The 115,343-nt window shown below is 46.2% G+C and carries 113 protein-coding genes and 1 other RNA gene (2 of these 114 cut by a window edge); 43 read left to right on the top strand and 71 right to left on the bottom strand.

Going from position 1 to position 115,343, the window contains the following annotated elements; all coding sequences use genetic code 11:
- Positions 1-611 carry the 3' portion of an alanine/ornithine racemase family PLP-dependent enzyme gene (locus tag BS617_RS16300; RefSeq protein ID WP_075174052.1) on the top strand. It extends 487 nt beyond the left edge of the window, so 611 of the gene's 1,098 nt are visible here — the last part of the coding sequence; its start codon lies beyond the left edge, outside the window; its stop codon occupies positions 609-611.
- A 9-nt stretch (positions 612-620) separates the two neighbouring features.
- Positions 621-2,108 (top strand): M81 family metallopeptidase, encoded by a 1,488-nt coding sequence (locus tag BS617_RS16295; RefSeq protein WP_075174051.1) that lies wholly within the window; start codon positions 621-623, stop codon positions 2,106-2,108.
- Between the two features lie 59 nt (positions 2,109-2,167).
- Here BS617_RS16295 and BS617_RS16290 read toward each other — a convergent pair whose 3' ends face one another.
- The 3 genes from BS617_RS16290 to BS617_RS16280 are packed head-to-tail and all read right to left on the bottom strand — an operon-like array spanning position 2,168 to position 5,290.
- Entirely contained in the window at positions 2,168-3,187 is a 1,020-nt protein-coding gene (locus tag BS617_RS16290; protein WP_075174050.1) for a TRAP transporter substrate-binding protein, read from the bottom strand.
- Between the two features lie 54 nt (positions 3,188-3,241).
- The gene (locus BS617_RS16285) at positions 3,242-4,195 is read right to left on the bottom strand and encodes a PDR/VanB family oxidoreductase (protein ID WP_075174049.1); all 954 of its coding nucleotides are present in this window, start codon (positions 4,193-4,195) and stop codon (positions 3,242-3,244) included.
- A gap of 54 nt (positions 4,196-4,249) precedes the next feature.
- Complete coding sequence (locus BS617_RS16280) at positions 4,250-5,290, bottom strand: aromatic ring-hydroxylating dioxygenase subunit alpha (RefSeq protein ID WP_075174048.1); 1,041 nt, start codon at positions 5,288-5,290, stop codon at positions 4,250-4,252.
- 268 nt (positions 5,291-5,558) lie between these two features.
- Here BS617_RS16280 and BS617_RS16275 point away from each other — a divergent pair, with 268 nt between their 5' ends.
- The 5 genes from BS617_RS16275 to BS617_RS16255 all read left to right on the top strand — a co-directional run bounded on the left by BS617_RS16275 (position 5,559) and on the right by BS617_RS16255 (position 11,366).
- Complete coding sequence (locus tag BS617_RS16275) at positions 5,559-6,275, top strand: GntR family transcriptional regulator (protein ID WP_075174047.1); 717 nt, start codon at positions 5,559-5,561, stop codon at positions 6,273-6,275.
- Between the two features lie 193 nt (positions 6,276-6,468).
- Positions 6,469-7,236, top strand: coding sequence for a metalloregulator ArsR/SmtB family transcription factor (locus tag BS617_RS18545; RefSeq protein ID WP_075174046.1), 768 nt, complete (start codon positions 6,469-6,471; stop codon positions 7,234-7,236).
- Positions 7,237-7,296: 60 nt separating this feature from the next.
- On the top strand, positions 7,297-8,298 hold the full coding sequence (locus BS617_RS16265; protein ID WP_075174045.1) for an ArsJ-associated glyceraldehyde-3-phosphate dehydrogenase: 1,002 nt from the start codon (positions 7,297-7,299) through the stop codon (positions 8,296-8,298).
- On the top strand, positions 8,299-9,528 hold the full coding sequence (gene arsJ, locus BS617_RS16260) for an organoarsenical effux MFS transporter ArsJ (RefSeq protein ID WP_075174044.1): 1,230 nt from the start codon (positions 8,299-8,301) through the stop codon (positions 9,526-9,528).
- A gap of 260 nt (positions 9,529-9,788) precedes the next feature.
- A complete protein-coding gene (locus tag BS617_RS16255) occupies positions 9,789-11,366 on the top strand; it encodes a sensor domain-containing diguanylate cyclase (protein ID WP_075174043.1) in 1,578 nt (525 codons plus the stop codon).
- Positions 11,367-11,414: 48 nt separating this feature from the next.
- Here BS617_RS16255 and BS617_RS16250 read toward each other — a convergent pair whose 3' ends face one another.
- The 7 genes from BS617_RS16250 to BS617_RS16220 all read right to left on the bottom strand — a co-directional run bounded on the left by BS617_RS16250 (position 11,415) and on the right by BS617_RS16220 (position 17,013).
- Positions 11,415-12,005: a hypothetical protein gene (locus BS617_RS16250; protein WP_075174042.1), complete on the bottom strand. Its 591-nt coding sequence runs from the start codon at positions 12,003-12,005 to the stop codon at positions 11,415-11,417.
- A gap of 243 nt (positions 12,006-12,248) precedes the next feature.
- Positions 12,249-12,419 carry a hypothetical protein gene (locus BS617_RS18290; protein WP_170870374.1) on the bottom strand — a complete coding sequence of 57 codons (171 nt, stop codon included), beginning with the start codon at positions 12,417-12,419 and terminating at the stop codon, positions 12,249-12,251.
- A 13-nt stretch (positions 12,420-12,432) separates the two neighbouring features.
- Positions 12,433-13,407 carry a hypothetical protein gene (locus BS617_RS16240; protein WP_139303232.1) on the bottom strand — a complete coding sequence of 325 codons (975 nt, stop codon included), beginning with the start codon at positions 13,405-13,407 and terminating at the stop codon, positions 12,433-12,435.
- 197 nt (positions 13,408-13,604) lie between these two features.
- Positions 13,605-13,892: a hypothetical protein gene (locus BS617_RS16235; RefSeq protein ID WP_075174039.1), complete on the bottom strand. Its 288-nt coding sequence runs from the start codon at positions 13,890-13,892 to the stop codon at positions 13,605-13,607.
- Between the two features lie 236 nt (positions 13,893-14,128).
- Positions 14,129-14,536, bottom strand: a complete 408-nt coding sequence (locus BS617_RS16230) for a CBS domain-containing protein (protein ID WP_075174038.1) — start codon at positions 14,534-14,536, stop codon at positions 14,129-14,131.
- A 187-nt stretch (positions 14,537-14,723) separates the two neighbouring features.
- Entirely contained in the window at positions 14,724-15,761 is a 1,038-nt protein-coding gene (locus BS617_RS16225) for an NADP(H)-dependent aldo-keto reductase (protein ID WP_075174037.1), read from the bottom strand.
- Positions 15,762-15,816: 55 nt separating this feature from the next.
- Positions 15,817-17,013 carry a class I SAM-dependent rRNA methyltransferase gene (locus tag BS617_RS16220; RefSeq protein ID WP_075174036.1) on the bottom strand — a complete coding sequence of 399 codons (1,197 nt, stop codon included), beginning with the start codon at positions 17,011-17,013 and terminating at the stop codon, positions 15,817-15,819.
- A gap of 204 nt (positions 17,014-17,217) precedes the next feature.
- Between BS617_RS16220 and BS617_RS16215 the strand changes: the two genes are divergently transcribed.
- Positions 17,218-18,555 (top strand): dicarboxylate/amino acid:cation symporter, encoded by a 1,338-nt coding sequence (locus tag BS617_RS16215; protein WP_075174035.1) that lies wholly within the window; start codon positions 17,218-17,220, stop codon positions 18,553-18,555.
- Between the two features lie 109 nt (positions 18,556-18,664).
- Here the strand turns inward: BS617_RS16215 and gcvH are convergent, their stop codons facing one another.
- The 6 genes from gcvH to BS617_RS16185 all read right to left on the bottom strand — a co-directional run bounded on the left by gcvH (position 18,665) and on the right by BS617_RS16185 (position 24,873).
- Positions 18,665-19,057, bottom strand: a complete 393-nt coding sequence (gene gcvH / locus BS617_RS16210) for a glycine cleavage system protein GcvH (protein ID WP_075174034.1) — start codon at positions 19,055-19,057, stop codon at positions 18,665-18,667.
- A 24-nt stretch (positions 19,058-19,081) separates the two neighbouring features.
- A complete protein-coding gene (gene gcvT, locus BS617_RS16205; protein ID WP_075174033.1) occupies positions 19,082-20,185 on the bottom strand; it encodes a glycine cleavage system aminomethyltransferase GcvT in 1,104 nt (367 codons plus the stop codon).
- Positions 20,186-20,357: 172 nt separating this feature from the next.
- Complete coding sequence (locus BS617_RS16200) at positions 20,358-21,611, bottom strand: UbiH/UbiF/VisC/COQ6 family ubiquinone biosynthesis hydroxylase (protein WP_075174032.1); 1,254 nt, start codon at positions 21,609-21,611, stop codon at positions 20,358-20,360.
- 33 nt (positions 21,612-21,644) lie between these two features.
- Positions 21,645-22,934, bottom strand: coding sequence for a 2-octaprenyl-6-methoxyphenyl hydroxylase (ubiH, locus tag BS617_RS16195; protein ID WP_075174031.1), 1,290 nt, complete (start codon positions 22,932-22,934; stop codon positions 21,645-21,647).
- The gene (gene pepP, locus BS617_RS16190) at positions 22,931-24,259 is read right to left on the bottom strand and encodes a Xaa-Pro aminopeptidase (protein ID WP_075174030.1); all 1,329 of its coding nucleotides are present in this window, start codon (positions 24,257-24,259) and stop codon (positions 22,931-22,933) included. The genes ubiH and pepP overlap by 4 nt, the downstream gene beginning before the upstream one ends.
- A 23-nt stretch (positions 24,260-24,282) precedes the next feature.
- A complete protein-coding gene (locus BS617_RS16185; protein ID WP_075174029.1) occupies positions 24,283-24,873 on the bottom strand; it encodes a UPF0149 family protein in 591 nt (196 codons plus the stop codon).
- Positions 24,874-25,017: 144 nt separating this feature from the next.
- On the opposite strand from BS617_RS16185, the gene BS617_RS16180 reads away from it, so the two are divergent.
- The 4 genes from BS617_RS16180 to BS617_RS16165 all read left to right on the top strand — a co-directional run bounded on the left by BS617_RS16180 (position 25,018) and on the right by BS617_RS16165 (position 26,451).
- The gene (locus BS617_RS16180) at positions 25,018-25,227 is read left to right on the top strand and encodes a TIGR02449 family protein (RefSeq protein WP_075174028.1); all 210 of its coding nucleotides are present in this window, start codon (positions 25,018-25,020) and stop codon (positions 25,225-25,227) included.
- Entirely contained in the window at positions 25,224-25,547 is a 324-nt protein-coding gene (locus BS617_RS16175) for a cell division protein ZapA (protein ID WP_075174027.1), read from the top strand. The genes BS617_RS16180 and BS617_RS16175 overlap by 4 nt, the downstream gene beginning before the upstream one ends.
- 99 nt (positions 25,548-25,646) lie before the next feature.
- A non-coding RNA gene (gene ssrS / locus BS617_RS16170) (6S RNA) lies at positions 25,647-25,825 on the top strand.
- Between the two features lie 35 nt (positions 25,826-25,860).
- The gene (locus BS617_RS16165) at positions 25,861-26,451 is read left to right on the top strand and encodes a 5-formyltetrahydrofolate cyclo-ligase (protein ID WP_075174026.1); all 591 of its coding nucleotides are present in this window, start codon (positions 25,861-25,863) and stop codon (positions 26,449-26,451) included.
- Positions 26,452-26,520: 69 nt separating this feature from the next.
- Here BS617_RS16165 and BS617_RS18505 read toward each other — a convergent pair whose 3' ends face one another.
- A complete protein-coding gene (locus BS617_RS18505) occupies positions 26,521-26,655 on the bottom strand; it encodes a hypothetical protein (RefSeq protein WP_277252404.1) in 135 nt (44 codons plus the stop codon).
- Between the two features lie 229 nt (positions 26,656-26,884).
- Positions 26,885-27,796 (bottom strand): AEC family transporter, encoded by a 912-nt coding sequence (locus BS617_RS16160; protein WP_075174025.1) that lies wholly within the window; start codon positions 27,794-27,796, stop codon positions 26,885-26,887.
- Positions 27,797-27,849: 53 nt separating this feature from the next.
- Between BS617_RS16160 and BS617_RS16155 the strand changes: the two genes are divergently transcribed.
- A complete protein-coding gene (locus tag BS617_RS16155; protein ID WP_075174024.1) occupies positions 27,850-28,362 on the top strand; it encodes a glycine cleavage system transcriptional repressor in 513 nt (170 codons plus the stop codon).
- Positions 28,363-28,484: 122 nt separating this feature from the next.
- Positions 28,485-28,733, top strand: a complete 249-nt coding sequence (locus BS617_RS16150) for a GlsB/YeaQ/YmgE family stress response membrane protein (protein WP_075174023.1) — start codon at positions 28,485-28,487, stop codon at positions 28,731-28,733.
- Positions 28,734-28,826: 93 nt separating this feature from the next.
- Here the strand turns inward: BS617_RS16150 and BS617_RS16145 are convergent, their stop codons facing one another.
- Positions 28,827-29,888 (bottom strand): GGDEF domain-containing protein, encoded by a 1,062-nt coding sequence (locus BS617_RS16145; protein ID WP_139303231.1) that lies wholly within the window; start codon positions 29,886-29,888, stop codon positions 28,827-28,829.
- Positions 29,889-29,930: 42 nt separating this feature from the next.
- On the bottom strand, positions 29,931-31,325 hold the full coding sequence (argH, locus tag BS617_RS16140) for an argininosuccinate lyase (protein ID WP_075174021.1): 1,395 nt from the start codon (positions 31,323-31,325) through the stop codon (positions 29,931-29,933).
- A gap of 242 nt (positions 31,326-31,567) precedes the next feature.
- Between argH and hemC the strand changes: the two genes are divergently transcribed.
- The 4 genes from hemC to BS617_RS16120 are packed head-to-tail and all read left to right on the top strand — an operon-like array spanning position 31,568 to position 36,004.
- Positions 31,568-32,530, top strand: coding sequence for a hydroxymethylbilane synthase (hemC, locus tag BS617_RS16135; RefSeq protein ID WP_075174020.1), 963 nt, complete (start codon positions 31,568-31,570; stop codon positions 32,528-32,530).
- 23 nt (positions 32,531-32,553) lie between these two features.
- Positions 32,554-33,369 (top strand): uroporphyrinogen-III synthase, encoded by an 816-nt coding sequence (locus BS617_RS16130; protein ID WP_075174019.1) that lies wholly within the window; start codon positions 32,554-32,556, stop codon positions 33,367-33,369.
- Complete coding sequence (locus BS617_RS16125; RefSeq protein WP_075174018.1) at positions 33,366-34,700, top strand: uroporphyrinogen-III C-methyltransferase; 1,335 nt, start codon at positions 33,366-33,368, stop codon at positions 34,698-34,700. Before BS617_RS16130 ends, BS617_RS16125 begins: the two co-directional genes overlap by 4 nt.
- Entirely contained in the window at positions 34,700-36,004 is a 1,305-nt protein-coding gene (locus tag BS617_RS16120; RefSeq protein ID WP_075174017.1) for a heme biosynthesis HemY N-terminal domain-containing protein, read from the top strand. The genes BS617_RS16125 and BS617_RS16120 overlap by 1 nt, the downstream gene beginning before the upstream one ends.
- 332 nt (positions 36,005-36,336) lie before the next feature.
- Here BS617_RS16120 and BS617_RS16115 read toward each other — a convergent pair whose 3' ends face one another.
- Positions 36,337-36,723, bottom strand: coding sequence for a c-type cytochrome (locus BS617_RS16115; protein WP_075174016.1), 387 nt, complete (start codon positions 36,721-36,723; stop codon positions 36,337-36,339).
- 702 nt (positions 36,724-37,425) lie between these two features.
- On the opposite strand from BS617_RS16115, the gene BS617_RS16110 reads away from it, so the two are divergent.
- Complete coding sequence (locus tag BS617_RS16110) at positions 37,426-42,192, top strand: NAD-glutamate dehydrogenase (protein WP_075174015.1); 4,767 nt, start codon at positions 37,426-37,428, stop codon at positions 42,190-42,192.
- Positions 42,193-42,277: 85 nt separating this feature from the next.
- Here the strand turns inward: BS617_RS16110 and BS617_RS16105 are convergent, their stop codons facing one another.
- Complete coding sequence (locus BS617_RS16105) at positions 42,278-42,964, bottom strand: cation efflux transmembrane domain-containing protein (protein ID WP_075174014.1); 687 nt, start codon at positions 42,962-42,964, stop codon at positions 42,278-42,280.
- A gap of 128 nt (positions 42,965-43,092) precedes the next feature.
- Between BS617_RS16105 and BS617_RS16100 the strand changes: the two genes are divergently transcribed.
- Positions 43,093-43,977, top strand: coding sequence for a class I SAM-dependent methyltransferase (locus BS617_RS16100; RefSeq protein WP_075174013.1), 885 nt, complete (start codon positions 43,093-43,095; stop codon positions 43,975-43,977).
- A 3-nt stretch (positions 43,978-43,980) separates the two neighbouring features.
- Positions 43,981-44,412: a MerR family transcriptional regulator gene (locus BS617_RS16095; RefSeq protein WP_075174012.1), complete on the top strand. Its 432-nt coding sequence runs from the start codon at positions 43,981-43,983 to the stop codon at positions 44,410-44,412.
- Here the strand turns inward: BS617_RS16095 and BS617_RS16090 are convergent.
- The 3 genes from BS617_RS16090 to tauA all read right to left on the bottom strand — a co-directional run bounded on the left by BS617_RS16090 (position 44,409) and on the right by tauA (position 47,342).
- Positions 44,409-45,374, bottom strand: coding sequence for an ABC transporter permease subunit (locus BS617_RS16090; RefSeq protein WP_246283290.1), 966 nt, complete (start codon positions 45,372-45,374; stop codon positions 44,409-44,411). The two genes, BS617_RS16095 and BS617_RS16090, sit on opposite strands and share 4 nt — an antisense overlap.
- Positions 45,374-46,219: a taurine ABC transporter ATP-binding protein gene (locus BS617_RS16085; protein ID WP_075174011.1), complete on the bottom strand. Its 846-nt coding sequence runs from the start codon at positions 46,217-46,219 to the stop codon at positions 45,374-45,376. The genes BS617_RS16090 and BS617_RS16085 overlap by 1 nt, the downstream gene beginning before the upstream one ends.
- Positions 46,220-46,313: 94 nt before the next feature.
- On the bottom strand, positions 46,314-47,342 hold the full coding sequence (tauA, locus tag BS617_RS16080; RefSeq protein ID WP_075174010.1) for a taurine ABC transporter substrate-binding protein: 1,029 nt from the start codon (positions 47,340-47,342) through the stop codon (positions 46,314-46,316).
- A 203-nt stretch (positions 47,343-47,545) separates the two neighbouring features.
- Here tauA and pdxR point away from each other — a divergent pair, with 203 nt between their 5' ends.
- The 4 genes from pdxR to BS617_RS16060 all read left to right on the top strand — a co-directional run bounded on the left by pdxR (position 47,546) and on the right by BS617_RS16060 (position 52,053).
- A complete protein-coding gene (gene pdxR, locus BS617_RS16075) occupies positions 47,546-49,015 on the top strand; it encodes a MocR-like pyridoxine biosynthesis transcription factor PdxR (RefSeq protein ID WP_075174009.1) in 1,470 nt (489 codons plus the stop codon).
- A 126-nt stretch (positions 49,016-49,141) separates the two neighbouring features.
- A complete protein-coding gene (locus BS617_RS16070; RefSeq protein ID WP_075174008.1) occupies positions 49,142-49,882 on the top strand; it encodes a sulfite exporter TauE/SafE family protein in 741 nt (246 codons plus the stop codon).
- Positions 49,883-49,891: 9 nt separating this feature from the next.
- Positions 49,892-50,650, top strand: coding sequence for an SDR family NAD(P)-dependent oxidoreductase (locus BS617_RS16065; RefSeq protein WP_075174007.1), 759 nt, complete (start codon positions 49,892-49,894; stop codon positions 50,648-50,650).
- Between the two features lie 26 nt (positions 50,651-50,676).
- A complete protein-coding gene (locus BS617_RS16060; protein WP_075174006.1) occupies positions 50,677-52,053 on the top strand; it encodes an aminotransferase family protein in 1,377 nt (458 codons plus the stop codon).
- 80 nt (positions 52,054-52,133) lie between these two features.
- Here BS617_RS16060 and BS617_RS16055 read toward each other — a convergent pair whose 3' ends face one another.
- The 4 genes from BS617_RS16055 to glmU all read right to left on the bottom strand — a co-directional run bounded on the left by BS617_RS16055 (position 52,134) and on the right by glmU (position 56,702).
- Positions 52,134-52,595 (bottom strand): ferritin-like domain-containing protein, encoded by a 462-nt coding sequence (locus BS617_RS16055; protein WP_075174005.1) that lies wholly within the window; start codon positions 52,593-52,595, stop codon positions 52,134-52,136.
- A 107-nt stretch (positions 52,596-52,702) separates the two neighbouring features.
- Positions 52,703-52,876 (bottom strand): DUF1328 domain-containing protein, encoded by a 174-nt coding sequence (locus BS617_RS16050; RefSeq protein ID WP_075174004.1) that lies wholly within the window; start codon positions 52,874-52,876, stop codon positions 52,703-52,705.
- A 612-nt stretch (positions 52,877-53,488) separates the two neighbouring features.
- Positions 53,489-55,315 carry a glutamine--fructose-6-phosphate transaminase (isomerizing) gene (gene glmS, locus BS617_RS16045; RefSeq protein WP_075174003.1) on the bottom strand — a complete coding sequence of 609 codons (1,827 nt, stop codon included), beginning with the start codon at positions 55,313-55,315 and terminating at the stop codon, positions 53,489-53,491.
- 10 nt (positions 55,316-55,325) lie between these two features.
- Positions 55,326-56,702, bottom strand: a complete 1,377-nt coding sequence (glmU, locus tag BS617_RS16040) for a bifunctional UDP-N-acetylglucosamine diphosphorylase/glucosamine-1-phosphate N-acetyltransferase GlmU (protein ID WP_075174002.1) — start codon at positions 56,700-56,702, stop codon at positions 55,326-55,328.
- A gap of 114 nt (positions 56,703-56,816) precedes the next feature.
- On the opposite strand from glmU, the gene BS617_RS16035 reads away from it, so the two are divergent.
- Complete coding sequence (locus tag BS617_RS16035) at positions 56,817-57,557, top strand: TrmB family transcriptional regulator (protein WP_075174001.1); 741 nt, start codon at positions 56,817-56,819, stop codon at positions 57,555-57,557.
- A gap of 80 nt (positions 57,558-57,637) precedes the next feature.
- On the opposite strand, the gene BS617_RS16030 is transcribed toward BS617_RS16035, so the two are convergent.
- The 13 genes from BS617_RS16030 to mnmG form a co-directional block, all read right to left on the bottom strand.
- On the bottom strand, positions 57,638-58,063 hold the full coding sequence (locus BS617_RS16030) for a F0F1 ATP synthase subunit epsilon (RefSeq protein WP_083610167.1): 426 nt from the start codon (positions 58,061-58,063) through the stop codon (positions 57,638-57,640).
- 35 nt (positions 58,064-58,098) lie between these two features.
- Entirely contained in the window at positions 58,099-59,475 is a 1,377-nt protein-coding gene (gene atpD / locus BS617_RS16025; protein ID WP_075174000.1) for a F0F1 ATP synthase subunit beta, read from the bottom strand.
- A gap of 36 nt (positions 59,476-59,511) precedes the next feature.
- Positions 59,512-60,375: a F0F1 ATP synthase subunit gamma gene (gene atpG, locus BS617_RS16020; RefSeq protein ID WP_075173999.1), complete on the bottom strand. Its 864-nt coding sequence runs from the start codon at positions 60,373-60,375 to the stop codon at positions 59,512-59,514.
- Between the two features lie 73 nt (positions 60,376-60,448).
- On the bottom strand, positions 60,449-61,993 hold the full coding sequence (gene atpA, locus BS617_RS16015; RefSeq protein WP_075173998.1) for a F0F1 ATP synthase subunit alpha: 1,545 nt from the start codon (positions 61,991-61,993) through the stop codon (positions 60,449-60,451).
- A 15-nt stretch (positions 61,994-62,008) separates the two neighbouring features.
- On the bottom strand, positions 62,009-62,545 hold the full coding sequence (locus BS617_RS16010; protein ID WP_075173997.1) for a F0F1 ATP synthase subunit delta: 537 nt from the start codon (positions 62,543-62,545) through the stop codon (positions 62,009-62,011).
- A 12-nt stretch (positions 62,546-62,557) separates the two neighbouring features.
- Positions 62,558-63,028 carry a F0F1 ATP synthase subunit B gene (locus tag BS617_RS16005; RefSeq protein ID WP_075173996.1) on the bottom strand — a complete coding sequence of 157 codons (471 nt, stop codon included), beginning with the start codon at positions 63,026-63,028 and terminating at the stop codon, positions 62,558-62,560.
- Between the two features lie 71 nt (positions 63,029-63,099).
- Positions 63,100-63,339, bottom strand: coding sequence for a F0F1 ATP synthase subunit C (atpE, locus tag BS617_RS16000; protein ID WP_075173995.1), 240 nt, complete (start codon positions 63,337-63,339; stop codon positions 63,100-63,102).
- A gap of 79 nt (positions 63,340-63,418) precedes the next feature.
- Entirely contained in the window at positions 63,419-64,240 is an 822-nt protein-coding gene (atpB, locus tag BS617_RS15995) for a F0F1 ATP synthase subunit A (RefSeq protein WP_075173994.1), read from the bottom strand.
- 20 nt (positions 64,241-64,260) lie between these two features.
- The gene (locus BS617_RS15990; RefSeq protein WP_249263638.1) at positions 64,261-64,677 is read right to left on the bottom strand and encodes an ATP synthase subunit I; all 417 of its coding nucleotides are present in this window, start codon (positions 64,675-64,677) and stop codon (positions 64,261-64,263) included.
- 272 nt (positions 64,678-64,949) lie between these two features.
- Positions 64,950-65,861: a ParB/RepB/Spo0J family partition protein gene (locus tag BS617_RS15985; RefSeq protein ID WP_075173993.1), complete on the bottom strand. Its 912-nt coding sequence runs from the start codon at positions 65,859-65,861 to the stop codon at positions 64,950-64,952.
- 7 nt (positions 65,862-65,868) lie between these two features.
- Entirely contained in the window at positions 65,869-66,696 is an 828-nt protein-coding gene (locus BS617_RS15980) for a ParA family protein (RefSeq protein ID WP_075173992.1), read from the bottom strand.
- Positions 66,697-66,698: 2 nt separating this feature from the next.
- On the bottom strand, positions 66,699-67,340 hold the full coding sequence (gene rsmG / locus BS617_RS15975; protein WP_075173991.1) for a 16S rRNA (guanine(527)-N(7))-methyltransferase RsmG: 642 nt from the start codon (positions 67,338-67,340) through the stop codon (positions 66,699-66,701).
- Positions 67,340-69,232: a tRNA uridine-5-carboxymethylaminomethyl(34) synthesis enzyme MnmG gene (mnmG, locus tag BS617_RS15970; RefSeq protein ID WP_075174116.1), complete on the bottom strand. Its 1,893-nt coding sequence runs from the start codon at positions 69,230-69,232 to the stop codon at positions 67,340-67,342. Before mnmG ends, rsmG begins: the two co-directional genes overlap by 1 nt.
- 969 nt (positions 69,233-70,201) lie before the next feature.
- Between mnmG and BS617_RS15965 the strand changes: the two genes are divergently transcribed.
- Together BS617_RS15965 and BS617_RS15960 are read left to right on the top strand one after the other, a co-directional pair.
- Complete coding sequence (locus tag BS617_RS15965) at positions 70,202-71,611, top strand: uracil-xanthine permease family protein (protein ID WP_075173990.1); 1,410 nt, start codon at positions 70,202-70,204, stop codon at positions 71,609-71,611.
- Between the two features lie 200 nt (positions 71,612-71,811).
- Positions 71,812-72,456 carry a TetR/AcrR family transcriptional regulator gene (locus BS617_RS15960; protein ID WP_075173989.1) on the top strand — a complete coding sequence of 215 codons (645 nt, stop codon included), beginning with the start codon at positions 71,812-71,814 and terminating at the stop codon, positions 72,454-72,456.
- A 291-nt stretch (positions 72,457-72,747) separates the two neighbouring features.
- On the opposite strand, the gene BS617_RS15955 is transcribed toward BS617_RS15960, so the two are convergent.
- From BS617_RS15955 to BS617_RS15910, 10 genes are all read right to left on the bottom strand, one after another.
- Positions 72,748-73,941 carry a urate hydroxylase PuuD gene (locus tag BS617_RS15955; RefSeq protein WP_075173988.1) on the bottom strand — a complete coding sequence of 398 codons (1,194 nt, stop codon included), beginning with the start codon at positions 73,939-73,941 and terminating at the stop codon, positions 72,748-72,750.
- 293 nt (positions 73,942-74,234) lie between these two features.
- The gene (locus BS617_RS15950) at positions 74,235-74,756 is read right to left on the bottom strand and encodes an RNA polymerase sigma factor (RefSeq protein WP_075173987.1); all 522 of its coding nucleotides are present in this window, start codon (positions 74,754-74,756) and stop codon (positions 74,235-74,237) included.
- A gap of 148 nt (positions 74,757-74,904) precedes the next feature.
- Entirely contained in the window at positions 74,905-75,852 is a 948-nt protein-coding gene (locus BS617_RS15945) for a metal ABC transporter solute-binding protein, Zn/Mn family (RefSeq protein ID WP_075173986.1), read from the bottom strand.
- Positions 75,852-76,745 (bottom strand): metal ABC transporter permease, encoded by an 894-nt coding sequence (locus BS617_RS15940; RefSeq protein ID WP_075173985.1) that lies wholly within the window; start codon positions 76,743-76,745, stop codon positions 75,852-75,854. Before BS617_RS15940 ends, BS617_RS15945 begins: the two co-directional genes overlap by 1 nt.
- Positions 76,746-76,756: 11 nt before the next feature.
- Complete coding sequence (locus BS617_RS15935; protein ID WP_075173984.1) at positions 76,757-77,500, bottom strand: metal ABC transporter ATP-binding protein; 744 nt, start codon at positions 77,498-77,500, stop codon at positions 76,757-76,759.
- Positions 77,497-78,465 carry a metal ABC transporter solute-binding protein, Zn/Mn family gene (locus BS617_RS15930; protein ID WP_075173983.1) on the bottom strand — a complete coding sequence of 323 codons (969 nt, stop codon included), beginning with the start codon at positions 78,463-78,465 and terminating at the stop codon, positions 77,497-77,499. Before BS617_RS15930 ends, BS617_RS15935 begins: the two co-directional genes overlap by 4 nt.
- A gap of 4 nt (positions 78,466-78,469) precedes the next feature.
- Positions 78,470-79,114 (bottom strand): DUF6162 family protein, encoded by a 645-nt coding sequence (locus BS617_RS15925; protein ID WP_075173982.1) that lies wholly within the window; start codon positions 79,112-79,114, stop codon positions 78,470-78,472.
- Complete coding sequence (locus BS617_RS15920) at positions 79,111-79,512, bottom strand: hypothetical protein (RefSeq protein WP_212667474.1); 402 nt, start codon at positions 79,510-79,512, stop codon at positions 79,111-79,113. The genes BS617_RS15925 and BS617_RS15920 overlap by 4 nt, the downstream gene beginning before the upstream one ends.
- Before the next feature lie 2 nt (positions 79,513-79,514).
- A complete protein-coding gene (locus BS617_RS15915; RefSeq protein WP_212667473.1) occupies positions 79,515-80,075 on the bottom strand; it encodes a hypothetical protein in 561 nt (186 codons plus the stop codon).
- Positions 80,075-81,298 carry a PepSY-associated TM helix domain-containing protein gene (locus BS617_RS15910; protein ID WP_075173981.1) on the bottom strand — a complete coding sequence of 408 codons (1,224 nt, stop codon included), beginning with the start codon at positions 81,296-81,298 and terminating at the stop codon, positions 80,075-80,077. The genes BS617_RS15915 and BS617_RS15910 overlap by 1 nt, the downstream gene beginning before the upstream one ends.
- 512 nt (positions 81,299-81,810) lie before the next feature.
- On the opposite strand from BS617_RS15910, the gene BS617_RS15900 reads away from it, so the two are divergent.
- Genes BS617_RS15900 through BS617_RS15885 form a run of 4 tightly spaced genes read left to right on the top strand, consistent with a single transcriptional unit; the run spans position 81,811 to position 86,801 of the window.
- Entirely contained in the window at positions 81,811-83,367 is a 1,557-nt protein-coding gene (locus BS617_RS15900) for an ABC transporter ATP-binding protein (RefSeq protein ID WP_075173979.1), read from the top strand.
- Between the two features lie 9 nt (positions 83,368-83,376).
- On the top strand, positions 83,377-84,459 hold the full coding sequence (locus BS617_RS15895; RefSeq protein WP_075173978.1) for an ABC transporter permease: 1,083 nt from the start codon (positions 83,377-83,379) through the stop codon (positions 84,457-84,459).
- 2 nt (positions 84,460-84,461) lie between these two features.
- A complete protein-coding gene (locus BS617_RS15890) occupies positions 84,462-85,388 on the top strand; it encodes an ABC transporter permease (protein WP_075173977.1) in 927 nt (308 codons plus the stop codon).
- Between the two features lie 42 nt (positions 85,389-85,430).
- The gene (locus BS617_RS15885) at positions 85,431-86,801 is read left to right on the top strand and encodes an 8-oxoguanine deaminase (protein WP_075173976.1); all 1,371 of its coding nucleotides are present in this window, start codon (positions 85,431-85,433) and stop codon (positions 86,799-86,801) included.
- Positions 86,802-86,859: 58 nt separating this feature from the next.
- Here the strand turns inward: BS617_RS15885 and BS617_RS15880 are convergent, their stop codons facing one another.
- Genes BS617_RS15880 through BS617_RS15870 form a run of 3 tightly spaced genes read right to left on the bottom strand, consistent with a single transcriptional unit; the run spans position 86,860 to position 91,734 of the window.
- On the bottom strand, positions 86,860-87,657 hold the full coding sequence (locus tag BS617_RS15880; RefSeq protein WP_075173975.1) for a hypothetical protein: 798 nt from the start codon (positions 87,655-87,657) through the stop codon (positions 86,860-86,862).
- A 16-nt stretch (positions 87,658-87,673) separates the two neighbouring features.
- Positions 87,674-88,426: a hypothetical protein gene (locus BS617_RS15875; RefSeq protein WP_139303230.1), complete on the bottom strand. Its 753-nt coding sequence runs from the start codon at positions 88,424-88,426 to the stop codon at positions 87,674-87,676.
- A 50-nt stretch (positions 88,427-88,476) separates the two neighbouring features.
- Complete coding sequence (locus tag BS617_RS15870; protein ID WP_075173973.1) at positions 88,477-91,734, bottom strand: toxin VasX; 3,258 nt, start codon at positions 91,732-91,734, stop codon at positions 88,477-88,479.
- A 106-nt stretch (positions 91,735-91,840) separates the two neighbouring features.
- Here BS617_RS15870 and BS617_RS15865 point away from each other — a divergent pair, with 106 nt between their 5' ends.
- Positions 91,841-92,047, top strand: a complete 207-nt coding sequence (locus BS617_RS15865) for a hypothetical protein (RefSeq protein WP_249263635.1) — start codon at positions 91,841-91,843, stop codon at positions 92,045-92,047.
- Between the two features lie 56 nt (positions 92,048-92,103).
- Here the strand turns inward: BS617_RS15865 and adhP are convergent, their stop codons facing one another.
- Positions 92,104-93,120 (bottom strand): alcohol dehydrogenase AdhP, encoded by a 1,017-nt coding sequence (adhP, locus tag BS617_RS15860; protein WP_075173972.1) that lies wholly within the window; start codon positions 93,118-93,120, stop codon positions 92,104-92,106.
- 309 nt (positions 93,121-93,429) lie between these two features.
- On the opposite strand from adhP, the gene BS617_RS18330 reads away from it, so the two are divergent.
- Entirely contained in the window at positions 93,430-93,999 is a 570-nt protein-coding gene (locus BS617_RS18330) for a PEP-CTERM sorting domain-containing protein (RefSeq protein ID WP_075173971.1), read from the top strand.
- A 32-nt stretch (positions 94,000-94,031) separates the two neighbouring features.
- On the opposite strand, the gene BS617_RS15850 is transcribed toward BS617_RS18330, so the two are convergent.
- The 3 genes from BS617_RS15850 to BS617_RS15840 form a co-directional block, all read right to left on the bottom strand.
- Positions 94,032-94,679, bottom strand: coding sequence for an HAD family hydrolase (locus tag BS617_RS15850; RefSeq protein WP_075173970.1), 648 nt, complete (start codon positions 94,677-94,679; stop codon positions 94,032-94,034).
- 98 nt (positions 94,680-94,777) lie between these two features.
- Complete coding sequence (locus BS617_RS15845; protein WP_075173969.1) at positions 94,778-95,329, bottom strand: flavodoxin family protein; 552 nt, start codon at positions 95,327-95,329, stop codon at positions 94,778-94,780.
- Positions 95,330-95,461: 132 nt separating this feature from the next.
- The gene (locus tag BS617_RS15840; protein WP_075173968.1) at positions 95,462-96,313 is read right to left on the bottom strand and encodes an SDR family oxidoreductase; all 852 of its coding nucleotides are present in this window, start codon (positions 96,311-96,313) and stop codon (positions 95,462-95,464) included.
- Between the two features lie 112 nt (positions 96,314-96,425).
- On the opposite strand from BS617_RS15840, the gene BS617_RS15835 reads away from it, so the two are divergent.
- From BS617_RS15835 to BS617_RS15815, 5 genes are all read left to right on the top strand, one after another.
- Positions 96,426-96,884, top strand: coding sequence for a winged helix-turn-helix transcriptional regulator (locus tag BS617_RS15835; RefSeq protein WP_283159794.1), 459 nt, complete (start codon positions 96,426-96,428; stop codon positions 96,882-96,884).
- Positions 96,885-97,017: 133 nt separating this feature from the next.
- The gene (gene gpt / locus BS617_RS15830; RefSeq protein ID WP_075173967.1) at positions 97,018-97,542 is read left to right on the top strand and encodes a xanthine phosphoribosyltransferase; all 525 of its coding nucleotides are present in this window, start codon (positions 97,018-97,020) and stop codon (positions 97,540-97,542) included.
- A gap of 227 nt (positions 97,543-97,769) precedes the next feature.
- A complete protein-coding gene (locus BS617_RS15825) occupies positions 97,770-98,855 on the top strand; it encodes a BMP family ABC transporter substrate-binding protein (protein ID WP_075173966.1) in 1,086 nt (361 codons plus the stop codon).
- A gap of 112 nt (positions 98,856-98,967) precedes the next feature.
- Complete coding sequence (locus BS617_RS15820; protein ID WP_075173965.1) at positions 98,968-99,942, top strand: isopenicillin N synthase family dioxygenase; 975 nt, start codon at positions 98,968-98,970, stop codon at positions 99,940-99,942.
- A gap of 18 nt (positions 99,943-99,960) precedes the next feature.
- Positions 99,961-100,953, top strand: coding sequence for an adenosine deaminase (locus BS617_RS15815; protein WP_075174112.1), 993 nt, complete (start codon positions 99,961-99,963; stop codon positions 100,951-100,953).
- Positions 100,954-101,022: 69 nt separating this feature from the next.
- Here BS617_RS15815 and BS617_RS15810 read toward each other — a convergent pair whose 3' ends face one another.
- From BS617_RS15810 to BS617_RS15780, 7 genes are all read right to left on the bottom strand, one after another.
- On the bottom strand, positions 101,023-102,036 hold the full coding sequence (locus BS617_RS15810; RefSeq protein WP_075173964.1) for an ion channel: 1,014 nt from the start codon (positions 102,034-102,036) through the stop codon (positions 101,023-101,025).
- A gap of 19 nt (positions 102,037-102,055) precedes the next feature.
- A complete protein-coding gene (locus BS617_RS15805; protein WP_075173963.1) occupies positions 102,056-103,231 on the bottom strand; it encodes a glutathionylspermidine synthase family protein in 1,176 nt (391 codons plus the stop codon).
- Between the two features lie 3 nt (positions 103,232-103,234).
- The gene (locus tag BS617_RS15800; RefSeq protein WP_075173962.1) at positions 103,235-103,834 is read right to left on the bottom strand and encodes a DUF1190 domain-containing protein; all 600 of its coding nucleotides are present in this window, start codon (positions 103,832-103,834) and stop codon (positions 103,235-103,237) included.
- A 10-nt stretch (positions 103,835-103,844) separates the two neighbouring features.
- The gene (locus tag BS617_RS15795; protein WP_075173961.1) at positions 103,845-104,255 is read right to left on the bottom strand and encodes a DUF350 domain-containing protein; all 411 of its coding nucleotides are present in this window, start codon (positions 104,253-104,255) and stop codon (positions 103,845-103,847) included.
- Positions 104,256-104,276: 21 nt separating this feature from the next.
- Complete coding sequence (locus BS617_RS15790) at positions 104,277-104,927, bottom strand: YjfK family protein (protein ID WP_075173960.1); 651 nt, start codon at positions 104,925-104,927, stop codon at positions 104,277-104,279.
- Positions 104,928-105,030: 103 nt separating this feature from the next.
- Positions 105,031-105,729 (bottom strand): PspA/IM30 family protein, encoded by a 699-nt coding sequence (locus BS617_RS15785; RefSeq protein ID WP_075173959.1) that lies wholly within the window; start codon positions 105,727-105,729, stop codon positions 105,031-105,033.
- Complete coding sequence (locus BS617_RS15780) at positions 105,726-106,130, bottom strand: DUF2170 family protein (RefSeq protein ID WP_075173958.1); 405 nt, start codon at positions 106,128-106,130, stop codon at positions 105,726-105,728. The genes BS617_RS15785 and BS617_RS15780 overlap by 4 nt, the downstream gene beginning before the upstream one ends.
- A 140-nt stretch (positions 106,131-106,270) precedes the next feature.
- Here BS617_RS15780 and BS617_RS15775 point away from each other — a divergent pair, with 140 nt between their 5' ends.
- Together BS617_RS15775 and BS617_RS15770 are read left to right on the top strand one after the other, a co-directional pair.
- Positions 106,271-106,579, top strand: coding sequence for a DUF6471 domain-containing protein (locus BS617_RS15775; protein ID WP_075173957.1), 309 nt, complete (start codon positions 106,271-106,273; stop codon positions 106,577-106,579).
- 131 nt (positions 106,580-106,710) lie between these two features.
- Positions 106,711-107,697: a serine/threonine protein kinase gene (locus tag BS617_RS15770; protein ID WP_075173956.1), complete on the top strand. Its 987-nt coding sequence runs from the start codon at positions 106,711-106,713 to the stop codon at positions 107,695-107,697.
- A 20-nt stretch (positions 107,698-107,717) separates the two neighbouring features.
- Here the strand turns inward: BS617_RS15770 and BS617_RS15765 are convergent, their stop codons facing one another.
- From BS617_RS15765 to BS617_RS15750, 4 genes are read right to left on the bottom strand one after another with little or no spacing between them, the layout of a single operon-like run.
- Positions 107,718-108,971, bottom strand: coding sequence for a sensor histidine kinase (locus tag BS617_RS15765; RefSeq protein ID WP_075173955.1), 1,254 nt, complete (start codon positions 108,969-108,971; stop codon positions 107,718-107,720).
- Positions 108,968-109,651 (bottom strand): response regulator transcription factor, encoded by a 684-nt coding sequence (locus BS617_RS15760; RefSeq protein WP_075173954.1) that lies wholly within the window; start codon positions 109,649-109,651, stop codon positions 108,968-108,970. Before BS617_RS15760 ends, BS617_RS15765 begins: the two co-directional genes overlap by 4 nt.
- Entirely contained in the window at positions 109,645-110,373 is a 729-nt protein-coding gene (locus BS617_RS15755; RefSeq protein ID WP_075173953.1) for a phosphatase PAP2 family protein, read from the bottom strand. The genes BS617_RS15760 and BS617_RS15755 overlap by 7 nt, the downstream gene beginning before the upstream one ends.
- Entirely contained in the window at positions 110,373-112,121 is a 1,749-nt protein-coding gene (locus BS617_RS15750) for a phosphoethanolamine transferase (RefSeq protein ID WP_083610161.1), read from the bottom strand. The genes BS617_RS15755 and BS617_RS15750 overlap by 1 nt, the downstream gene beginning before the upstream one ends.
- Before the next feature lie 139 nt (positions 112,122-112,260).
- Between BS617_RS15750 and BS617_RS15745 the strand changes: the two genes are divergently transcribed.
- Together BS617_RS15745 and BS617_RS15740 are read left to right on the top strand one after the other, a co-directional pair.
- Complete coding sequence (locus tag BS617_RS15745) at positions 112,261-112,914, top strand: potassium channel family protein (protein ID WP_075173952.1); 654 nt, start codon at positions 112,261-112,263, stop codon at positions 112,912-112,914.
- A gap of 1 nt (position 112,915) precedes the next feature.
- The gene (locus BS617_RS15740; RefSeq protein WP_075173951.1) at positions 112,916-114,280 is read left to right on the top strand and encodes a TrkH family potassium uptake protein; all 1,365 of its coding nucleotides are present in this window, start codon (positions 112,916-112,918) and stop codon (positions 114,278-114,280) included.
- Between the two features lie 11 nt (positions 114,281-114,291).
- Here BS617_RS15740 and mnmE read toward each other — a convergent pair whose 3' ends face one another.
- On the bottom strand, positions 114,292-115,343 hold the 3' portion of the coding sequence (mnmE, locus tag BS617_RS15735; RefSeq protein ID WP_075173950.1) for a tRNA uridine-5-carboxymethylaminomethyl(34) synthesis GTPase MnmE. The gene runs 316 nt beyond the window's last position; only the last 1,052 of its 1,368 coding nucleotides appear in the window; its start codon lies off the right edge, out of view; the stop codon is at positions 114,292-114,294.

The raw sequence follows: 115,343 nt of genomic DNA, 5'->3' as shown, positions 1-115,343 counted from the left end.
GTCGCAGCGGCGTGGCTCCTGACGAGAAAAATATGGAAACCTTGTCGGCCTTAGCGGTGATGATCGAGCAGACATTTGGCCTCACCTTGGATATTGTGTCCGGCGGTAACTCGGCTAACCTTAACTGGGCGTTTAGTGATAACAGCAAAGGCCGCATTAATAACCTACGCTTAGGTGAGTCTATTCTACTCGGCTGCGAGCCATTACACCGACAACCCATTGAAGGTTTACATACCGATGCGATTACCCTAGTGGCAGAAGTGATCGAATCAAAACGTAAACCCACTCAGCCTTGGGGCGACATCGCTCAAAGCGCATTTGGCGAAGAAGGCCCAACACTCAACCGCGGCAAGATCACACAAGCTATTTTAGCGATTGGTCGGCAGGATATTGACCTTACTGGCTTAGTTGCACCTACTGATATCACCATTCTGAGTGCGAGTAGCGACCACCTTATTGTTGATTGTAGCCATCATGTTTTGCAGGTAGGTGCTGAAGTTCGTTTTCAACTAAATTACAGCGCCATGCTGCGCAGTATGACATCACCTTTTGTCACAAAGCTGATGAAAACTTACCTGACACCTAGCCATCTCCACCGTGCACTTCCATAGGAATAGCCCATGACCTTTACCGTTCTGACAGCCGAAATATCCCATGAAACCAACACATTTAGTCGCCGTAAAACAGGAAGACAAGCCTTTATGGCGCGCTATGCATTGATGGGGGATGCGGCAATCGCCGAACGGGGTCATGAGAATACTGAACTAGCTGGGTTTCTTGATGCTGGCCGCCATTATGAATGGACAGTGCAGCACATCTTAAGCGCGGCGGCGGGCCCCAGTGGTAAAATTAGACGCAAAGCCTTCGATTGGTTATGTGAACCGATACTCAACGCATTAGAAGCACAGACGTTTGATGGGATTCTTTTAGGGCTACACGGAGCCATGGGCCTAGATTTTTCAGAAGATGGCGAAGGTGAGCTATTGCAGAGGATTCGCGACCAACTAGGCATGGACATACCTATTGCTATTACGTTAGATCCGCACGCTAACGTTAGCCCTCAAATGTGCGAATTGGCCGATATTATTGTTTCATTTAATACCTACCCTCACATCGACATGCGTGTAATCGGCCGTCAAGCAGGCGATATTTTACAGCGTACTCTGTGCAAAGAGATCACTCCGCAAACCCTGCGTGTTAGCCGACCTATGCTCGAAGAGGTGAATGGCGGACGCACCGATATAGGCCCCATGATTGAGCGCCTAGCCAAAGCCCGTGCTTATGAACAGTTAGATGATGTCTTTGCCGTCAGCATCAACGCAGGTTTCGCCAGTGCCGATGTAAAAGACATTGGCCCGACTGTACTCGTGACCTGCCAAGGCGATCTTAAAGCTCATCAAGAATTTGCAGAACATATTGCTAACGACATATGGGATAAGCGTTTTGACGTATTAAATCATTACCTCACCACCACAGAAGCCGCAACGCTAGCCGCTAACTATCAAGCCATCGACGGGCCTTTAATCATTGCAGATTACGCAGACAATCCCGGTGCAGGCGGCTACGGAGACTCAACCAATCTGCTAAAAGCGCTACTCGAGGCGGGCGTTAGTAATGCCTGCTTGGGGCCTCTGGTAGACGCCAAATCCGCCCGCCGGTTAAGTGCACACGCACCTGGTGATTGTGTTCAAATAGACTTAGGCGGAACCACAGATCCGCAATTCGGAGGCGGACCCATAACCGTTAAAGGCGAGTTGCTGTCCGTGAGTGACGGTCACTTCATCGGGGATGGCCCCATGATTCACGGCCTCAGTGGTCACTTTGGAACAACCGTTGTTTTACATGTGCAAGGAGTCGATATACTAATCGTGAGTATCGCGCGACAAATACTCGACTTGCAGCAGTTCAAAGCCTTTGGTATCAACCCACAAGGCAAAAAAGTAGTGGCCTTGAAGTCGATGCAACACTTTCGTGCAGCATTCGAGCCTATCGCCGGCCAAATTATCGTTTGCGATAGCGGTGCACTTTGCACGCCGCGATACGACCGACTACCTTATCGCAACGTGCCTAGGCCAATTTTCCCTTTGGATGTTAATTTAACGTTGTAGTGCCTTCGAGGCACTCTGCTCTTGCCCTAAACTTACAAACACATACCTGCTTTCAGGTTTTACCTATTGCAACCAGCGCTTAGCTTCATAGCGCGATTATAAACTTGTCTACCTGGCATTCCTTTGTTTTCAAGTTCGCTTAAATAGCTTGCGGTTACGCCATCTAACACAGGCTTCCACGCTGCCTTTATTTCGTCATTAAAATGCGTAATGGTCTGCTTCATTGCTGTGACTTCTTGTACGGACTGACGATCAAGATCATCGAAAATATTCGCCATAAATTGAGACCATTTATGGCCTGAATGCTGGTCAATAATGTCTTGTAGATCGGCGGGTAAGCTTTCATATACGCGTTTATTCATTGTTAACATAAAGCTTAAAGAGTACAGGTTTAATTCCGTGTGGTGATCTGCCACTTCGTTCAGTCGAAAAACTTTCACGCCATCCCATGACATAGCGACACCATCAATCACTCCCCTTTGTAATGACTGATAAGTATCCGGTGCTGGCATTCCAACAGGTTGAGCCTCCAACTCTTCGAGTAGCTGCCCCACAATAGTCGTTGGACGACGAATGCGTAGCCCTGCCATATCCTCTGGCTTTTTGACACTTTTCCCCTTCAAATGCAGGTGGCCAGGCCCATTAGTCCAAACGAAAAGTACGTGTGTATCCTGATACTCATCCTTGATATCCCCTTCGTCATAGAGCTGCTGTAAGACACAAGAACCTTGGGCAGCAGTATTAACCACACCCGGCAGCTCGACAACCTGTGTTAACAAAAAGCGATTCGCGGTATATCCCTGAACAGTGGCGGCAACATCAGCGATCTGACTAATCACCGCATCATAAGACTTAGCAGCCTTAGAGAGTGTTTGTGCTGGATAGAGCTCTACATCAATCCGACCATCAGATGCAGTTGTTAACGAGTCTGCCCATGCTGATAACCCTTTGCTTATGTCCGAATTTCCGGGCCAAGGATGTGCCAAGCGCAAGGTGACATCTGCAGCGTGAGCTAAATTGAGTGGGGCTAACAGTGCATACGTGGCGGCGGTCAGGCTCGCCCATTTTTTAAAGTTCATTATCGACATTTCCTATTATTATTGGTTTATCGGTGTCGGGTCTGATGTCCAGATTTAGATATCGAGCACCAGCTGTCGGGTCTTAGCTCTAGAGCAACACGGTGTAAATTTGTCGTTCTTCTCTCGCTCGGCTTCAGTAAAAAAAGAGTCCCTGTGGTCTGGCTCACCTTCCAGTATTCGCGTTACGCACGTACCGCACACTCCCGTCTCACACGAAAACTGTACATCAATGTCGTTATCTTCTAGCACATCAATGACAGACTTATCTGCGGGGACTTCAAAGACTTGACCTGTGCTACTGAGCTTAATCTCAAAGCTGTCATCAGCACTGTGGTCAATAGGTGCTGCGGCAAAGTATTCACGATGCACTTGATCTTGCGGCCACCCCTTCGCTTTTGCTGTACTGAGGATATGCTCCATAAAACCACCAGGTCCACATACATAAATGTGAGTACCCGGTACTGGATTAGCTAACAATTTTTCTGCTTCAAGCTTTTGAACGGCCGCGCCATCATCAAAATGAAAATGCACCTTATTTTTAAATGAAGATGACTGAATGCGCTCCACGAAGGCCGTGCGGTTTTCAGACCTCGTGCAGTAGTGCATCTCAAAATCTGCACTGCTGTGCGATAACCTTTCAGCCATGCACAGAATAGGAGTGACACCGATTCCCCCCGCAAACAGCAGGCTCCTTTGCGCACCATGCACTAAAGGAAAGTGGTTACGTGGCTCACTAATGAGAAGTCGATCTCCTTCATTAATTAACTGATGCATCGCTAAAGAACCTCCCCTTGATGCGGGATCTTTAAGCACGCCTATTTCATAACAGTGGGTTTCATCAGAATGATTACACAGCGAATATTGCCGGATTATGCCGTTGGGTAAATGCACATCAATATGAGCTCCCGCACTAAATGACGGTAAAGCTTCACCATTAGACCGCTCCAGCCGAAATACATAGATATCCTCGGCTTCTAACTGTTTGGAAGACACAAACACTTCAATCATGACAACTTTCCTAGCTTTTTATTATGAACAGATGGTTAGATTGATTAAATGCGTTCAACTTTCATTGAGGCGGCCTTCTGCTTTCAGCAAACGATCAATGATTCGTCGCGACTGAACCCCACCCGAATCTATATTAAGTTTTAGAAGGCTTCGGTCAGGATGCGCTAAGAGGTTTTGCTGCTGAGATTCAAGCATCTCGAGGTCTTCGGTAAAGATCTTCCCTTGTCCTTCACGAATTTGAGCGGTCAGTTCCTGATCATCCGGTTTGAACTGGCGTGCCATTCCCCAAAAGTACCAAATCGACGTTTCTGTTTCAGGTGTAATAAAGTCCACCACGATACTACTGGCTTTGTGGGCCGGATCAGCATCATATCCGCCCTTACCGGCGTGAGCGACGCCCACCTCAATCATGACATGGCTAGGCGGTGTAAAACGACAGATCTGCCAACGATCAACAGGAACATCATCCGCCAGATTATTTGCACGCAAGGCAGCCTGCCAAAATGGTGGAGCTATTATATTTTCAATAAAACGACTCGTTGTGACACTCATCCCCTCTTTCTTTGTGGAGACCGGCGCTTCGTCTATTTCTTTTTGACCAATACTACTCGCATGCACATACGTTTCATGGGTTAGGTCCATTAGGTTATCAATCATCAACCGATAATCGCAGTTAATATGAAACAACCCTCCCCCATACCCCCACTCAGGGTTCTCAGCCCACTCTAGCTCTGGAATTTCATCAGGAGACGCTAACGCCGCCTCACCGGTCCATACCCAAATGAAGCCATAGCGCTCCACAACTGGATAGGCACGTATCTCAGGAAACCCCTCAACGCGCTGCTCAGGCATTGATTCGGTTTTACCCCCGCACCCCATTTTTAAGCCATGGTAACCACAAACCAGTAACCCATCTTCCACATACCCAAGCGATAGTGGCGCTCCTCGATGCGGACAAAAGTTTTCAACGGCTGCTATTTGGTTCTCTTTACCTCGATAGAACACAATCCGCTCGCCACAGATTGTTCGTCCTAGGGGTTTGTCTGTCACCTCATCAGCAGTACAGGCGACATACCAAGTATTTTTTAGAAACATAGAAAGGACCCAGCGTGTTTTTAGAATTATTGGATCCAATTTTCCATCAAATATCCATATTGTCAATAAAAACACACATTATTGGATCCATAGATGACAGTTAATCATTAAAAAACGCTATTTCATCACTAAAAGCTTCATACTCACGGCCTATCAAAACAAGTGCTTAACGGTTTATTGGATCCAATATGGTGCTAACATCCACTGTGGACATGACTCAATGTGAAGACGGTCTTATTAGGACATTGGCTATATTTATGAGGTTAAAATGAGCAAACCAGGTCAACGCGTACTCAGTTCCCTACGGCAGATGATCCTATCGGGTGAACTCAAAGCAGGCGAACGTATTGCCGAAATACCAACCGCAGAGGCTTTAGGGGTATCGCGAACACCAATAAGAATCGCTTTTAGAACACTGGAGCAAGAAGGCCTACTCATTAAACTTGAACGCCGAGGCTATAGGGTAAGAGAAGTAACCAGAGACGAGGTTTGCGATTCAGTAGAAGTACGAGGAGTTCTAGAAGGCTTAGCCGCTCGTCAAGCGGCCGAAAAAGGAGTGACCGAAAAGCAAAAACAAGAACTACAAACATGCCTAGAGTTGGGCGACTCTTTATTCGCTAAAGGGTATGTCACCGAAGAAGACTTAGAGACATACCACGACTTAAATAAGCGCTTTCACTCGCTAATCATCGAAGCGAGTAACAACTCAACGATTGCCGCTGCACTCAACCGTAATGAACACATGCCATTTGCTTCTGTGAGTTCTCTGGCAATTGATCGACATGACCTAGCCCGTGAATATCGTCGATTTAATTTTGCACACATGCAACATCATGCCGCCTTTGATGCGATTACACACGGCCAAGGCGCGCGTGCTGAAGCGATCATGCGCGAGCATGCTAATGCAACCCTACGATATACCGATCTATTTTGCGCCCAGCCAACCGATAAAAATATGATCAGGGTAATCGGAGGAGCCGACTAAAGGCTTTCAATAGATTTCTACCTTCTGAAAGCAAGCGTTAACTGACGGCACAGACACCTTCATCAACTCCACTAATGAAGCGCTCGATAACCTCTGCAGATGACCTTCTTATATCCAACCCAACACATATTAAAATTTGCATATATGTTTTTTCATATATACAATCCGGGTCATATTATGTTGAGGTTATGTAATGAAAAGGGTTCTTTTTGTCTGTACGGCTAATTCTGCTCGCTCCCAAATAGCAGAAGCTTTGTTACGGCACTTTGCTGGTGATCAATTTGAAGTATGTAGCGCTGGCACAGAACCCTCTGAAATAGATCCTCGTACCCTAGAGGTACTGCAAAATTTTGGTTTAAAAACCAAAGATCTCAAATCAAAGTCGATTGAAAGCCTAGAAAATCAGCGCTTCGACTTTGTTATTAGTTTATGTGACAAGGCCCATCGTGAATGCCGCCATTGGCCCGGCAACGGTGTGGTCATGGCTTGGGACTTCCCGGACCCTAAAGCAAGTAGTGACCCACGAGCTTTTGGTCTTACGCTACAGGAGCTGAGTGAGCGCATACGCTTATTCGTCTTAGTGAACAGCAAGCATATAAGCTCTGAAATCAAACCGCTGCAACCGCTGGACTTTTATAAATCGTTAGCCGATGAAACACGCCTGCTCAGTCTGTTGCTCATCGAGCAAGAAGGTGAACTGTGCGTTTGTGAACTCATGGAAGCTCTCGACCTCCCTCAGCCAAAAATTTCAAGGCACCTCAGTCAATTACGAAAAATAGGCTTGCTCTTAGATAGGCGACAGGGGCAGTGGGTTTTCTACCGTATTCATCCTCTCTTACATGACTGGATGCGAGACATACTAAGAACCACGCGAGAGCACAGCTCACAATTACTAGAAACACCAGCAAGACGCTTAAACAGCATGAACTCAAGGCCGTCTTCAGAAAGCATAAACGTGTAATAAAGCATGCATTTATGACCACTACTATGGATAAACAATCTGTTTAGAGAGGTAAAAACGATGACCATCAAAATAGGTATTAACGGCTTTGGTCGCATGGGCCGCTTAACGATGCGCGCCATTTTTAATCAAGATGATATCGACATTACTCATATCAATGATCCTGCTGGCGATGCAGCAACGTTGGCTCATCTAATGAACTTTGATTCTGTGCATGGGCGTTGGGAGCATGAGGCGACAGCTAAAGAAGATACGATGTTAATTGGCCAGCATAAAATCACCTTAAGCCACAATAAGGCAATACAAGAGACCGACTGGTCAGCTTGTGACGTGGTGATTGAAGCATCCGGAAAAATGAAAACCAAAGCGCTACTTCAAGCTTACTTAGATCAAGGCGTAAAGCGCGTTGTAGTCACTGCACCGGTTAAAGAGGACGGCATTCTCAATATTGTTATGGGTGTTAATGACCATCTTTACGATCCCGCTCAGCACCCAATCGTGACCGCCGCGTCTTGCACCACCAACTGTTTAGCACCGGTTGTCAAAGTCATCCATGAGCAACTTGGCATCAAACATGGCTCCATGACGACAATCCACGATATCACCAACACACAAACTATTTTGGACGCTCCCCATAAAGACCTTCGCCGAGCGCGTGCCTGCGGGATGAGCCTTATCCCAACAACAACCGGATCTGCGACGGCTATTACGCATATTTTTCCGGAACTTAAGGGTAAGCTGAATGGACATGCCATTCGTGTACCTTTAGCCAACGCATCATTAACCGACTGTGTATTTGAGGTTGAACGCGACACCAGCGTCCAAGAAGTCAACGCCTTACTAAAAGCCGCTGCCGATAGTGATCTAAACGGTATCCTAGGTTATGAAGAACGCCCTCTGGTTTCTATTGATTACAAAACGGACCCTCGCTCTAGCATCATTGACGCCCTATCTACTATGGTGGTCAACGGTACGCAGGTGAAACTCTATACTTGGTACGACAACGAGTGGGGTTATGCTAATCGAACTGCAGAGCTCACCTTAAAAGTAGGATGCTCATAAATGCTAAGCCACCTGCCCCCTGCTATTCGTCAATACTTAGTAGTCACCGGTAACTATTGGGCGTTTACGCTTACCGATGGTGCTTTGCGCATGTTAGTTGTGCTGCACTTTCATAGCCTAGGTTACTCCCCTCTAGACATTGCTCTGCTTTTCTTGTTTTACGAGGTGTTTGGTGTCATTACTAATTTAGTAGGCGGCTGGATTGGGGCGCACATGGGGCTAAATCGCACCATGAATATTGGACTGGCGTTGCAAGTGGCCGCGCTAGCTATGTTGTTAGTGCCTAGCTCGTGGTTAACAGTCATATGGGTTATGGCGGCTCAAGCTTTATCGGGTATCGCTAAAGATCTCAACAAGATGAGTGCCAAAAGCTCAATAAAGCTACTGGTTCCCCCTGAAGCAGAAGGTAAACTGTATTACTGGGTTGCTCTACTAACAGGCTCAAAAAACACATTAAAAGGCATCGGTTTTTTCCTAGGAGGTTTTTTACTCTCTGTACTTGGCTTTTCTGGGGCAGTGGCATCCATGGCGGGCGCGCTAGCAATCGTTTGGATATTGAGCATACTCTTACTCAAACGTGATCTGGGTAAAGCCAAAAACAAACCGAAATTTCGGGATATTTTCTCGAAAAGCCCGGCGATCAATATTCTGTCGGCCGCCAGAATGTTCTTATTTGGTGCCCGCGATGTATGGTTTGTTGTGGCCTTGCCTGTTTTTCTCTCTCAAACACTCGATTGGAATCACAGCCAAACTGGCGGCTTTTTAGCTTTGTGGGTGATTGGGTACGGAATAGTGCAAGCATTTGCCCCTCGTATTACCGGTAAAGCCTCAGGTAAAGTGCCTGACGGTCTCAGTGCAACATGGTGGGCGTTATCACTAACGGTATTACCAGGGCTGATTGCCATAGGTCTGATGCTAGAGCTGAACCCTGCAACCTTACTCATCTGTGGTCTCACGCTTTTTGGCGCTGTATTTGCTGTAAACTCTTCGTTGCACAGCTACCTTATTGTCAGCTATGCAGGTAATGATGGTGTGTCCTTAGATGTAGGCTTCTATTACATGTCCAATGCGATGGGACGCTTAATAGGTACTGTGCTCTCTGGCTGGGTTTTCCAATTAGCAGGCCAAGGTAGCTCAGGCCTTCAAGCATGCCTATGGATTTCGACGGCCTTCTTGATAGCAGCCACCTTGATTTCAATCAAACTCCCTCATTCGAGGAATACTCGATAAGTTTTGGTAATACAAAGGCGTATCAAACCGCTTCATCGCCCTGCTTCAGAGGCTTAGAATCCGCTTTTATGTGCACCACTATCGATTTTTTTATTGTGCATCGCACTCTATTTTCAACTATAGTGCTACAAGCGTTAAGGGTTTTAAACGCTTGTATGCAGCATACAAAATAAGGATATACCCAAATTTTTAAAAACTGTTTTAATAAAATATTTTATTAAAAATGTAAATTATATAAGTAAAATATTTAATGGATAACCATGCCTTCACCTTTTAAATTCCGTATTGATTTAAAGCGATTAATATTATTACTTTCTATATTTATTGCGATCATTACATTTATAAACACTATTTATGCAAGTTATAGTGTCCAGCGTGAAATAATAATCAACAATACTCTAGAGTCAAACAGAGTATATGCGGCTAAGCTCGCCTATAGTACAGAGCAATTCCTTTTATCCAGCCAACAGCAGCTCGCCTACAGTGCCAAAACGCTACAAGACAAGATGGATGATGACGCTGTGTTAACAGCAGAAACAGAGCGATTATTAATGCAGAATAATAACTTCAACTCTGTTTTTGTGGTGAGAAATGATGGGACTATGCTCTCATTCCACCCAACGAGCATACCGTTAAAAGGAGTAAAAATACGTTCCGCCGGTTCCATCGAAGCAATAGAGCTCAAAAAACCGATTATCAGTGATCCTTATATATCAGCAGTAAATAATTATATTATTGTACAAAGCTATCCTATTTTTTCGGCTGATAAACGCTATTTAGGTTATGTGGGCGGGTCATTTTATTTAGAAAAAGAAAACATTTTAAACTCTATTCTAGGTGAGCACTATCATCGTGATAGCTCTTACCTGTACGTCGTCGACAAACATAAAAGGCTTATCTATCACCCCAACCGGGTGGGCGAGATTATTACAAACAACTCCGTTATTGATACTGTTATTAAAGGCAACTCGGGAGCAGACAGAGTGGTTAACAGTAAAGGGGTAGACATGCTTGCAGGCTATGCATATATCCCGATTAGTGGGTGGGGCGTAGTGGCCCAAAAGCCGGTGTCGATCACGTTAGCTGAGCTTAATTCCCAGATTAAAAAAGTGATTATTAATACTGTTCCTTTGGCGATATTAACGTTGGTATTTATTTGGTTTTGCACCTACTTAATTTCGCAGCCTCTTGGCAAACTAGCGAGTGCCGTAGAAGACCTTGACTCACATTTCATCAATGATCGAATACGCAGTATACGCTCATGGTATTTTGAAGCCGACAGGATTAAGCAGGCTTTATTAAGCGGAATGAACTTAGTTAACCAAAGAATAAACAAACTTAACTTGGATTCATTAACAGACCCCATGACAAAGCTTTATAACCGCCGTGGGTTAAAAGTCATGATTACCGAGCTACAAAAGAACCATAAATCTTTTTCAATAATTGCTATCGACATAGATCACTTTAAACGTATCAATGACAATTTTGGGCATGATATGGGTGATAAGGTCATTCAGTTGGTAGCCAAACTCATGACTGACAGTTTTAGAGGTGCTGACGTACTGTGTCGTTCAGGTGGAGAGGAATTCCTTATGTTATTACCGGGAACAGACCTTAAGGCCGCCACCGTCCTCGCAGAGCGTTTACGAGCCAATACAGAACTGAGCGAAATGCCAGACAACGTACACAACATCACCATCTCGCTAGGCCTTTCTTTTTGGTCTGTTGATAGCGAAGTTACAGTTGAAGAATCGTTAAGCTTAGCTGACAAAGCCCTTTACTCTGCTAAAAACCAAGGCCGAAACAGAGTTGTAGTGGCTGATAATTTAACAAACTAAGGTAAGGAAGGCATACCTTAGTTTGACGGTGATTTACTATCATAGCTTTCAGCATTTTGGGTGCGCATCTAAGTAAGCCTCTATCTGCGCTAAATAGGTGGGGTGGTCAACCTTCTTATGCAGAAATGAAGGGTATAAAGATATCTCAAAAAGCCAACGGATTGGCTTCCATTTATCCTCCAAAGGTAAATCTTTGTCAGGAAAAATATGGTTATCCATCAATGCTGCACATATTTTAAAAAATATATCACCTGCCATAAATGGGCTAGGCGGGTAGTAGCCAGCATAGAATTTTTTCCGTCTCCCCGTTTTAATCGAATCAAGCCACAGCGTGGTGCAACCCATCGATTTGTAAGTAAGCACCGGCTCTCCGTCTTTATGAATGAGCTCTGTCTGCCTTTCTTCTACTTTACCCACTTTGTACAAGTAGACTTGACCCCGGCGTACCGTGTAGATGATGCCTTTGGAGCGGTTAACCACTATAGGGTGCATTTTGGGGTAGAAGAGAAAAAATAATAAACAGTAAACAGGAAATAGATAAAAGAATAATAATTTCGATATTTTATGGGATAGGTTCATTTTCCTATGTGAGTTATATAAGTCCTGATATAAATCTTCAACACTTGCATAAACATCCACATTCATTTCCTTATGTTTTACCCATTCTATGTCCACAAATTTTTTGAAATCATATATATATAATCATCATACATCTCATCGAATATATCTATATTATATTTTTCATCGCCATACCCAGTGCTTACATAGTCACTTAATAAAACGCCTGCCGAAAACAAAAAAAAGACTAACAATGCAATTACCTTGTTAGATCTAGATAGATACTCGGGAAATTTAATGATATTTTTCATCTACTCTACAGACCTAGTCGACATGACTATCAACCTGATTTTGCTCTTCCAAAGGCGAATCTTTGTCAGGGGAAATATCAACGTATCCATTCACATAACGAAAACTACGTTTTAAGCCGAAGTACTGAATAAATTCTTTAAACTGAATAAGCGCATCACCCGCGTACAGCTTTTTGCCGTTCATGTAGAAAAAGAGATCATTGCGTACCTAACGGCTTACGATAGCTAAAGTCGAACGCTTCAAAATCCATATCGCCCTCTTCCAGGTCCTTGAACTCGACCATAATCTGATCGACAACCGCTTGCACCTCTGGAGAGAACGGGTCTTCTCGTTTTCTAAAACTAAACAGGACGATTTTATCCAAAAATTCTAGAAACTTTTTTGAAGGGCCAGTGGTTAAGATGGAGGTAAGCCATGCGTCGCCGGTATCTTTATTTTGGTTGCTAAAATAAGCATTCAGCAATATACACAAAAACTGCTGCTGGCAATTACTGTCGGGGTAGAAAATCCCTGTACTGAACACCTCTTTATCCATCAGACACTTCTGGTTTTTCCATTTATATAAACCAACATTCAGCGGAATGATTAACGAGCTGGCCGATATCGCCCCCGTATTCGTTGTGAAGGGCAGATAGTTAAGGTCATAAACTTTGTGATAGTAAACCTTCCCGTCTTTAACGGTGTAAATAAGACGTCGCTTTTTATCGAAGACCACCAAGGCCTCACGACGGCGAAAGAGACTGATGAGTAATGGAACAGTAGCGATGAGGAGCGGGGCTAAGTCTGGAGGTATATGATTATGGGTTTTCCAATAGCGTTTTGAACTTTCAAAAAGTCTCATATCAACTTCACTATTCGGGTCAAAATCATCCCACGCCTGAACATTTGCTTCATAAGCACGATCATCAAAATCATAATACCAACGCAATTCATCGATTATAGAACCCTTCCCAGTACCTAGAGCGCCACTCAACAGTAAAAAGATCATTCCCACCGTAAATAACATAACAAATAGCGATCGCACCCACATCTGCATAAAAGGTTCTAAAACAACGCATCCATTCACATAACGAAAACTGCGTTTTAAGCCAAAATACTGAATAAATTCTTTAAACTTCAGTAGTGCATCGCCCGCGTACAGTTTTTTTCCGTTCATATAAAAGATTGGCATTACACACCACTCAGCTCTAAAGATAACCATTCACTGTTATTGGAAAAATTGACGTCCTTATAAAACAGTTTAACCCGGATATAAATACGACGACTTCCAGCATAACGCGCAACCTTATTACAAACCTTCTTATCCACATTAAGATAAGTTTTATCTTTACCAAAACATTCTAAAAATCAGCACTTTCGATAATCTACTTAAAATCCATGACTAACCCAGTTATGAAGACTCTTTCTCGTCTTGAGGATAGCCTCGTTACTTAACGCAAAGCGAAGCGGTAATAATGGTATTCTCCCTTCAGGTAATGGAGAGTACTCCATTTTCTCTGGGTTACCTTTGCTAGAAAAACCAGGAGGGACACCCTGAGGTGGTGATGCGGGCGTATTTACAACAGGTTTTAGGTTCTTAGCTTTTTGTATAGCTTCGCTGTTTGCAATGCGTTTATTGGTCGCGAAAATATCATTGTATGCTTTATCCCATTCCATGATCTAACCTTACGAGCGTCCTGCTCTATGTGCGAAAAGAAGACCAATATTGTAGTCGGGTATCGCTTCTCGAACCACCTCCTACCTAAAAATAGGAATTTGACCTATACCCGTTGAGAGCATCTGTAGGTTTATTGTGAGAAGTCTAACGTAGTGCCAGACGGTACGCATACAAAAGCAGTACAGACTAATCATCCATACTGCGGTGTTTACTTCCACGTTGACTATTTATGTACCTACGCCACTCGGCACCCTTTTAGGGACTGATTAAGCGATGACATGACTTGTGAGCGGGTGATGATCCCCACGATACGATTAAAATCATCCACCACAGGGAAGATTTTGGGCTTATCTTTCCCCATGATGGTCGCCAGTTCTAGGATGGATAACTCAGCCGATACGAACAAGGGGTTCTTGTGCATAATATCCTTCACTTGGATGTGTGAATCACAGTGGTAGCTGTCAGTGATCAATGCTTTGATACAGTCTTGTTCTGATAGAAAGCCCACCAGCTGCTTTTTTTCATCAACAACAGGCAACCCCAAGAAACCACTTGAAAGTAGCTGATCGACGGCATCAGTGAGGCATGTTTCCATGGTTAGGGGCGTAACCTGATGGCTCATTAAGTGTTTTACTTTAAACATGTCGATAACCTCTGTTTGTTTTCCCGATAGGGATTACATTCAGTATTAACGCGTTTACGAGTTTTGCCCAATGAGATCTAGCTATATTGATAATAGCTATGAGTTATTAGCCCTGTTTATGCTGCTTTGAGGGCAAGCACACATAAAAAAAGAGCCGTGTAGGCTCTTTTAGTTAAGCGTCATTGGCTTACGGACACGGGTATGTGTAACGTTGGTGGATAGTCTCGATTGCTTCAAGAATATCGCTGTTTAGTTCAACATCATCAGACGCGATGTTTATAGCCAACTGTTCCATGGTGGTGGCACCGATAATAGTAGATGCTAAAAATGGGCGCGAATTCACAAACGCCAGTGCCAGCTGCGAAGGATCGATGCCATGCTCTTTCGCGAGTGATACGTAAGCTTGCGTCGCAGCTATACCGTTTTCATTTGTATAGCGCGCATAGCTTGGGAACAATGATAAGCGTGATCCCTTTGGCATTTGCCCATTTAGGTACTTACCCGACAATACGCCAAACCCTAAGGGTGAGTAAGACAACAAATCTACCTGCTCGCGCTGCATTACTTCAGCCAAGCCAACCTCGGTCGAGCGATTCAATAAGCTATATGGGTTTTGAACACTCACAATACGCGGCAAATCGTGCATCTCGGCGTACTTTAGAAAGCTCATAGCTCCCCAAGCCGTTTCATTCGAGAGGCCGATGTGACGAATTTTTCCTTCATCCACCAGCTCTTGGAGCACCTGCAGAGTCTCTAGGATGGGCGTACCATCTTTAGAGGCGTCATGTGTATAACCCAATTTGCCAAAGAAGTTGGTTTGACGATCAGGCCAATGTAGCTGGTAGAGGTCGACATAGTCGGTTTGCAAACGCTGCAAGCTTTTCTCAATGGCTTCACGCAGATTAGGGCGATCAAAGTGTAAATTAGGGCGCAGGTAACTGGTCATTTCTGCGGGGCCAGCCGCTTTGGTTGCGATGATTAAATCATCCCGCTTGCCACGTTTTTTAAGCCAGTTGCCAATGTAAGTTTCTGTTCGGCCCTGTGTTTCTGGAGACGTCGGCACGGGGTACATTTCGGCAGCATCGATAAAGTTCACATCGTGAGCGACGGCGTAGTCTAATTGCTCGTGCGCCTGCGCTTCCGTGTTTTGATTACCGAATGTCATAGTGCCTAAGCAGATGCGGCTCACGGCTAAATCACTACTACCTAGTTTACGATACTGCATACCCTCTCCTTATTTGCTGACGTTTGAATCACTGGTATGACCAGCTCAGTGCCATTTAGCTCCCCGGTAAGACGCGAACACTAAAAGATTTTAAATAGTCCGTTTCTGGGATCGCGGGATGTACCGGGTGATCTGCGCCTTGGTGCCCTTGATGGAAGATCTGTGCCGTACGATCGAGCTCGCGTGCATTGCTGCGGATAATATCAATCAAGCTAGCGCGCTCTAAATGCATAGAGCATGAGGCACTAATTAATATGCCGTCTTTTTTCAATAAACGCATCGCCATGTTATTGATACGCGCATACGCCCGCTCACCATTTTTGATGTCTTTGCGACGGGCGATAAATGCAGGCGGATCCACAACAATCACATCAAAGCGTTCTTGCTCTTGTATTAGCGCTTTGCAAGTATCAAATGCATCTCCTTTTAAGCCGACAAAACGGTCATCTGCATTATTGATACGTGCATTTTCTAGTGCGACTTCTAAGGCTGTTTCAGAGGCATCCACACAGGTGACTTCATCAGCTCCAGCAGCTAATGCCTGTACACCCCAGCCCCCCACGTAACTGAACAAGTCGAGTACTCGCTTACCTTGAACATGGCGCTGCATCTCGGCACGGCTGTCACGATGATCGTAGAACCAACCCGTTTTTTGACCCGTTAAGATAGGTGCTAATAAGGGCACTCCGTTTTCTTCCAGCGGACATAGCTCAGGCACTTCGCCTTGCACTACTTCAATGTAGCTTTCCAGCCCTTCTGTTGTGCGCATTTTACCATCGCACCGTAAAACAATAGCCTGCGGCGTAAAGATCTTATTTAAAGCGGCGACCACTTCATCCACAGCCGCTTCCATTCCAGCCGTGGAAATCTGTACAACAAACACATCAAAGAAGCGATCAATCACCAGACCGGGTAAAGCATCAGAATCACCAAACACAAGGCGGTAACACGGCTTATCAAAGCAAGCTTCACGTAAAGATAATGCAATATTGATACGATGCACCAATAAGGAGCGATCAAGACGGTAACGCGTATCGCGGCTGATCATACGCCCACAAATCAACGTATTAGGGTTGATATAAGCAATGCCCATCGCTTTACCTTGGCTTGATTCAACGAGCACTTGCTCGCCAGGCGCAAATTGTTTGAGCGGTGAACGTTTGTTATCGACTTCGTTGCTGTAAATCCACACATGACCTGCGCGCAGACGGCGGTCAGCACCACTATTCAAAATTAAGGTATTTAGAGACATGACACTCTCGACAGACGCTTTAGACGACAATCCCGGCCTTAGCCGGGATAAAAAATAATTAAGGTTAAGCTTACACCCTTGCTAAGGTCAGGTCGATAATCTCTGCGTTAGCGCGTGTTTATCACGGATAAATAGGGCAATATTTCAGAATAGTCATACTCGGATGACAATGGTATTGTGATCTAAACTAACACGGAGGTGTGTATGAGTCTTACCATTAAAGTCCTAATTGGCATGCTACTAGGGATAGTTGTCGGATTATCCATTAACCTACTGGGGCTCAACGCTCCTGACGGATGGATTTACGGCTACCTGACTAACGGACTATTCCATGTTGTTGGAACCATGTTCGTTAACGCTCTCAAAATGCTCGTTGTGCCATTAGTGTTCTTCTCACTAATTTGCGGCGTTTGCGGCATCGGCGATATCAAATTATTAGGGCGTATTGGCTCTAAGTCCTTTGTACTTTATTTAATTACCACCGCAGTGGCTATTGCGTCCGCTTTGATTATTGCCGCAGGCTTGGGTATTGGGCAAGGTATGAACGCCGTTTCTGAAGCGGTCTTTACTGGTAAAGACGCACCTCCACTGAGCCATGTGCTCATCAACATTGTTCCAACCAACCCTATTAATGCCATGGCGAAAGGCGACATGCTGCCAGTCATCTTCTTCGCTATTCTCTTTGGGACCAGCATTTTGCTAGTAGGACGTAAAGCCAGTAGCGTTGCTGACTTTATTGAAGTGCTAAATGAAGTCATGATGAAAATGGTAACTATCGTCATGTCTGTCGCACCTTATGCGGTCTTTTGTTTGATTGCGAAAGCGATGGCAAACCTAGGCTTAGATTTACTGGGTCAGCTATTAGGGTACGTGCTTGTTCTGATTGGTGTTCTTTTATTCCACCTGTTTGTAACGCTTCAAGTTGTCCTCAAGCTCTTTTCTGGCCTTAGCCCCTTCGTCTTTCTTAAAAAAATCCGTAACGCACAAGTGTTCGCATTCAGTACCTCCAGCTCGAATGCGACGATCCCCGTGACCCTTCGTACCGTCACCGAACGAATGGGGGTTAAAAACTCCGTGGCGTCTTTTACCGTACCATTTGGCGCAACAATCAACATGGACGGCACGGCCATCATGCAGGGGGTTGCAACGGTATTCATTGCTAACATCTACAATGTCGAACTTGGCATGAGCGGGTATTTAACCGTTATTATGATGTCGGTATTAGCGTCAATTGGTACCGCAGGCGTGCCTGGCGTGGGCTTAATTATGTTATCGATGGTATTCGCCCAAGTTGGCTTACCTATCGAAGGTATTGGTTTAATCCTGGGTGTTGACCGCCTGCTCGACATGATCCGCACCGCCGTTAATATCTCAGGCGATGCTGTCGTGTCAGTCGTTGTCGCAAAAAGTGAAAACCAGCTGGATACCACCATCTATGATGATCCACTCGCCGGTACGGTAGATGATGCTGGTGTCCACTTCGACCCGGCAGCAGAAAGAGATCTCGCGGCTGGTATCGAGCAAACACACAACCGCAGCTAGTATTTACGCTACACAGCAGGCACAAAAAACCCCGGAATTCCGGGGTTTTTTAGTAAGGCTAGTAGGCCACACATAAGCTATGTTAGGTATGTGTTGGCTACCTTAGCGCTTATTCTTCGTCTTCGCACAGCTCGCCATACGCCGCGGCGTCTAGCAAGTCGTCTAGTTCAGAAGCATCCGACAACTTAAGACGGAAGAACCAACCGTCGCCGTAAGGATCACTATTAACCAGCTCAGGAGACTCTTCAAGCTGCTCGTTAACAGCAACCACTTCACCTGAAACAGGCGCATAAATATCTGATGCAGCTTTCACAGACTCAACAACACCCGCGTCGTCACCTGCGCCTACTTCTGAGCCCTCTTCCGGTAACTCAACAAATACAACATCACCTAGCAAATCTTGCGCATGGTCAGTAATACCGATAGTGACGGTGCCATCACCCTCATCACGGATCCACTCATGGCTAGATACATATTTCAGTTCGTTACGAATATCACTCATCTTCCCGGTTCCTGTCTAAGGAGGTTAAGAAAAAACTTTTTTGCCATGACGGACAAAAGGTGGACGAACCACTTTGACCGGCACTTGTTTGCCACGCATATCAACCATAGCTTCTGCACCCGTTCCGGCTGGAACACGCGCCAATGCAATTGATACGTTGAGCGTTGGTGAAAAACTACCGCTGGTAATTTCACCTTCACCTAAACCTTCCACGATTACTTTTTGGTGACCGCGTAAAATGCCACGCTGTTCTAATACTAGCCCTACTAGCTTATCAGGTACACCCGCCGCTTTTTGTGCTTCAAGCGCTTCACGACCAATAAACTGGCGTGTTTCAGGCTCCCAAGCTATGGTCCAGCCCATAGCCGACTGCAACGGCGTAACCGTTTCATCCATATCAGAGCCATATAGGTTCATACCCGCTTCTAAGCGCAATGTATCACGCGCGCCCAAACCACAGGGTGACACACCTGCATCGGCTAATGCTTGCCAAAAAGCGACCACTTCATCGTCAGGAACCATAATTTCTAACCCATCTTCACCGGTATAACCAGTTCGGGCTATAAACCAACCTTCCGACTCGCAACCTTGGAACACGTCGAGGCCATCAATCAGACGCTGGCGGAACTCACTCAAGACTGTTTTAGTTAACGCTATCGCCTCAGGTCCTTGTACGGCAACCATCGCCAATTCGGGTCGTTCGGTTAAGGCCACATCAAAGCGTGCTGCTTGCTCAGCCATCCACCGCAAATCTTTATCACGTGTTGCACAGTTTACGACGACGCGAAACCACTCACCTGATACATGAGGTTCGCTCATTAGATATACAATGAGATCGTCGATGACATGACCATTGTCATTGAGCATACCGCTATACATCGCTTTACCCTTCACGGTAAGACGAGCGACATCATTCGCTAGCAAGCGGCGCAAATAATCAGCCGCATCGGCGCCAGTAACATCGACGATTGTCATATGAGAAACATCAAACATGCCTGATGCCTGACGTACTTTATTGTGTTCTTCTATTTGAGAGCCATAGTTGATCGGCATATCCCAGCCGCCAAAATCAACCATTTTAGCACCCATGGATTGGTGTAGATCGTACAACGCAGTCTTCTTTGCCATTCGTCACAAACTCGCTGGTGTTTGTTGCATGTAGAGCTTATTAAGCCATGAATCAGCGCTAACCCTAAGCCCGAAAATAAAAAAGGGAGGTCAATTTATAGGGATTTGCGCAGCAGATCAATGCTTGAGCCTGCCGCACGATGCTTCTTTAGTCCAGCCCGTATCGTTTTATTCATCCGCTTTTACGTTGAGCCATAGCGGGCAGATCGCCTTTAAGCCCCATCGCCTGCATGACAATATGTTGTTTTATCGGAGATAATTTGTTCAGCGTATTCATTCCCGTGTTACGAATAAGCTTAAGCAACGGCTGCTGATGCCCAAATAATTGTTTAAAGAATTCCATGCCCGCAGACATTTGAATATTCGCCGCTTGCCGTTGGCGTTGATAGCGTAACAAAACCGCTTCACTGCTCCATTGATCACCCCGATCGCGCGCCTGCAGCACCGTTTCCACCAAAGCAGCGGCGTCCATTAGCCCTAAATTAACGCCTTGCCCTGCCAAGGGATGGATGGTGTGGGCCGCATCGCCAATAACCGCCAGAGCGGCCTTAACATAGTATTTGGCGTGACGCTGACGCAACGGAAAAACCGAACGCTCAGCGGTTGTTTGCACCTGACCTAAGCGCTGCTCAAAACTACGCGTGAGCAAATCACAAAAACTTTGGTCGTCGCCTGACATCAGATCTCGTGCATGATCCGGTGACGTTGACCATACAATGGAGCAAGAATGGGGGTCACTGAGCGGTAAAAATGCCAACGGGCCATCATCCGTAAAACGCTGCCACGCCGTGTTACGGTGGGGCTTTTCAGTGGTAACCGTCGTAACAATTGCATGATGGCCGTAGTCCCACTCCCACATGGGAATCGACGCCATGCGACGAACCCCAGACATGGCGCCATCAGCCGCGACCACTAACGCCGTTTGCCATAGTTGCCCATCACTACAGGTTAGCTGTCGAGTGCCATCTGCTGCTACATCACTCATGGCTTCAACACTGACGCCAGCCACCCAGGTTAGGGATTTCAAACCCGCGGCTATTTCCATAAGAGCAGCCACCGTGACTCGGTTCTCTACAATATGCCCCAAGTGCGGCTCATGAAGTTCTCGGCTGGAAAAGTGGATATGTCCGCTGCCTTCGCCATCCCACACATCCATATCTGTGTAAGGGTGTATACGCAAACCTTGCATCAATGGCCACGCCCCTAAGCTTTTAAGCCACTGCTCAGACGCGCAGGTCAAGGCACTCACTCGCGAATCATAGCCCACATCTTGCTGAGCCTTCGCTTGGGACATAGCCTGTGCTAATTGACTCGTTTTTTGTTCAAGTACAACAACCTGTAAGCCTTGTTGGGCGAACGCTACCGCAGCGGACAACCCGACCATTCCGGCGCCTATTACTACGACATCTGCCGTCTGCACTGTCATTTTAATACCTAAACCCTATTGTGGTTACCATTGTTATGAAGCCGTTAAATCTGGCGCCGGAATATCCAAGCCCATGGCCCCACGGGCAAATATTGTTTTGGCTATTGGGCAGATATCCATCGCTTGCAAGCCAACATCACGCCCCAAAGCGAGCAATGGATTTGTATTTGAGAACAAGCGCATCGTCTTATCGCTCAAACCTATCGTACGTTCCTGATCATCAATGCGCGCACGATAGTAAGCTTGGAGCATTGTAAGATCACCCAGCCCAACACCGCGTTGGCGTGCATCAATTAATTGTTGAGCCAAGGCAACAACACCCCGTAAAGCCAAATTGTAGCCTTGGCCAGCAATCGGATGTAAAGCATGCGCCGCATTGCCCAGTATCGCTAAACCTGAACGTACCTGTTCATCCGCTACGACTTTTTTAAGCGGATAACTGAACCGCTCTCCCACTTTTACAAACCGCCCGGCACGATAACCAAAACGCTCTTGTACCTTGGCCATAAAAGCGTCGTCCGACATGGCAAGCGTTTCTTCTAACTCATCTGATGGTACTGTCCACACAAGGCCACAACGGTTATCTTGGTCATGCGTGGCAAGCGGCAATACAGCAACAGGCCCGTCGGGTGTGAATCGCTCATACGCAATATTTTTGTGCGATCGATCGGGACTAATAACCGCTACAACAGCATGCTGATCATATTGAGTTTGCTGATAGCCAATGCCTAACTGTTCACGTAAGTCGGAACGACCGCCATCAGCCATCACCACCAACGCCGCACGAATAACTTGCTCAACGCCGTTAATGTCAACGGTTACTTCCATACCTGATTCTACACGCGCCACATGAGACACGTGAGCAGGACAGATCGGCGTAAGGCGCTCATGGTTTGTATGGGTTTGTAAATGATTAAGCAACACACGCCCAAGCCAGTGGTTTTCTACCACGTACCCTAGAGCAGGTACTTTTTCTTGCTCGGCGCTTAAGCGAGCAGCACCAAAGTGGCCTTTATCCGACACATGAATGTGGGTGATAGGGGTCGCTTGCTCCGCGATCGCCGGCCAAACACCGATATGCTCGTATAATGATCGGGTGCCATAAGATAACGCGGTGGCTCGAGCATCATAGCTAGGCTGGTAAACCGTCAAATCGTCATCCGGTAAAGGCTGGGATTCGATCATGGCGATCTGTAAATCAAGCGACTGAGCGGCAGGCAGCAGCGCCGCAGCCAAGCTAGCACCCACCATTCCGCCACCGATAATGACAATATCGAACGTTTGATCTGCAGCGCTTGCCTCTTTGTTACTTTTTTCTGTCATACGGCCGCCATTAATGCTTCTATTTCATCAACGGTTTTAGGAACCGATGCCGTCAGGACTTCATGCCCTGTTTCAGTGATTAATACATCGTCTTCAATGCGTATTCCTATACCACGCCAACGCGCATCAACAGACATGTTGGATGGCGATACATAAATACCAGGTTCAACTGTCATCACCATACCCGGCTGCAGTGTTCGCCATTGGCCATCAACCTTATAGTTACCTACATCATGGACATCCATACCCAGCCAATGTCCCAGCTTGTGCATGTAGAACTCACGATGAGCGCCTTCTTCTATCAGCGCGTCCAACTGACCAGACAATAAACCCAGTTCAATTAGCCCTGCGGTAATGACGCGCACTGAGCAATCATGGATTGCCTCCCACGGTACTCCCGGCTTAATCATATCCAAACAGGCATACTGCGCCTTTAATGTCAGCTCGTAGAGTGCTTTTTGCTCGTCGCTAAATTGACCATTAACGGGAAACGTCCGCGTTATATCCCCAGCGTAATAATCATGTTCACAGCCCGCATCAATTAACACTAAATCGCCAGAGCGCAGCGTGTCACGATTGCTCACATAATGCAGAACACACGCATTCTCCCCCCCACCGACAATACTTGAATAGGCCGGTAGACGGCAGCCTTCATTCATAAAGTGATGAGTGATTACGGCTTCGAGTTGATACTCTTTCATACCCGGTTTACATGCTTGCATCGCGCGGATGTGAGCTTGTGCCGATATCTCACCGGCAGCGCGCATGACGGCTGCTTCAGCTTCGGACTTAATTAAACGCATATCGTGCAGACAAGGTGCCAAATCCGTCAGTTGTGTCGGCGCTTGTACCCCTTGCCTCACCTGCTGACGCATAACCGTTAACCATGCTTCTACGCGCTCTTGCGTAGCCAAGTGGCTACCCATACAAAAATACAGCTGAGCAATGCCGTCTAGCAGCGTTGGGACTTTATCATCTAACGCCTCTACAGAACCTGACTCATCAGCACCAAAAATTGCCTTGGCGCCTTCTGGCCCGTGGCGGAACCCATGCCAAATTTCCATGTGAGGATCACGAGGCAAACAATACAAATGATAGGTCACCACACCGGCTCGCTTAATGAGCAACATGACCGCATCGGGCTCATCAAAGCCTGTTAGGTAGTAGAAATCGCTGTCTTGTCGAAACGGAAACTCAACATCATTGTTACGTGGCTGTAAGCTTGCTGCGGGTACGATAGCAGCACTGCTATCATCCATTTGCTCGGCTAAGCGTTCACGTCGAGCGGCAAATTCAGTCTGTTCTATACGCGGGTAATCCATCATACCTCCATCCTATGGCAACGCTCTTAGTGCATTGCTTGTGGTGCAGACTCTTGTGTATCGTCGGGTTTATTGCACTCGGCAAACAGCATTAATGCAGCCATCCGAACATATTCCTCAAGTTGCATCAGGTCAGACTCGGCTTCGTCTGTATCTTCCACATCTTCACTGGAAACTTGGGCAATTTGCGATAAATCAGTCAACGACTCTTTTGCCTCTGCTGATAACGACTGATCGGTCTGCTTACCTTGATAACCGAAACCTGTCATAAAGCCCTGAGTCCACTGCCCCAACGCTTCGGTGCGTTGATGAACAGGTGACTCATCGTCTGGCCGTAGCATCGACAGCCCCATATCAAAGCTTTCAAGTTGGCCTAATGTTTGTTGGTACAAGCCAATTAGCCCTATTTTGCTCGTCTCGTGTGATAACCCTGATAACTCTAAAAGCTCGCATACCGTCTTCAGCCATAAATCAGGCGTTAAACGTGCCCCGGAAGCTAATTGACCGGCAAGCCAGCCATGAAGTTCAGCAGGCGATACCGTTAGTACCTCTTCAGATACAAGCACATTGGCTATTTGGTCAAAAGTAAGGAGTTCATCATGTTGCGCTAAAGTCATTAAAACACTCTCGAATTATCAATCGTCACATAGAATTACGCTAAGTGTAACGCATCCATGGAGCTTAGGCAGAATTGACCCTACAATAGAGCCTGATTATAGTCAGCATAATAAAGCTCAGAGCTAGGAATGCCGGACCTCAAGATGACAGATCACTATTTTAACGCACTCGAACAAAAAATAGATCAACTACTGCAACGTTGCGCTCGTTTGGAATATGAAAACCGACAACTGCGTGAAGCCGAGCAAAACGTCCGCCATGATAAGGCTCGATTGCTTCAGGTGAACGATCAAACTCGCGCTCAGGTCGAGAAAATGATTCAGCGCCTCAAATCACTGGAGCAGAACACATGAGCCAAGGGAAAAGCCAAAAAGTATCAATTCGAATACTGGACAAGGAATATGTAGTCGGCTGCCCAGATGGCGCTGAGGCCGAATTATTTGCCTCGGCTGAATACCTTGATACAAAAATGCGCGAAATACGCGATACGGGTAAATTACTAGGACTAGATCGCATCGCCGTAATGGCCGCGCTCAATATGTCTCACGAACTGCTACAAAATAAAGCCCAGCAATCTGAGCTGATCGAATCCCGCATACAACGCCTTGGTAGTAAAATAGATCAATCCTTGGCCAAACTAGAAAAAGGTCAACCTGAAGATCATTCATCGTAATTTTTTTTACAGTAAAATCATTATGTTATGTATTTCACATAGCATTAAGATAAAAAATTACAAGACCTGACATCTTAATTTATAGCGTTATAATGCAAGGGCTTCCTGGGGTAACTGACAATTGGTTACGTCCCTCGAGCCGATAAACACCAGATTGGATTTTCTTAGCAGGTGTTGTGAGCATGTCCGTTCTTCGGAAAGCCTAATACATCTCGGGAATCTCCTCCTTGAACCTTCGGGTTCAGGGCCACAACCAATATCGGTACCTCGGGAAGTCCTTCCTACCTTTATCAAGCCAAACCTTAAGGTCAGTATGGATACACGCCAACAGTTGCGCTCCAAACTGCGCCGCCAACGCCGCGCACTTACTCCATTACAGCAAAAGGAAGCGAGCAGACGGCTTCTCAACCAGCTGGGTAAAATACCCGCAATTCAGCGCGTAAAACACATTGCGGTTTATATAGACTCAGATGGCGAAATAGGCACTCAACCCATCATTGAATGGTGTCACAGACACAATAAGCGAGTCTATCTGCCTGTCTTGCATCCCTTGAGTCATAACCGCCTGTGGTTTACGCAATACACACCAAGCACCCCAATGAAGCGCAATAAATATGGAATTTTAGAGCCTCGCAAGCCTTACCATCGCATGTTAAGCGCCAAGCGCATCGACCTCGTACTCATGCCACTGGTTGGCTTTGATACGAACGGAGGGCGACTGGGAATGGGAGGCGGCTACTACGATCGCACCTTTAGCTACCTAAAAAAACCGGGGATTAACAAGCCTCGCTTAATTGGTTTAGCTCATGAGCTTCAAAAGGTAGACACGCTACCCATCGAACCATGGGACATTCCCCTCAGTGCTGTTGCTACAGACAAGGCTTTACACACCTATTCATCATAATAGGGAGCAGAAGAAGTAGAGTTTAGTGGCGCAATGGAAGTAGCCGTAGCTACCGTGAGTTGAGCAAGGCTAGCCTTGGCGGCTAAAAACTTGAGAGACAATGGACGCCAGTTCAAAATCTGTTTGTGAAAAGACACCGGTAATAACAGAACCGATGACAAAGGCGGTAATCACTAACATGACAAGATCTGGACCCTTTCGCATAGTAACGCTCTAAATTTTTTTAAAAAATAAACTTGAAAAAACAGTGATGTTAAACTTGTTCGCAAAAAAACAGCAAAGAGTCTTTCATATTCTGTAAAAAAATCAAGCTTTACGTATAACTTATCCGCAAGTTACGCTGTTTTCTTAGTTATTTTTATAAGTTTTAGCGAAAAACAGCTGAAAAACAAGAAAATTTTCTGACTCGAAGGCTACAGCAAGCAATTCGTTTTTAAAGCACAAACCACATCACTAACGGCATAAATAGAAATGACAAGAGAGTTTGCCCGGTAATAATTGCCGCCATTAACTCAGTGTCGCCTCCCAGTTGTCGAGCCAAAATATACCCAGACGAGGCCGTTGGCACTGCCGCAAACACCAACATCAAAGCCGTCATTTGTGCCGTAAAGCCTAAACTCCAGCACGTTAACCACATAATGACAGGGAATACGGCTAGCTTTACGACAGATGAAACCCAAATAGCCGTTTTACCAGTACGCAGGGTATTTAAATTTAGGCCCGCGCCAACGGCCAATAATCCCAAAGGTAAAGCCATGGCACCCAACAAACCCGCTACAGAGCTAAATCCAGAGGGCACGCCAAGTCCGCTTGTATTTAAAAAGATACCCAGTAGGCAGCTGAGTATGAGTGGGTTTTTCGATAAATTGATAACGACATTTTTCACGCTCGGCGTAGCGGTTGTGTGTAACGAAAAAACCAGAATGCACAGTACGTTAATAAGCGGAATCATAATACCGATAATAACGGCAGAGATTGCTATAGCATCGCCTTGAAATAACGCGGCGGCCGCAGCTAAGGCCACATAAGTATTAAAGCGTATGCCGCCTTGATAGAAAGAGGTAAAGCCGGCAGCGGTTAACTTTAACCAAGGTTTGAGTAAATAACATACCGCCGAACCGGCTAGCAGCATCACAACAATAGCGACGGCGATCGAAAAAACCGGAACCCCACTCATATCAGCCGACCCCAATCGATCGATCAACATCACGGGGAATAATACAAAATAGGTAAGCTTTTCAGCCGGCAGCCAAAAGGCATCACCTGGGAACTGATATCGACGACCTAGCTGGCCTAACACTAATAAAGCAAAAATGGGCCATAAAGCACTTAGCACGGTTTCCATACTTGTGTAGTATCCTTCGGGTACAAAAACAAAATAATTCAGGGAGCCATCTCATGACATCTCTCGTACTCACGGTCATCGGACCAGACAAACCGGGACTCGTCGAACAATTATCTCACGCGATTGTCTCTCATGGCGGTAACTGGCTTGAGTCTGGCCTTTCTCGCCTTGGCGGCAAGTTCGCCGGTATCGTACTCGTCGATTTACCAGAAGCACAAGTTAATTCGCTACAAGCCGCACTGCAAGCGCTTCAGTCCAGCGGGCTAAAAGTATCAAGCGAAATCAGTGACGACCAAGCCCGTGAGGTATCACTAAAGCCTATAACGCTCGACCTTATAGGCCACGACAAACCGGGAATCGTTCGGGATATATCTCAAGCACTTGCCGCGCGGCAAATTAATGTTGAGCACCTAGATACCCAATTAGTATCGGGTTCTATGTCGGCCGAGCTGCTATTTAAAGCAGAAGCACAGTTACTCGCACCCGAGTCTCTGGACGTAGACGAACTACAAGCAGCACTAGAATCTATCGCCAGCGACTTGATGGTAGATATCTCAATTAACTAATCAAAGCGCTTATTACGCACTTGTGTAGATATTTTCAGACATCATTCAGTTTGAAAACCGTCTTATAAGCCTAATACGGATTATTAACGTTTAATTTAAAGCAGAAAGTGCAAAGAGGTTATATGGGTATTTTATCGTGGATTATTATGGGGCTGTTAGCCGGCGCATTAGCTAAATGGATCATGCCTGGTAAAGACCCTGGTGGTTGTATCATTACTATTTTGTTGGGTATTGGTGGCGGTTTACTCGGTGGTTACTTGGGCACCTTGTTAGGCATGGGTAAAGTAGATGGCTTCAATCTAGGTAGCTTTGCTTTAGCAACCTTAGGCGCTGTTATTTTGCTCTTTATCTACCGTAAGATGAAAAGCTAGCACCACGCGACGGTGCCTACCAGCGGCACCGTCGCATAGTCCCACAGACTATTTTCCAAGCACTCACCGTTTACCGCCACCGGCTAGTCCAAATTATTCAGTTGTCGTCGCGGAACACACCTGATTACGGCCGTAATGTTTGGCTCGGTAAAGCGCATCATCCGCGCGTTTCATCCAATCTCGGCTGTCCTCTTTTTCCCGTAATTGCGCCACGCCCACCGATACAGTGACAGATAAGCCTGGGATTAAACGAGTCTTTTCAAGCAAATGGCGAATTTGATCCGCTAAGTTTTGTGCCTCTTGTACATCACCTTCAACAATTACCACAAACTCTTCACCACCTAAACGAAAGAGCTTTTCATTACGGCGCAGCAGTACCTGCATGAATTCGACAAAGCGCTGCAAAAACTGATCACCCACGCCATGGCCATGGTTATCATTAATTCGCTTAAAATGGTCGATATCAAAGAGCACTAAAGAAACAGGCATTGAACGGCGGGAAAATGAAGAAACAACACTTTCTATCTCATCATCCATCGCCCGGCGGTTCCCTGCACCGGTTAATGAATCGACGGTGGCTGCCACCGACAAACGCACTCGGTCATGATGTACGCGACGAGCAAAAATAAACGCAAACATCGCCACCAGCACATAGGTGACTACAAAACGCAGCATTTCTGAAGGCTCTACAATATCGCGAATCAGCCAAGTTACCAAAGCAAGGCACATGAGGGAGATAGCTGTCGCTTCTTTGAGGCGCACGGTAAAATAACATGCTAACGTGACAGGGTAAGCCCAAAAAAGCAGCTCGGTTCCCCTAACATATACAGATAGAACCATACCCAGCGAGTAGGTCATGGTAAAAATTATCCCAGCTAAGCGATAACGCCCTGTTGCGAATACGTACGCTCCAATAACGACCATAAACACAACAATAAGCAGATCAACCATTCCCTGCTCTATGTTTCCACTCCAGAAACGCCATACAGCAAATGGCAAAATCGCCAATACACCCATTAGCCCTTGGAATAAAATAAACTCTTCTACGGGCTCTAGGTTCTTATGCTCTCTTCCCAGCCGGGACATCAAACTAGTGAGCAAAATAAATCCCTTTATTCTTGGCTCTTCTGAGAGCTGTGTTGTAAAAGAAGTCACCTATTAGCAACCCCCGGTTAGCTAATAGGCTATTCACACCAATTAACCTCGCTTGGCTAACATTGCTTTAGCACGCGTAACGGCAGCACGCACTTGGTTAGGCGCAGTACCGCCAACATGATCACGCGCCGCAACAGAACCTTCCAGTGTTAAAACATCAAAGACATCTTCACTAATTGTGTCAGAGAACTGCTGTAATTCGTTGAGGGTCATTTCGCCTAAATCTTTACCTGATTCAATGCCGTACGCAACTGATTTACCGACGACTTCGTGAGCATCACGGAACGGCATTCCTTTACGAACCAAGTAGTCTGCTAGATCGGTCGCCGTTGAAAAACCGCGTAAGGCCGCTTCACGCATATATTCTTTACGTGACTCCAGCGCTGGAACCATATCTGCGAACGCACGCAGACAACCTTTTACGGTATCAATGGCATCAAACAGCGGTTCTTTATCTTCTTGGTTATCCTTGTTATATGCCAAAGGCTGTGACTTCATCAAGGTTAATAAACTAAACAAGTGGCCATAAACACGCCCACTCTTGCCTCGAACCAACTCTGGCACATCAGGATTTTTCTTTTGCGGCATAATCGATGAGCCCGTACAAAAGCGATCAGGCAAATTGATAAAGTTGAATTGCGCCGACGTCCATAATACGAGCTCTTCTGACATACGCGTCATGTGCATCATCATGATGCTGGATGCAGCACAAAACTCAATAGCAAAATCTCGATCCGATACCGCATCTAACGAATTCTCAGCGGGCGCATCAAAACCGAGCAACTCACAGGTTACATGGCGCTGAATCGGATACGTTGTGCCAGCTAATGCCGCGGCTCCGAGTGGCATTACGTTAACGCGTTTTCGTACATCTTCAAAACGCTGGTAATCACGCGTTAGCATTTCAAACCAGGCCATTAAATGGTGGCCAAACGTAACAGGTTGAGCGGTTTGTAAGTGCGTAAAGCCCGGCATGATGGTGTCGGCTTCACCTTCGGCTAGCTCGGCTAAGCCCTGCTGTAAGCGAGTTATTTCAGCTAAAATCAGGTCGATTTCATCACGGACAAACAAACGGATATCTGTGGCGACTTGGTCATTACGAGAGCGGCCCGTGTGTAACTTCTTACCGGTAATACCGATCTTCTTTGTCAGTGCCGCTTCGATGTTCATGTGCACATCTTCTAATTCGATTGACCATTCAAAGTTGCCAGCTTCGATATCCGACTGAATTTCATTGAGGCCATTAACAATCAGATCACGCTCTTCAACAGTAAGAACACCTGCCATTTCCAACATAGTAGCGTGTGCAATAGAGCCACGGATATCTTGTTTATACATGCGCTGATCAAATTGGACTGATGCAGTAAAACGAGCGACAAAAGCGTCGGTAGGTTCATTAAAACGACCACCCCATTGCTGGTTGGTTGTGTTGCTCATGACTAACCTCCTATAAAATCAGCGCTATGCTTCTATTAATTTGTAAACAAACCGCTATAAAACGAATAAAAAATTAGCCGGATTATATCAGTTTTCCATGCAGCGTGACCCTTTTTCCGAACAAGCACACGCAACCAAACCAATCTGTTACAATCCAAACACTGCTGGGCGTGCCGGTTTAGAATCGGCTTCTTACTTTCGTTATTGCCATTGCAGCCGGATTCGATTGTCAGGACATCATTATGCAAAATAATATCCAGAAAAAACGTGTACGCATCGCCACCCGAAAAAGCCTGTTAGCTCTATGGCAAGCAGAGTATGTAAAAGCCGAGCTAGAGAAACACCATCCTGGCATTGAAGTCGAATTGCTGGGGATGAGCACACGAGGCGATAAAATTCTGGATACCCCACTGGCTAAAGTGGGCGGTAAAGGGCTCTTTGTAAAAGAGCTAGAAGTCGCCATGCTAGAAAACCGCGCCGACATCGCCGTCCATTCTATGAAAGATGTACCAATGGAGTTCCCCGAAGGCTTGGGACTGTCAGTTATTTGCCCGCGAGAACGCCCAACCGATGCGTTTGTTTCCAATCGATTCAACACACTGGCCGAACTTCCTCAAGGCGCTATTGTGGGCACTTCATCGTTACGCCGCCAAGCACTTCTGCGTGAGCAGCGCCCCGATCTAGAAATTCATGACTTACGAGGCAACGTTCAAACACGTCTTAGCAAACTCGATGATGGGCAATACGACGCAATTATCCTTGCCACAGCAGGGCTAATCAGACTTGAACTGCAAGACCGGATTCGCACCGAACTCTCTGCAGACATTTGCTTACCTGCCGGTGGACAAGGCGCCGTTGGTATTGAATGCCGTTTAGATGACCACGAGATGATCGAGCTACTAGCCCCGCTACACGATGCTCGCACAGCGGCTTGCGTGACAGCTGAGCGCGCCATGAACCGCCGTCTTGAAGGGGGCTGCCAAGTACCTATTGCCTGCTTCGCCGTCCTTAACGAAGCTGAAGATGAAGTCTACCTACGAGGACTCGTCGCCAAGCCCGATGGTACGACTGTATTGCGTGACGAAGAGCGCGGAGCCCCAGAAAATGCCGAGCAAATGGGGATAGCTCTCGCCGAGCGCTTACTAGACGCCGGTGCCCAGGAAATACTCAGTGCCGTTTATGCATCAGGTAACGCTCAGGCATAACACTTTTAAGGGCAATGGACAGTATGCCAAATGCATTAGCCAACTTAACGGGACAACGGGTATTAGTTACCCGGCCAGCTCACCAAGCGGCCCAACAAATACAACAACTGAGGGACTGCGGTGCAACTCCGATACCGCTTCCTCTGTTAGCCATTCATCCAATTGAAGCAACAGACCCTCGTTATCATCTGCTCAAAACACAAATAATGAACATTGATGAATATCAGATCATTATTTGTGTGAGCCCTAACGCCGCTAAACTTGCCATAGAATGGATAGATGAATACTGGCCACAGCTACCTGTCGGCATTGAATGGTTAGCTATTGGTGGAAAAACGGAGGCCATGCTAAACGATGCGGGCATACCGGCTAAACGCCCAGCCGAAGGTTTTAACTCCGAAGCCATGTTAACCATGCCAACACTGACAGAACTGAATGGCGCTAAGGTACTGATATTACGTGGTGATGGAGGAAGAGCTACGCTTGCCGAAGGGTTAAGCCAGCGCGGAGCTATCGTCACATATGCCAATTTATATGACCGTTGCTGCCCCACCTATGAAGATACGCTTATCCAAAGTACTATTTATCAATCTTCACTGACCTCTATCCTTATTACCAGTGGCGAGGCCCTTGATAACTTTGTTACAGTGGTGAAAGGTCGGCAACAACAATTCAGTATCAATTCACTACTCTCACTGTACCTTGTGGTCCCCAGTGAACGAATTGCTGAAAAAGCCCGTACAATAGGATTTACAACTATCATGGTAGCGCAAGGACCGGACGATGAGTCCATGATCAAGGCGCTTACCCTAGCTAATGACTCGGAAGCCAACGCATGAAAGAGACCGGGAAACATACGGACGATAAGCAGGATCAAGTAAAAAAAGACGATTCTGCCTCTAAGAAACCAACCGTAGAAGCGCAAACATCTAATGACACATCTGATCCAAAACCGGATGTGGCAAAAGCCGCCGATACTGAATCGACGGCAGCAAAGGAACCCCAGTCTGCAGATAACAAGCCTGAAGTGACTGAGCCAACCAAAGAAATACCGGCCGACAAACCCACACCGGTGGTTGCAGCGGTACCTCAAGCCGAAGAAAAAAAGCCAAGCACATGGCCTGGTAAGTTAGCACTGGTTATCTCAATTATTGCATTAGGCGCAACGGGTTACATCTACTGGCACGATATGCAAAAACAGCAGCAAGAAAGTGCTGATATAGAAGCACTCAAGGCGCAAGTGTCTGAGGCTATCAACAGCACCAACGCCACCGTTGCTGACGCTAAATCGCTTGTTAGCACACAGGTTTCATCGGTTAACCAAAGTTTAACCATGCTGCAAAACCAAACAGCCAAAGAACAAGCCGGTATTGCTGAGTTACAAGAACGCCTGACGCAAAGCATTCAGCAAGTGCAAGCAAAACAAACCAATACCCGCAAAGATTGGCTATTGGCCGAATCAGAGTACTTGTTACGATTGGCAAACCAACGTGTCATGATGGAGCAAACTCCGGTTGGCGCCCTAGCTCTTCTTAAGTCTGCCGATAAGATTTTAAAAGAGACCGATGACGTATCTATCTATGCCGTGCGCAAAGCGCTCGCTGAAGATATTGCCTCCCTCGAAGCCGTTCCAACATTTGATTTAGAAGGTAGCTACCTCAAGCTAGCGGCACTGAATAACCAAGTCAATAACTTACGCTTAATCCCGCTAACTGAAAAAAATCAATTGCCGTCTCTCATCGAAGAAATGACACCGGATACCGTTGATACCTCATTAATGGATAATGTTCGCGATTCATGGGCAAAAGCAGTGGATAAGTTTGAGAAGCTTGTTGTGATTCAGCACCATGATAAGAAAATCGAGCCACTGTTATCACCAGAGCAAAATTACTACCTGCAACAAAATCTGCACCTGATGCTGGAGCAAGCCCAACTGGCATTACTGCAACGCAAGCAAGTCGCTTTCGACCGTAGTCTAGACAAAGCAGAAGAGTGGCTTTCTACTTATTTTGAAGCCGACGATGCAACCACACAATCGTTACTGCGCGGAGTGAATGAGCTTAAGTCTCTTCAAATTTCACCGCAAATGCCTGATATTAGCGGCTCTCTTAACGCCTTAAAAAGCTACCTTCAAAAAATGACCGACCTTAAGGCAGAAGGAGCCGCTTAATGAAAAGACTACTGCTTCTTCTACTCGTCGTCCTAGCGGTTGGCGCTTGGGTTGGCGAAAAAATGGTTCAAGACCCTGGCTATGCCATGCTTGCTTATAATGGCACGACCATTGAGACAAGCTTATGGGTACTGATAGTCATATTGGTGCTTGGTTTTGCCATTTTACATTGGCTGATCAACTTTTTATTGCATTCGAAAATGCCTCATACCCGCATTAAAGAATGGCGCGAGCATCGTCGTCACTCATTAGCGCAACGTAAAACCATGAAAGGGTTGCTGGCGCTTTCCGAGGGTAAGTGGTGGCAAGCTCAACGCCTACTCAAACAGTCCGCCAATGATGCGCAACTCCCCCTCGTTAACTACTTGGCCGGCGCACGTGCGGCTCATGAGCAAAGGGAAGACAAAGCCGCCGATGAGCTGTTACAGCAGGCACGCAGCGCCGTTCCTCAAGCTGAAGTGGCCATTGGCGTGAGCCAAGCACAGATCCAGCTCGAACGAGGAGAATACGAAACCTGCTTAGCTAACCTCATTCGCTTGCGACGTTTAGCACCTAAAAACACCTATGTTTTACGCCTACTCAAATCGGTGTATGTCAGCCTCGAAGACTGGCAAGGGTTAACAAACTTGTTGCCTGATTTACGTAAGCACAAGGTATTCAACCCAGCCGAATTAGATAAGTTAGAGCAAACCTGCTATGCACAACTGCTTGGCACTGCACTGGCTAATATCCCAGCAGAAGCCGATGTAGAAACACGCTTAAAAGCCTTAAACCGCGAGTGGGATAGCTTACCGAACCGAATGTCTCAAGATGAGCTAATCGTTCGCCAATATGTTGAGCTACTCATTGAAGCCCGCTCAGAAGAAAAAGCTGAAAGCTTCTTGCGCACTAAAATTAAGAAAGAGTGGGATGAGGGCCTTGTTCGACTTTACGGTCGTGTGCAAGCACCCGACGCGCATAAGCAGTTAGAAGTCGCTAAAGGCTGGCTTAAAAAGCACCCAGACAGCGCCTCTTTGAAACTGACGTTGGGCCGCATCTCAATGCGTAACGAGCACTGGGGCAAAGCAGTAGATTATTTAGAAGAAAGCTTAGCGCTTGAAAAATCACCTGAGACCTACAGCGAGCTCACACGCTTGCTGACTCACTTGGGCGATAACGAGCGCTCGCTTAGCATCATGCAGGATGGCATGGAGTTAATGAGCACTGACTTACCGCCGCTGCCATTACCTCAAAGTGATACAACTGCCGACACAGAATCATCGTCCGCGGCACCCGAAGCAGCACCTGCTGAATCAAAAGCATAACAAGAGCAAACCGCTCCCCAAAAGCCCTCTGTTGCTTAGTTGCACCGAGGGCTTTTAGCTTTTATGACCACTGCGACTTCGTTATTGGCTCGGCGTTAAGCCTGTTTGCTTCTCAAACATACGCCGAAACGCACTGACGTCTTCAGTTTTCGCTTATGCAGAGGTGATAGATACGGAAACGTTCACGGCTAACGCCTAAAAGCGTTGCAGACAATGAGGCTTTTTACACGTAAACCATAAAAGCCTCATTTTGATGGCCCGTTCAGCTACGTGCTTAGTTGAGCCTTAATCAACAAAGCAGCGCTTTTTAGCACTGCTTTTGTTACACCTGCCTACTTCAGCGTTTTTAAATAGCTAATCAAATAATCCTGCTTGGCTTTGTCGGTGATGGATACATGGCGCATGCGAGTGCCGGGTACGAGTGCTTCGTTATCGGCGATCCATTGGCGCAGGTTTTCTTCTGTCCAAGTTAACCCTGCTGCCGACATGGCGTCTGAGTATGCAAAGCGTGGTACAGAGCCTGATTGACGACCCACTACACCAACAAGGCTAGGGCCAAAGGTGTTTTTACTAGGATCTGCTGAGTGGCAAGCGGTGCAGTTTTGTTGAAAAACCTGCTCTCCGGCAGCGGCCATCGCGGCATTTGTATCCGCTAGCGCAAAGCTTGATAGCAACAGTACAGCGCTGCCGATGAAAGCTTGAGTAGTTTTCTTCATCATGAGTGTTTACTCCCTTAACCAATAAATTTCCCTTAGTATATTTAGGGTTATTAGGCGGCGCGCTGTACGAAAGTACTGATTTTACGCCTGCCCGCCAGCTAACTGCGAGGATACTGAGCTAGATCAAATAAGCCGGCTCATGAGCCTTCAGTGTAGGAAGCCTTGCTATTTTTGTTGTTCAACGAGCGCATATTCAACAGTCTATTACTTGGATGTGTTTTTCAGTTGTCATCATGGGCTAATATCATGCACTATTATGGGGCGCCTATATGCTAGAGCCTAGTGAGTATTAGATGCTTTAAAAAGTAAGCGACCTGTGAAACAAGGAATGGAGCACAAGGAGAAAGGCTAATGCGTCAAAAAACCTTAAATTTGCGTCAAAGTCGGATACTTTTGCGGAAAGATCCAAAACCATCGTCTACAGTTTGTAATACGTGAGATGAGTTTCTACTATTTGATCTTCAAGACCTTTGTGGCGTTACGTCAATGTTTGTGAAGCATCATGACATTACATCGTTACGAACGACTCTCTTTTTAAAGGGCGGGGACATTTATGCTTAACACCCAACTCCCCCGCCTATTTTTTCTTACTTTCCTCACGTGCGTTAACCGTCAAACTGACACAATTTTTCGTCAGTATTTTTGTTATACCGTTGATCCGATGAGACGGATCTAACCTCATTCATTACGGAGTATCACCCTATGGACACCGATTCAGCCGATAATAATAAGCAACGAACACTCTTTAAGATGAAAGATTTGTTCGGTAAGCGGCTACCGGATTCACAAGCTTCAGCCGTTGCACATTTTGCAGACCTGCTTTTTACATACGCGCCCGAAGATGAAGTCGCTCAGCGCCCTATTGAAGGTTTATATGGCTCTACGCTAGCCTGCTGGAGCTTTATCGAACAGTTTGATGGCGTAAACGCTAAAGTCCAAGTATTTAACCCAGACTTAGAGCAACATGGCTGGCATTCAAACCACACGGTTATTCAGTTGTTGATGAAAGACTGCCCATTCATTGTTGATTCGGTGCGAATGTCTCTGAATCGTCTCGGTGTTGGAATACGTGTGGTGCAAAACGTCGTACTGTATACCGAGCGTGATGATGGCACCTTGGTAAATACATCCGGACAGGAAGGTAAAGGAGAGGCCGAATCCCTCATTTATCTTGAGGTCGACCGCCATACGGAAGCCGACTTACTTAAACGTATGCGTGAAGAGTTAATCATCACATTACGCGCTGTTGATGTGTCTGTGCGCGACTTTCATGCCATGAAAGAGCGTATTTCACTGGCGGCTAAGGAACTAGGAACGGCGGGGTATGAAAAAGAGCAGACTTTTGTTGATTGGCTATTAGATGACCACTTCACCTTCTTAGCCAGTGATGAAGTGAGCTACAAGGGTGGTAAAGCAACGCCAGATAAAGATTCGGCTTTGGGCCAGCTCAGTGTTCGTGGGTTACTCAACTTAGATGAACACGAGGTCAGTAATGAGCCACTAACTTACAGCCGCCACGGCGAACGTTCGCGAGTGCACCGCCCTGCCTATCTGGATATGATTATTCTTGGACGCTATGACAAAAAGGGTAATTGCATTGGTGCAACCCGTATTCTTGGTTTGTACACGTCTCCTGTTTACTTTGAGCGCCCTTCTCGCATTCCTCTAATCCATGAAAAAGTGCAGCGTATATTGGCCCGCTCTGGCTTTAACAAGCACGGCCACAGTGGTAAAACGTTCCACCAAGTATTGGTTGATATGCCACGTGATGAGCTATTTTTAGCCACCGAGGATGAACTTTACCAAGCGGCCTTACGCATTTTCCATCTTCAAGAGCGCCGTAAAGCATGCATGCTCGTACGGGCGGATAAGAACGGACAGTTTTACTCTTGCTTGTACTTTGTACCCCGTGACTTGTTTAGTACGGCGCTGCGCTTAAGCATCCAAACGCTGTTAACTAAAATGTTTAATGCCACTGATATTGAGTTTATTAACTCATTGGGCGAATCGGTATTAGCACGCACCTATTTTGTATTACGAGTACCACCTGGGCAGCCAACTCCAGATTTAGAGCAACTTGAAAGCGAAGTACAGGCACTCTCACGCTCTTGGAATGAAGACCTACACAGCGCCATGGTTGATGCGTTTGGTGAAGAGCTAGGCACCACACGTAGTAATTTATACCGTGAGGCTTTCCCAGCGGCTTATCGAGAGCATTTTACGACGCTGCATGCGGTGCATGACATTGAGAAAATGGAAGCGTTAAAAGGCTCTCCGCTCACCATGAGCTTTTATCGCTTGCTGGAGGAATCTCAAACCGTATTGCGGTTTAAGCTCTTCACCACGGCTGTGCCATTAATTCTTTCGGATGTGATCCCTGTTCTTGAGAACTTGGGCTTACGCGTCGTGGGCGAACATCCTTTTGTTGTACATTGTTCTAACAATGTAAAATATTGGATACATGACTTTAGCCTCACGCTTAAAGGTGGGAATGGTGTCGTTGAGCTAGAAGAGGTGAAAGAGATCTTCCAGCAAGCCTTTGCCGCCATCTGGCAACAAAAAGCGGATAACGATGAATTTAACCGTTTAGTACTTAACGCCGGTCTCAACTGGCGAGAAGTGGTCATGCTTCGTGCTTATGCACGCTACAACCAACAAATTCGTTTTGGTTTTAGTCAGCAATACATTGCCGAAACACTGTCACGTCATGCCCATGTAACTCGCTTGTTGGTTGCATTATTCCGTGCTCGTTTTGATCCCCAGCGCCAATCCAGCGAAAAAGTAAAAGCTCTGATTGGCCGTATTGAAAACAGTATTTTGGATGCGCTTGATAAAGTCGATAACCTAAATGACGACAAAATTTTACGTCGTTATCTTGAGTTAATTAAAGCAACCTTACGCACCAACTACTTCCAACATCTTGATGATGGCGAGCCTAAGCCTTACTTGTCATTGAAGATGAACCCGCACGAGATTGCCGAAATTCCTAAGCCGCGACCTATGTTTGAAGTGTTCGTCTATTCGACTCGAGTCGAGGGTGTACACCTACGGGGCGGCAAAGTAGCACGAGGCGGCTTACGCTGGTCTGATCGCTTAGAAGATTATCGCACCGAAGTACTTGGCTTAGTGAAAGCCCAGCAAGTGAAAAATGCAGTCATTGTACCTGTGGGCGCTAAAGGTGGCTTTGTCGCTAAGCAACTCCCAACCGATGGCGGCCGTGACGAATGGTTAGCCGAAGGGGTCGAAAGCTATCGCTGGTTTATTCGCGGTTTGTTAGACCTTGCTGATAACTTAGTCAATGGTGACGTGATTCCGCCTAAAAATGTTGTTCGTCACGATGCCGATGATCCTTATTTAGTTGTGGCGGCTGACAAAGGTACTGCAACGTTCTCGGATTACGCCAACGCACTCGCTGAAGAATACGGATTTTGGCTGGGTGATGCTTTTGCCTCTGGTGGTAGCCAAGGCTATGACCATAAAGGCATGGGGATTACGGCAAAAGGTGCTTGGGAGTCAGTGAAACTGCACTTCCGTGAAAAAGGCATCAACACCCAAACGGATCCTTTCACCGTGATTGGTGTGGGTGATATGGCGGGCGATGTGTTTGGTAATGGTATGTTGTTATCTGACAAAATCCGCTTAGTGGCTGCCTTTAACCACATGCACATTTTTATCGACCCTACGCCTGATGAGGCCACCAGCTTTGTTGAACGTCAGCGTATGTTTGCGCTGCCGCGTTCAAGCTGGTCCGATTACAATACGGATCTTATTTCTAAAGGTGGCGGTATATTCTCGCGTGCTGCTAAATCGATTGCTATCTCCCCTGAGATGAAAAAAGCGTTCGATATCAAAGAAGATAAGCTCTCCCCTAATGACTTAATCTCCGCTTTACTAAAAGCACCGATCGATTTGCTGTGGAACGGCGGCATTGGCACCTATGTTAAAGCCAGCAGTGAGAGCCATGCTGATGTGGGTGACAAAGCTAACGATGCTCTGCGTATTAATGGTAACGAGTTGCGCTGTAAAGTCGTAGGCGAAGGCGGTAACCTGGGATTAAGCCAGTTAGGTCGTATCGAATACTGCGCTAATGGTGGTGCTTGTAATACCGACTTTATCGATAACGCGGGCGGTGTGGATTGTTCCGACCACGAGGTTAATATCAAAATCCTGCTTAACAAGGTTGTTGCCGACGGTGATTTGACCATGAAGCAGCGTAACAGCTTTTTACGTGATATGACCGATACCGTGGGCGAGCTAGTGCTCAAGTCGAATGATCGCCAAGCGCGTGCATTGAGTTTGGCCCAAGGCCATTCCACTAAATCTCTGGACGAATACATCCGTTTGATGAACCGTCTTGAATCTGAAGGCCGCTTGGATCGTGCGCTTGAGTTCTTACCCGAAAACCATGTATTGGCTGAGCGCCAACAGGCAGGCCAAAGCCTGACGCGTCCGGAGCTTTCGGTGCTTATCTCGTACACTAAAGCAGAGCTGAAAGAAGAGCTAAGTGCCTCCTGGTTAACGGAAGATGCGTTTGTTAAGCAAGAGCTGTTAGAAGCTTTCCCGAGCCAACTGAACGAGCGCTTCCCAGAAGCAGTCGCTGACCATCAGCTACGTAATGAGATCATTGCCACCCAGTTAGCGAATGCCATGGTTAACCACATGGGGATCACGTTTACTAACCGAATGACCGAAACCACCGGTTTGAGTGCAGATCAGGTAACCGCGGCTTATATCATTGCCCGCGAAGTGTTTGGGCTTAAAGACCTATGGAAAGCGGTTGAGCAGTTAGACAATAAGGTGGATGCGGCGGTACAGCAACGTATGTTGGTGGATCTGTTGCGCCTAATGCGTCGTGCCAGCTACTGGTTCCTTCGTAATGTCTGCAACCGAGGTAGCATCGATGTTAAAGCCGTAATCGACCGTTTCGCACCTGCGGTGACGACGATTCGCGATTCGTTTGACTCTTTGCTTACGGGTGATCTAAAAGATGCATGGCTAGAGCTACAGCAATCACTCGTCGATGCCGGTGTGCCAACCGACCTCGCACCACAAATAGCATGCGCCGAGCGTTTGTATTCAGCGTTGGCTGTGAGCGAAGTGGCTGCTGATGCGGATCAGCCTTTGCTGCCGACCGCTGAAGTCTATTTCGCCTTGGGTGAACGCTTACAGCTGGACTGGGTGAGTGAACAAATCCGCCAATATGAGCCAGCAAACCACTGGCAACTATTAGCACGCGAAGGCTTTAGCGAAGATCTAAACCTGCAACAACGACGCCTAACAGCTTCTGTGTTGAGCTCCGAATCAGAACAAACCGGTGCGGCGTTGGCGGCTGAATGGTTAGATTCGCATGAAAAAGGCACCAGCCGTTGGGAGCAAGTGCTGAGCGATCTGCAAAACAGCTCGCAGCTGGATAGCGCAACCTTCACCGTTGTGATCAGAGAGTTAACCGAGCTGTCTAATAAGCTTTAACGCTGAATGAGACCTCAGAAAGCCCCGGTTCGCATTGCGAACGCGGGGCTTTTTTATGGCGCGAAGTTAGTCGCTCCTATAGCCATTACGAGCAGCAGGTGTCTTTTTTAGGCTCTGAGGAGCAGCAGGTATCTTTTTCAGGCTCTGACGAGCAGGCTAACGCCGCATCGCGTTTTTCCTTCAGGGCTTGGCGAGTAATCTGCCAAGCCGATGAGAGGAATAAGCCGGCCATGATAGCGGCGACCAACAAATCAGGCCATGCACTGCCTAACCACCAAACGGCTCCAGCCGCACATAAAACCACCAAATTGCCGATGGCATCGTTGCGACTGCATAACCAGACCGAGCGGACATTCGCATCGCCATCTTTGTAGCGCATTAACAATAGGACACTCAACACGTTAGCTGCAAAAGCCGCGACAGCCACGCTCCCCATTGTGATGGGCTGTGGGCTATTGAGGACAAAGACGCGATAGATCGTGCTGCCCAGCACCCAAATTGCCATGAGCGTAAGGCTAAGTCCCTTGAACAGGGCCGCATTACTGCGGATTGTCACTGATTTCCCAATGGCCCATAAGCTAATGCCGTAACTGAGTGTATCGCCTAAAAAATCCAAAGCATCTGCTTGTAAGGCTTGCGATTGCGCCTGGATGCCCGCGATCATTTCGACACCAAACATCAGGCCGTTGATTGCAATAATGATCCATAGAATGCGTTTGTAAGCAGGGTCTAGACCGGTAAATTCGGTATTTGCGCAGCAATTTTGTGCCATGGTCGCTCCTTATTCATCGCCTTTTTCAGTGTGATAATTATCGATTAGGTCTAGTTTAAAATCTCTAGCGACTAGAGGTTCAAGGGGCAGCGCGTTAAAATATGTATTTTTTTAAGGCCAAATAGCGAATGAACATCACATTGCCATCTTTAGATCAGCAAGCTCGGCGCGTTGTACACGGACGAGGCCATTGTGTAGAAGGCGCTGAATCATTCAATATTGAGTGGCTACCTCCTATTATGTTGATCGTTGCGTACTCGTCTTTAACCGAAAATCAACTCGGGGCACTGGTTGAACTGCTTAGCGCTGAGCCGTTGGTGGAAGGCATTTACCTTCAAGAGCGGGATCAGCCTAAAGCACCTGTTAGGCATATTTGGGGCGACGAGCAGTGCCCGAGCGAGATCCAAGAGCATGGCCTGCGCTACCATGTGGATATTGGTACGCACCAAAACTTTGGTTTATTTCTAGATATGGCTAACGGGCGTGATTGGGTACGTGAGCGAGCTCAAGGCAAACACCTGTTGAACCTGTTTTCATACACCTGTGGCTTTGCTGTTGCCGCAATGGCCGGTGGCGCGGCTTCTGTCGTGAATCTGGATATGAGTAAGTCGGCATTGAGCACCGGCCGAGCGAATTTACGCTTGAATGGGTTAGATGACAAACGCGCGCGCTTTTTAGGCCATGACTTATTTAAATCCTGGGGTAAATTACGCAAACTGGGGCCTTATGATGTGGTGATTGCTGATCCTCCGTCTATGCAAAAAGGTAGCTTTTTAGTAGAGAAAGACTACCCGCGCATTATTCGTCAGTTACCTACGTTACTGAAAAAAGAAGGGGTTGCCGTGTTATGTCTAAACGCTCCTTGGTTGGGGCGTCAGTTTATATTGGATGCCGTTGCCGAAGAAGCACCCCAATTAGTGCATGTCGAAACGCTAGATCGGCCTGAGGTTATTCAAGAAAAAAGCCCAGACGATGGCCTTAAAGTGATGATCTTTATTCATAAAGAGGGATAGCTTATGGCTAAGTTTTACGCGATAGGTCAGTTATCAAAACTAGCTGACTGCAAAGTCTCAACTATACGCTGGTATGAAGAACGCGGTTTTCTAGAACCGGCAACCCGCACCGAAGGCAATCAACGGCGTTACACCGATAAACATGTCACGACATTGCGCTTTATTCGTCATGCTCGTGCATTAGGGTTTGATTTAACAGAGATACAAAAACTGAGGCAGTTAAACGGTTGTTGTTACGGAGATCATATCGAAGCCGACACCATTGCCCAGCAACACTTGTTAGACGTTAGGGATAAGATTAAACGCTTACAAGCAGTTGAAGCTGAATTGGTGAGTATGATTGAAGATTGCCATTATGAGAAAAACCACCAGTGCCGCATCCTTGAGGTACTGGCGGATCATGACTTATGCGAAACCGATCATAAAGCGCTTTAGCGTCCTTTCCAAGGAACTAGCTTTTTCTCGCCGTAGCGCATCAGCATGTCAAATAGGTAGGCGATTATACCGATAACAATAATCCCCATAATGACAACATCAGTTACCAAAAACTCAGCGGCATTGAGCACCATAAAACCTAAACCTGCTTGCGCGGCGACCATTTCGGCAGCGACCAAGGTTGTCCAGCCAAAACCGATGCCAATTCGCATACCTGTTAGTATTTCTGGCATGGCGTTGATCAGGATGATGTGACGGATAACCTGCCAGCGGCTAGCCCCCATTGAGAAAGCGGCGTGTATCTGTTCAATCGCTACGGATTTCACACCTGCACGCGCGCTCAGAGCCATAGGTGCAAAAATAGCTAAGTAAATAAGGACAACTTTAGACACCTCGCCAATACCCAGCCAAATGATAACCAGTGGCAAATAAGCCAACGGTGGTAATGGGCGATAAAACTCAATGATGGGATCAAATAAGCCTCGAGCAACGCGGTTAACGCCCATAAAGATTCCGATGGGAATGGCTGTTAACGCCGCTAAAATAAAGGCGGAAAACACACGCATCATACTCCAACCGGTGTGCTCTAGCAGTGTTGCGTTAGCAAACCCTTCGGTAGCAACCTCCCAAAAACGTGCAACAACGGCACCTGGCGAAGGCAAAAAAAGCGGCTTAACCCATTGTAAGTACGTAGCAATATACCAAAAGCCAATCAACACTAAGGCGGTTGCGATGCTAATAGCTAGGCTCTTACCTTGGCCGGGTGCCCCGTAAGATTCACCGGGCTTTACAGGGCCTGCGGCAAATATTGATAGAAAACGTTGGGCAAGTGTCGGTTTGGCAACGGGTGGAGCACTCATTGCTTTTTGATTGCCTTTATTTACATTCTCTTTGGAATTTTTAATTGCGGCGTCTCGTTCGTAAGACCGCATGGTTGTCATAACGGGTGTTGTAGATTCCATTAGTGCAACCCTCCTTCGGCTTCATCGCCATGAATGATACTGAGCACTTGCTCGCGCATTGCGATGAATTCTGGCAAGGATTTAACCTTGCGAGCATCACGACATTCGAGAAAAATTTGATTAAAGTTCAGCGAGAACTCGTGAGTAATGCGCCCGGGACGGGGTGACATAATAATCAAGCGAGAAGCCATAAATAAGGCCTCTTCTACACTGTGTGTAATGAAGAACATCATTTTTTGTGTTTGTTTCCATACATCCAATAACAGTTCTTGCAAGACTTCTCGGGTGAGTGCGTCTAGGGCACCTAAGGGTTCATCGAGTAACAGCATTTGCGGATCATTCGTCAGTGCGCGGGCTATCCCTACCCGCTGCTGCATGCCGCCAGAGAGCTGGTAAACCGGGTGTTTGTGGAAATCTTGCAGGCCAACCAGTTGTAAAAACTCAGCGGCTCTTTCGTTTCGCTCTTTTAAGCTAAAACCCTGTAATTTAAGACCAAACGCAGTGTTATCTAGAACGTTGAGCCAAGGTAGCAGCGCGTGCTTTTGGAACACGACACCTCGATCTTTACCTGGACCTGTAATTTGATCGTCTAGGTCTAACCCACAAGCAACCCGAGGTAATCCGGCTATTCCACTTTGTCCAAGTGTGAGATAACCATCGCTGGGTTGGATAAAACCCGCCATCAAGTTGAGAAGTGTCGTTTTACCGCAACCTGATGCCCCTAAGGCGACAACAAACTCCCCGGGTTCGATGGTAAAATTGATATCAGAAAGAGCGGTTACTGTCTCACCACCGTTCATTCCGGGGTAGCGCACGGAAACATCATGAATTTGTAAACGACTCATATCGTTCTCCTGTTAACTGTCTGGCAGGTAGTCATGGCTTAAAGGTGTATTATGCAGAGCCATCAACACGCCTCGCTGGATGGCTCTGATGCGGTTACAGTTTGCTAGCGGCTTCTGCAAAAGAGGCGTTAACAAACACGCTGTAGTCGTCAGCTAAGCTCGGTACTTTGCCCTGCTCTTTAAGAAACTCGGAAGTGAATTGCAGAGCTTTAGCCGCCCCGCCTTCAGCTCCGCAGCCTAACCATACGCAGCTCGTTTGCGCTTTTAAGTCTGGGAATTGGTACAAGGCCAAAACGCCAGCTACGTCATTTGCATTTCCGCCCGTCATTTCTGCAATTTCTTTGATCATAGGCGTGTCAGCTGTCAGGCTATCTTTTGTGGTGCGGTAGGTTTCGTCAGCATCGGCAATCAATTTAATCAGTTGCGCGACAAACTCAGGGTTCTCTTGGCCAAAGGTTTTATCGACAACCATTCCGTCAAAGGTAGCCTTACCCCAGTTGCTGAGCTCGCCAGATGTGATCAATACGCGACCAGAATCTTTGATACGGCCTAATACGGGATCCCAGATAAAAGCGCCATCAATGTCGCCACGTTCCCATGCCGCTGCAATCGCATTAGGCTGCATATTGATAAGCTTTACATCGTCATCACTTAAGCCAAATTGTTCCAGCGCAAAGAGAGCGTGGAAGTGGGTTGTGGAGACAAATGGGACACCTAGTTTTTTACCTTTAAGGTCTTGCGGAGCCATAATGCCACTGCCATCGCGTACGACGAGTGCTTCAGCTTCATTGATGTTTTCGAGGATCCAAACCAGCTCGATCTCTAGACCACGGTTAACGGCCGCGGCAATAGGGCTGGAGCCGGCGGTTGCGATATCAATATCACCAGAGGCCATGGCTGTAATAACTTTTGCTCCGGAATCAAACCGGCGCCACTCAATGTCTTTACCTGTTGCTTTTTCTAACTGCTTTTCAGCAATGACAGCTTTCCATGGGTTCATCATTCCTTGGTAACCAATAGTGATCGTATCGTCAGCACTGGCCATTTGAGAGAATAAAATACCGGTTGCCAGTGATAGTGCGGCGGCTTTTTTTATACAGTGTGTAATCTGTTTTACGGTCATGATGTTTCTCCTGAGCGGTCAAGGTCATTAAGTAAGCAAAAATTAACGCTAAAATAGGTGTTGGTGTTTCCTTGCAGTTACCTTAGGAGCTGTGGACATCGATGGGATAGATCCAGTTACCTTAAAGCGTCAGTCCAGTTGACGCGTATGGTGTATTTTTTGCTTCAGTTTGGAGCAAACCTTAAACAATAGGCGTATTGGCAGTGCTAGAACATTACCTACATATTGAGTTTGATCCTGAACGCACCTTGCAAGATCAAGTCCGGGAGCACCTCGTCGACTTGATTTTGTCGGGCTGCTTACCAGTGGATAAAGCCCTGCCGTCTTCGCGCCGCTTGGCTAGTATGCTGGGCATCTCCCGTAATACGGTGGTTTTGATCTATGAGAGCCTAGTGGACAATGGCTTTATCGAATCCCGACCAAGAAAAGGTTATTTTGTTACTAACACGTATCAAGTTTCTGAAGCGATAGGCACCAAAACAGTGCATGCTGACTCGTCCACTTCGCTAAACTGGCACCAACGGTTTAAGAAACATCCCAGTGACCAACCTAATATTGTTAAACCCAATAACTGGTTGGGTTTTGAGTACCCTTTTATCTATGGACAGGTACAGCATGAGTTTTTCCCGCTAGAACAATGGCGCGACTGCGCGCGTAAAAGTATGTCCGGTCGTTGGAATAAGTATTGGATTAATGACTTGGTTGACTCTGACGACCCGATGCTGATTGAACAACTGCGAACACGCTTGTTACCGCGCCGTGGGATTTATGCCGAACCTAATGAAATTATTATCACGATCGGCACCCAAAATTCCCTTTACCTACTGGCTAACTTGTTGTGTAACCGTGACACCCGTGTTGGTTTAGAGGACCCAGGTTTTAGAGACGCGCATAACATCTTTGCTCAGTTTGACACGGATCTACACCTTCAACCTGTTGATGAAGAAGGAATTATTGTCGATGAGCGACTCCAAGCCTGTGATTATCTTTATGTTACACCCAGCCATCAGGTGCCTACGGGAGCAGAATTATCAGAAGAGCGTCGTCAGGCGCTATTAGAGATGGCGTCGGCGCATGATGTTGTCATTATTGAAGATGATTACGATGCCGAAATTAATATGCAGAAAACGCCTAAGCCAGCGTTAAAGGCTCGTGATACGGAAAATCGAGTGATTTATATTGGCAGTATGTCTAAGTCTATCTCGCCGGGCTTGCGGATGGGTTTTATGGTGGCAGATGAGGAGCTCATTTCCGAAGTTCGTTCGTTGCGTCGTTTGATGTATCGTCATCCGCCGGTTAATAACCAACGACAAGTAGCCCTCTTTTTGTCCTTGGGATACTACGATACCTATTTACGTAAGATCCGCGAACTCAACGCCTCTAAACTAGAACGTATGGCAAGCGCCATTGATCGACATTTACCCGAAATGAAAACTACGGAAATTACCTCAGGAGCGACGTCTGTGTGGTTATCTGCCCCGCCAGGTGTTGATACCGAAGCCGTCTCGTGGGCGGCGGCTAAAAATAGTATTTTAATTGAGCCGGGTGCCGTACATTTTAGCCAACCAGAACCACCTAACCATTATTTCCGCTTGGGCTTTTCGGCCATCGCAAACCACAAAATTGAGCCTGGTATTCAGGCTTTAAAGCGCACTTTCGACGCATTTCTATAATCTGGTACTACTTTCCCTGCATGCTGGCACTATCGCCAGCAGGTAGTTCCCCTCTACCTTAACTCCACGGCTTGAGGCACCTGTTGACTTCAAACCAGTGCGTTTACGCGGAGAGTTGGAGCTACCATGCCTCATTTTGAAATTGCGTGTGTTATCGTTTTTTTAGCCTCAATTGTACGTGGCTATACTGGATTCGGCTTTGCAGCGATTGCCATTTCAGGGCTTAACTTGATTTGGCCTGCTCAGATGAGTGTGCCTGTTACCCTATTTATTGATGTGATTAGCGCTGTGCGCTTATTACCCAGTGTGCGCCGCCATGCCGATATGACGATGGTAAAAAATCTATCTTTGGGCGCCGTTGCAGGGATCCCGATTGGGCTTTCAATGTTGCTTTTTATACCCGATCAGCCCCTTAAAATACTGATTAGTGGGTTAATCCTTTTAATGGCGGTTGGCCTGTTTTTTTCACCGTCCTTCAAAATTAAAGAGCGTGCTGCTTATACACGTATTGTCGGGGGAATTTCGGGGGGCTTTACCGCAGCGGCGTCTGTTGGCGGGTTACCTTTGATTTGCTACCTCATGAGCACCGCACAAAATGCATTAGTACAACGCGCTACCGTCGTCGTTTTTTTGGCCTGTACCGACATCGTCTCTATCGCTTTATTGTTGCTGTCAGATGCGGTTGATTTATCCATCTGGAAGCCCGTTTTGCTCTTGCTCATACCAGCGGTAGCGGGTGTGCAATGTGGTCACTGGTGCTTTACTCGTCGTCCACCAAAAACGTATCGCACTATCGCCTTACCTATTTTAACGCTGTTGTCTGTCGTGACTTTATTTTACACCAGCCAACAACTACTGACGTCATAAGGAGTTTTCATGAATAAGACAGCCGTGATTACAGGGGCTACTTCAGGTTTTGGATTAGCAGCCGCTCGGCGCTTTGCTGCCGCGGGTTGGAATTTAGTTCTGACGGGACGTCGCGAAGAACGATTAGCACAAATTAAAGATGAGCTAGCTCAGGCATCTGTTTTAACGCTAGTGTTGGATGTATGTGACACCGAAGCGGTTCAGGCAGCCTTTTCCGGCTTAGCAGCACCTTTTAACCAAGTGGATGTGTTAATCAATAACGCGGGGTTGGCCTTGGGAACAGAGCCTGCACAAGCGTGTGATTTAGCACAATGGCACACCATGATCGACACTAATATCAAAGGGCTAACCACCGTCACGCATGCGCTCTTGCCTAAACTAATCGAAACAGGTCGCGGAGCCAGCATCATCAACATTGGCTCCATTGCGGCTAACTGGCCTTACCCTGGCGGTAACGTGTATTGCGGAACCAAAGCATTTGTAGAACAGTTTTCGCTGTCATTGCGCTGCGATCTAGCAGGCACTGGCGTGCGTGTTAGCTGTTTAGCACCAGGCTTATCTGAAAGTGAATTCACGTTGGTTCGCACCGGTGGGGACCAAGAGGCATACGATAATTTGTATAAAGGTGCGCACGCCATTCAACCCGATGACATAGCCGACACCTTGTTGTGGCTAGCGCAGTTACCCGCTCATCTCAACATAAACACGTTAGAAATTATGCCAGTTAGTCAAAGTTGGTCGCCATTTGCCGTCAAGCGCGATAAATAACGAACCCGAGTTAGGAGGTCAAAATTATGTCTCAGTACAGCGAATACACCAATGAACAAATCCATACGATGGATAAAGCACATGTATGGCACCATTTAACACCGGCAGCGGCGGCTGAAAAAGGAATGCCTTTGTATGTCAAAGGGGAAGGTCTGCACTTATGGGATGCCGATGACAATTGCTATCTCGATGCTTCCGCCGGCGGGGTTTGGGTGACAAATGTCGGTTATGGTCGCAAGGCGATAGTGGATGCCATTAGCGAGCAGCTAATGGAGCTGAATTACTTTGCTGGTTCAATGGCGAGCAAACCGGCAGCGGTTTTTGCGAGCCGTCTGCTGGAAAAAATGCCGGGGATGGGCAAAGTTTTTTATTCTAGCTCAGGTTCTGAGGCAAACGAAAAAGCATTTAAGATGGTTCGCCAAATCTCTCATAAAAAATATGGTGGGAAAAAACGCAAAATTTTATACCGTGAGCGTGACTACCATGGCACTACCATTGCGGCATTGAGCGCTACAGGCCAATCCCAACGTCGCGACCATTTTGGACCGTTTGTGCCAGACTTTGTGGAATTTCCGCACTGCTTTGAATACCGCAGCCAATTTGGGGATGTAGAAGATTACGGTATTAAAGCCGCGCAGTTAATGGAGGAGGTTATTCTACAAGAAGGCCCGGACACTGTGGGCGGCGTCATCATTGAGCCTATTACCGCTGGCGGTGGTGTAATTTTACCTCCAGAAGGGTATATGGCCGAAATTCAGCGGATTTGCCGCAAATACGACATTTTGTTGATTGTTGATGAGGTCGTGTGCGGTTTAGGTCGAACGGGAGCCTGGTTTGGCTACCAACATTACGGCATTCAGCCGGATATCGTCACTATGGCAAAGGGTGTTGCGTCGGGGTATGCGGCCATCTCCTGTACTGTTACAACAGATGCTGTCTACCAAATGTTGCAGGAAGATAACGGCGATAAACTGGGCTTTTTCCGAGACATTTCTACCTATGGTGGTTGCTTGGCTGGGCCAGCGGCAGCATTGGCTAATCTTAATATTATTGAAGAAGAAGGTTTGATTGCTAACTGTGCTCATCTGGGTGAAGTTTTACTGCAGGGTTTGCACGCCTTGAAAGAAAAATACCCGATGATTGGAGATGTGCGGGGTAAGGGCTTATTTTGCGGTATTGAGCTAGTACTTAATCGCGAAACTAAAGAGCCGGTAGACGAAGCGGTAGCGATTCAAATTGTTAATGCCTGTAAAGAGGCAGGTCTATTAATAGGTCGGACTAATCGTAGCTTTGAAACCTTTAACAACATTCTTAATATGAGCCCGGCTTTGTGCATCACTGCAGAGCAAATTGAGGATATTCTCAATATTCTGGATCGCGTTTTCGCAAAAGTAACACTGTAACCATTTTTAGCGCACATAAAAAAGGCTCATTACGAGCCTTTTTTTGTGGACCTCTGTCCATTGAGGTTTACCTGTGAGTATTAATGACGAGTGTCTTTCATCGTGTGTTTAAGATCCCGCATGCGGTTATGTGTCAGCTGGATGGCATCAACATGGCTTGATAGGCGCGATGTTAGCAATGGGTCTTCCAGTTTTTCTACAGACTCTTTAAAGGTTTCTAATGCATCATCTTCGGCTTCTTCAAGCTGAGCAACGTATCGATAGTCTGTCTCATCTGACAGGTTAGACATAACATCGGTGTAAGTTTTGCGCATTTTACCAATTAATGTGCCACTTTCACTTGGCTCTTCGCCCATCGAAGACACGGTAGACTGCAAATCCTTTTCAATTGAGGCTCGGATATCAGCCATTTCAGTAAATAAAGCACTCAATTGAGGGGAGTTAACCTCTTTAGCGGCGTCTTTATAAAAAGCTTTGCCATCGTGACATACTGAAATCATATCGTTAACAAGACGGCTATCATGAGTTCCAAACATAGACATAGTTTTTCTCCTACTTAAATTAATTAAACGTACATGGAGTTTTAAACTTTTAATGCTATCCAGCGGCTTTGCTACCGCTGGTGTAACATAGGGTGTGGAGCTCCTGTTTATACAGGAGGCTTACCACGAAGAACGTGTGATACTAGTGAAACAACTAACAACACAACGAAGACGAAAAATAATATTTTAGCAATACCTGCACTAGCACCAGCGATACCACCAAATCCTAAAACAGCTGCAATAATAGCAACTACAAAAAATGTTAAAGCCCAGCGTAACATAGCGAATCCTCCGCAATAATTAATAGGTACTTCTATTAATACAGTCAGTTAAACTGACTATTAACGAGCCTCTATTAGGTTGGCTAACTAATTCTAAGTTCGTGTCCGTAGAATTAATTCCGTTAATTACTAGAGATATAGCCATTTGCGTGCCAGTTTTGTTTTTTCTTTTTAATTCAATTACTTAATATATCAAATTCTTTTTTATTTATTTTTCTTAAAAGAATATTCGGAAAAATTTAACCAATAACCGGTAATAATTTCCGAGTGTCGCTCATTGACTATACGCGCCCGTCAAACGCACTAAAGTATTAATCATTTTTAGATGGTTTTTATATTTTTTAACAAGCACCGTTATTATCTGTGTGACTAAACGGCGTAACTGGCTAGCGTTCGCAGTTACTTTGTTACAGGGAACAGCGGGATAAAAAACTAAAGAGCTTCGATTTAATAACAGCCACATCGTGCCGTTATGATTGGCATTATTTTAGTAAGATCGAATTAACGGAGTTATCCATCGTATTCGCCTCCTGCTGTATCGCTATAGCTAACAAGAGGCGAGAAAGTATCAGACTATAATACGCCGAGAAATATTTTTTTATAAATCAGACTTTATTCCACGGTGACACTTTTTGCCAAGTTTCTAGGCTGGTCTACGTCCGTTCCCTTCAACACGGCCACATGGTACGACAACAGCTGTAACGGGATTGTGTATACGATGGGTTCTAATATTTGCGGCATGCTTGGCATACCCAACACATGGATACCTTCACCTGGCTGCACATCTTGCGTACTTCCGGCAAAGATGAATAACTCACCACCCCGAGCGCTGACTTCTTGTAAGTTAGCTTTAAGCTTATCAAGCATGTCATTTTGCGGAGCAACAGCAACAACAGGCATGTCTTTATCAACCAGCGCCAGAGGTCCATGCTTTAATTCACCTGCCGGGTAGGCCTCGGCATGGATATAGGAGATTTCTTTGAGCTTTAGCGCTCCTTCCATGGCAACGGGATACAGGGTACCTCGACCTAAGAACAGCGAGTGGTGCTTTTCTGCAAAGGACTGCGACATGGACTCAATGGCTCCATCCATCGCAATCGAGCGCTCTATTAGCGAGGGAAGCTCGGCTAACGCCAATACAATTTCACGCTCTTTGTCTTCTGTTAGCTTAAAACGGCGACCGAGTACGATTGTTGTCAGCAATAGCGCAACTAACTGTGTGGTAAACGCTTTAGTCGATGCCACGCCAATTTCAGGCCCAGCTTTAGTCATCAAGTTTAGGTCAGATTCACGTACAAGAGAGCTACCCGGCACGTTGCAGATTGTTAAACTGGCTAAGATCTGATCTTGCACATCTCGCAGCGCTGCCAAGGTATCGGCGGTTTCGCCTGACTGCGATATAGATACAAATAAAGTCCCTTCTTGAATCACCACCGAGCGGTAACGATATTCACTGGCCACTTCAACATGACAAGGTATACCCGCGAGGCTTTCCATCCAGTATTTGGCAATCATGCCGGCATGATAACTGGTTCCGCACGCAATGATCTGGATCTGTTTTACTTGATCAAAGATGGCTGTCGCTTGCTCACCAAACACAGATTCATCAACAAGGCCGTCATTGATACGCCCTTCAAAAGCCGCTAGCGTAACCGCTGGCTGCTCGTAGATTTCTTTAAGCATATAGTGTTTGAAGCCGCCTTTATCAGCTGCAGTTACACCATGCTCATAGCGAGAAATAGGCCGCTCTACCAACTGACCGCTCTTGTCCCAAATCACTATTTCTTCGCGTGTAAGATGAGCGATATCGCCTTCTTCTAAGAAGATAAATCGGTCAGTTACCGGTAGTAAGGCAAGTTGGTCTGAGGCAATAAAGTTCTCGCCGATTCCTACACCAATGACCAATGGACTACCTTTACGTGCAGCCACTATTTCGCCAGAGTTGCTCTGGTGCATCACTCCTAAAGCAAACGCACCCTCCAATGAACCTACCGTTTGCTTAACAGCAGCGACCAAATCTGATCCCGATTTAACCGATCTATCAAGTAAGTGAGCGATTACTTCGGTATCAGTATCCGATGTAAATACGTATCCGTGCTCTTTAAGGTCACTTTTGAGGCGTTCAAAGTTTTCGATAATTCCATTATGAACAACCGCCACCTGATTACCCGACATATGAGGGTGGGCATTATGCTCAACAGGCTTGCCATGTGTTGCCCAGCGCGTATGAGCAATACCCGTACTACCAGGTAAGCCTAGCTCATCTAGCGCATCACCTAACGCTTGTACTTTGCCTGCTCGGCGCAAACGATTAATCGACGCTCCGTCCCATACTGCCATGCCCGCTGAATCATACCCACGGTACTCTAAGCGTTTTAACCCTTCGAGTAAGATACCGGCCACCGAACGTTCTGCTGTTGCTCCAACGATTCCACACATAAGGTTCTCCTTAGCTTTCCTTAGCTTTTTTGACAGGACGTTGCCAGTTGCTCAACATAACCTGTTTCGCACGCGCTACACTCAGAGTGTCATCAGCTACAGATTTAGTCACGGTAGACCCCGCACCAATGGTCGCACTATTTCCAACACTGACCGGTGCCACTAAAGCAGTGTTAGATCCAATAAACGCATTATCTCCGATATGGGTAGCCGATTTATTAACGCCATCATAGTTGCAGGTAATGGTTCCCGCACCAATATTGCTGTTTTTCCCTATGATCGCATCACCGATATAGGATAAATGATTTACTTTAGAACCCTCGCCTATAATGGCTTTTTTGGTTTCTACAAAATTGCCAATTTTAGCTCCCTTCGCTAAATCCGTTCCTGGTCGAATACGAGCAAAAGGGCCTATATCGCAACTTTCTCCAATGGTTGAGTCTTCGAGGACACTATTCGCTTTTATACGGGTATTTTTACCGACAGTGACGTTCTTCAATACACAATTTGGCTCGATCACTACGCCGGTTTCGAGTACAACTCGCCCTTCAAAAACAGCATTAATGTCTATTAACACATCACCAGCGACTTCAACTGACCCTCGAACATCAACGCGTGCTGGATCAGCCAAGGTTGCGCCACTGAGCATTAATTGTTCAGCTTGCTGCAATTGATACCAACGCTCTAACTGCGCTAATTGCACGCGGTTATTAACGCCCTGTACTTCTTGCTCACAACTAGGGTGCTGAGCGTCTATTCTTACGCCCTCAGAAGCCGCCATAGCGATAATATCGGTCAGGTAATACTCACCTTGGGCATTGTTTGAAGAAAGCGCTGGCAGCCATTTACGGAGCAGGCTAGTGGGTACCGCCATAATGCCGGTGTTTACCTCATTGATCTGTAATTCATCGCTAGAGGCATCCTTCTGCTCAACGATAGCGATCACCTCATGAGTCGCTTCAGCGCGAACGATACGGCCATAGCCAGTTGGGCTTTCAAGTTTTACTGTTAATAAACCCAGCGCTCCCGTGTGGGCCGCATTCACCAGCTTTTGCATTGTTTCTGGTTGTGTCAGCGGTACATCCCCATACAAAATGAGCGTAACGCTATCATCGGCCAAATCAGGCATGGCTTGCGCCACGGCATGTCCTGTGCCCAGTTGCTCCGCTTGTACGGCGAATGACAATGATTCATCAGATAGTTGTTCTTTTAGCTGCTCGGCCCCGTGGCCTATCACTACATGTACACGGGCTTGACCTAATTGACGAGCATTATCTATCACATGTTTTACCATGGGTTTTCCGCCGACGGCGTGTAGCACTTTTGGTAAAGCAGACTTCATTCGGCTTCCTTGCCCGGCGGCTAAAATTACAATATCCGTTGTCATTACTGGTCCTGTTTATAAATGAATATGTTTTTTTGACATTATTTGGTTCTATGTTGGCGATGCTATAGGATGTAGCTTTAGATACAATCCTTTTTGTCAGGAAAATTTTGACAAATGAACATTAAAGCATTGGAACAACTCGGTCTTGAACATCGAGAAATACAGATATATCGAGCCCTTTTAGAGTTAGGCGCTAGCCCCATACGTGCCATTGCTGAAAAAGCGGGTATTAATCGAGGGACTACATACGATTGCCTCAAAAACTTGTTACAAAAAGGCTTAGTGAGTTATCTACCCAAAGGGAAACGCCGTTTATTTTCCCCACGTGATCCCTCAGTGCTCATGCAGCTAGCAGAACAGCGCCAATTAGAGCTTGAGCAGGCGGTACACCAATTAAAGACCAGTATTATCCCAGAACTTAACCATCTAAAACCTGAATTACGTATCTCCGATGTACAATTTTATGAAGGCGATGATGGTATTGAATTTGTACTACGCGATATTTTAAGCAGCGTGTCAGCTTCGAGCCAACGGCATTATTCCGTTTTTTCGTCCCGCCCTATTCGCTCACACTTGTATCGTCCTTTTCCTAACTACACAGCTCAACGTGTAGCAAAGGGGATATCAGTCAGTGTTATAGCGATTGGCGAAGGTGGTGAAGATGCCGATTTGTCAGAACGAAAGTGGATAAAAACATCCGATAAAGCCGATGCCGCTTATATAGCCATTTATCCGCCCAAGTGTGCAATTATCTCGTTAGCGAATAATAACTACCCTACCGCTGTTGTGATTGATTCGCAGGAAGTAGCCGCCACTCAACAAATTATCTTTGATACGCTATGGCAACTTTTATAATAGCTCTAATTGTGTAAGCCTCAGACACAAAAAAGGCAGCCTAAGCTGCCTTTTTTAGATGAGTCATATACGACGTCAGATTACCTACCTAGTTTTGCACGAATCTCTTGGATCGTACGCAACTGAGCGGCTGATTCTGCAAGTTGAGCAGCAGCGCGACCATATTCAAAGTCACTCTGCTTATCAGCCATTGCTTCTTCAGCGTGCTTCTTCGCTTCTTTTGCAGCCGCTTCATCCAAGTCTGCACCATACAATGCAGTATCAGCTAAAACGATTACTTTATGTGGCTGTACTTCTAAAAAGCCACCAGAAACGTAAAAGATATCCTTTTCGCCGCCCTGCTTACGCAGTTCGACAGGGCCTGGTTTCAGTTCCGTTAGAAGCGGAGCGTGACCTGGGTATACACCCAAGTCACCCAGGCTACCTGTTACTGATACGAACTCGATTAGACCTGAGAAGATCTCTTCTTCAGCGCTTACGATATCGCAATGAACAGTCATAGCCATGTTTCTTACCTCTTAAAGGTTTCTAAACCAGACGCTTACATGCTCTTGGCTTTTTCGATCGCTTCGTCGATGCCACCAACCATGTAGAAAGCTTGTTCTGGTAGTGAATCGTACTCACCAGCCAAAATGCCTTTAAATCCACGGATAGTGTCTTTCAGAGAAACGTACTTACCTGGCGCACCCGTGAAGACTTCAGCTACGAAGAACGGCTGAGACAAGAAACGCTGAATCTTACGAGCACGTGTTACCACTTGCTTATCTTCTTCAGACAACTCGTCCATACCTAGGATCGCAATGATGTCTTTCAACTCTTTGTAACGCTGTAATACGTTCTGAACCTGACGAGCAGTCTCGTAGTGCTCAGTACCAATCACTAATGGATCTAGCTGACGAGATGTAGAGTCAAGTGGGTCGATCGCAGGGTAGATACCTAGCTCAGCGATTTGACGAGACAATACAACCGTTGCATCCAAGTGAGAGAACGTTGTTGCTGGCGATGGGTCAGTCAAGTCATCCGCAGGTACGTATACCGCTTGGATAGAAGTGATAGAGCCAGTTTTAGTCGAGGTGATACGTTCTTGAAGAACACCCATCTCTTCTGCCAACGTTGGCTGGTAACCTACCGCTGAAGGCATACGGCCTAGCAACGCTGATACCTCAGTACCTGCCAATGTGTAACGATAGATGTTATCGACGAACAACAGTACGTCACGACCTTCGTCACGGAATTTCTCAGCCATCGTCAAGCCAGTCAAAGCAACACGTAAACGGTTACCCGGTGGCTCGTTCATCTGACCGTATACGAGAGATACTTTGTCCAATACGTTGGACTCTTTCATCTCGTAGTAGAAATCGTTACCTTCACGAGTACGCTCACCAACACCTGCGAATACAGAGAAACCAGAGTGCTCGATCGCGATGTTACGGATAAGCTCCATCATGTTAACGGTTTTACCTACACCGGCACCACCGAACAGACCAACTTTACCACCCTTCGCGAACGGACATACAAGGTCGATTACCTTGATGCCTGTTTCTAACAGCTCGTTAGATGCTGCTTGGTCAGCGTAAGACGGTGCTTTACGGTGAATAGGCATACGCTCTTCTTCACCAATAGGGCCCGCTTCATCAATTGGGTTACCCAGCACGTCCATGATACGACCCAGTGTTGCTGTACCTACTGGTACAGAAACTGGAGCGCCAGTATTTGCTACTTCTAAACCACGGCTCAGACCTTCAGTCTGACCCATAGCGATCGCACGTATAACACCATCACCCAGCTGCTGCTGAACTTCTAGCGTTAGACCGGATTTTGATACGGTCAGCGCGTCATAAATTTTCGGTACGCTGTCACGTGGGAATTCCACGTCGACTACCGCGCCGATAATCTGAACAATTTGTCCGCTACTCATGTTCGGATCCTCTTTATTTTTTAACCCGTTACCGTATTAAACAGCCGCAGCACCTGAAACGATCTCAGAAATTTCCTGAGTAATCGCAGCTTGACGAGCTTTGTTGTAAACCATTTGTAACTCGTCAATAAGGTCACCAGCGTTATCTGTCGCATTTTTCATTGCTAACATACGCGCGGCCTGCTCGCAGGCGTTATTTTCAACAACTGCTTGATACACTTGAGACTCGACATAACGTCTAAGCAGAGATTCTAACAATGCTTTCGCGTCTGGTTCGTACAAATAGTCCCAATGATGATTCATCAGCTTGTCGTCGTCTTCTGCCTTCAGTGGCAGCACCTGTTCAACGAATGGAGTTTGCGTCATTGTGTTAACAAATTCGTTACCAACAATGTACAAACGGTCCACTTTACCTTCGGCAAAGCTATCCAACATCAATTTTACTGAACCAATTAAGTCAGCAATCTCTGGCGTATCGCCCAGTTGGTTTTTAGCAGCAACAACGTTACCACCGTAGCTTTTGAAAAAAGTAATCGCTTTTGATCCTAAGGCACAGATATCTACCTCAACACCGCGATCGTTATATTCTTTCATGCTTTGAACGGCTTTTTTGAACACGTTAACGTTCAAACCGCCACACAGGCCGCGATCGCTCGTTACAATAATGTAACCAACACGCTTAACCTCACGTTCTTGCATGTAAAGGTGCTTGTATTCAGGATTTGATTTAGCCAAATGCTGAATAACACCACGGATACTGCGAGCGTACGGGCGGGAAGACTGCATGCGATCTTGAGCCTTACGCATCTTACTTGCAGCTACCATTTCCATAGCGCTAGTAATTTTGCGTGTGCTGCCGATGCTCGCTATTTGCGTCTTTATCTCTTTTCCGACTGCCATAGTTCCGCTACCTAAGTTCCGCCTAGTAAAGGGTAAGTAGTAACCTGATTAACATGTTACTACTGCGCCACATTTACCAAGTTTGAGTTGACTTGAACTTCTCGATACCCGCTTTAAATTGTGAAGCGATCTCATCGTTAAAGTTACCTGACTTATTAATAGAGTCCATCAGGTCAGCGTATTCGCTGTTAAAGAATGAGATAAGTGCTGCTTCAAAATCCAGGATCTTGTTCAGTTCAACATCTTTCAAGAAACCTTCGTTTGCTGCGAATAGAGACAAGCCCATTTCGCCAACAGACATAGGTGTGTACTGCTTCTGCTTCATTAACTCAGTAACAGCCTGACCGTGTTCTAGCTGAGCGCGTGTCGCGTCATCTAGGTCAGATGCGAACTGAGCGAAAGCTGCCAATTCACGATACTGTGCCAATGCCAAACGAACACCACCACCTAACTTCTTGATGATCTTAGTTTGTGCCGCACCACCTACACGGGATACAGACAAACCAGCGTTGATCGCTGGACGTACACCTGAGTTAAACAGGCTAGTTTCCAGGAAGATCTGACCATCAGTGATGGAGATTACGTTAGTCGGTACGAATGCAGAAACGTCACCGCCTTGGGTTTCGATAACTGGTAGAGCAGTCAAAGAACCTGTTTTACCTTTTACTTCACCGTTCGTGAACTTTTCAACGTAATCAGCGTTTACACGTGCTGAACGCTCAAGTAGACGAGAGTGCAAGTAGAATACGTCACCAGGGTATGCTTCACGACCCGGTGGACGACGTAACAATAGTGAGATCTGACGGTATGCCCAGGCTTGTTTAGTCAAGTCATCGTATACGATCAGGCCATCTTCACCACGGTCACGGAAGTATTCACCCATAGTACAACCTGTGTACGGAGCCAAGAACTGCATTGCTGCAGGATCAGCTGCGCCAGCCGCAACAACAATGGTGTGATCCATTGCGCCGTGCTCTTCCAGTTTGCGTACTACGTTTGCAATAGTCGATTGCTTCTGACCAACCGCAACATAGATACAAGTCACGCCGGTATCTTTTTGGTTGATGATTGCATCGATTGCAATAGCTGTTTTACCGATCTGACGGTCACCGATGATCAGCTCACGCTGGCCACGGCCTACTGGTACCATCGCATCAATCGCTTTCAGACCTGTTTGTACAGGCTGATCAACTGATTGACGATCGATAACGCCTGGCGCTACTTTTTCAACAGCGTCAGACAATTTAGATTCGATTGGGCCTTTGCCATCAATCGGGTTACCCAGTGCGTCAACAACGCGGCCACGTAGTTCAGGGCCAACTGGTACTTCAAGGATACGGCCAGTACAACGAGCCGTCATGCCTTCTACCAAGTTCTGGTAATCACCCAATACTACGGCACCGACTGAATCGCGCTCTAGGTTGAGTGCCATTCCGTAAACACCGCCAGGGAATTCAATCATTTCCCCGTACATAACGTCAGCTAGACCGTGGATCAGAATGATACCATCGGATACGCTGACGATAGTGCCCTCGTTTCGGGCTTCAGAAGTCACATCCAGTTTTTCGATGCGCTTCTTGAGAATCTCGCTGATCTCAGATGGATTCAGTTGCTGCATGATTATTCCTCAATCTCAGGAATTCAGAGCTTCAGCCAGCTTCGCCAAACGGGCGCGAACTGAGCCGTCGATTACCAGGTCTTGCGTGCGAATTACAACACCACCCAAAATGGTTTGATCCACTTCAGTTGTCATTTTCACATCACGACCCAGCTTAGCGCTGAGAGCCTGAGTTAATTTCTGTTGCTGCTGCTCATCCAGTTCGTAGGCAGTTGTCACTTCAATATCGACAGACTGCTGTAGAACAGCTTTGAGCTGCTCGAATTGCTTGCTCATTTCAGGTAACAGAGCGAGACGATCATTTTCTGCGAGTAAGTGAATCAGGTTTTTGCCTGACTCATCTAAGTAATCTTCACAGACAGAAATGAGCGTACCCGCTTTCTGTTCACTGCTAAGCGATGGGTTGCTTAGAATCTTAGCCATATCGCTGTCTGCTGCAACACCACTCAGTGTTGCAAGCATCGCGGACCACTGATCCAAAGCACCTTTGTCATTCGCAAATTCGAAGGCAGCTTTCGTGTAAGGACGAGCGACTGTATTGAGTTCAGCCATCGTAAACCTCGCTTAAAGCTCCGCTGCTAGTTTATCAACCAGCTGAGCGTGGGCTGCTTGGTCAACCGAAGCACCAAGAATTTTCTCTGCACCTGCTACTGCTAATACAGCAACTTGTGAACGGAGTTCTTCTTTAGCACGGTTAACTTCCTGTTCGATTTCTGCCTGTGCTGATGCGGTTACGCGCTCAGCTTCCGCACGTGCGGTTTCTTTGGCTTCTTCGATTAACTGGTTAGCCCGCTTATTAGCCTGTTCGATGATGGCGGCTGCTTGCTCTTTGCTTTCACGCATGTTTGCAACAGCTTGTTCTTGCGCCAATTCCAGATCGCGCTTAGCACGTTCTGCAGCGTCAAGGCCTTCAGCTATCTTCTTTTTACGTTCTGCTAGGGCATCCGTAATAGGAGGCCACACGTATTTCATGCAGAACACAACGAAGATGGCGAAAGCGATAGCCTGACCAATGATGGTTAGATTGATATTCACGCCATTACCTCTCGCGGTTGTTCTAAAAAGTAGTTATCCCGACAAGGGAAGTTCATATTGTCGACTACTTATTAGCCCGCAACAGCGAACATCAGGTACATGCCAAGACCAACACCGATCATAGGTACAGCATCTACTAGACCCATTACGATGAAGAAGTTCGAACGCAAAAGTGGAACCAATTCCGGCTGGCGTGCAGCACCTTCCAAGAATTTACCACCCAGCATGCCGATACCTACAGCAGCACCAATAGCAGCCAGACCCATCATCAGTGCAGCAGCCAGAAATACTAGCGCAGTAGCCATTTCCATCAGATTATCTCCAAGTTTTTTTAAAGTTAAGGTTAAAGTTAATTGGTTAAAGTTAAACTTTTTTAGGTTGTATCACGTTTTAGTGATCATCATGCGCCATTGCTAAGTAAACAATAGTCAATACCATGAAGATGAATGCCTGCAGCGTGATTACCAAAATATGGAAAATTGCCCATGGAACCGACAGGATCCATTGCAGCCAGAATGGCAGCAAAGCAATCAAGATAAAGATCATCTCACCCGCATACATGTTACCGAACAGTCGCAATGCCAGTGATACTGGTTTAGCGAGCAAGCCAACGACTTCCAGGAACAAGTTAAATGGTAGTAACCATTTACCGAGCGGATTGAAAGCCAATTCAGCAAAGAAGCCACCAAACCCTTTTTGTTTGATGCTGTAGTAAACAATCAAGCCAAATACGCTAAACGCCATACCTAATGTTGCGTTTACGTCAGTTGTAGGTACCACTTTCATGAAGTGGATGCCCATTTGGCCGGCAACATACGGGATCCAATCTACAGGCACAAGGTCCATCGTATTCATCAGGAAGATCCAGACGAAGATAGTCAGTGCTAACGGTGCTATCACCGCATTTTTGTAGTGGAAGATGCCTTTAACGTTATCGTCAACAAACTCGACGATCGATTCGATAAAGTTTTGTGTGCCATTAGGTACGCCCGCAGTAACATTTTTAGCGACTTTTCGGAAAAGCCATAAAAATAGGATACCGAGGCCTAACGACCATAGCATTGTGTCAACGTTGATAGCCCAGAAACCCATCTCCGCCGCTTCAACCGCTGAATGAGCAAAGCTCCAGCCGTTTTCAGGGTGGTTACCAAACGTAAGATTGGTAAGGTGATGGGATATATATTCTGAGGATGTGATAGTTCCGCTAGCCATTCTCAGCTCTCTCGTTAAGTTTAAAGTTTTAGGAATCGGTTATTCAGTTTTATCTGCAGAAAGCCATGGCTTAAATGCAGCAAAATCAAAACTGAAAATATGGAAAATGGACTTATCGGTTTAACGAAGAACAAGGCTAAGCCTAAGCAAACCAAGTAAATCATCATTTTCCATATTTCACCGATGTACATATCCGCAAGTGCAGCTCGTGCCGAGCCAAAATTACGGAGCGATAAAGCGCGCCATGTAAAATAGGTTTGTGGAATCAAATAAATGACACCACCTAACAACGCTGAATAGCCAGCTACGACTCCATTTGTTAGAGCGATAGCGGCGGCAATTAACGCGATGCCAGCTTGAACGCCGAGAACTCTGAAAGCGCGTTTTCGCGTCTCACGGGTATGCTTACCCGGTTTGATGGCTTGGCTTTCGTTCACGTGCAAATCAAACTCTTTATGCCCTATTTTGGAACACTGTATCCAAATAGCGTGCCGATTATATGGGGTTCAGCCCCGATACTCAACTAGCTACTGTCGGGATTTGCACTAATGTCTTAGCGCAGATCATACTAATGTCCCGAGTTTTTATTCTAAATAGCTCTTTAGGCGGCTTTATGTGCACTTAGGGTGGTATTTATGCCAAATAAAGTGCGACATTGCCATTTTGTTATCCTACAGAACTCACGCTTGTTATTCGATGCTTTTACACCTTATTTTAGTGAGTTCAAGAGTGTATCTAATGCTTCGGGCGAATCATAGGCAATCGTGATTTTACCTTTGCCTTTTTGGTTTTGATTTATCGTCACCTTAGCCGCAAGGCGTTCGGATAAGCTAGTCGCAATAGAATCCAGAGCAGGGTTGGGTAATTGTGTTTGTTTCGGTGCTTTTTCAGGCGTAGTTGCTTGCCATTTACGCACTAGCTCTTCTGTTTGGCGCACGGATAAGCCTTTGGCCACCACTTCGTTACCTGCACTGACTTGTTTCAGCCCTTCTAAACCAAGCAAGGCTCTTGCATGACCCATTTCTATATCGCCATGCTCAAGTAACATACGAACATCGCTGGTAAGCTTCATTAAGCGTAATAGGTTAGTTACGGCCGAACGAGATTTACCGACGGCATCGGCGACTTCCTGTTGCGTCAATTCAAACTCGTCTTGCAGACGCTGGAGCGCTATAGCTTCTTCCATTGGGTTTAAATTTTCGCGTTGAATGTTCTCGATAAGCGCCATCGCTATAGCGGCTTCATCGGGCACATCTTTTATCACGACCGGTATTTCAGTCAAACCCGCCATTTGAGAAGCGCGCCAACGGCGTTCACCCGCGATAATCTCATAACGGCCTTCGGCTTCAATTGGTCGTATGACAATTGGCTGCATAACGCCTTGCGCACGAATTGAGTTTGCTAAATCTTCTAAGGCTTCGGGTTCTAAATCTCGACGTGGTTGATAACGTCCACGTTCGATGACATCCACAGACATAAGACGATAGCCATCACTCATGTCTTTAGCCGCGCTTGATACGTGATCACTGTCCGAAGCAGACTCAACAGAAACTTCTTCTACCGTATTAACGCTGGCTAATAATGCATCCAGACCACGACCTAAGCCTCTTTTTTTAACCATAACTCAATTAATCCTGTTGCGTTGCTTGCTGATGTTCTGTTTGTTCTGGGACAGAGGCTTCAGTACTTGCTTTGTTTGTTTTGCGAATAAGCTCCCCGGCCAATGCTAAATAAGCCACCGATCCGCGAGAATTTTTATCATAAAGTAAGGCTGGCAATCCATGAGATGGTGCTTCAGCTAGACGAACATTACGCGGGATGACTGTGCGGTACACTTTATCGCCAAAGTATTCGACTAGATGATTTGATACATCCTTAGTTAAGCTCATTCGCGGATCAAACATGGTCCGTAAAATCCCTTCTATACGTAATTCAGGGTTTAAACGTTTATTGATTTTATCGATAGTACCTATTAAGGCACTGATTCCTTCCAACGCGTAGTATTCGCACTGCATGGGAATAATGACACCAGAGGAAGCAGCTAACGCATTGACCGTCAGTAAGTTAAGCGACGGTGGGTTATCAATTAAGATGAAGTCATATTGATCAGCAATATTTAACAGTGCCTTTTTCATCCGGAACTCTCGTCGAGGTAATTGCAATAACTCGACTTCCGCTGCCGTAAGATCACCATTAGAACCAATAACATCATAGCCGACAGGTAAACCTGTCAATACGGCTTGTGTCACTTCACATTGATCAGTGAGTACTTCATAGGCGGAGTATTCTAATTCGTGTTTATCGACACCGCTGCCCATTGTGGCATTACCTTGAGGGTCAAGGTCGATCATGAGGACACGTTTCTTTGTAGCAGCTAATGAAGCAGCCAGATTAACGCAGGTTGTTGTTTTACCGACGCCGCCTTTCTGGTTCGTAATGGTTAGAATCTTTGCCACGCTTATCCTCTCTCTGGTACATGCTCAAGCACGATCAGATGCCTTTCTCCATCGGTTCCCGGTACAGTCAGTGGATGAGTGGTTTTAAGACGAATCCCTTCTGGCATGGCCGCGATTTCTTCTGCGGGGTATTGTCCCTTCATTGCCAAAAACACACCATCGGTCGCACATAACTGCCGAGTCCATGTGATCATATCAGACAATGAGGCAAATGCGCGCGAGATCACTTCATTAAATGGCTCGGCTTCACACTGCTCAGCTCTGCCATTAATAATGGTGAGATTATCTAAACCGAGTGCTAATTTAACTTGGTTTTGAAAACGCGTTTTTTTGCCATTGCTGTCAAGTGTTGTTACAGACAGATCCGGGCGACAAATAGCTAACGGAATACCGGGTAATCCAGGTCCACTGCCCACGTCTACAATACGTGGCCCTTGAACAATATTTAAGACACTCAGGCTGTCAACCAAATGACGATCTATCATTTCTTCAGGGTTACGAATAGCGGTTAAATTAAATGCTTTATTCCACTTTTCCAATAACCCTAAGTAATCAACTAACTGATCCAACTGTGTTGCTGAGACTTCTAGCGACATCTGTTTGATACGCTTCTCCAGTAAAGCACGACGTTGTGTCAGTTCCATTAACCAGCCACCTTTTGTTTTTTTAGCATTTGTTGTTTTTTCAACTGAACTAACAGCAGAGAAATAGCTGCCGGTGTCATTCCTTGAATACGGGATGCTTGTGCTAACGTTGAAGGGCGTTGCTGATTCAATTTACTTTTCAGCTCGTTCGACAACCCGCCTATGATGTCATAGTCGAAAGATTCCGGCAGAGGTGTGTCCTCTTGAAGGCGCATCTTTTCAATGTCTTCTAGTTGACGATCAATATAGCCAGCGTATTTAAATTGAATTTCAACCTGCTCAGCGACTTGTGGATCTTCTTGATGTTCACCTTTCAAGGTAGCCACGTCGGCATACGATAGCTCAGGGCGCTTTAATAAATCAGCTAAGTTATATTCTCGATTCATAGGAGAAGAGAGCTTAGCCGCTAGTTTTTCGGCTTCAGGGGTATTTGGTTGAATCCATGTACTGCGCAAGCGCTGCTGTTCTAGTTCAATAGATTCACGCTTTTTACAGAAAGCAGCCCATCGTTCATCACCTACCAAACCTAGTTCTCGCCCTTTTTCGGTCAGACGCAGGTCGGCATTATCTTCTCGCAGAATTAAACGGTATTCCGCACGGCTGGTAAACATACGATACGGTTCAGAGGTGCCCATCGTAATTAGATCATCAACTAACACACCAATATACGCTTCATCACGACGCGGATACCATTGATCTTTACCCTGAGAGCGAGCTGCCGCATTTAAGCCTGCTAATAACCCTTGCGCACCTGCTTCTTCATAACCCGTTGTACCGTTTATTTGACCGGCAAAATAAAGACCGTTCATATACTTAGTTTCAAGTGTGTGCTTTAAGTCTTGTGGGTTGAAGTAATCATATTCGATGGCATAACCAGGGCGAAGAATATGTGCGTTCTCAAACCCCTTAATCGAGCGCACAGCGGCCAATTGAATATCAAAAGGTAAACTGGTTGATATCCCGTTTGGGTAAAGCTCGTGCGTCGTTAACCCTTCGGGCTCAACAAAGATTTGATGCTGATTTTTATCAGCAAAACGCATGATCTTATCTTCTATCGATGGGCAGTAACGTGGCCCAACCCCTTCAATCACTCCGGTATACATCGGTGAGCGATCTAACCCTGCGCGTAAAATATCGTGGGTGCGCTCATTAGTATAAGTAATGTAACAACTAATTTGCTGAGGGTGATCGTCTACCGAGCCCATGAAAGACATGACAGGCAGAGGAGTATCGCCGGGCTGTTCTTGCATAACTGAAAAATCAACACTGCGTGCATCAATACGGGGGGGTGTTCCCGTTTTTAAACGATCCACTCTAAACGGCATTTCACGTAAACGTTTAGCGAGAGCGATTGAAGGAGGATCACCAGCGCGGCCACCTGAATGATTATCCAAACCAATATGAATAACCCCACCTAAAAAGGTGCCCGCCGTTAGTACAACAGACTCGGCATAAAAACGAATACCTGTTTGTGTAACAACGCCTTTGACTTGATCTTGTTCGACGATCAAATCGTCCGCAGCTTGCTGGAATAATTGTAAGTTTGGTTGGTTTTCTAAAATTTCGCGAATCGCCGCTTTGTAAAGAATACGGTCAGCTTGAGCTCGTGTTGCTCTTACAGCAGGCCCTTTTCGAGAATTTAATACCCGAAATTGTATACCGCCTTTATCTGCTGCTTTAGCCATTGCACCATCAAGTGCATCAATTTCTTTAACCAAATGGCTCTTACCAATACCACCTATGGCTGGGTTGCATGACATTTGGCCTAACGTTTCGATGTTATGGCTAAGCAATAGAGTTTTGGCACCCATACGAGCAGAAGCTAATGCAGCTTCAGTACCTGCATGTCCACCGCCAATAACAATGACATCAAAGCGATCCGGATAATCCAAAACACAACCCTCAAACAATGTAATAAATCGATGTTTTCCTTCCGTTGAAGACGGTATTAGGAAAACGGGCCGAGCATTATACAGCGGAGTTAATCAGGAAGAAATGGTTAAAAATTAACCAAATATAATTTTCTTCTTTTTATTAACTAAAGAAAGAATATATATGTATATAAAGAAAGAAGTATTGTTATGGTTGTTATTATAAGGGAACCTCTTTTCTGTTTGTATCCAATATTTAACCATAATAATCAATAAGTTATAGCAATGACAACTGCGGCGTAATTCTGTCATTTAGCTCTGTTCATGTTTTGGATAGCCTGTGTGTAAAAAGCCTAGTTATGCACACCCCTATTTATTCACATGATTACCCCCATCTCTTACCCCTTGCCTTACATAGCTTATTCACAAACGATTTAATTTTATTACATCCGTGGATGCTTAAGAGGAAAATTTGTGTATAAACCTGTGTAGTATGTTAATAAGTGTAAAAAACGTGTGCTTGGATTTATCCACAGGTTTATTGCAGAGCATAAACGCTAACAGATAATAACTTCAGTATAACTTTGTGAATAGTAAATAATTTCAATAGCTTAGGCTTGTTGAAAACTTTTTCTGTGCATAAGTTGTGTGGATGCAATTGTGACTAACTACTAGATGTCGTCGTGTTCTTTAACTACTAGGATAAAATTACAGCGGCTTCCTGTGTATAACCTAGCCAATAAATTTCCCCAAAATGTCGCTTTTTCTCTTAAAGAGCTCTTTTATGATGCATTAGCTATTTGAACGATCTATGAGAACAGCCGTGTGTATCTTCATAAATGTTAATACTATCAATAACTTATATTTAAATTCATTTTTTCTGATCAATTGGTCAGGTTTTTGCTATACAGCACAGTAAGATTGGCTTTAATCCTAAATAACCCGTTTATTCAAGATTGAAGGCGCTATATCAACAAGCGGGAGATCCCCATGAAAGAGCAAGGAACAGGTTCAGAACTACTGTATCAATTGGATGATAAGCCACCTTTTTTGGAGGCCGTTTTTGCAGCGTTACAACATGTATTAGCCAGCTTCGTGGGGATAATTACACCCACGTTGATTATTGGTGGCGTGCTAGGCTTAGGAGAACATATTCCGTATTTGATTAGCATGGCGCTAATCGTATCCGGTGTGGGAACCTTTATTCAGGCGCGTCGACCGTGGGGTATTGGCTCGGGAATGGTGTGTGTACAAGGGACTAGTTTTGCATTTTTAAGCTCTGTCTTAGCGGCTGGCTTTATCGCTAAAGGTAAAGGTGGCGGGCCAGAAGAGATTCTGTCCTTGATTGTCGGTGTGTGTTTTTTAGGTGCATTCGTTGAGATTGTACTGAGCCAATTCATTGGTAAATTACGTCGCATAGTCACCCCGCTTGTGACGGGTATCGTGATTACTATTATTGGTGCAAGCTTAATTAAAGTAGGAGTCACTGACTTAGCCGGTGGCTTTAAGGCTCCGGACTTTGGCAGTGGTGCGAATTTAGCATTGGGAGGATTTGTACTGGTTACAATCATCATGCTTAATCGCTCTAGCAATGCTTGGTTACGCTTATCGTCTATTATCATCGGCTTAATAGCGGGGTGTGTCGTTGCCGCTTTTATGGGAAAACTGTCCTTTGGTAATTTAGCCGCTTTGCCTGCTATCTCTATTCCCGTTCCCTTTAAATACGGTTTTTCATTTGATTGGTCTGCGTTTTTACCCATTGCGTTGATCTATTTGATTACCGCTATTGAGTCTACTGGCGACTTAACGGCGAACTGTTTGATTTCTAAACGACCCATAAAAGGAGATGAGTATATCGGCCGAATTAAAGGGGGCGTGTTTGCCGATGGGCTCAACTCAATGTTAGCAGCGGCATTTAACACTTTCCCTAATACAACGTTTAGCCAAAACAACGGCGTAATTCAGTTAACTGGGGTGGCAAGTCGTTATGTGGGTTATTTTATTGCCGGCATTTTAGTTATTTTAGGCCTCTTCCCTATTATCGGTGGAGTGCTGCAGATGATACCTAAACCTGTTCTAGGTGGAGCGACGCTAATTATGTTTGGTACCGTCGCGGCCGCAGGTATCAAGATCCTGGCTTCTGAGCCACTTGGGCGACGCAGTATGTTAATTATGGCTGTCGCGTTCGGTACGGGTTTAGGCGTTGCGCTAAATCCAGAAGTGCTCAGTCAAATGCCAAAAGTGGTACAAAATATTTTTGGCTCAGCGATTACCACAGGTGGTTTATCGGCGATTATCTTAAGTCTTATCTTGCCAGAAGAGGATGCGAGCCAAACAGCTAGTGTAGAGTCTGTGGCTAAGTCAGAAATTGCGGATGCGATAGATCCGATTAAAACCTAAATAATGCGCTAAGCTAACACCTCTATTACGTACTAACCACCTACTGAAGAGTCCACGCTGTTGCTAGTGGTAATTAAGTAGGTGGTTATCTTTTCCCTGCCGCTATAATAGCTGCTTTTTGTGGCACTGATCATAAAGACTTGTGTTATTAGGTGAGCCACTTTGCTATGAGTGAGGGCGAGTCCTGTGGGGGTTAATGAATGACAGTAGATGTTGAAAAGGACGCCCCAAATGTAGGGCGTATCCGTCAAAAGAACGAGGAGGTAATACTCCGCGCGGCGGAAGAGGAGTTTGCTTTATATGGCTTTAAAGGTGCGAGTATGCAAAAAATTGCTGATCGTGCTGAGCTGCCTAAGGCCAATTTGCACTATTACTTCAAAAATAAACTGGGCCTATATACGGCAGTGCTCAAGCAAGCGATTGAGCTATGGGATAACACCCTTAATGACCTAACGCCTGAACATAACCCGGCAGAAGTCTTACCCGAGTATATTCGAGAAAAAATTCATTTTGCGAGGGCCTATCCTCTCGCTTCGCGTTTATTCGCTAAAGAAATTATTAGCGGCGCCCCTCAACTGCAAGATTATTTCAGCGATGGTTATCAAGCCTGGTTTGATCAACGAACCGCTGTTTTCCAAAGCTGGATCGATCAAGGAAAGATGGACCCTATTGATCCGGCGCACCTGATCTTTTTGCTCTGGTCATCAACTCAACATTACGCCGATTTTGCGGTGCAGATTGAATCTGCACTCGGTAGCCACCCGTTAGCAAACCGTCATTATGATTCCGCCAGCGATACATTGATCCATATTATTTTGAAGGGTTGTGGTGTCAGTCTGAGGTAAGCCAAATAAAGCTTTACCGCTCCAACTCAGCAGCAACAACAAGAATCTGTTGCTTGGATTGTTAATGAGGTAGCCTTCTCATAAAACTGTCGATATTAAGCGGGCTTAAGATACGCTACAGCGGTATTTTGGCGTGACCTCATCCACCAGCGACTTCGTAAAGAAGGAGAAGTTGGGCGGTAACAGCACGACGTTTAGAAATGGACCGAGCTAACTTAACTAGGATGGCTAAGCGGCTCGGAATCCATGTGGCACGTACGGTTCACAAGAGTGAAATCTTATAGCGATAAGCTATTTGGCTGCCTGCTTTTTAGTAATCCATTCGGATAATTGCGCACGCTGCTCATCGGTCATCTCGGTTTTATTCATAAACGGCATATCCTTAGAGATAATGGCTCGGGCATGAATACGGGGCAGCCAGTTCATAATTTCGTCGCTTGTATCGTACATAACACCAGAGGGTGCAACGGTGAAAACATCATCGGTTGGCGCTTTGCTGTGGCAGGTACCGCATTTATCTTTCACTAGTGTGATGGCTTGTGCATCCGTTAAACCGGTAGAGCCTTCAACCGCTTCGATGGGTGTTGGTTTTAATACCCATGCCAGCGCGGCAAAAGCCACAATAGCGGAAATTAGAATGGAAGGCTTAACGATACCGCGGTGACGCAAGTTAAAGAAGTGGCGTGCCCATGCTGCGATTAACATGATAGCGCCGAGTACTAGCCAGCCGTATTCATGGCCAAAGGTCATTGGGTAGTGATTACTCAGCATAATAAAGAGTACGGGTAACGTGGCGTAGTTATTGTGTACAGAGCGCAGTTTGGCGTTATAACCGTACTTAGGGTCAGGGGCTTCGCCCTTCTCTACCGCTGTTACGAGTGCTCTTTGCCCGGGCATAATAACCGTCATCACATTGGCCGCCATGCAAGTACCGATAATCGCACCAATGTGAATATATGTACCGCGATCGCTAAATACTAAACCGAGCAACCAAGCTAAAAACGTCAGTAACACTAGCATTACAATGCCAAATAACAGGCCTTTTTCAACCAGTGGCGTTTTGCAGGCAAAATCATAGATAAAGTAGCTACCAAAAATAGCCCCTACTCCGATCAATATGGCCGTCGTTTGGCTGATATCGGCTTTATTTGGGTCAATTAAGTAGGCATCTGCACCGATATAATAAATCAGTATCAGCATCAAAAAGCCGGTAATCCATGTGCTATAGGCCTCCCATTTAAACCAATGGAGGGTTTCCGGCATGCTTTCGGGAGCTAATTTGTATTTAGCTACTTCGTAGAAACCGCCACCATGCACTGCCCACAAGTCACCTGAGATCCCCTTCTTTTTTTTCCAATCGGGGGGTGTCTGTAATGTGTTGTCGAGCCACACGAAGTAAAACGATGCGCCAATCCAAGCAATTGCCGTTACGACGTGTAAAAAACGAATAACCAAGCTTAGCCAATCGTTCAGATAAGGATCCATTCTCTATGCCTCATTTTGTGCCACATCATGGCGGCTTGTGCGTTTACAGTGCGGAATTGACGTTGTTATAAACTAACGACAGCTCACAAGTTTTCTGACTTTTATCTTATAGTTTCAGATACTTAAACAGGTTAGGTCTATAATAGAGGCCTATAATAAACGGCCCTATAGTACAAGAAACCTGTCTAGTTGGTCAGTTTTTTTAATAATGCACAAATTCTGCCAATTTTTTAAGTCAGTACAGATTTGCTGTTTGAGAGGGGTTGGGGTTAATGCGCGAGGTGACGATAATGTCAGGCTATCGCCGCGTAGGTGGTGAGCTGGTGGTTGAGTTGCGAGTTTGATAAGTAATGGCGAACCATACGTTCACTTACAGACAGCTCGTTAGCGATTTCTTTACCTGTTTTCCCTTGAATAACCGATAGTGTAAAGGCTTTAGATACATTTTTTGGCAATGAGATAAGCATATGATCAATATCGGTTAGTGCTTGCAATATAGTGACCTGATGCTCGGTGGATGGTGCTTCGATGTCGGGGTGGTTGGCTAAAGTATCTAACCAAGCTTGTTCTACTTGCCGCCGCCTCCAGAGGTCGACGCACAAGCCTCGTGCAATAACACGCAGGTAAGCGCGTACTTGCTGTGTGGTGTCTAACGTTTTAGGGCGATGCCATAAGCGGATAAAAGCATCTTGCGCTAAATCGGCGGCGTCTTCGTTATTACCCAGTAGATGAAAGAGCACGTTACGCAACCAAGAATGATGGAGCTGATAAAGCTTTTCAAACTCTTTCGGGGCCATGGTTTCGCGAGTAGACATGTAAAGCAAGCCTGTATTGGATAACGGTTGTTGAATAAAACACGTAAACTAAACAATAATCGTTATCATTACAATATGGGCGATTTAAATGTCACTCAAATAGCGTCGTAGAATACATGGCTGCACCTATAAAGCCGCGGCCTTAGGTTTACTCGGATTGAGTGCTGGCTTTTTCTATAGCCGCTACGTTTTGCCCTATCCAATCAATCGGGGTCAGCGTATTTAATGCGGCGCCAACTAAGGAGACGGGTTGTGCCCCACTGGCTTTAATACTCGTTAGCATGGCTGGCGTAACGGTATGTGAGTCTACTAAAACGAGCGCAACATCTTCTTCGGCTATCCATTGAGAGAGCAACGAGAGACGGGCATCATCCCATTCCCGGGAAGATGCGGTGATGGTCCCCACTAGTTCTAGCCCTAAGTCGGCGGCTAAGTAACCAAAATGGGGCCCTAAGGCGAGCGTTACTAACGAGTCAGCATTCGCTAAAGCTTGATCTGTCTTGGCTTTTTGCACAAGGAGTTCATGTTTTATAGCGGCTAGGTTTTCTTCAATCTGGGCGGTGTCTGATGGCGAAAGTGACATGAGATCACGCGCCACAATATCTACCATGCGTCCTAAAGCCGTTGGGGATAACCAAGGGGCGGATTGTTCACCGTTTGCGGGCATCGGCGCTAAATTAAAGTGCTCATATAAGTCTGGATTATTATCGGGCGGCATAGTGGCTATGCCGGGTAAGGCTTGATCTAAGGGCTGTGCGGCGTCGATGGGGACAATACGTATATTAGAGCGACGACTATGTGGATAAATCGGATCGTCTGGCCATAGCGAGTGTAAGGTGATGACAGCATTAGCGGTTTGGGCCAAAGGGATTAATTTCGTTTTGCCGCGGCCAGCCAAGTAAGAATACAAGCGAGAAGCGGGTAATTTGAGCGGCGCGGCAGGGGTAATCTTGATGCTTGTTTCGTGTGTAAGAGATCTGGCTATGGCATAGGTGGCAGGGTGAGCTGTCAAAATGTGTGTATCGCTGGCGAAAGTCATTGAAGCCATTAAGCAAGAAGCGATACATGTGAGTATGGCGAGTGCTGGTTTAAACATTATTGGCTTCCTTTTAGGCTAGGGATAAGGGCTCGGGCAAGAACTGCAGACAAAAATATGACGCCTGCTGATAGGATGATTGCTGCACCTGAGGGGACTGGAAGCGCCAACTCCATAGGGACAATAATGCCGCTGAGCGTTGCTACTAAGGCAAATACGGTGCTCAATGTGACGAACATAGTGAGTGACCGAGAGATAATTTTGGCGGCAGCCGCTGGAATAACTAATAACGCACCGACCAAAACTGCCCCAATAACTTTCACTGAGGCCACGGTTACTATGGTCACGAGTAAGATAAATAGGTAGTCGAGCGTTTTAACTCGCACTTGCCTGACGGCAGCCAAGCCGGGATTAAAGCTTGCGAGCATAAAGGCGTTATAAAATAGGATGACAGGCGCCGTCACTAGTAGAGCGACAACCGCTAGCACAATAATGTCAGTGTGAGTCACCGTTAAAATTGAGCCAAAGAGCACATTTTCCAGAATGTGCACATTGATACGGCCCGCTAATATCAGGAGCACACTGGCACCTAGCGCTAATGACAGAGAAAGAAACACGCCAATGAGGGTATCGGCTGTCAGCCCTGTCCGGTTTTTGAGGTAATTAAGGCCTAAGCCAAACATGATGCAATAGCCAAATAAGGCACCATAAGGCCCGCTATAGGATTCACCTAATAGAATGCCAATCGCCACACCCGTGAGTGCTGAGTGCCCCACCGCTTCAGAAAAAAACGCATGGCGTTTGACCACCACTAAGGTGCCTAACAAACCTAAAACGGGACCAATAATCAGTCCAGCCAATACGGCGTTAAAGGCGAAACCGTACTCCAGAGAACTGGGTAAATAACCGTGAGACGCTAAGTGTTGAACGCTTAAACGTAACGAATCCATCATAGTGAGTACCCTTATGGGTTAGCAGCAAAGAAGGGGTGGGTAAGCATGCGCATTGCTTTTTCAGGGGTTAGTTCTACACGTGGGTCGCCCCTAAATAAAAGTTGCTGGCAAATACCTACGACGGAATCAGCTAAACGCCTAACGGCGGCTAAATCATGCTCTACCCATACGATGGTCACCCCCTCCTCTTTGAGCGATTGGATCAAGCGTTGGAAAACCTGAACTCCTGCTTCATCCAAGGCCGCCATGGGTTCATCTAAGATAAGTAGATCAGGGCTAGGGATCAGGCTTTGTGCCATGAGGACTCGCTGGCGCTCACCTCCTGATAAATCTCCCATGCGCCGATTGGCTTTTTGGCTGAGCCCTACCTGTTCCAGCGCGTTGGTTATACGCGTTTTATCTTGTGATTTAAGGGGTAAAAAAGAGGGACGTTTTGAGCTGAGAGCCCGCATAAAATCCATCACCGTCATGGGTAGACTGCGGTCAAATTCGAGTGCCTGAGGTACGTAGCCAACGGTGCCTGGTTGATTAGGCCACAGCAGACTTATTTCCCCGGTATGAGGCGCCTGTCCTAACAGGCAGCGTAATAATGACGATTTTCCTCCTCCATTTGGGCCCACTACAGAGAAGATTTGTCCGGGGCTAACATGGAGGTTTATGTCGTCTAGTATGTGACTTTGGCCATACCGTAAGCTGACTTCTTTAAAATGAATGTGTGGCCCACGCAGGCTAACCGGTTTTGCTTGAACATTCATGGCGTCTCCTTAGTCGCTTGGTCAGCCACTGGTGAGTGCGCCGCAGATATTGCTTTAATCGCTTGCACGACGGTTTGGAAATTTTCGGCCATCTCTTTTTCAAATTTTTCTGGGTAATACGCGCCGTAAATAATATGGGAGAGCGGATAGAGCTGGACGCCGGTTTCTTGGCGGATAGTATCGACATAAGGCGATGGGAAATTGAGTTCGGAGAAAATAATATCGACATCGAGATTGCGAATCATATCAATGGTTTTAGCCAGTTGAGAGGGGCTAGGTTCAACACCATGTGCAGGTTCAACCACGGCAGTTACCTCAATACCAAACTCGCGCAGCATGTAATCGTATGCTCCATGGATAGTGGCGACTCGTAATTGGTTACCGGGTATTTGTGTTAACTGAGATAACGCGTCTGCACGAATTTGACGAAGAGTTTTGGCGTAACGTCGGGCGTTTTTTCGAAAAGCCTTTGCGTGTTCGGGGTCGAGTTTGCCGAGTTCTTTTGCAATGGTTTGGATCTGTCGAATCGAACCGGTAATTGATAAAAAAGTATGGGCATTAACTATGTTTTCTCCTTGGCGGGATTGGTTCATTGCACCAATCGCCGGTAAAAGTGGAACATCTTTGTTCGCTTCTATTATTGGTATATTCGGCTTTTCAGAGGCGGCTATCATCCGTTCTGCAAAGTCGTCATGACCAATACCGTTCAATACGACCACATCTAACGTGCTTACGCGTTTGATTTCTTCTGCGCGCGGTTCGTAGGCATGAGGGTTAAAGCCCTCGGGGATCATCGGAATAACCTCGCCATACTCCCCTACAATATTAGAGACATAGCTGTAGTAAGGGTGCAGAGTCACGCCAATGCGTAACGGGGCGGCATGGCTGTTGAGACTAATCAGTAATCCGCTGGTGGCGATCAGTACGCCTAGGATACGGATAAAGGGATTGCTATTAGCGGGCATGGTATTAAGTTCCGGGACGAGTAACGCTGGCATCAAAGTGAGAAACAACCTGTTTCCAACCGACGGTTTTTAATGCGTTCTCGATAGTTGAGTGGTTGGGTAACAGATTGTCTGTTGTTGGTAAATTGGGTGCTGGCTTCGCTATAAACCACAGGCTGGCTTTGATCGCATCCGCCGATTCCTTGGATGTCGGGGGTGTGTTGTGGGTTAGGTTTGTATTGACCAGCAGCGCAAAGCTACCTGCGATTGAAGGTTTGGCGCTTGAGCCAATATATAACCAGTAATCTTGGTCGGGAGTAGACACTAAACGCCATTGGTGGCCTCCCCGTTCTTGGCTGACCACATCGTTTGCAAAAGGGGGAATCAAATCATCGTTGAGATCTTTCAGGGTCACAGGTTCCTGCTCAGCTAGACGCCATAGGATGTCTTCTGCTGCCGCTTTGAGATCGGCATGCAGACCTTGTTCAATAGGGTTGAGATCATGGCGAGAGTCAATTTGATCTGTCATGGTGGAGTGCTGCGCAGCGCGAGGTGCGGCTGAATAGTCAATATACCCCGCCGCTAAACCAAGCACTAATAGCGCGAATAACAGTACCCCTATGTTCTCGTGGCGCACACCCGCTGGTTTGATAATAACGAGCGTACTCATCGATTTAGGCCTTGGATATCATGCCAATCTACTTCGACGGTATGGCCTGGGCCTGCGTCTAATAGGATGTAAAACTCGCCTTCATAAGGGGCAAATTCGGCGGTAGACGCTTCGCTAAATTGGTTTTGTTGGATGATTTCTTCATCATACGAAATCAAATCAACCGTTACTCCTGACGCTCCTGAGCCATCTGAAAAGCCCGCTTTGCACTGGATTTTCCCTGCGTCCATTGTGCATTCGCAAAAGGGAAAATGCGCGTAGCTTGGGGTCGCTAATGCTAACAAGATCACGCTCAAACTCACGTTTACACACTGCTTTTTATAAGGTCGGCGTCCTGCTGTTGCTGCCTGAGTTAACACGCGAAGAAATGATGAATATAGAGTAAAAAGTAAGGTCATATTTAGTGCGCCTGCAAGTTTTTCAGAAATTCTATGGTGGCTGGTGAGGCTTGTGCTAACGGCCAAGTGGCATGGTGTACTGATCCATCCCAGCCTTCGACTGTGAGCCACAAATCAGCATCAAGTTGGGTATTTTCAGGGACAGGAATTCCTAACATCAGCCGGTATGGTGAGCCAAAACCAAGCGCACCAGCAGTGCGTAAGCTGCGGGGTTTGCCAATACGTAAGTACACGGCTTTAACCTCGGTGATACAGGCCTCGCATAAGGCGGCATTAAATACTTTCATGTAACCGGCTGGCCCATTCATACGCGGTGGTGTTTCGAACTGTTCAGCTAAGGTGACTTCCCAAGGCCCGACCGATTGTGAGCCAATCACATGTGACCCTAAGCCGTTATCGCCACGAAAAACGGCCATTAACTCAATGTAAAAAGGGGTCAGAATCAATGGAATTAAGATGAGTAAACCGCTTAAATGGAAACGCCAGCGAAACCATAGGCTTTGGTTACGTTTGCGTTTTTGTTCGGCTTTGGACAGTCCTGAGGTGTGTTGTGCTGTTTTCATCAAGACGCCTCCCCTTTAGCCTGTAAAACTGGCTGATGAGAGCGCTGCCTTTTTTGTTGGGATCGCTCTCGTATGATTGCCTGGCTAGCTTTAAAGGTGCGCTTTGTCCAAATAGTCATGCCGCTAAAAACCATCATGGTAAGCAATAAGCCAAAGAAAAAATAAACGAGCTTTAGTGTTAAACCGACAAAATCACCCGTGTGCAGCGGTCGCATCGATTCCGTAACCAGTTCTAGCGAGGTATGGTCTGATAGGCGCTTAGCTTTTTCGATATTGCCGTTATAAGGGTTCACCGAGAAGCGCTCAATGATAAGTGGATAGCGTTGGCTGCGACCATCAACTACATAATGATTGTATGTATTGCCCGGCACTGACACGCGCTCAGCTGTGACATTGGGGTAGGCTTGAGTCACAACAGCAACGGCATCACTAGGGCTAATCATGGCGGGTTCGTCCCCTATGGAACTAGGTACATCCTCACGCGCAACATAAATAGGAGGGCCATCACTTGAAATAGAGATACTGTTATCAAACAGCGCGGCTTGAATCAGAAACCAAATACCGGTCACCGAAATAATTAAAATAAACGGAATAGACCAAATACCTGCTAAACGGTGAAAATCGCCCCAAAATACGCGAGACCCACGGTTAAAGCGCAAACGGGGGCTAAAAAAGCCTCGCCAAAAACGTTTATACACCACAAGTCCGGTAATCAATGAGAGCAGCATGGGAATGCCTAAAAAGCTGACGATGTACCAGCCAAAGCTATAGAAGGTGTATCCATTATCAAATGGCAGTAATAGCCAACCATGCACAGCCCGTATGAACTGACGAAAATCAAACCCCGAGGCGGTTCCTTGGATGGCGCCTGTGTAAGGATTGATATAAACGGTGGCGGTTGTGGAGTCCGGGTAGCTAACGACGGCACTGAGCGCAAACTGAGATTTAACCGGCCGCGTTATTCGTTCTATATAAACTTGCGGAGAAGCTTGATGCACAACATCAATTATTTCATCGTAATTTAAGATACGTGTTTTATCGGAAGGTTGATTCGCACGTACAGCCGGATCAATTAGCCATACGATTTCTTGGCTAACGGTTGCGATTGAGCCGGTTAAACAAACAAAAAAAACAAATAGCCAGATAGGCATCGCTAACCAACTGTGTACCAAAAACCACAATTTAGTGCGGCTTTTGGGTTTAATTTCATCATCATGGGACATTCGGCAAACCTATTCGTTTCGCGCTTTTGGCGTATGTGATCATGGTTCTCTAGTGATTAAACGAATAGCTCGGCAAAAAGGTGAAATGAAAATAAAAAAATCTCTACACACCGTCTTAAAAGAGACGCTGTTAGATGTATGTTTTAAGTCATCTTTTGGGTCAGGTTTGTGTAAAATGCACGCATTCAGTGCAGGTATCGGCTTGGCTGAAAGCGGTGATGACAGAAGTCGTTGGCACCAAACAGTAAACGCTGCACCTAAAAACTTGACTATAAGGTCAGGAAATATGAAGGTTTAGTGCGTTTAGCAACAATAAAGTACTCGCAAAAACAACGGGCTTTTTAGCCGCTGGCTAGGTTCTTGCTATATCTTTGCGCGGGTAGTGGCGTTTAACGTGGGCTTTTTTTGGTATATGGCCTTCGTAAACTGCTGCATTATATTCAGCGCGGATTGGTTTAACGGAGTAAATCGGTTCTGCCTTGTAACGATTACACAGAGGATACGATACACCTATGTCGTCGATAGATGATAAGACAGAGCAACCGATGCGCTTATCCTTACGGGGGATTACCAAGCAATACCCGGGCTGCCTTGCCAATGATCAGATTGATCTAGAGATCCGTGCTGGAGAAATACATGCCCTATTAGGTGAGAACGGTGCGGGTAAAAGTACCTTAATGAAGGTTATTTATGGTGTCGTAAAGCCCGATGCTGGCGTGATGGTATGGGAAGGAAAACCGCTAGAAGTTAAAGATCCAGCCCATGCACGTCAGTTAGGCATCGGTATGGTTTTCCAGCATTTTTCCTTGTTCGAAACGTTAACTGTCACCGAGAATATCGCTTTAGCATTGGGCGACGAGGCTAAGGATATGAAAGCCTTGTCGGATAAAATCCGTCACGTGTCAGAACGCTATGGCATGGCGTTGAATCCAGACCGCCATATTCATTCACTATCCGTAGGTGAGCGTCAACGGGTTGAGATTGTTAGGTGCCTTGTACAAGACATAAAGTTGCTGATACTCGATGAGCCAACCTCCGTTTTAACACCACAAGAAGTCAACACGCTGTTTGTTACCCTGCGCCAATTGGCCAGTGAAGGTTGCAGCATTCTATTTATTAGTCACAAATTAAATGAAGTACAGGCCCTGTGTCATTCCGCGACTGTATTACGTGGTGGCCGTGTATCGGGAGACTGTATCCCCGCGCAAGAAGACCCTTCTAGTATGGCGCGTATGATGGTGGGTGATGAAACACCGATCAGCACGGATTATACGAAGGTAACGGGCCAATCAGTATTTTTAGCGGTAGAAGGCTTAACATTGTTTAGCCCTGACCCTTTTGGCGTTGATTTAAAATCTATCGACTTGCAAGTACATGCGGGCGAAATAGTAGGCATTGCCGGTGTTGCTGGAAACGGCCAAGAAGAGTTATTAGCGGCGTTGAGTGGAGAGCAATCGGTTGAAAGCCCCGACACTATTCGGTTTGCGGATCAAGGTGTTGGTCAATTGCGCCCCGAGCAGCGCCGGTCGTTAGGCTTAGCCTTTGTACCAGAAGAACGCCTAGGCCGTGGTGCTGTCCCTGATATGAGCTTGCGCGATAATGCGCTGCTTACCGGTTTCTTATCGGGGTTAGTTAAGCGCGGCATGGTGAACTACAAAAAAACAGAAGCCTATGCTCAAAAAATTATTGGCGATTACAAAGTAAAAACGCCAAGCAGTGAGACCCATGCGCGAAGCTTATCGGGTGGTAATCTGCAAAAGTTCATCATAGGACGAGAGATTCTGCAAAACCCGAAGTTACTGGTTGCCGCCCACCCTACGTGGGGTGTTGATATCGGCGCAGCAACCGCCATCCATCAAGCGCTTATCGAACTGCGCGATGCTGGAGCGGCTATTTTAGTCGTATCAGAAGATATAGATGAGCTGTTTTTGATATCGGATCGTCTATGTGCAATTTGTGATGGTGAACTATCCCCTATCAAACCGACAGCTGATACCTCCCTTGAAGAGGTCGGTCGCTGGATGGCTGGAATGTTCGCAACAGCCAAAGCTCACGACCTAGCTCACTAAGGAGAGATCATGTTTTTTCGACTAGAACCGCGGGGCGAGCAATCGACATCAATGGCTTACTTATCGCCTGTCTTGGCTGGCCTGCTCACGCTTATTACGGGCGCTATCTTTTTTGCCGTAGAGGGGCAAGACCCGCTTTTTGCTTTAAAGACATTACTCTATACACCCATCTCCGATGTCTATGGTTTATCCGAGTTATGCGTTAAGGCAGCACCTATTATGTTGTGCGCCATTGGCTTAGCTGTGGTGTACCGCGCTAATGTGTGGAATATCGGGGCTGAGGGGCAGCTGTTAATGGGCGGGCTGTTAGCCAGTGCCGTTGCTGTGAATGTGATTGATGTTGAGGGTATTTGGGTGCTGCCCGTCGTGTTACTAGCAGGCATGGTTGGCGGCGGAGCTTGGGCTTTTTTGGCGGCGTGGTTAAAAACTCGCTTTCATGCCAATGAGATACTGACCACGATTATGTTCAACTATATTGCGCTTAATTTTCTTATCTACAGCGTCCACGGCCCTTTAAAAGACCCCGATGGCTATAACTTCCCCGAGTCAGCGATGTTTGGTGATTCAGCACTGCTGCCTACCTTAGTTGAGGGCACGCGTGTACATGCGGGTATTCTTTTTGCGCTGCTAGCCGTTGTTGTTGTGTGGGTTTTGTTAAGTCGCAGCTTCCTTGGCTTCCAAATAAAAGTACTGGGCCTAGACGCCAGTGCCGCTCGCTTAGCGGGTTTTAAAGATAAAAAACTCGTATGGATTACCATGTTAATTAGTGGCGGGTTAGCCGGGTTAGCCGGCGCTAGTGAAGTGTCAGGGCCAATTGGCCAACTAGTACCTCAAATATCACCCGGTTACGGTTATGCCGCCATCATTGTTGCCTTCTTAGGTCGCTTGCATCCAGTGGGTATTTTATTGGCAAGCTTGTTGATGGCACTTATCTACATGGGGGGAGAAATGGCCCAAATTGAGTTAGGTATGCCGCTCGCCATTACTGGCTTATTTCAAGGAATGCTGCTGTTTTATCTGTTGGCGTGTGATGTGTTGATTACGTATCGCATTAAATTAAAGACCCAAAAGCCAACGGCGGCGCGAGGATAATCATGGATATCGATCTAATTACCAATATTTTATATGCCATGGTCCGCACTGGCACGCCATTATTAATCGTTGCCTTAGGCGAAATGGTTTGCGAAAAGAGCGGTGTACTTAACCTCGGCCAAGAAGGCATGATGTTGATGGGCGCGGTGGCTGGCTTTATTACCACTTTGCTAACCGGCAGTTTACTCTTTGGTTTTATTGTCGCGATGATGGCTGGCATCATTATGTCGCAGCTATTTGCCATGATAGCGCTTGGCCTGAATGCTAACCAGGTAGCCACAGGTCTGGCCCTGACGATTTTCGGCACGGGTTTGTCAGCCTTTATTGGTGCAAGTTATGTAGGCAAACCCATCGATGGGTTAAATGCGATCGCTATCCCTGTTCTTAGTGATATACCAGTCATTGGCAAAATGCTCTTTGCTCAAGATCTGGTGGTGTATCTTTCCTTTGTGCTCTTCCTCGCGATTTGGTGGTTTTTCCGCTCGAGTCGCCCCGGTCTTGTCGTCAAAGCCGTGGGCGAAAACCCGCATGCAGCAAATGCCATTGGCTTACCTGTAATGCGCACGCGTTATCTTGCCGTTGCGTTTGGCGGAGCCATGGCGGGGCTTGCGGGCGGTTACTTATCGTTGGCTTATACGCCGCTGTGGGCCGAAAACATGAGTGCAGGTCGTGGTTGGATTGCACTCGCACTGGTGGTGTTTGCGAGCTGGCGAGCAGAGCGCGTGCTGTTAGGGGCTTATCTCTTTGGCTTAGCCAGCATTCTTCATTTGGTGGCTCAAGGGTTTGGCTTTGCAGTGTCACCTAACCTAATGGCCATGTTGCCCTATGCGGCTACCGTGGTGGTATTGGTGATGTTGTCGCGTAACCAAGGCCGAAGCAAAATGTTTGCACCTATTTCACTTGGAAAGCCCTTCCATCCGGCGGGCTAACAGGATTGTAAAATAAACTGACAGTTTTAAGAGACGCTTTCTATGACGCTCAGTACAGGCGCATTATGGATTAAAAATCCGCTCGCTATTTTCGCAAGCCAAGGCGAAGACGTGAGCGGCGGTATTGTTATTCACGACGGTAAAATTGTTGAGCTGGTGGCTGGCGGCCAGCAACCTACGACGGCGTATGATCAAACCTATGAAGCAAGTCGTCATGTGGTTTTGCCCGGGTTGATCAATACGCATCACCACTTTTACCAAACACTCACGCGTGCTTACCCTGACGCGTTGAATAAAGAGCTATTCCCGTGGCTTAAAACCTTGTATCCATTGTGGGCTGGCTTAGAGCCAGAGATGCTAAAGGTAGCCACCACGCTAGCGATGGCTGAGTTGATGCTATCAGGCTGTACTTTAGCGGCTGATCATCACTACTTGTTTCCCAACGGTATGGAAGAGGCCATCGATGCGCAGGTGGAGGCCGTCAATGCACTAGGCATCCGCGCCATGCTCACACGAGGTTCTATGAGCTTAGGTGAAGACGACGGTGGTCTACCGCCGCAGTCGACTGTGCAAACGGAACAGCAGATTATTGATGATAGTGAGCGTCTCATTCAGCGCTATCACCAACGAGGTGAAGGCGCGACAGTACAAATTGCTTTAGCACCGTGCTCGCCCTTCTCTGTGACACCAGAGATCATGAAAGCTAGCGCATTGCTAGCGGAACGTAACGACGTTCGGTTGCATACGCATCTGGCTGAAACGATTGATGAAGAAACATTCTGCCTGCAACGTTTTGGAATGCGTACGGTAGACTACCTAGAAAGTGTCGGCTGGTTATCGAACCGAACCTGGCTCGCGCATGGTATACACTTCGATGATGATGAGATAAAGCGCCTAGGGGCCGCGGGAGTCGGTATCTGCCACTGCCCTACCTCCAACATGATGCTTGCCTCGGGGATTGCGCGCGTTAAAGAACTTGAAGCCGCAGGGGCACCCGTAGGGTTGGGTGTGGATGGCTCGGCCTCCAATGATGGATCGAATATGATCCAAGAAGTGCGTCAAGCATTATACCTGCAACGTTTACGGTATGGATCGTCTAGCGTCACGCATTTCGACGCCTACCGCTGGGCAACAGCAGGCTCAGCGAAAGTACTTGGACGAAATGATGTGGGCGTAATAGCCGTGGGTATGCAAGCTGACTTAGCACTTTTCACACTCGATGAAATGCGCTTTTCCGGTAGCCACGACCCCTTAGCCGCGCTGCTATTATGCGGAGCGCATAAAGCCGATCGCGTTATGGTGGCAGGTCAATGGACCGTTGTTAATGGTGAAATCCCGGGGCTAGATACACAGCAGCTGATTGCTGATCATTCCCAGATGGCTAAGCGGTTGGCAGAGAAGCATAACCTTTAATAAGGCAATGTTCCTTTGTCCCTCAGCGGCAGACCCACCGTTAATGAAAAGCTCTGCATTATGCTGAGCTTTTTTTCTGGTTCGCTAAATACTGGTCAATTTGAGCTAGGTAGTGAGGATCATCAGCTTTTTTACATAGGAAAGAAGGATACAGGCTGACAGTGGTGATCCAACGTAGGTATCGAAAATAATCGGTGTGGGCGTAATGTTTTCTGCTCGACTCATCTGAATAATCGAGGGCAGTAAAAATTTTATCCAAATAATATATTTGCATGTCTTTAAAAGGAGGGAATACGCCCATTTTGAATGTTCTGTATTTATTGCGATCGATTGACTTTAATCGAACAGATACTCCTTTACCGTGGTCACAACTGATGACCGCGCCTTTTTCATCAAAGAACGGATACTCTCTATTAGAGACGTCTGAGCGTTTAAAGAGATACACCTTTCCCCTTTTTACGGTATAAATAATTTTTCGCTTCGGATCGACAACGATGGGATGAAAAACCGCCGTGAACAAATAACCCATAATAAAGTAAGGGATGACCATATTTACCAGCAAAAAGCTGATTATCATGCCAACTACATCGCCAGTAGAGTGATGCATTTCATACATTTCTTCTTTATAAGTATCAAAATTACCATATAAAGAAAAACCACTATAACCGAGCTTTTCCCAATCGTGCTTTAACTTATCTTCATAAAAGAAAATCCTATTAAAATCACTAACTACACCCTCATAATAGTTTTCCCCTTTAACATCCCCTTTCATCGAAAACATTATAGCAATAGCAACCGCCATAAAAAGACACATGAACTTAGCATAACGGGAGTGATACTCAGCCAATTTAATCATATTTTTATAGTAAACCTTATTTCTTTATGTGCTTCCATTTTTCTCGTGTCGCTAAATACTGGTCAATTTGAGCTAGGTAGTGAGGGTCATCAACTTTTTTGCATAGGAAAGAAGGATAAAGGCTGACAGTGGTGATCCAACGTAGGTATCTAAAATAATCGGTGTGGGCGTAATGTTTTCTGCTTGATTCATCTGAATAATCGAGGGCAGTAAAAATTTTATCCAAATAATATATTTGCATGTCTTTAAAAGGAGGGAATACGCCCATTTTGAATGTTCTGTATTTATCGCGATCGATTGACTTTAATCGAACAGATACTCCTTTACCGTGGTCACAACTGATGACCGCGCCTTTTTCATCAAAGAACGGATACTCTCTATTGGAGACATCTGAGCGTTTAAAGAGATACACCTTTCCCCTTTTTACGGTATAAATAATTTTTCGCTTCGGATCGACAACGATGGGATGGAAAACCGCCGTGAACAAATAACCCATAATAAAGTAAGGGATGACCATGTTTACCAGCAAAAAGCTGATTATCATGCCAACTACATCGCCAGTAGAGTGATGCATTTCAAACATTATTTCTTTAAAATTATCAAAATTACCATAGTAATCAGTACTGAAGTTTTTATCCAGTTCCCAATCACTACTTAAAATATCCTCATAAAAAAAAATCCTATTAAAGTCATACTTTATACTTTCATAATACCCTTTTCCTTTTATATCATCTTTCATTGAAAACATGATAGAAATAGCAATAGCCATAAATAGGCACATGAATTTAGCATAACGGGAGTGATACTCAGCCAATTTAATCATATTTTTATAGTAAACCTTATTCTTTTATTTAATTCATTTCCATGAAGCTGTTTCATAGTTACTTCAGCCTCATACTCTAGACGCTCCCCTTCAGACTTAAGTCGCTTTGCAGCCCTTTCATTTATATTAAAGTGAATTGTAGCGATCGATTTCTCAATATAAGTTATTTTTCCATCAAGTATGACGGCATTTACCTCTCTCAACTTATCTGCATATTCCAAGTCTTTTAATACGCCCAAGCTAGAAAATTCTTGCGTAACAAATCCATAAACTCTGTAATTAACACTACTAATATCTTCTTCATATATGATTGAGCCACAATTAACCTCAATGATATTATAATCCAAGTATCTGAGCTCAAGTTTAACAGATAAGTCATAATGCCAACGAAGTTCTCTTTCAAAAGTATCTCGTATAATTTCATTTAGCCTAAGATCCTCAGAACTTTCTTCGGTACAAACAAATTTTTTACTTACTTTATTTAATAGCCCTTGTGAGGATCGGGTAATTAAGAATGGTATCTCTCTTCTTTCCATGGCCCAATATTTATCCGATATCCCCCAAAAGGAATCCTTTATCCATTTCTCGATATCATCATATCCCATAAAGCTCATGACGGTACCAATAACCAGTACGCCTATAGCAACAGCAAAACCGACCGGTCCAAGTAAGCTAGAAAACATTAGCGCAACGTTAGCAATGGCGACTAAGCTATGGCCCGTTAACGCCGTTTTATCTTCATTCTTAATTGATTCCCACGCCTGACCAAGAGAAAGTAATACGCCGACCACTGATATACCACGAATCATATTTTGGCCGACAACATAACCAACACCACGATTTAGCTGGCCGGAGTATTGTGCTATGTCATCAGCCGTGGCTGCAGCAAATTCATCTAACTTTGACCCAAGTACTTTTTTTGCCTGCGAGCTACTAAAGAACCGTTGGGCAGCGCTGGCGGTCATCTCTGTTCTTGTCGCTGCTTTAGCTGCAAGATCTAATTTTAACCCGTAGGCCGTACCAATACCTTCTGAAAAGGCATGGGCCATGACCACTCTAGGATCACTACTAATTCGACCCGCTTGGGTTTTGGATCGGTTGGCGGCATTGTAGTTTTGCATGTTAGCCATAAGCGTGAGCGAGCATAAGAATAGACCTACCCCATTTTGTGCAATCGAGTAATTAGCGTTGGTCGTGAAGTTATCGATGCTCTCATTATCGAGTGATAGATCTATTTTTGCGTAATAGTTTTTAACTTCCGCAATTTTGTGAGGCAGTTGAGTTCTTTGCTCTCCTGACATACCACTTTTGATAATTAAGCTCCCACTGGTGCTTACTCGTGCTTTATGCGATTGGCTACCACCCTCAAGCGCTGTGTCTTGAAAGTAGTTACGCATGGTATTCAACAGGTTTTCACTACCGACTGAAACCGAACTTGTCGTGTTATGGATCATCCAGTCTAATACATCATATCGTTCTTGAGCACTGTTGTGTCTAAAAAAACGATAACTTAATACATGCCCTATCTCTGTATAAATTGCACTTAATACAACTTTAAAATTTCCGCCAATTGAAATGGAGAGTCTATCATTTGAAGAAGTTTGATTATTGTTTTCAAGAGCCCATACATACGACTGCTCTTTAATGTAGCTCATAGCAATTTTAAAGTATTCCAGCTGCCCTCTTATTTTTTTATAATCAATTGCAATTTTATTACTTTCTTTTTTCTGTTCATCCTTGCTATCATATAATTTTGAAAGTAAATTTTTGATAAACTCCGATCCGATAAGCGTGTCTTTTAATTGCTTTAAACTGCTCAGGTAATAAACGGATATGTATTTTACGATTTCAGAAGAGTCGAAGCTGTTAATCTCTAATTTTTTAATGTCTTTAATTGCGTTACCAAAATAATGAAGGCTTCCAATACCATCCCATTCTGTAATAGTAATAAGTGCTTTTTCTAGGTTCTTTGATATTTCATCATGCCGTTTAAATACATCTTCAAACTTGCCGAACTCTCTATCAAAGTCCGTATGTAAGGCATCTTCTTTCATCCATTTTTCAAGCCATGTTTGTTCACGTCGTTGTCGGTTATGGTCATTAGCTTTATCTAATTTATATTGTTCCCGTCTCTCCTTCTCTCTTTGTGGAGAATACACAGTATGATCTGATCCACTATAACTGCCTTTAAGCTTTTCATCAGCTGAATCTTCTAGGTACTTATAATCGTCTTTTTCTGTTTGTAGCTGTCTTATAAGGTTCCCAATAGTGATTGGATATTTATATTCATCCGCAAACTTCTGAGCTATGTATTCCTGACTGGATATCAGTTTATTAATATCTAAATGATTTGCAGTAGGGTCATAAATAGTTGCAAGCACGCCTTTCCCGGCAGCGGCGTATTGAGTGACAAATTTTATCGATTCATCTGCAATACTGGTATAGCGAAATACATTTTCGACTTGATAATTATCATAATTAACGTAGTCAATATTTTTGTTTTTAAAGTTATGAGCATATCTACCTAGCTCTTCTAGAGGAGCGCAGTGTTTCCCGTTACGAGACTTAGTATCAAGTTTCGTCATTAATTTTTCACGTAACGCTATATCCACTTCTAAGCGTTCAAATATAAAAGAAGGCCAACGTTCTTCACTGTAGGCAATCCAACAGGTAGATACATCATTGCGGACAAAAGCAAACGGGTAAATTCGGTCCTCTAGATCAAGATCCCATGGTCCTCTTGAATATACTTTATCTTGCCATTTGACCTTGTTGAAAGAGTATGGGGCACGTCCTTGTAATCTCTTTGCTTTTTTTTCGTTCGAGTCTGCGCTCCTTGCAACGCGTGTTACTGCGTTATTATCTTTCCAGTTAGTTTCATACCAAAAAATATGCCAACGGTTTTGATCATCTATGATGAAAATATAACCACGACGTATACGCAATAACTGGTGATCCGTCATGTCATGCAAGCTTGTGGGAATGGGGGGGACAGGCTTGCCATCACGAAGGTCGAGGAGTGCATCACCGCTTATGGCAAAGCGAACTGGGAAAATAGGTATAATGTTCTGGTCTATTTGTGAAAATTCTGCGGGTTTTCCTTGACCCAAAATGGTACACCCTGTCCCCTTCATATTGGGTGATTGAGCCGCCTTAGGTGATGGGACGCTAATTGTATTAGCTTTCCGTATATTATCAGATTGAAATATGCACTGATTAACAGCCTCAATTCCGTTTTTACTGTTGTTTGCCATAAAAAACCTGCGAGCATCCTGCTCATAATTAAACCAAATGGGGTATTCTAAACATAAGTGGTGCTGCGTACTAGAAAACCCAAAAAAATAGGAATTTTGCTTAGAAATGACCGAACGATCTATTGAAATGCGCTTTTCCGGTAGCCACGACCCCTTAGCCGCGTTGTTATTATGCGGAGCGCATAAAGCCGATCGCGTTATGGTGGCAGGTCAATGGACCGTTGTTAATGGTGAAATCCCGGGGCTAGATACACCGCAGCTGATTGCTGATCATTCCCAGATGGCTAAGCGGTTGGCAGAGAAGCTGTCGTAAATAAAAACAGGGCTGTAATAGCCCTGTTAGTTAGAGTAAGTGTGCGTCTGACATTATTAGCTCATTTCCATCACGATACGGCCGGTGATCTCCCCTTTCTCCATATCGGCAAAGATCTCGTTGATGTCTTCTAGTTTCTTCGTTTCTATAGTCGCTTTGACTTTGCCTTCAGCGGCAAATTGTAGGCATTCTTTTAAGTCCTTGCGTGTGCCTACAATGGAGCCGATGATGCGGACACCGTTGAGTACGGTATCAAAAATGGGGATCGGCATTTCTTCGGGCGGCAAACCCACCAGTACGCAAGCGCCACCGCGACGGATTGATTTGTAGGCTTCGGAAAAGGCGGGTTTTGATACGGCTGTGCAAACAACGCCGTGTACGCCGCCGTTGGTTAGTTCAGCTATCTTTTGGGAAGGGCTATCTTTCAGAAAGTCGATGCTGTATTTCGCCCCAAGTTCTTTTGCCAAAGCCATTTTAGAATCGCCAGTGTCTACGGCAATCACATTCATCCCCATAGCTACGGCGTATTGGATGGCTAAGTGCCCTAAGCCGCCCACACCGACAATGGCCATCCATTGACCCGGTTTTACGTCGGACACTTTGAGCGCTTTGTAGGTGGTGACGCCGGCGCAGAACAAAGGTGCCGCTTCGACATAACTGAGCCCGTCCGGAATTTTGACGGTGTAGTTGCCATCAGCTAAGCAGTATTCAGCATACCCGCCATCTACTGAATAGCCTGCGTTTTGCTGGTCTAAACAGAGGGTTTCTTTGCCTTCTAAGCAATAATCACACTGGCCACAGGCACTGTATAGCCAAGGTACGCCAACTCGATCCCCTACTTTTAAATGGGAAATCTCACTACCTACTTCTACAACTTCTCCTACACCTTCATGTCCTGGAATAAGTGGCATTTTAGGTTTGACTGGCCAATCACCATGGCAAGCGTGAAGGTCAGTATGGCACACACCGCACGCATGGATTTTGACGAGTACATCATGTGCTTTAACTGTCGGAAGAGGCATCTCTTTGATTTCTAAAGGCCCTTTAAACTCATTAACAACGGCTGCTTTCATGGGTACTCTCCTTTACTTCGTGTAAATAGAAATCGTTAAAGAATATTAGAACCGATATCAGGACGCCGTGTTTAGATCTAGATCATCATTCAAGAGCGTTTAGCGTTTGTTTAAAGCGATTAGATTTTTTGCCACATGCTTGGTGTAAGCTCTGGTTTGTCTTTATGTGTCTGTTAAAAGTGTCAGTAATTTTTACATTTAATGTTTCTTATTGGAGACTTTTTTATAAAAACTAAAGCAAAACAATGGATTGGAATATGTGGCGTAATGTTTGCTTTTAGAGACAGTAGTTATTTTAAGGAATTAGTCATGAAACTATTAGCTTACGCTGCAGTTGGTTTTTCGATGATTGCGGGGGCGGCTCAATCGGCCATCATCACAGCCGATTTAACCCCCATTGTAAACACGGCACAAACGTACTCGCAGACAATTACTTTGCCGACTAATGTCACCTTCGCTGATGTGACACTCGGGCTTATGCTTAAGGGCGACTACGATTTGAGCAGTGAGTACTTTAACTTTTATATTGATGGTACTCAGCTGTTGTCTTGGAACGCCTCTTCACCGGGTATATTTTCCACCACTATCTACCCACACTATGATTATCTGCTAATGGGTAGCCTGTCGATTAGCGATGTGCAGTGGACCAGCTTTGCCAGTGATCAAACACTTAATCTATCGTGGTCTAATGGGCCGAATGTTAACGCCTATGCTAAAGGAGGCTTAGATTTCGTCTCGTATACGTTAACAGGAACACCCAGTGTGCTTGCACCCAATACAGCGACTCAGCAAGAGGTGCCGGAACCACTTTCACTCGCATTACTAGGCTTAGGTTTGGCGGCTATCGGTTACAGCCGTCGTAAAAAAGCAAACGCTTAGTGAATACGCCTGCGCTGAGGAGTGCAGGCGTATTATTGTAACGTTGTTAAAATCATATCAGTCAGTTCAGGCATGGTGTTGGCAGTAAGGCACTGAGCCGGTGTTGTGAATAAATCATCGTATCCAACATAGCGAATAAACGGTATGTGTCGTTCGTGTGCGGCTTGTTCGTCATAGTCGGCATCACCCACAAATACACGGTTCACATGTTGGCCAGTGATGGCCGCTATTTTATCGAAGTTCTCTGGTTTTCGTTCATCCCCGCCATACACGGCGACAAAGCAATCCAATAGTTGATTATTCTTTAGTGTCTCTTTAATTTCATTAACCGGCGCTGCGCTGTTGATGAATATTGCTATACCTTCTTTTTGTAATGTATAAAGCATTGAGCGAGTAGCGTCGTCTATTGTAAGAGATCGCATCCGGTCGTCTAGCGTAATCTGAAAGCGAGCTAAGAAATCATCCATACTTCCTGTTATAGATTCCGATTGAAATGTATCAAGCATCATTTGAATTTTAACGGCCCGAGGAATACCACCGGTAGACAGATGAATGCGTTTGGCTTGTGCTTGCTGTTCTTTAGTTAGTGGTATTCCAAAACAGTGGATAAAGGCATCCAGTTTGATCATCAAGCTGTCGACGATGACACCATCGAAGTCGAATATAGCGATCTTTTTCATTCTAAACAGACCTTTAGCGAGTAATTGACTAGATACGTTACCTGCTTGTTGGCCAATAAAAAAGGACGCAAAGCGCCCTTATCATGGTCATGAATAATTTACGCTAGCTTAGCTGTGATTTCAGCTACGCGCTTCCCATAGGAAACAGCGGTGTCTAAGTCCCCTTGCGGGATTTCATCGACGCTGGCGTCAGATGGTGATTGAACCAGCAGGCCAACCGAGCCGCCTAGGTTGTTTAGGTCTTTACGGGTTGCATCTTTAGAGTTGCTTGGCAATAAGCCTAAGCTCACCCAAATACCGCCGTGTTGTGAGGCTAGTGTTTGTAACGCGATTAATGAAACTTGTTTGTCGCCGTTGAAGCTAGCGCTGTTGGTAAAACCACCAAAGACTTTATCTTTCCAGCCTTGGGTGAACCAAATTTTGGAGGTGGCTTCTGCAAACTTTTTAAACTGCCAGCTCGGGCTACCCATATAAGTTGGGGAGCCCCAAATGATAGCGTCGGCGGCATTAAGCTCGTCCCATGCGCTCTCGGGGATGTCGCCGTGTTCGTCGATAGCGATAAGCGATGCATTAGCACCTTCAGCTACTTTTTCAGCTACCACTTTGGTGTGGCCATACCCTGAATGATAAACAACTATTATTTGAGCCATAATGTTTCCCTTACTAAGGATTGAGTGGACATTCGTTTCTAACGCTCTACTTGAGTCATATTTGTTTTAACCGATGAGGCTAGGCAAAGTTCCGTTTTATTATTTGCTCTGTGCTAATCGGATCTTACAAACTTAGAGTGACGCTTTAAGAGATTCAGTCATTGGTTTGCTATTTCTACCTATCAGCTGACTTAATTGATGGCTACTATCAAATAGAGCTCCCTTGGCAGCGCCTGCATCTGAGTCTGCCAATATATTTGCGAAGCCTTCAGGCAAACCCGCGCCAACCAATACTTTGGCAAATTCTGCTTCGGGTAAGTTTTGGTATTGGATCGTATTGCCCGTGGTCTCGCTTAGGTAATGTGCTAATTCGGCAAGCGTATAAGCGGTATCACCTGCCAGTTCATAAACTTTGCCTGCTTGATCTTGCGGCGATGCCATGACGGCGGCAGCGGCGGCGGCATAGTCTGCACGAGGTGCTGAGGCTATTTTTCCATTGCCTGCAGCACCAATGAATGCGCCATGCTCAAGAGCGGAAGGTATGCTGGCCAAGTAGTTTTCGGTGTACCAGCCATTGCGTAATAGAACAAAAGGCACGCCAGATTCGGCTAACTTTTGTTCGGTTATGACATGCTCCTGAGCTAATGCCAGCGGGGAGGTATCTGCATGCAAAAGGCTGGTGTATGCGATGAGGGTGACGCCTGAAGCGTTGGCTGCATCAATAACCGCGGAATGCTGAGCCGCTCGTTTTCCGATCTCACTGGATGAAATGAGTAAGAGCTTTTTGGCTCCGTTAAAGGCTGTGGCTAACGTTGCTGGTTGATCATAGTCTGCTTGGCGGACAACGACACCGAGATCCGCAAGGTCTTCGGCTTTTTCAGGGCTACGTACGGCGGCGATAATGCTATTTGCAGGTTGTGTTTTAAGCAGTTCATGAATGACCAAACGGCCTAGCTGGCCTGTCGCTCCGGTTACAGCAATCATAGTGTGCTCCTTTTGAATCGAAAATGATTGAATCAGTAATCAAGAAGTCGCTTGATGTAATCTATGCTAAACTCCAAACTCACTTTTAGTAAGTACGTACAAAAAGGTAAGTATGAAAAAAGATATGATCAGTCATGATGACAAGTCTAAGACGCCGCCCGACGTTGCTTATATACAGGGTGAAATAGGTATACCTTTGTCGGTGAGAATGGAGCGCGGTGATGTATTTGCAGAGCAATGCCCTTCCAGACAGGTATTGAAGCATGTAACGAGTCGTTGGGGAGTTTTAGTCTTGGTCGCATTAGCCGGAGGGACTTACCGCTTTAGTGATCTGCGCCGTAAGGTATCTGGGGTTAGCGAGAAAATGCTAGCACAGACCTTACAAGGGCTGGAGGGTGATGGCTTTGTGAAGCGCGTTTCGTATCCTGTTGTTCCGCCGCATGTTGAGTATAGTCTAACGTCGCTAGGGCTTGAGGTGAGTGGCAAGGTTGAAGCGTTGGCAGATTGGATCGAACTCAACCTCTTCGAGATTTTAGAAGCGCAGGCGAAGCATTCGCAGAACAGCCCGTGATTGGTTATAGCGATCTATCGGATGCTGCAAAAAGTTGACCTCTGGGTTATTATTTACCGTTAACTGTATAAAGATTTAGCTGACTGTCCTGACAGATTGTTATGGACGATAGAGCCATATTGAGGAAAGTAAGATGTCAGAACCCACTGCGCAAGCGACACCACAACTACCCTACCATCGCGACTTTCCGGTGGGATGGGATGAGCTGCACCGTAATTGCCGCGCTTTATCATGGCGGTTATTGGAAAAGGGCCCGTGGAAAGGCATTATAGCGATCACACGAGGCGGTTTGGTTCCTGCGGCGATTTTGGCTCGTGAATTAGATATTCGATTGATCGATACCGTGTGCGTAACCAGCTACGGTATAGCCGAGGAAGGTGCCGAGGCCATGAAGCAAGGTGAGCTGAATATTCTTAAAGGGGTTGAGGGTGATGGTGAAGGCTTCTTGCTTGTAGATGACCTAGTCGATACGGGTAAAACAGCACGTGTGGTTCGTGAGATGTTACCTAAAGCGCACTTTGCAACTATTTACGCCAAGCCTGCTGGCTGCCCTCTAGTGGATACCTTTATTACTGAAGTAAGCCAAGATACATGGATCCGTTTCCCGTGGGATATGGAACCAGCGTTTGCAACACCGCTGGCAGCCAGAAACACATAAGGCGCTAGACGGGTACCGTTTGTTTCGTTTAGCATCCAAGATGCACCGAAAAAGAGCAGAATAAATAAGGTGTTAAGGCGCTACAGTGATCTGCGCGAGCCCCTAGGGCTAGCAAGTCCGCATGAAATCTAAAAAACTGTCTTTTTGGTCAGCTTTTTGCATCTCATAGGCTCAACAGCCAACAGGCTCCCTTAACGAATCATTACATGGGTATGAGGATTGGATTCATGAAAAAAACCGCGTTTAAAAAAGCCCTAACAGGCCTAGCTGCAGGTATTGGTCTTGCAGCTGCGTTAACAGCGCAAGCGGCAGAGCCATTTAAAGTCGGCTTTGTCTATGTTGGCCCTATAGGTGATCACGGCTGGAGTTATCAGCACGATCAAGGGCGCAAAGCGGTAGAGGCGTATTACGGTGATAAAGTGGAAACCACTTATGTTGAGAACGTGCCGGAAGGAGCTGATGCTGAGCGGGTCATTCGTAACTTGGCCAAATCAGGTAATGACCTAATTTTCACGACCTCGTTTGGTTTTATGAATCCAACGCTAAAGGTTGCTAAACAGTTCCCTAAAGTGACTTTTGAGCACGCTACGGGTTATAAACAGGCCAAAAATATGGGTACCTATGTATCCAATACCTACGAAGGCCGTTATGTAGCAGGTTTTGTGGCTGCAAAAATGACCAAATCTAACAAGATTGGTTACATCGCCTCTTTCCCAATTCCTGAGGTAATTCGTGACATCAATTCTGTTCAATTGGCATTGAATAAATACAACCCTGAAGCCGAGTTGAAAATAGTATGGGTCAATACCTGGTTTGATCCGGGTAAAGAAGCTGATGCAGCAAATGCGATGATGGATCAGGGTGTGGATGTAATTTTGCAACACACCGACTCACCAGCTGCCATGCAAGCGGCTGATCGTCGTGGTGCTTATGCTGTAGGCCAGGCGTCTGATATGTCGAGCTTTGGACCTAAAGCACATTTGATGTCTGTGGTTGATAACTGGGACCCTTACTACATTAAACGTGTTCAAGAAGTAATGGATGGCACGTGGAAGTCAACCGACCATTGGGGCGGCATGGCTGAAGACGAGATTGTTATCCCTGGCTTTAGCGAAAACGTACCGGATGACGTGGCATTAGAAGCACAAGCGCTGATTGATGGCATTAAAGCAGGCACGCTACATCCGTTTGCCGGACCGATCAAAAACCAAGCCGGCGAACTGATTGTCGCCGAAGGTGATGTTCTGCCGCACGGCGAAATCGCTGGCATGAGCTGGTATGTTGAGGGTGTAGAAGGCGACATTCCTAAATAAATCGCTCAACCACCTAGGGGCTGTGGTGCGGCCCCTTAGTAACAAATAACACACTGGGTTCGGCCGCCAATATGCCGAACTCCCTCTTTTAACGAACTAAAGGAGGTGTGTTATGACACCTGAAACATCAACTGCTGATATTCCTCTCATTGACATTGCGCCGCTCTACAGCGAAGACCCAAGCGATTGGGTGGATGTTGCGCGACACATTGACCATGCTTGCCAACGTACAGGCTTTTTTTATGTCAAAGGCCACACGATTGACACGTCTACCATGAACGATGTTATTGGCATGGCAAAGCAGCTGTTTGCTCAACCAATGGGCGAAAAGCTTAAAATAGACATTACTCAGTCTGCGCATCATCGAGGTTACGGTGCCATTGCAACCGAACAACTAGACCCCTCGTTGCCTGGTGACTGTAAAGAAACTTTTGATATGGGGCGGCACTTATTAGCCGATGACCCCGATGTCCTGGCTGAAAAACCACTGCATGGTCCTAACCGTTACCCCGACATTGATGGTTTCCAAGCCACCATGGAAACCCATTATTGGCGTATGCTCGAGCTGGGAAAAACGATTCTTAAGGGGATTGCCGTAGCGTTAGGTATAGCGCCTGATTATTTTGACAGCCGCTTTACGCACCCTATTAGTGTGCTGCGTTTTATTCATTATCCCCCTGCTTCTGCTTTGTCGCAGGACAATCAAATTGGTGCTGGAGCGCATACAGATTACGGCTGTATTACGATTCTGTACCAAGATGAAGTGGGAGGTTTGCAGGTCCAGAACCGTCAAGGAGACTGGATTGATGCAACGCCCATACCTGATACCTTTGTGATTAACATTGGCGATATGATGGCGCGTTGGAGTAATGACCGATACACCTCAACGCCTCACCGAGTGGTTAATCAGGCACAAAAGGATCGTTATGCCTCTCCCTTTTTTGTGGAACCTAATTTTGATACCAATATCTATTGTTTAGATGGCTGCAGCGATCAAAATTCCCCTCCTAAGTATGAGGCAATCTCAGCTGGTGAGTACTTACTATCGCGTTTCAGGGATACCTACGCGTACCGTCAAAAGCGCTAAAAGGAGAGTTCTATGAGCATGAAGGATTTTATTGATCAATTACCTAAAGCTGAACTGCACCTACATCTAGAGGGGAGCCTTGAGCCTGAACTGATGTTGCAGTTAGCCACTCGCAATGGCATTACTCTGCCGTATGCGGATGTAAACGAAATTCGTCGTGCTTATCAGTTCAATAATTTACAAGACTTTTTAGATATCTATTATCAGGGCGCAGGTGTACTGCAAACAGAACAAGACTTCTTTGATTTAACGTGGGCGTATTTGCAGCGTTGTAAGGCGCAGGGAGTTGTTCATACCGAGCCTTTTTATGATCCTCAAACGCATACCGAACGAGGGATTCCTTTTGAGGTGGCCATTCACGGTATTAGTGCGGCGCTTAAACAAGGGGAAGTTGAGCTGGGCATCAGTAGCTACTTAATTTTGTCGTTTCTTCGCCACTTAAGCGAGGAAGCCGCATTGGATACGTTAGCACAAGCCCTTCCCTACCGAGACTTGTTTGTTGCTGTGGGGCTGGATAGCTCGGAAGTGGGTAATCCACCTGAGAAATTTGCCCGCGTTTTTGCCAAAGCAAAGGCAGAAGGGTTTAAGTGCGTAGCGCATGCCGGTGAAGAAGGTCCTGCGGCCTACGTGTGGGGAGCTTTGGATGCCTTAGGTGTTGACCGGATAGATCACGGGGTGCGATCAATTGAGGATCCCACGTTAATGCAGCGCCTTATTGATGAGGAAATAACGTTAACGGTATGCCCGCTTTCTAATACTAAGCTGCGTGTTTTTGATGATATGCGTGACCATACCATTCTCCAGATGCTAGATCGCGGTGTGAAAGTGACGGTTAATTCAGACGACCCTGCTTATTTTGGTGGTTATGTAGGCGAAAACTATTTAGCCCTACATGCTGCATTAGGTATGACTAAAGTGCAGGCGCGGCAATTGGCGGTGAATAGTATAGAAGGGAGCTTTCTGCCCTTACTTGAGCAGCAGCGCATCATTAGCCAAATTCTGAATACTTAGTTATTCCGTACGCTTCCCACGGCAGCACAATGCCATGGGAGACGCACGAATTGGTTACCTTTGCTTCTTTTATAGAGTAGTTAGCCGAGTAGCGGCAATATAAAACAAGGTATCGCCAGGGACTACCGAGAGAGTCAGTGGCGGGTTGAGTTTGATGGATTGGCTGCCTTCTTGCCGAACCCCAATCAGCGTAGCATCGTGATCACGTTTTAATTGATCAAACAGTGGCTCAAACTCAATTTTATTACCTTGATATTTACTGCTGAACTGAGTCATACCATCGCTGCTATCGAGCAACTGTTTGTGCAGTTGGCTAGAACCTGGGTCGATGGTGGATTTAGCAAGTAGCTCGACGGATACCGACGGAATAATTTCGATACCTGGGCAATGAGACAGTAATAAATCGCCAATGGATTCGTCTTGGAAATAAGCCGTTTTGTGGCTGTTTGGGCTAACTTTTTGGCAGTAAAGCGCAGTGGTTAGCGTTACGTCATCTAACGGAGTATCAATAATAATCCGATCCGCCGTTTCTAAGCAGGCTTTTGACATCGTTTCTTGATGCGAAAAGGACTCCACCTTCACAAAACCGATTTTATTAGGCAGCGGATTTTCAATATCTTTGGCAACACAAAGGACGATATCGCGGTTTTGCGCGTTATGTTTATCCAGTAACAGCTCTATGAGACGCAGTGTGCGTTGTTCGTTCCAGCCGATGATGACGGTGTGGTTTTGTGTGTTCAAATGACGAAGCCCTCTTCTTCCTCTAAATGCTCGCTCCGATAAGGCGAAGCTCACGCGAGCAATCAAAAATGCAAATATGCTTAACCCTACTGGAATCACCCATAAGCTAACGGCTACCTTCCCCCAAAGGGTACTTGGAGAAAGGTCACCATAACCTACCGTTGAGGCAGTAACAGCTAACCAATAACCAAAGTTTTCCCACGCTGTGATGTCGTGCTCGCCAGCTAGGACGAGCAGTAGGTAGCTAACCAACACATAAAGCAAGGTTACAGCGAGCGTAGATACCGCATCTGCCTTAAAAAAAACGGAAAACACAACGTGTTTAATTTTCTCTATGAACACCTAAAATGTTACTCCTTCGTTACCCCAAAATAATATGAGGCAGATACCGGCTCATATCCTGTGTAATGGGCCCTGTATCTTCTCTTACCGAGATACCAGCCGCTTTATCGTTGACCAGCCAACTTCCTATTAAGGTGTAATTATTACCAAACTTGGGCAGCATATGGGCTTCTTGGAAGATAAAACCCTCTTCGCCATAAGGACCGTCAGAAGAAACTAAGGACTGCTGGCCTTTACGAATCGTTATGTTGGCGCCTTCGCGAGAATAGATAGGTTTTTTGACCCACGTTTTGTTAGTGTCCATTAAGGCTATCTCGTCTTCAAAGAACGCTGGCAGCAAGTTGGGGTGCTCTGGAAAGAGTTGCCATAACATAGGCATGAGAGCTTTATTCGATAAAATACTTTTCCATGGCGGTTCAATAAAACTAACGGGATGCTCGCCGAGCAAATCGCCGTATTCTTCATCAAACATAAATTCCCATGGGTAGAGTTTAAATATCCAAGTAATTACTTGGTTTTGGCTATCCGTGAATCGCCCTTGTGCATCTCTGCCAATATCTTCTACGTATACAAAGGCTGTCTTAATGCCGACTTCTGCTGCACAGTCTTCTAGGTATTGAACCGTTCCTCGGTCTTCATCAGTGCCTTTGCAGCAGGCAAAATGAAGGATCTCGTTAGGGTTTTCTCGCTGTGACAGCAAATGATGGAATTGTGAGATGAGCTTGTCTTGCAGGCTGTTAAATTGATCACTTTCGCGGCTTACTCTTCCGGCATTGGCCATTTGCTCTAACCACAACCATTGCCAGAAACCGGTTTCGTAGAGGCTAGTAGGCGTATCGGCATTGTTTTCGTAGAGTTTTGCAGGGCTTGAGCCGTTATAGGCGAAATCCAACCGCGAATAAAGGCTGGGGTCCTTGTTTAGCCATGACTGGCGCACAAAATCCCAATGGGCTTCGGGAATACGGAAGCGGCGCATCCATTGATCATCAGCGACTACTTGCCCTACTGTATGCAGGCACATTTGGTGGATTTCTTCGGTAGGGGCTTCTATATCATCTTCAATTTGTTGAAGGCTGAATTGATAATAAGCGCTTTCATCCCAATAACGTTCGCCATGCATGGTATGAAACAGGAAGCCGTATTCATTTGCGACTTCCTGCCAGTTTTTGCGCTCTTGAACCGGAATGCGCAGCACCGGCTACCCTCCCCAACTGCCGCCAGATCGGCTAGATCCCCAGCTGGCTTTGGCTGATGCTTTTGAGCCGAAACCACCACGTGAGATTGTTCGAGTCACGGTTGGCATCGCTTTTGTTGAGGTATTGGAAGGCGCTTTGTAGCGACCATTACCCATGGACTTTAACGGCGTTCCATCGGATAAAACACGAGCTGAGCCGCTGCGGCCTTGATAGGTATACACCGGATGGTAGTAGCGTTGATTACTAAAACTGTTCAGTGCCGAGCTGATCAAGTACCCCGTCATAAAGGGCATAAAAAAGCCGGAGCTATTCTGTCGGCAGCTTGCGTGGCCAAATTCAGCTTCGCAATCATATTGAGAGCTGTACTTAGGTGCGGTTTGCTCCGCCTCTTTTAGAGCCTGCTGATAGGCCAGAGTGCACTGCTCTTGATCAAAAGAGGTATTAGCGACACAGTCATTAACACTATTAACGACGACAACATCTTCACCACTATTGGATGAGCAACCGACTAAAGCAGCAGTAACGGCTATGGATAAGGGCTTAATGCCTTGCCGCTTACCTTTTTTTAGACGGGGTAGATCAACAAATTTAGATCGTTTCATCGTGGCGCCCTCAGTAAGTCATGCATGCCGCATTGAGAAGACCAACAGAAATGCTGACCGCGGCCAAGATGACACCAGCACTAATTTCACCGTCTTCGATACGAGTCACGATTTTGGGCATGAAGACAAAGCGTACAATAGCGAATGCAATGCTCTGTGCGACTAGAGCGACAACGGCCCAAATAGCAAAGTCTACAAGAGAAACAGAATTGGTAATGGACCCACTCAACGCAATAGCGAATCCAATGATACCGCCGCCAAAGCCAATGGCCGCTGAGGTGTTTTGCTGCTGTTTAATTAAGGCCCACTCGTCATGAGGAGTGATCAGGGTATAAATCACTTTGAAGACAATGAGAGCAACTAATGATGCGGCAAAATAGATAGCAAAGTGGCCAATCCCGTTGAGTGTTTGTTCTAACATTGAGGTTCCTTGAGTCAATGACTAACCGTAAATGGTTATTTGTGCAGGTGAGAGGGTAATGCCGGTACTGATCACTAAACAACGCGTTAAAGTCCCGGGCGTTTCTTCAACTTCTTCGGCAGATAAAAACAGTGATTCTGTTTGACCATCCGAAATAGGACGCTCAAAGAGCATCGTAAACTGATCTGTTTGGCTAGTTTCACCTTTCTCATCATAGGTTGTTTCTAGCATATGTACCGGTGCATGGTAATCCGTTAATGATGTCCAAACACGTTGATAGGTTTGTTGTTCGAGAGTGTAGGTAGCTTGCCCTATGTCTTTATCGAGCAACCTAGTCCAGCGGCTTTTGTCGGCAATGTCTAAAGTGTCGTAAAAATGGAAAAGCTTGACGTCAACCACATCGACATCGTTGAGGCTAGTAGCAACTACCTGTAGAAAAGCTTCGTCGTCGGTATAGAATCTAAAAATGTAGGTGCCATCTAGCTCGACTAATCCGACAGCCTGAATAATCTGGGTGGTGGCTATGTTATTGCTGACAAGATCATCAGTAACTAATCTCAGCATCAGGCTGTCTAACTCAAAGCTGCAGCCAAGGCGAAGACCTAAAATGGAGGGGATGTCAGGTTCCGTTGGAGCTTGTGTTGACATGCCTTTGAAAAATTTTTTAAACACAATAATCCCTTTCAATTGATGTGCTTAGCTAATACTACATCCGTGTCCGCACATGTTACCTTAAAAGAGGAAGGCCTGCACAGTGGACGTGCAGGCCCAAGCATTATGTATTAGATGCTTTTTTAGCCAGTAGTTCGGCTAGCTTGTCTTTGCCCGAAGCTTGACCGCCGGGCACAATGCCCGAAGCTTTTAAGCGAGCGTCTAAGCTGCTGCCGCTCTCTTCTGCCGCCATTTCTTCTGCCGCTTCTAGCTCCGCTGCCTTTTCTTGCTGCTTTTGCTTGATGCGGTCTAGGCTATCCAACGCGGTTTTAACCTTGCTGTTAGCACCCATGTGGCGCGATGACACAGCGACTTGCGCTTTTTGAACAGAAGCTGTCGCTTTGATCTGATCAATTTGCTGCTCCATGCGGCGCACGTTGGTTTTGGCCTTTTGAATGTTTTCCTTTAAGGCTTTTTCAGACTGCGAGAAGCCATTTAGGATCTCTTGCTCCGTTGCCAAGGCAACTTCTAAGTCGGCCACTTTTTCGGCACATTCTAAAGCTAAGGCCTCGTCGCCTTTTTCTGATGCGGTAATTGCATGGTTAGTGTAAGTGACAACTTCTTCGTTAAGAGACGCTACTTTTTTCTCTGTCAGCTTACGCTTGGCCATAATTTTGGCCAAATTCTGGTCGCAGGCAACCAGTTCGTTTTTAGCTTCTCTTAGTTCCTGATCTAAGATACGGATGGATTGACTATCAGCCGCGGCTTCAGTCGCTTCGTTCACGCCACCTTTGAGTGCGGTCCATAATTTTTTAAGACTCATGCGTGTGTCTCCTGTATGAGGTAATCAGAGTAGAGTTCTATAAATTCCGCCACGTTTAAGAAGAGCGTTTCGATCTCTTCTAAAACAACGGTGTCTTTGCTATCGATAGATAGTGAGCCAAAGGCAACGTAGTAATCTTCATCACCAATGTGCTTGATGCCAATCGTCGTGAGCGGCAACAGCTGATGCGTTTTTAAGACGAGTAGATTGAGCGCATCTGGCTGATTGACTTTGCTTAATGGGAATAGTGGTGTTTCTACAACTAGTTGCTGCTCACCTGCGTATACAAACGCATCTACTCCTTCGTCATTAGAAACGCTTAGGCAATCACCTTCTGATTCAACTACCCAGTTTTCTTGCGTTTCAATTAATGTTTTTACACTATCAAATGTCCAAGCCATTATCTTACTCCTTGGCGTGATTTATAAGTCACAATTTAAATTAATATATCATAAAGTCAACATTTATCGCACAATAGTGAATATTGCTGTCGTTTGTTTTCGGCAAATAACTGGCAGACCATCTGAAGAGGAGCCTCTACGTGAATCCAGAGCAAAGTATTCAAAACAAGTCCAGTCTAGCCATTTATCGTAATGCGCTTTCCCGTTACATCCGTTCCACGATGGTACTCAAAGAGCTAAAGTACGACGATCTAGTATCCGATTTAGATGCTAAAGGAGTGTACCTTACCGCAGAAAACCTCCGAAGTAAGGTGAGTAAGGGGATGTTTTCGGCTGATTTACTGTTGCTCTTATTTGAGACCATGCAAGTTAGTGATAGTGCTTGTAATGAGATATTAAAGATCGTTAAAGCCTCTACTGAGATTGAAAAAGGGGCAAAAGCCAAGTAGTGGTGGTTTAACTAGCCTGCTATATCGCCTAAGGTCGAGTATGAGAGACCGTCGGGGGGGGTGCAGAGTTGTGTTATACTGTGCCCGATTTTTACGAGTAACTCCCTGTTTTTTAACACCGAGGCCGTACTTTGAGCGATAACAAACAACCCTTTTATGAACTCAAGCCAGATACAGTAATTGATGCGGTTGAGTCTATCGGGTATTTAAGTGATGGACGCATCATGGCACTCAATAGCTATGAAAACCGCGTTTACCAAGTAGGAATCGATGAATCCGAACCACTTATCGCCAAATTTTACCGCCCTCAGCGTTGGACTGATGAGCAAATAGGCGAAGAACATCGTTTTATGGCGCAGTTGGTCGAGCAAGATTTATCGGTGGTGGCACCGATTAAGAGTGATACAGGGCAAACGCTATTCTCATATGACGACTACCGCTTCTCTTTATTTGTGCGCAAAGGCGGCCGAGCACCTGAATTAGAGGATCCTGAGCACTTGTTCCAGTTGGGTAATACGCTTGGACGTATTCACCTAGCGGGGCAAGCAGAGCCTTTTAAGCATCGCCCTACTCTTGATATTCAAAGTTATGGCATTGATAGCACTGACTTTATTAGCCGCGAACTGATTCCTGCGTCGCTCAAAGCCGCTTATGACAGCCTAACGTCTGACTTGCTACGAGAGATAGATGCCGCTTTTAAACGTGCTGGTGATGTTGTTTATCAGCGCGTGCATGGTGATTGCCATGGCGGCAATATATTGTGGCGTGATGATATGCCGCATTTTGTTGATTTTGATGATGCGCGTATGGCACCCGCCATTCAAGATTTGTGGATGTTGCTAACAGGTGACCGCCACCAACAAGAGCTGCAGTTAGGCGAAGTGATCGATGGCTATAATGAGTTTGCGTCGTTCAACCCACGTGAACTGCATTTAGTGGAAGCGCTTAGAACGCTGCGTATGATGAATTATGCCGCTTGGATTGGGCGCCGCTGGGAAGACCCCGCTTTTCCTATGAGCTTTCCTTGGTTTAACACAGAGCGCTATTGGGGTGAGCATTTGCTCGAACTCAAAGAGCAGTTTGCAAAGCTTCAAGAACCTGTCTTGAAATTACTCTAAATAAGCATAAGCCATGAGCATTATTCGGTGGCTGCAATATCGCGAATAGTCACGCTAAAACTAAAGCAGTTGCCGCTTTGGTTGATGTCATAATCCCATCGGCTGGCCTCACATATCCGATTCACAATTTGTAAGCCTACTCCTTGTTGCTCGCCGTCGATGGCGTTGCTAATTGGGTTGGTGATTGTTAGTTTTTGCCCATTTGCGTTAAGGCTGACAGACTGGTCACTATGCTGTAAAGCATTGCGTAGTAAGTTGTCGAGCAAGATGGAAAGCATCAGTGGCCGAATGTGCCAATGGATTTCTCCTACTTCACAAGACAAACGTGCCCGGCTCTCGGGGGCTAGGTGCTCGGTTAAACTGTTGAGTAGGGTGCGCAGTTGCGCGGCGTTTACGGTTTCTATGGGCATATTGGTGTTGTGCTTTTCTCGGCCCAGCCATAAAAAACCATCGATCAGCAGTGAAACTCGCTGTATTGCTGTATTCATGCGTGTAACGATACGCTCATGTATAGGGTTGTCCGGTAGACTTTCTTGCAGTATGTCGAGGTTTCCTCTGATGACAGTAATAGGTGAGCGTAACTCGTGACTGGCAAAGCGGGTAAAGTCTTGTTCCCGTTTCATGAATTGATGCATACGTTGGATTAAGTCACCAAAAGCATGGCTGAGCTGCCCTATTTCGTCATCCCGGTCCAAGCGCGGGAAGTTTCCTTGGTTGATATCAAAGTGCTCGACTTGTCGCGTGAGGCTCACTACGGGAGCGGCTAAGCTTTTTGCCATCCAGCGAACCATCAAGAGGGTTAAGAGGGTTGATAACACCACCGCGGCGACAATAAATAAAATATCATCAAACTCTGTTTCTATCAGGTTTGATTCTTCGTTGGCATGAAAGAGCAAAAAGTACGGCTGCTGTGTTGCGGGGTTTATACTGACCCACAACGAACCGCCGCTTTCAAGAGGTGTGAGCCCAGGCGCTAACTCGCTTTGCTGAATCGTAGCGGGTAGTTGCGCTTGCGATAGGTACAAGTCAAAGTACGAGGTATGTATGGGCGTGTTTGCTGAGTTTTGAGGGGCTTGGGCAAGTAAACCGACTGCTTCATGAATAGCTAGCGCAATCTCACGCTCATCATCCGTTTCACTGTACTCAATAAACGCCCATATCCCAAGCATAACCACCAGCATAATCGAGAATGTATAGCTGCCAATAGCAAGCATCACGCGCTGCGTATAGCTAAGGCGCTTAAAGCGCCGCCGCCAAGATGAAAGTAATGTCATTGAGCTGGCTCCTGGGTATCGACAAGTCGATAGCCCACTCCCCTGACTGTTTCTAGCATGGGGAAGCTAAAGGGTTTGTCTAGGATTTGGCGTAATTGATACAAATGGCTGCGCAGTGCATCGCTATCAGGCGGCTCATCGTGCCATAAAGCATGCTCCATTTGCTCGCGTGAGACAATGCTCGGCGCGTGTGATACGAGTAACTTCAGTAACTTAAATTGAAGCGCATTAAGCCGCAGCGTTTGCCCTGAGCGTTGTGCGCTAGCTTGCTCAACATCCAGCGTAATTTCTCCCCAGTGAAGTGTGCGTACCTGATGTCGAGAGACACGTTGGCTCAACGCTTTAACACGGTACAGGAGCTCTTTCATCGCGAAGGGTTTTACAAGGTAATCATCAGCACCTGTGCTAAACCCTGTGATTTTATCGTCCAACGTATCGCGTGCGGTTAAGAACACAATAGGTGTGGTACAACCTTCTCTGCGGAGTGTTTGGCACGTTGATAGACCATCAAGCCCCGGCATCATGATGTCTAGCACAATCACATCGTAAGTGTGGCGCTGGGTTAGCGTCAGAGCTTGCTGGCCATTACGAGCACAGTCGGTATCAATGCCGTACAGTGCTAGTTGGTCGGCAATGGTTGTGAGTATGTCGATATCATCATCAACAACGAGTACTAGCATGTGCGCGGTTCTCTTTGCATACCCTTGGAGCTATTCAGCGTGCTGGGTTGTATAGGGCGATTCAATATTGGAGAGCATATCACTGCTACCCACCAGCAAATAGCCATTGTCCATAGGTCGTGCGATACAAAATGCGCCCCTCGTAGCTGTTGAACCCCGCCAAACAAGACCCCCAACGCTATCACACACGCTAATCCCCACCAGCGCCAACGTGGTGCATGTTTTACACACACAAAATAGACTCCAAACCAGGCGTAGCCTGCACTGGCATGCCCTGCCGGAAAGCACTCAGAAGTTGACGGCATAAACATATGGACGGAGAAGATTGGAAAATATGGGCGGTCGCCACCAAATAGCGAGAGGCTCCACGGGCACTCTACATTAGTTAAGCGCTTCCCTAGTGCGACGATAATGACCGACAGCAATAGGCTAATTACAAGATACGAGAGCGGCCGTCTCCAACCCTTTAGAGATGCTAGCGCAGTGCTGAGCAACCAAGTGGCTAACACTAACAGCGCCAACACTGACATGGCATTGCGTGCGCCGGTATGAAATACACTGGTAAGCCACCAGTTATCTTTGAGTGCCCACTGCCCGCCTTCCCATCCATATAGGGTTTTAGCGATTGCAAGATCCCACTGTTGCCATTCAAAACAGGTGGCTATTACACTAAACACAATCAGCGGTATGACTAAGTGATTACGCATAAAATGATTAGGCATTACATCGGCTTCCGGCAAGTACCAAAGAGATCGAGCGTCGGTTGATAAGCGTTTGTTTGTATGTCGAGTAACCCCAGCAATGAATGGAAGAGGTTATCTTGGCTGACGGCTTGATCGGCTTTTTGTTCGATACACGGCGCGCTGATCTTTAGCTGTGAAAGATAATTGGGTGAGAACCAAGTCATAAAGGGCACATGGGTTTGCTCTTCAGGCGCCATAAAATAAGGCAAACCGTGAAGGTATACGTTCGCCTCACCTAACGACTCACCGTGATCGGATAGGTAGATCATGCTACTGACAAAGCGGTCTTCGTGTTGTTGTAAAAAGTTAATCACTTGGTTGAGAAAATAATCGGTATATAGAATCGTGTTGTCGTAAGCATTGGTGATCTCCTCTCGGCTGCATTGCTCTAAATCAGCGGTATCGCAGACAGGTGTAAACTGATTAAAGCTCGCCGGGTAGCGTTTTGAGTAGGCTGGCCCATGGCTGCCTTTCTGGTGTAACACGATAACAATATTGTCGCTGGTTTGTTGCGTGTAGATCTTATTCAGGTAGGCATCTAAACCATTCAACATCACTTCGTCGTAGCACTCGCTGCCATCACAGAACTGATCGGCTTTATAGTCGTTAATGTCTTCGCTCTTTACGCGAGCACACACGCCTTTGCAGCCAGAGTTGTTATCCCTCCATAAAACTGTGGCACCGGCATGTGATAGAACGTCTAAAACATTCTCGCGTGAGTGCACGCGGTTAGCGTCGTAATCGTCATGTGTAATGTCTGAAAACATGCAGGGTACTGAGACCGCAGTACTCGTGCCGCACGACGACATCTGCGAGAAATTTATCAGTGGCTGTTTGCTCAGAAGCGGGTTAGTGTCGCGCCCATAGCCGTTGAGTGAGAAGTTCATTGCGCGTGCGGTTTCTCCTACAACCACAACCGTGATCACGGGCTTAAAGTGAGTTTTGACGGCTGCTTTTGCTGAGCCGATAAGTGAGAGCGTTGGCGCTTTGCTTGTTACTGCGGTGTTGGGCCAAATGTCCCCCATTTTGGCATCTTGGCCGACGGGCTCTAACACGCGTGCTTGTTCATCATACGCGCCAGCGAGGTAACGGCTGGTGTAGTACAAATAATTACTAGGGACAATTAAGTGGCGTATCTGTCGGTTGTTTCGGAAAGTGGACGAGTATTCTTTAGCGAAAGAAAGGTCGATGGCCCCGATGACGAGGATACAGCCGATAATCAGCAGTACTTTGTTACGTAGTTCGGGCCAAAAAGGACGATAACGGATACGAGTGCGCAGGACGACAATGGACGGGATCACGCCCAATACTAATAGGTAGAGGAATAGTTTGCCGCTGAGTAAATCGTATGCTTCAGCCGGGTCTGTTTCAAAAGTATTTTGTACCATCTCTTTATCAATAACGACACCGTAGGTGTTCATAAAGTAGGTAACAGGGGCAGCCGTCATTAAAATGAATATCAGTACGGGTTTTTGCACATATTTAGCGCTAAAAATTGTCAGGATGATGGAAAGTGCGGCGGCTATAAAGAGAACAAACGAGGTAAAAAATAGTACCCGCCCTGCGTTTAGCTCTGGGAATGTGTTAAGTAGTGTTTGCCACAGGGCTGTGTTGTAAAAAAGGGTTAATAAACCAGCAATAACTAACGTCAGTTGTTGGCTTGATAGACTTAACGCAGTGATGGGTCCAGAGGTGGCGGTGACCTTAGAGGAAATGTGTTGTGGCATTGGGCTACTCAGGCTGTCGGATTGAATGAGCCTAACGTAATCTGCACAAGGTGAAATGGATGTGAAAAGTAGGTGTGTTTTTAATCCGCAGGATGATTAAATACACGCTTTAGAAATTGTCATTGATAAGGTACAAACGATGGCCCATTTTACTGTGATCGGTTTAGGCCGTTTTGGTATCGCCGCTAGTTTAGAGTTGATCCATCTAGGGCATACGGTGACAGGGGTAGATCTAGATCCCAAAATCGCAGAAAAATACGCTGATAACTTAACGCAAATGGTTATCTGTGACGCGTCCGATGAAGGGGCTTTACGTGAGCTAGACCTTAACAGCAGTAACGTCGTGTTAGTGGCGATTGGCGAGGACATGGAAGCTAGCTTGTTGAGCACGCTGGCCTTAAAAAACGTTGGTGTGAAAAACATATGGGTAAAAGCCAGTAGCAAAGCGCACCACACCATCGTGTCCAAGCTAGGTGTTTCACGGATCATTCACCCCGAAGAAGAAATGGGGATCCGGGTAGCACAGGCCTTGAATTATCCCATGGTTAATAATTACCTATCGCTGGGTCATGGCTTACATGTGGTAGAAATCCCAATTAAAGAGAAACTCAATGGCTCGACTATTGGGCTAGTACTTAAAGATCTGCGAGGTTCAGTAGACGCTATTCTCGTCAAACGAGGCCCCACTAAGTTTACTAAACTCGGGCATGACTTTGCGCTCCTCACCAATGACGTGCTCTTGTTGTGTGGCACACGTGCCGAGCTACAGTACTTGGCTCCCCGGCTGATCTAATATGGAACAGTGGCATCCTAGTATCAGTCCTTTGGAGCGAAAACCAAAAGCGTCAGGCAAAATTGCAGCCGCTCCGCCGCTGATTCTATGTGGAGGTTTTCTTTTACTCATTGCGCTCGGCACTTGTTTACTTAAGCTGCCAATGGCGACGCATGTGCCTATCTCCTGGGTGCAGAGTGTTTTTACCTCGACATCCGCGGTCACCGTTACTGGCTTAGCGGTAGTGGATACAGGCACGACCTTTACTGTATACGGACACCTCATTATTGCCCTCCTCATACAGTGCGGGGGGTTGGGGTTAATGACCTTGGCGATAGTCACCCTGATTGCCTTGGGTGGAAAAATTAGCTTTCTTCAGTTTACGGTTGCCCGTGAAGCGTTTAATCAGACGGATGCATCAACGCTCGTATCAACGGCTAAGTCGGTGCTTATCTTCTCGATGATTATTGAGCTGATCGGCATGTTAGTGTTGTTTCTCTATTGGTTAGAGCCTTTAGGGTGGCAAACCAGTTTGTACCATAGTTTTTTTTATACCATTAGCGCGTTCAACAATGCTGGGTTTGCATTGAGGGCCGACAGCTTAACGCCTTATGTTGCTGATCCAGTCATCAACATGACCATTACAGGGCTCTTTATAGCAGGAGGCTTAGGGTTTTCTGTTTGGATCGACTTAGTGAAGAATAAGCGATGGGCCAAGCTGTCGCTCTATAGCAAGATGATGATTTTAGGAACGGTGGTTATCAACTCTGTAGCTGTCATTGCTATTTATTGTATTGAATACAACAACCCCAATACGCTGGCGCCTTTAAGTGAATCCGGTAAATGGCTGGCGTCCTGGTTCCAAGCCGTGACAACGCGAACGGCTGGCTTTAATACGGTAGCCATTGATCAACTCGAAGATGCAACAACCGCCTTAATGTTGATGCTTATGTTTATTGGTGGCGGTTCTATGAGTACTGCTAGTGGTATTAAAGTTGTGACTTTTATGGTGTTGGTGATGGCCACCTATAATTACTTACGCCGAGATGGCGCCGTGCATTTCTTAAAGCGTGAAATACCGAAAGAAACCGTAAGCAAAGCGCTTGCTTTAACCATTATATCGGCCGGTGTAACGTGGATCGCTATTTTCTGCCTGTTACTCAGTGAGGAAGCCGATATGTTGGATATTGTGTTTGAGGCCGTTTCTGCGTTAGGAACAGTCGGGTTATCTCGAGGTCTCACCACGTCATTATCCGAAGCTGGGGAGTTTATTCTAATCTTCTTGATGTTTATGGGACGCTTGGGGCCGCTCACGCTAGCGTATTTCTTGGCGAGCCCACGGATTAAAAAGCTGCGCTATCCGAGTGCTAAAATTGCCATCGGATAATACGTAGCAGATTACTTCCCAATACAGAAACTAGAAAAAATACGTCCTAATAAATCGTCGCTAGTGAACTGACCTGTTATTTCGCCCAAGGCGTGCTGTGCTTGTCGTAAATCTTCAGCGAGCAGTTCACCGGCGCCGTGCATTTGCAGTTGGTCACGGCCGGTGATGAGTAACTCATGTGCCGTATCTAGCGCTTCTAAGTGGCGGCGTCGGGCAAGAAAACCGCCTTCGGTAGTCGCTTGATACCCCATGCATTGTTTTAAGTGGTCGCGCAGGATATTAATCCCCTCGCCTGCTTTCGCTGATAAGTTGATAAGCGGGTAACCATGCGCTTGTGTTTGGCCTATCGTCTCGCCACTTAAGTCAGCTTTGTTACGAATCACGGTAATTTTACTATCATCGTTCAGCTGATCGACAAACTCTGGCCAGATTTGATGCGGGTCATCGGCATTGTTGCGCATACTATCGACCATCAGCAAAACACGGTCCGCTTTTTGTATCTCATCCCACGCGCGCTGGATGCCTATGCGCTCAACTTCATCAGGAGCGTCTCGTAAGCCTGCCGTATCGATAATGTGTAATGGCATACCATCAATGTGAATATGTTCGCGTAAAACGTCGCGAGTTGTGCCTTCTATGTCGGTCACAATGGCTGTTTCGCGTCCGGCTAGCGCATTCAGTAAGCTCGATTTGCCCGCATTAGGACGGCCGGCAATAACCACGCTCATGCCTTCGCGAATCAGGCTACCTTGTTTGGCTTCTGTTTGTACGTTTTCTAAATTGTTGATAATGCTATGTAAATCGTTGAGTACCTTACCATCCGCTAGGAAGTCGATTTCTTCCTCTGGAAAATCGATTGCCGCTTCAACATAGATGCGCAAATGGATTAGCGATTCGACTAGGTGGTCAATACGGCGCGAGAACTCACCTTGCAATGAGCGTAAGGCGCAGCGTGCTGCATGCTGGGAAGAGCTGTCGATTAAATCCGCTATGGCCTCTGCTTGGGCCAAATCGAGCTTATCATTGAGGAAGGCTCGCTCCGAGAACTCACCCGGTCTAGCCA

It is taken from the genome of Neptunomonas phycophila (genome assembly GCF_001922575.1).
GTDB lineage: Bacteria > Pseudomonadota > Gammaproteobacteria > Pseudomonadales > Balneatricaceae > Neptunomonas > Neptunomonas phycophila.
Note: the sequence above shows the minus strand (reverse complement) of the source record. Positions and strands in the feature narration are given on the sequence as shown.

What these genes read in the sequence shown, in the direction of transcription:
- BS617_RS16225 (WP_075174037.1), bottom strand. Translation starts at nt 15,761, where the DNA reads ATGCAGTATCGTAAACTAGGTAGTAGTGATTTAGCCGTGAGCCGCATC.
- gcvT (WP_075174033.1), bottom strand. Translation starts at nt 20,185, where the DNA reads ATGGCAAAGAAGACTGCGTTGTACGATCTACACCAATCCATGGGTGCT.
- BS617_RS16275 (WP_075174047.1), top strand. Translation starts at nt 5,559, where the DNA reads ATGAGCAAACCAGGTCAACGCGTACTCAGTTCCCTACGGCAGATGATC.
- BS617_RS15850 (WP_075173970.1), bottom strand. Translation starts at nt 94,679, where the DNA reads ATGAAAAAGATCGCTATATTCGACTTCGATGGTGTCATCGTCGACAGC.
- BS617_RS18330 (WP_075173971.1), top strand. Translation starts at nt 93,430, where the DNA reads ATGAAACTATTAGCTTACGCTGCAGTTGGTTTTTCGATGATTGCGGGG.
- BS617_RS18505 (WP_277252404.1), bottom strand. Translation starts at nt 26,655, where the DNA reads ATGCGAAAGGGTCCAGATCTTGTCATGTTAGTGATTACCGCCTTTGTC.
- BS617_RS15755 (WP_075173953.1), bottom strand. Translation starts at nt 110,373, where the DNA reads ATGCCTAATCATTTTATGCGTAATCACTTAGTCATACCGCTGATTGTG.
- BS617_RS15985 (WP_075173993.1), bottom strand. Translation starts at nt 65,861, where the DNA reads ATGGTTAAAAAAAGAGGCTTAGGTCGTGGTCTGGATGCATTATTAGCC.
- BS617_RS15815 (WP_075174112.1), top strand. Translation starts at nt 99,961, where the DNA reads ATGAAGGATTTTATTGATCAATTACCTAAAGCTGAACTGCACCTACAT.
- BS617_RS15910 (WP_075173981.1), bottom strand. Translation starts at nt 81,298, where the DNA reads ATGTCCCATGATGATGAAATTAAACCCAAAAGCCGCACTAAATTGTGG.
- rsmG (WP_075173991.1), bottom strand. Translation starts at nt 67,340, where the DNA reads ATGGAACTGACACAACGTCGTGCTTTACTGGAGAAGCGTATCAAACAG.
- BS617_RS16180 (WP_075174028.1), top strand. Translation starts at nt 25,018, where the DNA reads ATGACAGATCACTATTTTAACGCACTCGAACAAAAAATAGATCAACTA.
- BS617_RS15765 (WP_075173955.1), bottom strand. Translation starts at nt 108,971, where the DNA reads ATGACATTACTTTCATCTTGGCGGCGGCGCTTTAAGCGCCTTAGCTAT.
- atpE (WP_075173995.1), bottom strand. Translation starts at nt 63,339, where the DNA reads ATGGAAATGGCTACTGCGCTAGTATTTCTGGCTGCTGCACTGATGATG.
- atpB (WP_075173994.1), bottom strand. Translation starts at nt 64,240, where the DNA reads ATGGCTAGCGGAACTATCACATCCTCAGAATATATATCCCATCACCTT.
- BS617_RS15960 (WP_075173989.1), top strand. Translation starts at nt 71,812, where the DNA reads ATGACAGTAGATGTTGAAAAGGACGCCCCAAATGTAGGGCGTATCCGT.
- BS617_RS16295 (WP_075174051.1), top strand. Translation starts at nt 621, where the DNA reads ATGACCTTTACCGTTCTGACAGCCGAAATATCCCATGAAACCAACACA.
- BS617_RS16160 (WP_075174025.1), bottom strand. Translation starts at nt 27,796, where the DNA reads ATGGAAACCGTGCTAAGTGCTTTATGGCCCATTTTTGCTTTATTAGTG.
- atpG (WP_075173999.1), bottom strand. Translation starts at nt 60,375, where the DNA reads ATGGCAGTCGGAAAAGAGATAAAGACGCAAATAGCGAGCATCGGCAGC.
- BS617_RS15785 (WP_075173959.1), bottom strand. Translation starts at nt 105,729, where the DNA reads ATGAGTCTTAAAAAATTATGGACCGCACTCAAAGGTGGCGTGAACGAA.
- BS617_RS15925 (WP_075173982.1), bottom strand. Translation starts at nt 79,114, where the DNA reads ATGAGTACGCTCGTTATTATCAAACCAGCGGGTGTGCGCCACGAGAAC.
- BS617_RS15760 (WP_075173954.1), bottom strand. Translation starts at nt 109,651, where the DNA reads ATGCTAGTACTCGTTGTTGATGATGATATCGACATACTCACAACCATT.
- atpA (WP_075173998.1), bottom strand. Translation starts at nt 61,993, where the DNA reads ATGCAGCAACTGAATCCATCTGAGATCAGCGAGATTCTCAAGAAGCGC.
- BS617_RS15825 (WP_075173966.1), top strand. Translation starts at nt 97,770, where the DNA reads ATGAAAAAAACCGCGTTTAAAAAAGCCCTAACAGGCCTAGCTGCAGGT.
- BS617_RS15835 (WP_283159794.1), top strand. Translation starts at nt 96,426, where the DNA reads ATGAAAAAAGATATGATCAGTCATGATGACAAGTCTAAGACGCCGCCC.
- BS617_RS15840 (WP_075173968.1), bottom strand. Translation starts at nt 96,313, where the DNA reads ATGATTGCTGTAACCGGAGCGACAGGCCAGCTAGGCCGTTTGGTCATT.
- BS617_RS15930 (WP_075173983.1), bottom strand. Translation starts at nt 78,465, where the DNA reads ATGCCCGCTAATAGCAATCCCTTTATCCGTATCCTAGGCGTACTGATC.
- BS617_RS16105 (WP_075174014.1), bottom strand. Translation starts at nt 42,964, where the DNA reads ATGGCACAAAATTGCTGCGCAAATACCGAATTTACCGGTCTAGACCCT.
- BS617_RS16120 (WP_075174017.1), top strand. Translation starts at nt 34,700, where the DNA reads ATGAAAAGACTACTGCTTCTTCTACTCGTCGTCCTAGCGGTTGGCGCT.
- BS617_RS15870 (WP_075173973.1), bottom strand. Translation starts at nt 91,734, where the DNA reads ATGGCAAACAACAGTAAAAACGGAATTGAGGCTGTTAATCAGTGCATA.
- BS617_RS15940 (WP_075173985.1), bottom strand. Translation starts at nt 76,745, where the DNA reads ATGATGGATTCGTTACGTTTAAGCGTTCAACACTTAGCGTCTCACGGT.
- BS617_RS16220 (WP_075174036.1), bottom strand. Translation starts at nt 17,013, where the DNA reads ATGTCTCTAAATACCTTAATTTTGAATAGTGGTGCTGACCGCCGTCTG.
- BS617_RS18290 (WP_170870374.1), bottom strand. Translation starts at nt 12,419, where the DNA reads ATGAACGGCAAAAAGCTGTACGCGGGTGATGCGCTTATTCAGTTTAAA.
- glmS (WP_075174003.1), bottom strand. Translation starts at nt 55,315, where the DNA reads ATGTGTGGAATCGTTGGAGCAACAGCAGAACGTTCGGTGGCCGGTATC.
- BS617_RS15820 (WP_075173965.1), top strand. Translation starts at nt 98,968, where the DNA reads ATGACACCTGAAACATCAACTGCTGATATTCCTCTCATTGACATTGCG.
- BS617_RS15865 (WP_249263635.1), top strand. Translation starts at nt 91,841, where the DNA reads ATGACCGAACGATCTATTGAAATGCGCTTTTCCGGTAGCCACGACCCC.
- BS617_RS16035 (WP_075174001.1), top strand. Translation starts at nt 56,817, where the DNA reads ATGAACATTAAAGCATTGGAACAACTCGGTCTTGAACATCGAGAAATA.
- BS617_RS15795 (WP_075173961.1), bottom strand. Translation starts at nt 104,255, where the DNA reads ATGTTAGAACAAACACTCAACGGGATTGGCCACTTTGCTATCTATTTT.
- BS617_RS16010 (WP_075173997.1), bottom strand. Translation starts at nt 62,545, where the DNA reads ATGGCTGAACTCAATACAGTCGCTCGTCCTTACACGAAAGCTGCCTTC.
- BS617_RS16095 (WP_075174012.1), top strand. Translation starts at nt 43,981, where the DNA reads ATGGCTAAGTTTTACGCGATAGGTCAGTTATCAAAACTAGCTGACTGC.
- arsJ (WP_075174044.1), top strand. Translation starts at nt 8,299, where the DNA reads ATGCTAAGCCACCTGCCCCCTGCTATTCGTCAATACTTAGTAGTCACC.
- argH (WP_075174021.1), bottom strand. Translation starts at nt 31,325, where the DNA reads ATGAGCAACACAACCAACCAGCAATGGGGTGGTCGTTTTAATGAACCT.
- BS617_RS16230 (WP_075174038.1), bottom strand. Translation starts at nt 14,536, where the DNA reads ATGTTTAAAGTAAAACACTTAATGAGCCATCAGGTTACGCCCCTAACC.
- BS617_RS16070 (WP_075174008.1), top strand. Translation starts at nt 49,142, where the DNA reads ATGCCTCATTTTGAAATTGCGTGTGTTATCGTTTTTTTAGCCTCAATT.
- BS617_RS16155 (WP_075174024.1), top strand. Translation starts at nt 27,850, where the DNA reads ATGACATCTCTCGTACTCACGGTCATCGGACCAGACAAACCGGGACTC.
- BS617_RS16130 (WP_075174019.1), top strand. Translation starts at nt 32,554, where the DNA reads ATGCCAAATGCATTAGCCAACTTAACGGGACAACGGGTATTAGTTACC.
- BS617_RS15880 (WP_075173975.1), bottom strand. Translation starts at nt 87,657, where the DNA reads ATGATTAAATTGGCTGAGTATCACTCCCGTTATGCTAAGTTCATGTGT.
- BS617_RS15900 (WP_075173979.1), top strand. Translation starts at nt 81,811, where the DNA reads ATGTCGTCGATAGATGATAAGACAGAGCAACCGATGCGCTTATCCTTA.
- gpt (WP_075173967.1), top strand. Translation starts at nt 97,018, where the DNA reads ATGTCAGAACCCACTGCGCAAGCGACACCACAACTACCCTACCATCGC.
- BS617_RS16055 (WP_075174005.1), bottom strand. Translation starts at nt 52,595, where the DNA reads ATGTCTATGTTTGGAACTCATGATAGCCGTCTTGTTAACGATATGATT.
- BS617_RS15750 (WP_083610161.1), bottom strand. Translation starts at nt 112,121, where the DNA reads ATGCCACAACACATTTCCTCTAAGGTCACCGCCACCTCTGGACCCATC.
- BS617_RS15945 (WP_075173986.1), bottom strand. Translation starts at nt 75,852, where the DNA reads ATGTTTAAACCAGCACTCGCCATACTCACATGTATCGCTTCTTGCTTA.
- BS617_RS16200 (WP_075174032.1), bottom strand. Translation starts at nt 21,611, where the DNA reads ATGACAGTGCAGACGGCAGATGTCGTAGTAATAGGCGCCGGAATGGTC.
- gcvH (WP_075174034.1), bottom strand. Translation starts at nt 19,057, where the DNA reads ATGAGTGATATTCGTAACGAACTGAAATATGTATCTAGCCATGAGTGG.
- glmU (WP_075174002.1), bottom strand. Translation starts at nt 56,702, where the DNA reads ATGACAACGGATATTGTAATTTTAGCCGCCGGGCAAGGAAGCCGAATG.
- adhP (WP_075173972.1), bottom strand. Translation starts at nt 93,120, where the DNA reads ATGAAAGCAGCCGTTGTTAATGAGTTTAAAGGGCCTTTAGAAATCAAA.
- BS617_RS16085 (WP_075174011.1), bottom strand. Translation starts at nt 46,219, where the DNA reads ATGAGTCGTTTACAAATTCATGATGTTTCCGTGCGCTACCCCGGAATG.
- BS617_RS15780 (WP_075173958.1), bottom strand. Translation starts at nt 106,130, where the DNA reads ATGGCTTGGACATTTGATAGTGTAAAAACATTAATTGAAACGCAAGAA.
- BS617_RS16165 (WP_075174026.1), top strand. Translation starts at nt 25,861, where the DNA reads ATGGATACACGCCAACAGTTGCGCTCCAAACTGCGCCGCCAACGCCGC.
- tauA (WP_075174010.1), bottom strand. Translation starts at nt 47,342, where the DNA reads ATGACCGTAAAACAGATTACACACTGTATAAAAAAAGCCGCCGCACTA.
- BS617_RS16240 (WP_139303232.1), bottom strand. Translation starts at nt 13,407, where the DNA reads ATGCCAATCTTTTATATGAACGGAAAAAAACTGTACGCGGGCGATGCA.
- BS617_RS16060 (WP_075174006.1), top strand. Translation starts at nt 50,677, where the DNA reads ATGTCTCAGTACAGCGAATACACCAATGAACAAATCCATACGATGGAT.
- BS617_RS15745 (WP_075173952.1), top strand. Translation starts at nt 112,261, where the DNA reads ATGGCCCATTTTACTGTGATCGGTTTAGGCCGTTTTGGTATCGCCGCT.
- BS617_RS16150 (WP_075174023.1), top strand. Translation starts at nt 28,485, where the DNA reads ATGGGTATTTTATCGTGGATTATTATGGGGCTGTTAGCCGGCGCATTA.
- BS617_RS16065 (WP_075174007.1), top strand. Translation starts at nt 49,892, where the DNA reads ATGAATAAGACAGCCGTGATTACAGGGGCTACTTCAGGTTTTGGATTA.
- BS617_RS15915 (WP_212667473.1), bottom strand. Translation starts at nt 80,075, where the DNA reads ATGAAAACAGCACAACACACCTCAGGACTGTCCAAAGCCGAACAAAAA.
- BS617_RS16215 (WP_075174035.1), top strand. Translation starts at nt 17,218, where the DNA reads ATGAGTCTTACCATTAAAGTCCTAATTGGCATGCTACTAGGGATAGTT.
- BS617_RS16255 (WP_075174043.1), top strand. Translation starts at nt 9,789, where the DNA reads ATGCCTTCACCTTTTAAATTCCGTATTGATTTAAAGCGATTAATATTA.
- BS617_RS15955 (WP_075173988.1), bottom strand. Translation starts at nt 73,941, where the DNA reads ATGGATCCTTATCTGAACGATTGGCTAAGCTTGGTTATTCGTTTTTTA.
- BS617_RS15740 (WP_075173951.1), top strand. Translation starts at nt 112,916, where the DNA reads ATGGAACAGTGGCATCCTAGTATCAGTCCTTTGGAGCGAAAACCAAAA.
- hemC (WP_075174020.1), top strand. Translation starts at nt 31,568, where the DNA reads ATGCAAAATAATATCCAGAAAAAACGTGTACGCATCGCCACCCGAAAA.
- BS617_RS16265 (WP_075174045.1), top strand. Translation starts at nt 7,297, where the DNA reads ATGACCATCAAAATAGGTATTAACGGCTTTGGTCGCATGGGCCGCTTA.
- BS617_RS16280 (WP_075174048.1), bottom strand. Translation starts at nt 5,290, where the DNA reads ATGTTTCTAAAAAATACTTGGTATGTCGCCTGTACTGCTGATGAGGTG.
- BS617_RS15920 (WP_212667474.1), bottom strand. Translation starts at nt 79,512, where the DNA reads ATGACCTTACTTTTTACTCTATATTCATCATTTCTTCGCGTGTTAACT.
- BS617_RS15935 (WP_075173984.1), bottom strand. Translation starts at nt 77,500, where the DNA reads ATGAATGTTCAAGCAAAACCGGTTAGCCTGCGTGGGCCACACATTCAT.
- BS617_RS16175 (WP_075174027.1), top strand. Translation starts at nt 25,224, where the DNA reads ATGAGCCAAGGGAAAAGCCAAAAAGTATCAATTCGAATACTGGACAAG.
- BS617_RS18545 (WP_075174046.1), top strand. Translation starts at nt 6,469, where the DNA reads ATGAAAAGGGTTCTTTTTGTCTGTACGGCTAATTCTGCTCGCTCCCAA.
- BS617_RS16185 (WP_075174029.1), bottom strand. Translation starts at nt 24,873, where the DNA reads ATGACTTTAGCGCAACATGATGAACTCCTTACTTTTGACCAAATAGCC.
- BS617_RS16285 (WP_075174049.1), bottom strand. Translation starts at nt 4,195, where the DNA reads ATGATTGAAGTGTTTGTGTCTTCCAAACAGTTAGAAGCCGAGGATATC.
- BS617_RS16110 (WP_075174015.1), top strand. Translation starts at nt 37,426, where the DNA reads ATGGACACCGATTCAGCCGATAATAATAAGCAACGAACACTCTTTAAG.
- BS617_RS16115 (WP_075174016.1), bottom strand. Translation starts at nt 36,723, where the DNA reads ATGATGAAGAAAACTACTCAAGCTTTCATCGGCAGCGCTGTACTGTTG.
- BS617_RS15885 (WP_075173976.1), top strand. Translation starts at nt 85,431, where the DNA reads ATGACGCTCAGTACAGGCGCATTATGGATTAAAAATCCGCTCGCTATT.
- BS617_RS16050 (WP_075174004.1), bottom strand. Translation starts at nt 52,876, where the DNA reads ATGTTACGCTGGGCTTTAACATTTTTTGTAGTTGCTATTATTGCAGCT.
- BS617_RS15845 (WP_075173969.1), bottom strand. Translation starts at nt 95,329, where the DNA reads ATGGCTCAAATAATAGTTGTTTATCATTCAGGGTATGGCCACACCAAA.
- BS617_RS15895 (WP_075173978.1), top strand. Translation starts at nt 83,377, where the DNA reads ATGTTTTTTCGACTAGAACCGCGGGGCGAGCAATCGACATCAATGGCT.
- BS617_RS16090 (WP_246283290.1), bottom strand. Translation starts at nt 45,374, where the DNA reads ATGGAATCTACAACACCCGTTATGACAACCATGCGGTCTTACGAACGA.
- ubiH (WP_075174031.1), bottom strand. Translation starts at nt 22,934, where the DNA reads ATGACAGAAAAAAGTAACAAAGAGGCAAGCGCTGCAGATCAAACGTTC.
- BS617_RS15890 (WP_075173977.1), top strand. Translation starts at nt 84,462, where the DNA reads ATGGATATCGATCTAATTACCAATATTTTATATGCCATGGTCCGCACT.
- BS617_RS15875 (WP_139303230.1), bottom strand. Translation starts at nt 88,426, where the DNA reads ATGGCTATTGCTATTTCTATCATGTTTTCAATGAAAGATGATATAAAA.
- pepP (WP_075174030.1), bottom strand. Translation starts at nt 24,259, where the DNA reads ATGATGGATTACCCGCGTATAGAACAGACTGAATTTGCCGCTCGACGT.
- BS617_RS16125 (WP_075174018.1), top strand. Translation starts at nt 33,366, where the DNA reads ATGAAAGAGACCGGGAAACATACGGACGATAAGCAGGATCAAGTAAAA.
- BS617_RS16030 (WP_083610167.1), bottom strand. Translation starts at nt 58,063, where the DNA reads ATGGCTATGACTGTTCATTGCGATATCGTAAGCGCTGAAGAAGAGATC.
- BS617_RS15965 (WP_075173990.1), top strand. Translation starts at nt 70,202, where the DNA reads ATGAAAGAGCAAGGAACAGGTTCAGAACTACTGTATCAATTGGATGAT.
- BS617_RS16290 (WP_075174050.1), bottom strand. Translation starts at nt 3,187, where the DNA reads ATGAACTTTAAAAAATGGGCGAGCCTGACCGCCGCCACGTATGCACTG.
- BS617_RS16100 (WP_075174013.1), top strand. Translation starts at nt 43,093, where the DNA reads ATGAACATCACATTGCCATCTTTAGATCAGCAAGCTCGGCGCGTTGTA.
- BS617_RS15950 (WP_075173987.1), bottom strand. Translation starts at nt 74,756, where the DNA reads ATGTCTACTCGCGAAACCATGGCCCCGAAAGAGTTTGAAAAGCTTTAT.
- atpD (WP_075174000.1), bottom strand. Translation starts at nt 59,475, where the DNA reads ATGAGTAGCGGACAAATTGTTCAGATTATCGGCGCGGTAGTCGACGTG.
- BS617_RS16235 (WP_075174039.1), bottom strand. Translation starts at nt 13,892, where the DNA reads ATGGAATGGGATAAAGCATACAATGATATTTTCGCGACCAATAAACGC.
- BS617_RS15800 (WP_075173962.1), bottom strand. Translation starts at nt 103,834, where the DNA reads ATGAAACGATCTAAATTTGTTGATCTACCCCGTCTAAAAAAAGGTAAG.